Source organism: Streptomyces xanthophaeus (assembly GCF_000725805.1).
In the GTDB taxonomy this organism is placed as follows: domain Bacteria; phylum Actinomycetota; class Actinomycetes; order Streptomycetales; family Streptomycetaceae; genus Streptomyces; species Streptomyces xanthophaeus.
Genome location: NZ_KL647132.1, coordinates 283,410 through 398,355, shown reverse-complemented (window position 1 = coordinate 398,355; position 114,946 = coordinate 283,410). Strand labels below are relative to the sequence as shown.

Sequence of the window (114,946 nt, the reverse complement as noted above, 5' to 3'; positions counted from 1 at the left end):
CATGTACGTCACCGGCGGTGTGCTGCTGCCGTTCTTCTCCTTCATGACCTTCCTGATCGCGGTACCGACCGGTGTGAAGTTCTTCAACTGGATCGGCACCATGTGGAAGGGCTCGTTGTCCTTCGAGACACCGATGCTCTGGGCCGTCGGCTTCCTCATCACCTTCACCTTCGGTGGTCTGACCGGCGTCATCCTGGCCTCGCCCCCGATGGACTTCCACGTCTCCGACTCGTACTTCGTCGTCGCGCACTTCCACTACGTCATCTTCGGCACCGTGGTCTTCGCGATGTTCTCCGGCTTCCACTTCTGGTGGCCGAAGTTCACGGGCAAGATGCTGGACGAGCGCCTCGGCAAGATCACCTTCTGGACGCTGTTCATCGGCTTCCACGGCACGTTCCTGGTGCAGCACTGGCTGGGCGCCGAGGGCATGCCGCGTCGTTACGCGGACTACCTGGCCGCCGACGGCTTCACCCTGCTGAACACGATCTCGACGATCAGCTCCTTCCTGCTGGGCCTGTCGATGCTGCCGTTCATGTACAACGTCTGGAAGACGGCGAAGTACGGCAAGAAGATCGAGGTCGACGACCCGTGGGGTTACGGCCGTTCGCTGGAGTGGGCGACGTCCTGCCCGCCGCCGCGGCACAACTTCCTCACCCTGCCGCGGATCCGTTCCGAATCCCCGGCGTTCGACCTGCACCACCCGGAGATCGCGGCCCTCGACCACCTCGAGGACCACGGTGCCGGCGTCAAGGCCGTCACCGGTGGCAAGGAGGCCGGCAAGTGAAGATCCAGGGCAAGATGTTCCTCTGGCTCTCCTTCTTCGTTCTGATCATGGCCGTCGTGTACGGCGTGTGGTCGAAGGAGCCCGTAGGCACCACCGCGCTGTTCCTGACCTTCGGCCTGACGGTCATGATCGGCTACTACCTGGCCTTCACGGCCAAGCGCGTGGACGAGATGGCCCAGGACAACCTGGAGGCCGACGTCGCCGACGAGGCGGGCGAGCTGGGGTTCTTCGCCCCGCACAGCTGGCAGCCGCTCTCGCTGGCCATCGGTGGCGCGCTCGCCTTCCTGGGCGTCGTCTTCGGCTGGTGGCTCATGTACTTCTCGGCCCCGGTCATCCTGATCGGTCTGTGGGGCTGGGTGTACGAGTACTACCGCGGTGAGAACCAGAACCAGTAGCACCGCTCGCGCGGCTGCGTCGCGCGGAACTTGGGGCCCGGACACCTCTTCGGAGGGGTCCGGGCCCCTCGTTTGCAGTCATCCCGCGCGCCGGATTTGTCATATCTTCATAGCGTTGGCTCCATGAAGCACTCACCGCGTCTTTGGACGGTACTCAGCTGCTCCCTGCTGGTCGCGTCCCTCGGGGCCGGCGCCACCGCATGCGGGTCCGGCGAGAAGAACCCGCTGTCAGCCCGCCCGTACGACGCGGGCGATCAGGTCGCCTTCAACCAGAGCTCCGGCAGCCGCCCCGTCGACCCCAACCGGCCCCTGGAGGTCACCGCCAAGAGCGGCAAGGGCCGGATCACCGACGTGACCGCCGTGGACACCCACGGGCGCCGCCTGGCGGGCGAACTCTCCGCCAAGGGCGACCGCTGGCACAGCACCGTCCCGATGGCCGCGGGCGTCCGCTACACGGTCACCGTGAACACCGAGGACGAGCGCGGCGCCCCGGGCCAGCGCACGCTCACCTTCGACACCACCCCGTCCAAGGGGGTCCTCCAGGTCGAGTTCGGCCCGGAGGAGGGCAAGTACGGCGTCGGACAGCCCCTCACCGCCGAACTGAACGAGCCCGTCAAGGACAAGGCGGCCCGCGCGGTCGTCGAACGCGGTCTGGTCGTCGACGCCCCGGCCGGGGTCGAGGGCGCCTGGCACTGGGTGGACGACAAGACGCTGCACTACCGCCCGAAGGACTACTGGCCCGCCAACACCGAGGTCTCCGTACGGAGCAACCTGGAAGGCGTGCGGGTCACCGACGAGCTCCACGGGGCCGCGGCCAAGCCGCTGAAGCTGGAGATCGGGGACCGCGTCGAGGTCACCACCGACGCCTCCTCGCACTGGCTGACCTTCAAGCGCAACGGAGAAGTGGTCAACTCCATCCCGGTGACCACCGGAAAGCCGGGCTTCTCCACCCGCAACGGCATCAAGGTGGTGCTCGGCAAGCAGTACTACGTCCAGATGCGCGGCGACACCGTCGGCATCGGCGGCAGCGAGTACTACAACCTGCCCGTCTACTGGGCGACCCGCGTCACCTGGAGTGGTGAATACGTCCACGCCGCGCCGTGGTCCATCGGCTCGCACGGCTACGAGAACGTCAGCCACGGGTGCACCGGCATGAGCACCGGCAACGCCGCCTGGTTCTACGAGAACATCACCGAGGGCGACATCGTCCAGGTGATCAACAGCATCGGCGACGACATGGACATCTTCGGCAACGGCTTCGGCGACTGGAACATGGACTGGAAGGACTGGCGCGAGGGCAGCGCACTCCTGAAGGGCACCCAGGAAGGCCGCAGCGCCGTCGACCAGGCCCGGCTGCGGCCCACCGTCTGACCGGACGGCTCCGGCCGTCCGCTGCCCGCCCCGTGGGGCCGTACGCGCCCGCAGACGCCTCCTGCAGCGTCGGCGACCGCGCGGACGGCCCCACCGCTTCCTGCCGCCGTACCCCGCCGGGTGGGCCGCGCCGCGCCCGGCGGGGGCTGCGAGTTGGGGCACAAGGTCCCGTACGGCCCCAGGGGAGCCCGTGGGGCCGTACGGGACCTGCTCAGGCGTCCAGGGACAGACGGGCCCGCAGAAGGCCCGCCAGGGCCTCGGCGAACTCCACAGGATCCACCGGAAGGGTGACGGCCGCGTCGGCACGGCTCCACGTCGCCAGCCATGCGTCCTGAGGCCGCCCCATCAGCAGCAGCACCGGCGGGCAGCGGAAGATCTCGTCCTTGATCTGCCGGCACACGCCCATGCCCCCGGCCGGGGCCGCCTCGCCGTCCAGCACGCACAGGTCGATGCCGCCCGCGTCCAGCGCGGACAGGACCGCCGGAAGGGTCGCGCACTCCAGGAACTCCACCGGCGGCAGGTCAGCGGCGGGCCTGCGGCCGGCCGCCATGCGCACCTGCTCCCGGGTGCCCGCGTCGTCGCTGTAGACCAGAACCCGCGCAGTCGCCCGCATTTCGTTCCTCCACGTGTCCGTGAATCACGCTCTTGATGCGCGGATGCTACTCCGTCCGACCCCGTGTCAACATCGGTTCGGACAGCATCGACCCGGCGCTTCCGGGGCCGCTCTGATGGGCCGTTCGGGCCTTGCACACGCCCCGGACACTCCGAACGGCACCCCCCAGGGTGAGGGCGGGATAAGCGACCGACATAATGTCGGTCGTGGCGACAGCAACGACAGTAGATACCGGGCACGCGCACCCGACGGTCAACAGGCCGAACCTCGTCAGCGTCGGAACCATCATCTGGTTGAGTTCCGAGCTGATGTTCTTCGCGGCCCTCTTCGCGATGTACTTCACCCTGCGATCCGTGACAGGCGCCGAGTACTGGACAGCCGAGGCCTCGGCCTTGAACCTGCCCTTCTCGGCGACGAACACCACGATCCTGGTGCTTTCCTCGCTCACCTGCCAGCTCGGCGTGTTCGCCGCCGAGCGGGGTGACGTGAAGAAGCTCCGGACGTGGTTCATCATCACGTTCGTCATGGGTGCCATCTTCATTGGCGGCCAGGTGTTCGAGTACACCGAGCTGGTCATGCACGAGGGCATGAGCCTCTCGTCCGGTCCGTACGGCTCGGTCTTCTACCTGACCACCGGCTTCCACGGTCTGCACGTGACGGGCGGTCTCATCGCCTTCCTGCTGGTCCTCGGCCGGACGTACGCGGCCAAGAGGTTCACCCACGAACAGGCCACGTCGGCCATCGTCGTGTCCTACTACTGGCACTTCGTCGATGTCGTCTGGATCGGCCTCTTCGCGACGATCTACCTGATCAAGTAGCGAACACGTCACCGGGCAGGTCCCGGCACTCCATCCAGAAACACCGACGCAGAAGATCCTGACACCGGGGTAATCCGTGAAAAAGCTCTCCGCACGACGACGCCATCCGCTGGCGGCGGTCGTCGTTCTACTCCTCGCCCTGGCGGCCACTGGGGGGCTGTACGCCGCCTTCGCGCCCGCAGGCAAGGCGCAGGCCGATGAAACCGCCCAGTCCCTCGCCATCGAGGAGGGCAAGAAGCTCTACGCCGTGGGCTGCGCAAGCTGCCACGGAACCGGCGGTCAGGGTTCCTCTGACGGCCCGAGCCTGGTCGGCGTCGGCGCCGCAGCCGTCGACTTCCAGGTGAGCACGGGCCGCATGCCCGCCCAGCAGCCGGGCGCGCAGGTCCCGAAGAAGCCCGCGATCTACTCGCAGGAGCAGATCGACCAGCTGGCCGCCTACATCGCGTCCCTCGGCGCCGGGCCCAGCGTGCCGTCCGAGAAGCAGTACGACCCGGCAGGTGCCGACATCGCCAAGGGTGGCGAACTGTTCCGCAACAACTGCGCGCAGTGCCACAACTTCACCGGCGAGGGCGGCGCACTGACGAACGGCAAGTACGCCCCCAACCTTGAGGGCGTCGAGCCCAAGGTCATCTACGAGGCCATGCTCACCGGCCCGCAGAACATGCCCTCCTTCCCCGACAGCACGATGCCGGAGAAGGAGAAGAAGGACATCATCGCGTACCTCCAGAACGTGAACGGTGACAAGTCGACGAACCCCGGTGGCCTCAAGCTCGGTGGCCTCGGCCCCGTCTCCGAGGGTCTGTTCGGCTGGATCTTCGGTCTGGGAACGCTGATCGCTGTCGCCGTCTGGGTCGCGGCCCACACCGCTAAGGCCAAGAAGTCATGAGTAGCCAAGACATTCCCGAAGAGAAGCACCTGCCGAGTGAGCAGGGCGACGCGCACCACGGTGCCGTAGCGGTCGCGGACGACCCGTTCGCCGACCCGGGCATGCCGGCCCACCGGCCGCGCATCCAGGACATCGACGAGGCGGCCGCCAAGCGCTCCGAGCGCACCGTGGCCCTGATGTTCGTGCTGTCGATGCTGTCCACGATCGGCTTCATCGCCGCCTTCGTGACCATCCCGATCGACAAGATCGTGTACATCTTCCCCATCGGGAAGGTGAGCGCGCTCAACTTCAGCCTCGGTCTGACCCTGGGCCTGGCCCTCTTCCTCATCGGCGCGGGCGCGGTCCACTGGGCCCGCACCCTGATGTCCGACGTGGAGATCGCCGACGAGCGGCACGAGATCGCCGCCGCGCCGGAGGTCAAGGCTCAGGTCATGAGCGACTTCCGGGCCGGTACCGACGAGTCGAACATCACCCGTCGCCCCCTGATCCGCCGCACGATGCTCGGCGCGCTGGCCCTGGTGCCGCTCGCCGGTGTCGTCATCCTGCGCGACCTGGGCCCGCTGCCCGAGGACAAGCTGCGCAAGACCCTGTGGGCCAAGGGCAAGCTGCTCATCAACCAGAACACGAATGAGCCGCTGCGTCCTGAGGACGTCACGGTCGGTTCGCTGACCTTCGCCCAGCCCGAGGGGCTGGAGGAGGAGCAGCACGACTACATGTCGCAGATCGCCAAGGCCGCCCTGATGATCGTCCGGATCCAGCCGGAGGACATCAAGGACAAGAAGGAACTGGAGTGGTCCCACGAGGGCATCGTGGCCTACTCCAAGATCTGCACCCACGTCGGCTGCCCGATCAGCCTGTACGAGCAGCAGACGCACCACGTGCTCTGCCCGTGCCACCAGTCCACCTTCGACCTCTCCGACGGCGCCCGGGTCATCTTCGGCCCGGCCGGTCACGCACTTCCGCAGCTGCGGATCGGAGTCAATGCCGAAGGCTTCCTCGAAGCGCTCGGTGACTTCGAAGAGCCCGTCGGTCCGTCCTTCTGGGAGCGCGGATGAGCACCGCCACTGAAACTGGGCGCAAGGCGCCGGCCGGCGAACGCGTGGCTGACTGGGCGGACGGCCGCCTGGGCATCTACGGCCTGGCCAAGGCGAACATGCGCAAGATCTTCCCGGACCACTGGTCCTTCATGCTGGGTGAGATCTGCCTGTACACCTTCATCATCATCATCCTCACGGGTGTGTACCTGACGCTCTTCTTCCACCCGAGCATGAACGAGGTCGTGTACCACGGCTCGTACGTGCCGATGCAGGGCGTCCGGATGTCCGAGGCCTACGCCTCGACCCTGGACATCAGCTTCGACGTCCGCGGCGGTCTGCTCATCCGGCAGATCCACCACTGGGCGGCACTGATCTTCGTCGCGGCGATGATGGTGCACATGATGCGCGTCTTCTTCACCGGCGCGTTCCGCAAGCCGCGCGAGGTCAACTGGGTCTTCGGCTTCCTGCTGCTGGTCCTCGGCATGTTCACCGGTTTCACCGGTTACTCCCTGCCGGACGACCTGCTCTCGGGCACCGGTGTCCGCTTCATGGAGGGCGCGATCCTGTCCGTGCCGATCGTGGGCACGTACCTGTCGATGTTCCTCTTCGGCGGCGAGTTCCCCGGCCACGACTTCGTGGCCCGGTTCTACTCGATCCACATCCTCCTGCTGCCCGGCATCATGCTGGGTCTGCTGGTGGCGCACCTGATCCTGGTGTTCTTCCACAAGCACACCCAGTTCGCCGGGCCCGGCAAGACGAACAACAACGTCGTCGGCATGCCGCTGCTCCCGGTGTACATGGCGAAGGCCGGCGGCTTCTTCTTCCTGGTCTTCGGCATCATCGCGGTCATCGCGGGCGTCGCCTCGATCAACCCGATCTGGGCACTCGGCCCGTACGTCCCGGACCACGTGTCCACGGGCGCGCAGCCGGACTGGTACATGGGCTTCTCCGAGGGCCTCATCCGTGCCATGCCGGGCTGGGAGATCAACCTGTGGGGCCACACGCTCGTCCTGGGCGTGTTCATCCCGCTGGTGGTCTTCCCGCTGGTCCTGGCCACGATCGCGGTGTACCCGTTCGTCGAGGCCTGGGTCACCGGTGACAAGCGCGAGCACCACATCCTGGACCGCCCGCGCAACGTCCCGACCCGTACCGCCTTCGGTGTGGCCTGGCTGACCTGGTACGTCATCCTGCTGATCGCCGGTGGAAACGACATGTTCGCGCAGTTCTTCCACCTGTCGATCAACTCGATCACCTGGTTCGCCCGCATCGGCTTCTTCGTCGGCCCGGTCATCGCCTTCATCATCACCAAGCGGATCTGCCTCGGCCTCCAGCGCCGGGACCGGGACAAGGTGCTGCACGGTCGCGAGACCGGCATCATCAAGCGCCTGCCGCACGGTGAGTTCGTCGAGGTCCACGAGCCGCTGTCGCAGGGCAAGCTGCACACCCTCACCTCGCACGAGCAGTACGCGCCGGTCGAGATCGGCCCGACGGTCGACGAGAACGGTGTCGTGCGCAAGGTCAAGGGCACGGAGAAGATGCGCGCGAAGCTCAGCAAGGGCTTCTACGCGGAGAACAACCAGATTCCGAAGCCCACGGTTGAGGAGTACAAGGAGATCCAGAGCGGCCACGGCCACCACTGATCCCCTGCTGAACGCATGAGGGACTGGTTTCGGCCAGTCCTGGTGTCGCCACGGCAAGAGCCCCGTCCAGTGTCTGGGACGGGGCTCTTTGCCGTCTCCGGGGCTGGATAGGCTTGGGGTCTTCCCCTTTTCGACGTGGACGAACGCAGGAGCGGACCATGAACGTGTTGACCCCGGCAGGCGGCGACAGCGTGGCGGCCCGTGGCTGGCCGGGCGTCCTCGACGCCCTGCTGACCGGCCGGGACCTGAGCGCCGACGACACCGCCTGGGCCATGGACCGGATCATGCGCGGAGAGGCCACCGACGCCCAGATCGCGGGCTTCGTGGTGGCGCTCCGGGCCAAGGGGGAGACGGTCGCGGAGATCATCGGCATGGTGCGCGCCATGTACGGACACGCCAACCTGATCGAGGTGCCGGGCCGGACGGTGGACATCGTCGGCACGGGCGGCGACGGGGCCAAGACGGTGAACATCTCGACGATGTCGGCAGTCGTGGTGGCCGGCACGGGCGCCAAGGTCGTCAAGCACGGCAACCGGGCCGCGTCCTCCGCCAGCGGGGCCTCGGACGTCCTGGAGAAGCTCGGCGTCAACCTGGACCTCACCCCCGCCCGGGTGGCCGAGGTCGCGGAGGAGGCGGGCATCACCTTCTGCTTCGCGGTGAAGTTCCACCCGGCGCTGCGGCACGTGGCCGCGGCCCGCAAGGAGCTGGGGATCCGGACCACCTTCAACTTCCTCGGCCCCCTGACGAACCCGGCCCGGGTACGGGCCCAGGCGACGGGCGTGGCCGACGCCCGGATCGCGCCGATCATGGCGGGGGTGCTCGCCGAGCGCGGCTCCTCGGCCCTGGTGTTCCGGGGCGACGACGGCCTCGACGAGCTGACCACGACCGCGACCTCGCGGGTGTGGTGGGTCCGGGACGGACGGGTGGACGAGCAGTCCTTCGACCCCCGAGACGTCGGCATCCCGCTGGTCGACGTGTCGGAGCTGCGCGGCGCGGACGCCTCGTACAACGCGGACGTCGCCCGCCGGCTGCTGGCCGGGGAGACCGGCCCGGTCCGTGACGCGGTCCTGCTGAACTCGGCGGCGGCCCTGGTCGCCCTCGACCCGGGCACCGGCACCCTGGAGGAGCAGATCCGGGCGGGCATCGCCCGGGCGGCGGAGGCGATCGACTCGGGTGCGGCCCGCGCGGCGCTGGACCGGTGGGTGGCGGCGAGCAACGCCTGAACCACAGATCGTTTCCGGCCAAGGCCCCGGTCCGCCATACGGACCGGGGTCTTGCATCGTGGTGATCGTGTGGCAAGATGCTGACCAGGTCACGAGTGACAGCGTTTAGGCCCCGGCTTGCTGTCCGGCAACCCTCCTTCCGTGGCGGGGTGCCCCGGGTGATGACCAGGTCGTAGGCAGCGAGGTCTACGGCAAGCGCGGATCCCTCGACACCAGGGGTCCTGGTCTCTCGAGGAGCGTTTTCCGTGAGCAAGCGAATGCGATAGGGCGAATCCGCCCCTTCTTCAACCCTCGGAAACAGGGTCACTTCCGTGTACCCCCGTCCAGTCCGAGGACCTTCCCGTACCCCGGTCGGCGCACCGCCGCACCCGCGTACGGGCACACCGAAGCCATTCACCCCTGCCTGCCGGGAGATACCGCCATGTCCGCATCCCTGAACGCCGCCACCACCTCCGCCGCTGCCTCCGCCTCCGCCACCTCCTCCGACGCGGCCACTGCCGAGGGCCCCGCCTGCGTCGAGCCGCTTGCGGTGCTCGGCCGGGACGTCACCGTCCCCCTCGTGACCGGTGGCGAGGTCACCTACGCGGCCCTCGACTACGCGGCGAGCGCCCCCGCCCTCCAGCGGGTGTGGGACGACGTGGCCGCGTACGCCCCGTACTACGGCAGCGTGCACCGCGGCGCCGGCTACCTCTCGCAGCTCTCCACCGACCTCTTCGAGCAGAGCCGGGCCACGGTCGCCGAGTTCCTCGACTGCCGCCCCGGCGACCAGGTCGTCTTCACCCGGTCCACCACCGACTCCCTCAACCTCCTCGCCTCCGTCCTCCCGGCCGGATGCCAGGTCTTCGTCTTCGAGACCGAGCACCACGCCTCGCTGCTGCCGTGGACGCACGCGCAGGTCACCTACCTCAACGCCCCGCGCACCCCGGACGAGGCCGTCGCCACCCTGGAGCGGGCCCTGGCCGACCGCGACCCCTACGGCCCCGCCCTGGTCTGCGTCACCGGCGCGTCCAACGTGACCGGTGAGCTGTGGCCGGTGAAGGAGCTGGCCGCCGCCGCGCACGCCCACGGCGCGCGGATCGTGCTGGACGCCGCCCAGCTGGTCCCGCACCTCTCCGTCTCCGTGCGGGAGCTGGACGTCGACTGGATCGCCTTCTCCGGGCACAAGCTCTACGCCCCCTTCGGCTCGGGCGTCCTCGCCGGCCGCGCGGACTGGCTTCAGGAGGGCGAGCCGTACCTCGCGGGCGGCGGCGCCTCCCGCAAGGTCGCCCGGCGCGAGGACGGCGGCGTGGACGTGGACTGGCACACCACGGCGGCCCGCCACGAGGCCGGTTCCCCCAACGTCATCGGCGTCTACTCCATCGCCTCCGCCTGCAAGGCCCTGGCCGAGGAGGGCTTCGACCGCCTCGTCGCCCGCGAACGCCACCTCATCGCGAAGGTCCGCGAGGGCCTGGCCGAGGTCCCGGAGGTCCGCGTCCTGTCGCTCTTCGGGGACGACGCCCCGCGGGTCGGCGTCATCTCCTTCGTGGTGGACGGCTGGAACAGCTCGCACTTCGCGGCAGCGCTGTCCGCGGAGTACGGCATCGGGGTGCGCGACGGCCTGTTCTGCGCCCACCCGCTGGTCCGCACGCTGCTGGGCAGCGAGCCGCAGGCCCAGGGCGAGTGCGGTGCGCCGGAGGCGGCGCCGGGGGAGCGCTCGCTGAACGCGATCCGCGTCAGCTTCGGCGCGGGCACCCCGGACGAGCACGTCGAGCGGTTCGTCCGCGCGGTGAAGGAGCTCGTCGCCGACGGCGCGAAGTGGCAGTACCGCACCGAAGAGGGCCGCTGCGTCCCGGCCGTGTGACTCCGTCGGGCGGCGGTTCGGGGCTCGGCGGCTTCGGCTGCGCCGGTTCCCGTGCGGGGCTCGGCGGGTTCGGCTGCGCCGGGCCGGGGCCGGGCTTCGCCCGAGGCTTCCCGGGGCTCCGCCCCGGACCCCGCGCCTCAAGTCCCGGCGGGGCTTGATGTGCCTGGTCGGGGGGTGGGGCGGTGCCCCACCGGAGGACCTCCTCGGCTCGCGCACCCAGCCCTTTTCGACGCCCTCGGCCCGGGTTGCGCGCTCGTCCTGCGGGGGCCCTCCGCCGTGTCCCCACCCCACAGTCCGGCTTGGGGAAGTAGGCCCCGGGTGTCCAGGCGGCAGAGAATGCTCGCGTCGGTTCGTGGAGCCGTGCAGGGGTGTCCCCGCAGGACGAGCGCGCAACCCGGGCTCAGATGTTCGGGACGGGGCTCAGTGCGCGAGCCGAGGAGACACTCCGGAGGGGCGCCGCGAACCGACCCACGCGGGCAGGCCAGGCGGAACAAGCCCCCTGGGGTGAGCCCGCACGGACAACGCAGAGGCCGCAGCCCAGCCGCCCCGCGCCGGGCAACGCCACGGCAGGGCCGGGATCAAGCCCCGCCCGGGGCCCCTCCCAGCGGTAGCCGGGGGAGTTGGAGCCCCGGAAAGCCCCGGGCGTAGCCCGGGTCCAGCCCGGCGCAGCCGGGGGTCGGCCGCCACGGCCAGGGACCGTCGAAGCCCAGTGCTAAGCGTCCAGGCCGATGGCGAACGCCGCTTCCAGGTCGTGCTGGGAGTAGGTGCGGAACGCCACGTGGGTGTCCGTCGCCTCGACGCCCGGGATCTTGCTGATCCGGCCCGGGATGATGTCCGCCAGGTTCTCGTGGCGGGCCACGCGGACCAGCGCGATGAGGTCGTACGTACCCGTGACGGAGTAGACCTCGCTGACGCTGTCCAGCGCGGCGATGGCCTCGGCGATCTCGGGGATGCGGTCCACGCTGGTCTTGATGAGCACGATCGCGGTGATCACGGCTGGCTGTCTCCCTCGGTGGCCGTCGCTGGTCGCCTCACTCTAGTCGTACGCCGATACCGGACCCAGGCGTAGACGAACCCGAGGGAGAAGCCCACCAGATGGGCCAGATAGGCGACCCCGGGACCGCTCTCCGCGCGGTGCGCCGCCACCCACTGCAGGGCGAACCAGAACAGCAGCACGATCCACGCCGGGAACCGCAGCGGCAGGAAGAAGAGGAAGGGGAACAGGCTCGTCACCCTGGCCCGCGGGAGGAGGCACAGGAACGCGCCCAGCACCGCCGAGATCGCCCCGGAGGCCCCGACCAGCGTCTGCGCGGACCCGGCGTTCGCCGCCGCGTACGCCGCCAGCGCCAGGTAGCCCGTACAGACGTAGAAGACGAGGAACGCCGGGCGGCCCATCCGCTCCTCCGCCATCGCGCCGAAGACGTAGAGGAAGAGCATGTTCCCGAGCAGGTGCAGCCAGCTGCCGTGGACGAACAGTGCGGTCAGTGGTGTCAGCCAGGCCCGCGGGGTGCCCGTGAAGAGCTCGTCCGGGATCACGCCCCAGCGCTGGAAGTACGCCGTCCCCGCGGACAGCAGCCGCTCGCCCGTCCCGTAGGCCGGGTTCAGCCCCGAGGCGGGGCTGAGGAGGAACACCACACAGCAGCCGGCGATCAGCGCGTGGGTGACCACGGATCCCCGGGCAGCCTCGCGGACGGCCCGCCACCTTACGATCATGCGACCGAGCATGACTCAAGCGGGCCCACCTGAAGCGGTGGCAGGCCGTAGGGTTACGAGCTGCGGTCCGTGGGGCGACGCGTACGGCTCTGCGGACGGCTTTAATTGAAACAGCTACGAAGGAGAGAGCGGCCCGATGACGGTTCCCCTGCCGACCGACACCACCCGGTGGCGCTGCACCCTGTGCGGCAACCTCACGCGTTTCGACGTCACCCGTTCGTCGAAGGTCGTGGAGTACGTCCACCTGGACCTCGCCGGGGAGCCCAAGGTCGAGGAGCGCGAGGTGGTCAATGAGACCATCGAGTCGGTCCGCTGCCGCTGGTGCAACGCGGTGGACCAGATCGAGCTCGTGGACAGGCCGGGCGCGGACTCCTGACGGAGGACCGCGTCCACAGGTAGATCACGGTAGGGGTGACGGATTGTGGAGCCAGCAAGCGGCGCTGAGCCGGCCGACGCGGCCGGCGACGCCGCCGAGGTGCTCGACCGCCCGCTGCCGGAAGGCGTGCGGCGCCGGGTCGTCGCGCTCGTCTCGGACGCCTTCGGCGGACTGACGGTCGCGGACCTCCCGGCGCAGCTGCGCCAGTACGCCCGGTTCACCCCGACCCGGCGCGCCAAGTTCGCGGGCAACGCCATGGCCGCGGCGGTCGAGACCGACCCCGTGTTCCGCAGCCGGGTCGCCGAGAAGTTGCGCGAGGCGCAGGTGGACCTCGCCGGTGCGGTGGAGTCCGGCGCGCCGCCCGCCGCCGCGGACCCGCTGGACGTGGCGGCCGCCGCGTACGTCCTGCGGCCGGTCGGCTGGGTCAAGCTGGTGGCCGCCGCGGGCGAGGAGGCGCAGCGCGCCGACGCCGAGCGGGTCGGCGAGGAGACCCGGCGCGAGCTGGAGCGGCTCCGCGAGGAGCTGGCCCAGGTACGGGAGCTGCAGCGCACGGGCGGCGAACAGGTGCGGGCCGAGCTGGACGCGGCCCGCAAGGAAGCCGAATCGCTTCAGCGCAAGCTGCGCAGCGCCCTGAGCGACGTGAAGCGCGGCGAGGCGGCCCTGCGCAAGCTGAACGCCGAGGTCGACGGGATCCGCGGCGAGGCGGCGACCCGGGTGACCGCTGCCGAGAGCGAGGCCCGGCGGGTCAAGTCGCGGCTGGCGGAGGTGGAGTCGGCGCTGGAGACCTCGCGCCGGGCCACCCGCGAGGGGCGCAGCATCGAGGACATGCGGCTGAGGCTGCTGCTCGACACCGTGCTGGACGCGGCGCAGGGCCTGCGCCGGGAGCTGGCGCTGCCGCCGGTCTCGACGCGTCCGGCCGACACGGTGGAAGCGGTGGAGCCGGGCCGGATGACGCCGAAGGACATCGCGGCCCGCGCCCTGTCGGAGACCGATCCGGCCTTGCTGGACCAGCTGTTGGCCCTGCCCCAGGCACATCTGGTGGTCGACGGCTACAACGTGACCAAGACCGGTTATCCGACGATGCCGCTGGAGAAACAGCGGCTGCGGCTGCTGGGCGGGCTGTCGATGCTGGCCGCGCAGACGGGCGCGGAGATGACCTGTGTCTTCGACGGGGCGGAACTCGCGGCCCCGGTGCTGCTCGCGCCGCCGCGCGGGGTGCGGGTGCTGTTCTCCAAGGCCGGGGTGACGGCGGACGAGCTGATCCGTCAGCTGGTGCGGGCGGAGCCGCCCGGCAGGCCGGTGGTCGTGGTCTCCACGGACCGGGAGGTCGCCGACGGGGTGGCCAAGGCCGGGGCGCGGCCGGTGGCGTCCGCCTTGTTGCTGAAGCGGCTTTCGCGCGTTTCGTAACTCCTGGCCCGAATGCCGGAATTGGCGGGCTAAGTGGAGGACATACCGTCAAGTGGTCGGTACGGAGCGTGGGCTGTAGGTAAAGAAGCTGGTAGGAGGGCGAGTTTTTTGCCGCGAGGATTTGAACTGATCACAGCGGGGTCACTAGGGTCTGTTCAAACCTTCGTGCGGTAGATCACTCATTCGGGGTGGCGGCGGGGTTGCTGCCGAGTTGCGTCCTTCGGCGGCCTAGGAAGAAGGAGCTCGCCTTCGTGGCGTCCCACCGTCGACCCAAGCAGCCGAACCGCACCCGTGTGACCGTCCTGACCGCCACGGCGGCCGCGGCCGTCGCCCTCTCCGCCCACGGCGCCTCCGCCGCCCCGGCGAAGCCGGGCAAGGACGAGGTCAAGGCCCAGGTCGACGCCCTCTACGAAGAGGCGGAACAGGCCACCGAGAAGTTCAACGGTGCCAAGGAACGCCAGGAGAAGCTGGAGAAGGAGATAGCGCAGCTCCAGGACCAGGTCGCGCGCGGCCAGGGTGACCTCAACGAGCTGCGCAACGGCCTCGGTTCGATGGCCAGCGCCCAGTACCGCAACGGCGGCATCGACCAGTCCCTCGCGCTCTTCCTCTCCGCCGACCCCGACAGCTACCTCGACAAGGCCTCCACGCTGGAGCACCTGAGCGGCAAGCAGGTCGAGACGGTCCGGAAGATCCAGGGCAAGCAGCGCAGCCTCGCGCAGCAGCGCCAGGAGGCCACCGGCAAGCTCGCCGACCTCGACGCCACCCGCAAGGAGCTCGGCGAGAAGAAGAAGGTCTCGCAGGACAAGCTCGCCGAGGCCCAGGCCCTGCTCAACACCCTGACCGCGCAGGAGCGCGCCGCGCTCAAGGAGGAGGAGACGCGGGCCAGCCGCGCCGCCGGGGAGCGCGTCGACCTCGGAAACGTGAAGGCGTCCGGCCGGGCCGGGGCCGCTCTCGAAGCCGCGAAGACCAAGCTGGGCTCCGCGTACGTCATGGGCGCCACCGGCCCCAGCGCCTACGACTGCTCCGGGCTCACCCAGTGGGCCTACAAGCAGGCCGGCGTCAAGATCACCCGCACGACGTACACCCAGGCCGAAGAGGGCCGCCGCGTCAGCCGCAGCGAACTGCAGCCCGGTGACCTCGTGTTCTTCTACGGGGACCTGCACCACGTCGGGCTGTACGCGGGCAACAACATGACGCTGCACGCCTCGAACCCGCGCGGCGGCGTCAAGTACGAGTCGATGGACAACATGCCGTTCCAGTTCGGCGTCCGCATCTGATCCCTCCCGCCCTCCCGGGACGCGCCGTACACCGCCCATCCGGGCGAATTACAAGGCCGCGACTCGACCGCACGCCCCGCCGGTGACCTGCGTCTCCGGCGGGGCGTCACTGTGTGTGCCCGTCGGAGGTCGTTGGCCGGTGCGTGGCGGTGCCGTTACTGTCTGCCAGCGCGGAACCCGGCACACGGCCGTCCACGGGGGGCGGACCCGGGCCCCGCTCAGCGGAAGGGAGCGGTTTCACGTGGCGTCCCATCGCCGGCCCGGCCTCAGCGGCCTCGACCGGAACACGAAGGTCACCGTCCTCACCGCCGCGGCGGCCGGCGCCGCCGTCGCCATGGCGGGCGTTCCCGCCCACGCGGCCCCCGGTCTGCCGTACGAGCCCCCGTCCGGGACCCGGGCCCAGGTCGACCGGCTCTTCGAGGAGGCCGAACAGGCCACCGAACGCTTCAACGAGGCGGGCGAGAAGGCCGACCGGCTGCGCACCGAGGTCAGCCGGGCCCAGGACGCGGTCGCCCGCGGCCAGGACCGCATCAACACCATGCGGGGCGTCCTCGGCACCTTCGCCGGAGCCCAGTACCGCAGCGGCGGCATCGACCCCACCGTCGGGCTGATGCTCTCCGAGAACCCCGACGACTACCTGGAGCGGGCCGCCGTCCTGGACCGGCTCACCGGCCGCCAGGCCCGGCAGCTGGACGAACTCCGCGAGGAGCAGCGCAGCCTCGGCCAGGAACGCCGTGAGGCCTCCCGCAAGCTCGCCGAACTCGACGCGCTGCGCGCCGACGTGGCCCGGCACAAGCGCTCCGTCACGGCGAAGCTCGCGGCCGCCCGGCGGCTGCTCAACGCCATGCCGTCCGAGGAGCGCGCCGACTTCGAGCGGGCCTCCCGCTCCGGGGGCCGCGACGGCGGGCTGCCCGACCTGCCCGGCCCGGACGCGTCGGGGCCGGCCTCGGGACGGGCCTCGGCCGCGGTGTCGGCGGCCCGGGCGGCGGTCGGCAAGCCGTACGTGTGGGGCTCCACCGGCCCCTCCGGCTTCGACTGCTCCGGGCTGATGGTGTGGTCGTACCGGCAGGCGGGCGTCTCCCTGCCGCGCACCTCCCAGGCCCAGCGGCACGCGGGGCGCCAGGTCCCGCTGTCCCAGGCGCGGCCGGGCGACCTGGTCACCTACCGCTCGGACGCCAGCCACGTCGGCATGTACGTGGGCAACGGCCAGGTGGTGCACGCCCCGTACCCGGGGGCCCGGGTGCGGTACGACCCGGTCGGGATGATGCCGGTGTCCGCGGTCACCCGGCCCTGATCCGGTGGCGGCCCGGCCCGTGCGTACGATCGGCTGATGCTCCCGGGTCCTCGTCCGCTGCGCGTGCTGCCGCTCCTGCTGTGCCTCCTGCTGTCCCTCCTGGCCGGGTGCGGCGGGCGGCCCGCGGCCGACGCCGCCGAGCGGGAGGTCCGCGCGGCCGTGGCGTCCTGGTCCCGGTCGGTGCCCGCGCAGCTCGCGCAGATCCCGCTGGAGGACTGGGCCTACGAGGTCACCTCGGTCCGGCGGGACGGCGTACGGGCCCACGTACGGGCGCAGCTGAGCTACCGGCTGGCCGGGTACGACCAGGCCCCCGGCGGCTCCGAGCGCGCACTCGAACTGGACCGGGACGGCGGCAGCTGGCTGGTCCGGTCCGACCGCCCCGCCCCCGGGGCGCTGCCGCAGCTGTGGGACCAGGGCCCGGTGTCGGTGGTCCGGGGCGCGCACGCACTGGTGCTGGGCTCCGCCGACGGGCCGACGCTCACCGCGGTCGCCGCGGAGGCCGACCGGGCGGTGCCCGAGGCGAGCGGGGCGTGGCCGCGGCCGTGGGCGGGGCGGGTGGTGGTGCTGGTCCCCGGCTCCCTGGACGGCATGGCGCAGCTGCTGGGACGGCCCGCCGACACCTACCGGGGGCTGGGCGCGGTCACCACCGGCCGGGTGGACGGGGGCAGCGGCCCCGCCGACCGGGTGGTGATCAACCCGGAGGGGTACGCGGGGCTGAGCGAGGCGGGCCGCGGCATCGTCCTGGTCCACGAGGTCACCCACGTGGCCACCCGGGCCGCGACCACCGCCACGACCCCGCAGTGGCTCTCCGAGGGCTTCGCGGACTGGGCCGCCTACCGCGGCAGCTCCAGCACCCCGCAGCAGGCCGCCCCGGCGCTGACCCGGGCCGTGCGCCGGGGCGAGCTGCCCGCGGAGCTGCCCCCGGCGCAGGCCTTCGCCTTCGGCGCCGAGCCGGAGGCGGTGGCCCGGGCGTACGAGGGGGCCTGGCTGGCCTGCCGGCTGATCGCGGGGCGGTGGGGCGAGGCGGCCCTGGTGGACCTGTACGAACGGGCGGGCCGCGCACCGTGGCCCACCGCCCTGGACGAGGCCCTGGGCGCGGACCCGGCCGAGCTGACCCGGGCCTGGCAGGAGGCCCTGCGCACCGAGCTCGGCTCCTAGGCCGTCTCTTTCGGCTCTTGCCGGACCTGACCGGCAAGATCCGAAAGAGCCGACCTAGGGCCGGCGGCTGCGGCCTGTGCCTGGAGCCGGTGGCTGCGGCCGGTGCCTGGGGAGTGGCCCGGCCGTTCCGGTACTGTCGGCAGGCGATGCACAAGACGCTGATCGTGACCAACGACTTCCCGCCGCGACCGGGCGGCATCCAGGCCTTCCTGCACAACATGGCGCTGCGGCTGGATCCCGACCGGATCGTGGTCTACGCCTCCACCTGGAAGCACAGTGCCGAGGGCCGCGAGGCCACCGCGGCCTTCGATGCGGAACAGCCGTTCCAGGTGGTGCGCGACCGTACGACGATGCTGCTGCCGACGCCGCGGGTGACGCGGCGGGCGGTGGGTCTGCTGCGCGAACACGGCTGCGAGTCCGTGTGGTTCGGGGCCGCGGCCCCGCTCGGGCTGATGGGCCCTGCGCTGCGCCGGGCGGGCGCCCGGCGGATCGTGGCGACCACGCACGGCCACGAGGCGGGCTGGGCCCAGCTGCCGGCCGCGCGCCAGTTGCTGCGGCGGATCGGCGAGGGCACGGACACGCTGACCTACCTGGGCGAGTACACCCGTTCGCGGATCGCCTCCGCGGTGACGGACCGGGCGGCGGCGCGGATGACGCAACTCCCGCCCGGGGTCGACGAGAAGACCTTCCACCCGGGCTCGGGCGGGGCGCAGGTCCGGGCGCGGCTCGGGCTGACGGACCGCCCCGTCGTGGTGTGCGTCTCGCGGCTGGTGCCGCGCAAGGGGCAGGACACGCTGATCGAGGCCATGCCGAGGATCCTGGCGGCGGTGCCCGACGCGGTGCTGCTGATCGTGGGCGGCGGGCCGTACGAGGCGGATCTGCGGGCCCTCGCGACGGCCACCGGGGTGGCCGGCTCGGTGGTCTTCACCGGGGCCGTCCCGTGGTCGGAACTGCCCGCGCACTACGGTGCGGGGGACGTCTTCGCGATGCCCTGCCGGACCCGGCGGGGCGGGCTGGACGTGGAGGGCCTCGGGATCGTCTACCTGGAGGCCTCGGCGACGGGCCTGCCGGTGGTCGCGGGCGATTCCGGCGGGGCGCCGGACGCGGTGCTGGACGGCGAGACGGGCTGGGTGGTGCGCGGCGGCGCCCCGGACGACGCGGCGGACCGGATCGTCGCACTGCTGCTGGACCCGGCCCTGCGGGAGCGGATGGGCGCCGCCGGGCGCGCGTGGGTCGAGGAGAAGTGGCGCTGGGACCTCCTGGCCGAGCGCCTGCGGGCCCTGCTCTGACCTGCGCGCCCGCGCGGCCATGGGGCGATGGGAGGCCATGTGCCGCCCTTCCGGCGTCCGAGGAGCGGGCAGGGGGCGGAGCCGGCGGAGCCCCGGTCGGTGAGCCGGACCCGCGTACGCGGAGCGGCCTGGCCCAGGGGCGGCGGAGCCCCGGCTCCTGGCGGAGCCCCGGCGCGCCCGGCGGAGCCATGGCTGACTGTGCCTCAGATGTCTGGCAGTGCAGCGTATGGGTGGAGGGCCGGATTCCGCCCATGATGCGGCCATGACACCACATCTGACGCGCCGTCACCTCCTGGGACTCGGCGCCCTCCAGACCGCGGCAGCGCTCGGCTTCACCCGGATCGGGGCGGCCTCCGCCGCGGCCGTGGAGCCCGCCGCCGCGCAGTACGCCCCCGCGATCGTCGTCGGCTCCGGCTACGGCAGCGCCGTCGCCGCCCTGCGCCTGGGGCAGGCGGGCGTGCGCACCGTCGTCCTCGAAATGGGCCGGCTCTGGGACACCCCCGGACCCGACGGCAAGGTCTTCCCCTCCACCTCCGCGCCCGACCACCGCTCCATGTGGTTCCGCACCCGCACCGAGGCCCCGCTCGCCCAGTTCCTCTGGCTCGACGTGGTCAACCGGAACATCAGCCCGTACCCCGGCGTCCTCGACCGCGTGAACTACGGCGACATGTCCGTGTACGTGGGGCGCGGCGTCGGCGGCGGCTCGCTCGTCAACGGCGGCATGGCGCCCACGCCCCGGCGCTCCTACTTCTCCGAGGTGCTGCCCCTGGTCGACGCCGACGAGATGTACGGCACCTACTACCCGCGCGCCCGCGCCATGCTGGGCGTCAACGACATCGACCCGGCCTGGTTCGAGTCCACGCCCTGGTACCGCTTCGCCCGGGTCTCCCGCAAACACGCCCACAACACCGGCCTGAAGACCGTCTTCGTCCCCAACGTCTACGACTTCGCGTACATGAAGCGCGAGGCGGCCGGCACCGCGGCCAGGTCGGCGCTCGCGGGAGAGGTGATCTACGGCAACAACCACGGGAAGAAGAGCGTCGACAAGACCTACCTGGCGGCCGCCCTCGGCACCGGCAACGTCACCATCGAGACCATGCAGCGCGTGGTCGGCGTACGCCAGGACCCGGCAGGGGGGTACGTGCTGACGGTGCGCACCAGCGACCTCTCCGGGCGGGTCACCCAGGAGCGCGAACTCGGCTGCAGGCAGCTCTTCCTGGGGGCGGGCAGCCTGGGCACGACCGAGATCCTGCTGCGGGCCCGCGAGAGGGGGACGCTGCCCGCGCTCAGCGAGAAGGTCGGGCTGGGCTGGGGGCCCAACGGGAACGTGATGACCGCACGGGCCAACCACCTCTGGGACACGGTCGGCGCCGACCAGGCGACCATGCCGGCCCTGGGCATCGACGACTGGGACAACGCCGCGAACCCGGTCTTCGCCGAGATAGCCCCGCTCCCCATGGGGCTGGAGCACTGGATCTCGATGTACCTGGCCATCACCAAGAACCCGGAACGCGGGCACTTCAGCTACGACGCCGCCACCGACTCCGCCCGCCTCAACTGGCGGCGGGACCAGAACACCCCGGCGGTGAACGCGGCCAGGAACCTCTTCGACCGCATCAACCGGCGGAACTTCACGATCTACCGGTACGACCTGTTCGGCGACAACCGGCCCTTCGCCGACAACTTCACCTACCACCCGCTCGGCGGCTGCGTCCTCGGCGAGGCAACCGACGCGTACGGCCGGGCCAAGGGCTACCAGGGGCTGTACGTGGTCGACGGCTCGCTGGTCCCCGGTTCGCTCGGCGTGAACCCGTTCGTGACGATCACGGCCCTCGCCGAGCGGAACCTGGCGCGGATCCTCGCCGAGGACCCGCGCTAGTGCGCCTCCTGCGGCCTCAGCCGCGGTAGAGCGCTTCGATCTCGTCCGCGTAGTCCTTCGCCACCACGTTGCGCTTCAGCTTCAGCGACGGGGTGATGTGCCCCGACTCCTCCGTGAACTGGGAGGGAAGAATGCGGAATTTCCGCACCGATTCCGCCTTGGAGACCGCCGCGTTGCCGTCGTCGACGGCCTTCTGCACCGCGGCGATCAGCTCCGCGTCCTCGCGCAGCTCGGCCGCCGTGACCCCGGCCGGCTTGCCGTGGTCCGCGGCCCACCGGCCGAGGAACTCCTCGTCGATGGTGACCAGCGCGGCCACGAACGGCCGTCCGTCGCCCACCACCATGCACTCCGCCACCAGCGCGTGCGCCCGGATCCGGTCCTCGATCACGGCGGGCGCGACGTTCTTGCCGCCCGCCGTGACGATCAGTTCCTTCTTGCGCCCGGTGATCGTGAGGTAGCCGTCCTCGTCGAGGGTGCCGACGTCGCCGGTGTGGAACCAGCCGTCGGTCAGCGCCTCCGCGGTGGCGCTCTCGTTCTTCCAGTACCCGGTGAAGATCTGCTCGCCGTGCAGCAGCACCTCGCCGTCGTCCGCGATGCGCACCACGGAGCCCGGCATCGGCTGGCCGACCGTGCCGATCTTCTGCTTGTCCCACGGGTTGAAGGTGGTCGCCGCGCAGGACTCGGTCAGGCCGTAGCCCTCCAGCACCGTGAAGCCGATGCCGCGGAAGAAGTGGCCGAGCCGCTCGCCCAGCGGGGCGCCGCCGGAGATCGCGTACTCGCCGCGCCCGCCGAGGACGGCGTGCAGCTTGCTGTAGACCAGCTTCGTGAAGAGCTTGTGCTTGAGCTTGAGCCCGAAGGACGGGCCGCGCGGGGTGTCCAGCGCGCGGCTGTACGCGATCGCCGTCTCGGCCGCCGCGTCGAAGATCTTGCCCTTGCCGTCGGCCTGCGCCTTGGCGCGCGCCGAGTTGTAGACCTTCTCGAAGACCCGGGGGACGCCGAGGATCAGGGTGGGGCGGAAGGACTGCAGTTCCTCGGTGAGGTTCTTGATGTCCGGTACGCAGCCCAGGCGGATCGGCGCCAGGACGGCCGCGACCTCCACCAGGCGCCCGAAGACGTGCGCGGCGGGCAGGAAGAGGAGCACCGAGCACTCGCCGGTCTTGAACAGCGGCTTCAGGCGCTCGACCGCGTTGCCGCACTCGGCGAAGAAGTTGCGGTGGCTCAGCACGCAGCCCTTGGGGCGGCCGGTGGTGCCGGAGGTGTAGACGATGGTGGCCGGGTCGTCGGCGCCCGCGAGGCTGCTGCGCTCGTCGAGCTCGGCGTCGGTGATCCCGGCGCCCGCGGCCTTGAGCGTCTCGATCTCGCCGCGCTCGATCTCCCAGACCTCGCGCAGCTCCGGCAGGCGGTCGCGCAGGCCTTCCACGACCTCGCCGTGCCCGGGGCTCTCGACGACCGCGGCGACGGAGCCGGAGTCACCGAGGATCCACTGGATCTGCTCGGGGGAGCTGGTCTCGTACACGGGAACGGTCACGCCGCCCGCGCTCCAGATCGCGAAGTCGATCATCACCCACTCGTAGCGGGTGCGGGAGATCAGGGCGACCCGGTCGCCGGGGCGGACACCGGCCGCCATCAGGCCCTTGGCCGTGGCCCGGACCTCGGCGAGGAACTCGGTCGCGGTGACGTCCTGCCATCTGCCGTCGACCTTGCGGGCCATGACGGCTGTGTCGGGATGCTGAGCGGCGTTGCGGCGGATGAGATCCGTCAGGTTCCCGTCCGACGGGACCTCGTACAGGGCCGGAAGGCTGAACTCGCGCAAGACTGCTGCTCCTCTGGGCGCCATCGCCACCGTGTGGACCGACCGGACGTTACCCACCGGTAGTGGGTTCCCGATAGAGGGAACCGGCCAGATGTTCCGTGCGTCACATGACGCGGCACTATCGTGCCGAGACTAGTCGACCCGTTCCGGGACTCGGAAGTAACCGCAGGTCCGGACGGTACGGGGACCCGCCCTACCCGCCGGGCCCAGGCGCCCCTAGGGTGTCGTCATGGGTGGCAGGAAGAGGCGCACGCGAGTTCACGTCGTCAGCGACGTCCACGGCAACACCGAGGCGCTCGCACGCGCCGGGGAGGGCGCCGACGCCCTCATCTGCCTCGGTGACCTGGTGCTCTTCCTGGACTACGCCGACCATTCGCGCGGGATCTTCCCCGACCTGTTCGGCGTCGAGAACGCCGACCGGATCGTCGAGCTGCGCACCGAGCGCCGCTTCGAGGAGGCCCGCACCTTCGGGCGGGAGCTGTGGGCCGGGCTGGACCGGGAGCAGCTGATCGAGGGCGCGGTGCGCCGCCAGTACGCCGAGATGTTTGCCGCCTTCCCCACTCCTACGTACGCCACCTACGGCAATGTCGACATCCCGAAGCTGTGGCCGGAATACGCCTCACGCCCCGGCATCTCCGTCCTCGACGGGCAGCGGGCCGAGATCGGCGGCCTCGTCTTCGGCTTCGTCGGCGGCGGACTGCCCTCGCCGACGCGCACCCCCTACGAGGTGGACGTCGAGGAGTACGCCGCCAAGGTCGAGGCCCTCGGCGAGGTGGACGTGCTCTGCTCGCACATCCCGCCGGAGGTCCCGGAGCTCTGCTACGACACCGTCGCCCGCCGTTTCGAACGGGGCAGCGAGGCCCTGCTGGCGGCCATCCACCGCACCCGCCCCCGCTACGCGCTCTTCGGGCACGTGCACCAGCCGCTCGCGCAGCGGATGCGGATCGCGGGCACGGAGTGCGTGAACGTCGGGCACTTCGCGGCGACCGGAAGGCCCTGGGCCCTGGAGTGGTGACCACTGCACGCGCGGTAGCCTTCACGCGGCGGTCCTTGGCCGCACACTTCCCCGAATTCCCCCAGCTGCCGCTGGGAGGTACCCCCGGCCCGGAGGAGCGACCGCGATGGCGGAACACACCAGCTCAAGCATCACGATCGAGGCCGCGCCGGCCGCTGTGATGGCAGTGATCGCCGACTTCGCCCGCTACCCCGAGTGGACCGGCGAGGTGAAGGAGGCCGAGGTGCTGGCCACCGACGCCGAGGGCCGCGCCGAGAAGGTCCGGCTGCTGCTCGACGCGGGCGCGATCAAGGACGACCACACCCTCGCCTACAGCTGGAAGGGCGCGGACGAGGTCAGCTGGACCCTGGACAAGTCGCAGATGCTGCGCCAGCTCGACGGCTCGTACCGCCTCGCCCCGCTCGACGGCGGCAAGCGCACCGAGGTCACCTACCAGCTGACCGTGGACGTCAAGATCCCCATGCTCGGCATGATCAAGCGCAAGGCCGAGAAGGTCATCATCGACCGCGCCCTGGCGGGCCTGAAGAAGCGCGTGGAATCGACCGTCTGATCCCGGTCCCGGCCCGGACCGGGCTGCCGCCCCGGTGCCGGTCCTGGTACCGGTCCCGATCCCGAGTCCCGATCCGGAGCACGCGCACCCCATGCAGACCCTGCTGATCACCGGCCCCGGCGGGGCCGGGCGGACCACCGTGGCCGCGGCCACCGCCCTCGCCGCCGCACGGGACGGGCAGCGGGTGCTGCTGCTGTCCGGCGACCCCGGCGATCCGCTGGCCGCCCTCGTCGGCGAGCCGGTGGGGGAGTCCGCCGAGGCCGCGCCCGGACTGCGGGCCGCAGAGGTGGCCGGTGGCTTCCGGGTGGCCCGGATCGACCCCGGCGAAGGGTTCCGCGAGGAGTTCGCCGCCCTCCAGGAGCGCGGCTCCGCCCTCCTCGGGATGCTCGGGGCCCGGCCGCTGGGGGCCGAGGAGCTCACCGAACTGCCCGGCGCCGAGCAGTTCGCCCTGCTGCGCGCCCTGCGGCGGGCCGCCACCGCGCCCGGCACCGACCTGGTCGTCGTCGACATGCCCCCGCTCCACCAGGCCGTCGCCACCCTCGCCCTGCCCGCCCAGCTGCGCCGCTACCTCGCCCGGCTGCTGCCCGCCGAACGGCAGGCCGCCCGCGCCCTGAGGCCCGTACTGGCGCAGCTGGCCGGGGTGCCCATGCCCGCGCAGTGGCTCTACGAGGCCGCCGCCCGCTGGGACGAGGAGCTCGCCGCGGTCCAGGCCGTCATCGAGGCCGGCACCACCCGGGTCCGGCTGGTCGCCGAGCCCGGACCGGCCGCCCACGCCGCCCTGCGCGCCGGGGTGACCGGGCTGGCCCTGCACGAGCTGGGCATCGCGGACCTGGTCGCCAACCGGCTCGTGCCGCAGGACCGCACCGACCCCTGGGTGATCTCGGTCGGCGCCCAGCAGCTCGCCTTCCTGAAGGACTGGGGCCAGGACCTCACCGCCCTGGAGCTCCCGCACCTCGGGCGCGACCCGCAGGGCCCCGCCGACCTGGCCGAGCTGACCGGCCTCGCCGCGGGCGGCTCCCTCACCCCGGGCCGCCCCGGCAGCCACCGCCGCTGGCCCGTCGAGGACCGGCTCGACGAGGACGGCGTGCTCGTCTGGGCCGTCAGCCTGCCGCACGCCCGCAAGAGCGACCTCGACCTGATCCGCCGAGGCGACGAGCTGCTGCTGACGGCGGGCCCGTACCGCAGGATCGTTTTGCTGCCCTCGGCGCTGCGTCGCTGCACGGTCTCCGGGGCCGCCCTGGCCGACGGCGTGCTCCGGATCCGCTTCACCCCGGACCCGGGCCTGTGGCCCCGTACGTCATGAACGCCGTACCGCCGTTCGGGTACCGTCGAAGGTAGTCCGTACGCACGCTCCGCACCCGCCGCAGGAGAGTCCGCCATGAGCGAGGCCACCGACCGACCCACCGACGACGACGCCTGGGCCAGGGCCTGCGCCGAGGACCTCGCCGCCGAGAAGGAGCGCCTGCGCGGACAGGGCGGTGAGCGGCCCACCGGGACCGCCGCCGAGGAACTGTTCAAGCTGTTCGAAGCCGTCGCCGACAAGGTCGCCGGGCTGAACAACCCGCTCATGGGCGCCGCCGCCCAGGGCGCGGTACGGCAGTTCGTCAACCAGGCGAAGACCGCGGCCAAGCCCGTCGTCGAACGCAACCCCGAGGTCTTCGACCACCTCGCGGCCGCCGGCTCCGAGCTGCTCGCCGCCTACCGTTCGGCCGTCGAGGGCCACGAGCGCCGCTGGACGAGCGACACCCCGCCCGCGCAGCGCCGCCCGGACCGGCAGCCCCCGGAGCGCGACCCCCGCGACGAGGGCCCGGACGACGGCCCGGCCGAGCGGATCGATCTCGACTGAACCCCCGTCCCCCTCGGGTACCGTTGGCCGTGGCGGGGTTTGACCGGAAACCGAGGGACTAATGGGACTCACCATCGGCGTCGACATCGGCGGCACGAAGATCGCGGCCGGCGTGGTCGACGAAGAGGGCACCATCCTTGAGACGTACAAGGTGCCCACCCCGCCGACCGCGGACGGAGTGACGGACGCGATCTGCGCCGCCGTCTCCGAAGTCAGCAGCAACCACACCATCGACGCCGTCGGCATCGGCGCCGCCGGATACGTGGACGACAAGCGCGCGACCGTACTCTTCGCGCCGAACATCAACTGGCGCCACGAGCCGCTCAAGGACAAGGTCGAGCAGCGCATCGGCCTGCCGGTCGTCGTCGAGAACGACGCGAACTGCGCGGCCTGGGGCGAGTACCGCTTCGGCGCCGGCCAGGGCCACGAGGACGTCATCTGCATCACCCTCGGCACCGGCCTGGGCGGCGGCATCATCATCGGCAACAAGCTGCGCCGCGGCCGCTTCGGTGTCGCCGCCGAGTTCGGCCACATCCGGGTCGTCCCCGACGGCCTGCTGTGCGGCTGCGGGAGCCAGGGCTGCTGGGAGCAGTACGCCTCCGGCCGGGCGCTCGTCCGGTACGCGAAGCAGCGCGCCAATGCCACCCCGGAGAACGCGCAGATCCTGCTGTCCCTCGGCGACGGCACCCCCGAGGGCATCGAGGGCAAGCACATCAGCCAGGCCGCCCGGCAGGGCGACCTGGTGGCCGTCGACTCCTTCCGCGAGCTGGCCCGCTGGGCCGGCGCGGGCCTGGCCGACCTGGCCTCGCTCTTCGACCCGTCGGCGTTCATCGTCGGCGGCGGTGTCTCCGACGAGGGCGACCTCGTCCTGGACCCGATCCGCAAGTCGTTCAAGCGCTGGCTGATCGGCGGCGCCTGGCGTCCGCACGCGCAGGTGCTCGCCGCCCAGCTCGGCGGCAAGGCCGGGCTCGTGGGCGCGGCGGACCTGGCCCGTCAGGGCTGACCCCGCCTCTTGCTCGTCAGCTGCCCGCCGCGGCCCCTTGGGGAGCGGCGGGCAGCTGCGTATGTTGCGGGCATGGACCCGCTGTTGCCTTCGCAGTTGCCCTCGCAGTTGCCTGTGCCGCCGACGTCCCGGACGGAACCGGACGGCTCCGCCGTGATCCGCGTGCTCAGCTACAACATCCGCTCGCTGCACGACGACGAGGACGCCCTGGCCCGGGTGATCCGGGCCTGCGCGCCGGACCTGGTGTGCGTACAGGAGGCGCCCCGGTTCTTCCGGTGGCGCAAGCACGCGGCGCGGCTCGCCAAGAAGAGCGGGCTGGTGGTGCTCGGCGGGGGTGCGACGGCGGCCGGGCCGCTGCTGCTGTGCTCGCTGCGGGCCTCCGTGGAGCGGACCGAGGACGTCCTGCTGCCGTTGACCCCGGGGCTGCACCGGCGGGGCTTCGCGACCGCGGTGGTCCGTTTCGGGGCGGTCCGCGTCGGTGTGGTCAGCGCCCACCTGTCGCTCCAGCGCGCGGAGCGCCGGGCCCAGGCCGGGATGCTGCTGGAGCGCCTGGCCGCGCTGGAGGTCCCGTACGCGGTGGCGGCGGGCGATCTGAACGAGGGCCCGGACGGCCCGGCCTTCGCCCTGCTGGCCGCGGAGCTCCAGGACTGCCGGGAGGCGGCCCCGTGGGGCGGCGGGCCGACCTTCCCCGTGGGGGCGGCCGACCGGCGCATCGACGCGGTGTTCGCGAGCGCGGGCGTGGAGGTGCTGGCCTGCGGGGTCCCGGCGGGACTGCCGGGGGTCACGGCCGCGGACCTGCGGGCGGCCACGGACCACCTGCCGGTCCTGGCGACCCTCCGCCTCCCGGCCACGCGGTAGCCCCGGGGCCGACCCGTCCCGGGGGCGGTCCGGCCCCCGGGGCCCGTGGATCAGACGACCGCGCCGCGGCCCGGGTCGTCGTCGTCCTCGTCGTCGTGCTCCATGCGGCCCACCAGCGTCGCGAAGCCGCCGAGGAAGCCGCCGATGCCCAGCGTCGTGAGCCACCAGGTCATGTCCCACTGGAGGAGCACCGCCACCAGCAGCAGCACCGGCCCGCCGACCACGGCCAGCCATGCGAACTTGGCCGTCACGTCCGCGGGCGGGAGCTCGGGCTCCGGCGGGATGAAGTGACCCTCCTCGTCCGGAGTCAGGTCGTCTTCCTTCGGCTCCGCGAGGGAGTGGTCCCGGGGACCGGCGCCGCCGACCCCCGGCGCGAAGACCACCGAGCTGCCCAGCGCCACCGGAGGCACGGACTCCGGACCCGGTCCGGAGGCCGCCTCCGGCCCCGCTCCCGCGTCCTTGCCCGGCTTCTGCGCGGACTCCGGCTCCTCCTCGGACTCCGGCTTCGGCTCCGCCTTCGGCCGGCCGTCCTTCGCATCGTCCTTCGGCTCCGCGGGCAACGGCTTGACGTCTTCCTCCGGCAGCAGAAGGTTCTCGATCGGCCTGAACGGCCGCGCCCCGGGCGGGTCCGGCGGTTCCTGTCCGTACCCGGCGACGATCGCCGCCCAAGCGGCTTCCTCGTCGAGCGGCGGCACCCCGCCCGACTGTTCCTCGTGCTCAGCCACCGGCCTGCGCCCCCTCCCTGCCCACGCTCTCCGCCAGTCGGCCGACGAACGCATAGCTGTCCGCGAAGATCCGCTCCGCGTCATGGTCCAACGTCGCGACGTGGTAGCTCTGTTCCAACAGGGTCTCGGTGACGTCCGTCGAGGAGACCCGGGCGAGGATCCGCGCCGAGTCGACGGGCGGCACGACGTGGTCCTGGGGGCTGTGCAGCAGCAGCACCGGCTGCGTGACCTGCGGCAGCTCGGCGTCCACCAGCTGGAAGAACTTGCGCAGCGAGTGCGCGGCCCGGGTGGGGACGCGGTCGTACCCGACCTCCTCCGACCCCGGCTTCGCGATGTCGCTGGCGATGCCCGGGGTGGACCGGACGAAGTGCTTGACCACCGGAAGGGCGACGGCCAGCGGGTCGTGCACCTTGTTGGCCGGGTTGACGAGGACCAGGCCGCTGATCGCGTCCCCGTGCTTGGCCGCCAGCCGCAGGGACAGCGCGCCGCCCATGGACAGTCCGAAGACGAACACCTGCTCACACCGGTCGAGCAGCTCCCGCAGCGCGCGGTCCACCTCGGCGTACCAGTCCTGCCAGCCCGTGAGCTGCATGTCCTGCCAGCGCGTCCCGTGCCCGGGCAGCAGGGGCAGCGACACCGTCAGTCCCCGCTCGGCCAGGTACTCGGCCCAGGGACGCATCGACTGCGGGGAACCGGTGAAGCCGTGGCAGAGGAGGACGCCGACCTCTCCGCCCTCGTGGCGGAACGGCTCGGCTCCAGGGAGGACGGGCACCAGGATCTCCTTGGTCATGAGGGTTGGTGGGTGCGTTGCTCTGTGTGACTTCACCGTACGCGACCGGGATGGCACCGACCAGGGTCGTCGGGCCGCTGCACGGGGAGCCACGGGTTAAGGTCTTTTTCGACAGACACAGGAAGGCTTACGAGTTGATCTACGGCGCAATGAAGTTCTCCATCGGCGGTTCCCTGAAGCTCGCCTTCAGGCCGTGGGTGGAGGGCCTCGAGAACATTCCCGCGGAGGGGCCGGCGATCCTCGCGAGCAACCACCTTTCCTTCTCCGACTCCTTCTTCCTGCCCGCGGTGCTCGACCGGAAGGTCACGTTCATCGCGAAAGCGGAGTACTTCACCTCCCCGGGCGTGAAGGGCAAGCTGACGGCCGCCTTCTTCAAGGGCGTCGGCCAGCTCCCGGTGGACCGCTCCGGTGCGCGCGGGGCCGGCGAGGCCGCGATCAAGAGCGGCATCGAGGTCATCGAACGCGGGGAGCTGTTCGGTATTTACCCCGAGGGGACGCGTTCACCCGACGGTCGCCTCTACCGGGGCAAGCCCGGCGGCCTGGCCCGGGTGGCGCTGGCCACCGGCGCGCCCGTGATCCCCGTGGCGATGATCGACACGGAGAAGATCCAGCCGCCCGGCAAGGTGGTCCCCAAGCTGATGCGTCCGGGCATCCGGATCGGCAAGCCGCTGGACTTCAGCCGCTACCAGGGCATGGACGGCGACCGCTTCATCCTCCGCTCGGTGACCGACGAGGTCATGTACGAGATCATGAAGCTGTCCGGCCAGGAGTACGTCGACATCTACGCGACGGCCGCCAAGCGCCAGATCGCCGATGCCGAGAAGGCGGCGAAGAACGAGAAGGCAGAGAAGGCCGCGAAGGCCGACCGGGCGGACGACAGCGCAAAGTAGCGCGGGCGGTACCGCCCGCGGGGGGTGGGGGAGATGGCGAAGCGCGAGCGCGTCGTACGGATGTCGGTGGAGCAGCCGCTGTGGCGGGCCCTGACGTTCTACCGGCTGCTCACCATGGTCTACGCGGTCCTGCTGTTCCTCTCCGCGTACAAGGAGTTCGACCGGCCCGGGATCGCGGCCGGCTACCTCGCCGTCCTCGTCGTCTGGACGCTGGCCACCTTCCCGAAGGTGGCCGGCGCCGCCAGCTGCACCAGGCGCTTCCTCGGCGCGGACCTGACCGTGGCCCTCGTCGGGATCCTGCTCACCCCGGTCGCCGACACCACCGAGCGGATCACCGGGGGCGGTCCCACCCTGCCCTCCATCTGGAGCGCCGGCGCCGTCCTCGCCTTCGCGATCAAGGGCGGCTGGCGCTGGGCCTGCTTCGCCTCCACCTTCGTGGCGGTCGCCAACATCGTCATCCACGGCGGCGAACCCACCCGGGACACCCTGCACAACGTCCTGCTGGTCTGGGTCGCCTCCGTCGCCATCGGCTACGTCGTCGAGGTCGCCCGGGCCAGTGAGGCGACCCTCGCCCGCGCCCTGGAGATCGAGGCGGCCACCCGCGAACGGGAGCGCCTGGCCCGCGACATCCACGACGGGGTCCTCCAGGTCCTCGCCATGGTCCAGCGGCGCGGTACGGACCTGGGCGGCGAGGCCGCCGAGCTGGGCCGGATGGCGGGGGAGCAGGAGGTCGCGCTGCGCACCCTGGTCTCCAGCGGGCTGGTGCAGCCCTCCCGGATCTCCCGCGACGGGTCGCAGGGCGCGCTCGTGGACGCGTACGAGGTGGAGGAACCCGGCGCCGACGAGGGCGAGCTGGACCTGCGGACGCTGCTCGCCCCGCACGCCGGGTCCAGGATCAGCTTCGCCGAACCGGGCACCCCGGTGCCGCTGCCGGTGCCCGCGGCACGGGAGCTGGCCGCGGCGGTCGGCGCCGCCCTCGACAACGTGCGCAAGCACGCGGGGGAGGGGGCCAGGGCCTGGATCCTGGTCGAGGACTGGGGCGACGAGGTGATCGTGACCGTCCGCGACGACGGCCCGGGCATCCCCGCCGGCCGGCTCGACCAGGCGGAGGGCGAGGGCCGGATGGGGGTGGCCCTGTCCATCCGCGGCCGGCTGCGCGATCTGGGCGGCAGCGCCGAGCTGCTGTCCGTCCCCGGGCAGGGCACCGAAGTGGAACTGAAAGTACCCAGGGCGAGGACGGACAAGCGATGAGTGGACGGACCGAGTTGAACCAGACGGACGCGCTGCACGAGATCAAGGTCATGGTGGTCGACGACCACCCGATGTGGCGGGACGCGGTCGCCCGCGACCTGGCCGCGGCGGGCTTCGACGTGGTCGCCACGGCCGGGGACGGTCCCGAGGCGGTGCGCCGGGCCCCGGCGGCCTCCCCCCACGTCCTGGTCCTGGACCTCAACCTGCCCGGCATGCCCGGGGTCCAGGTCTGCAAGGAACTGGTCGGCGCCCACCCGGCGCTGAGGGTCCTCGTCCTGTCGGCCAGCGGGGAGCACGCGGACGTCCTGGAGGCGGTGAAGTCCGGTGCGACCGGCTACCTGCTGAAGTCCGCCGGCGCGCAGGAGCTCATCGACGCGGTCCGCCGCACGGCCGCCGGGGACCCGGTCTTCACCCCGGGCCTGGCCGGTCTGGTGCTCGGTGAGTACCGCCGCCTGGCCACCGACCCGGCGCCGGCCGCCTCCGACGAGCCGAAGGCGCCGCAGCTGACGGACCGCGAGACCGAGGTGCTGCGGCTGGTGGCCAAGGGGCTCTCGTACAAGCAGATCGCGGAGCGGCTCGTGATCTCCCACCGGACGGTGCAGAACCACGTCCAGAACACCCTGGGCAAGCTCCAGTTGCACAACCGGGTGGAGCTCGTCCGCTATGCGATAGAACGGGGCCTCGACGACGCGTAGGCGCGGTCGTACGTCGTACTTACGTCCTCATACGAGTGAACGAGCGTACGCAACGCCCCGTAATTCCACCGGAATTGCACCCCTCAGGCCCCTTGCTGTGACCTGGGTCACCACTAGCGTGACCGTCATGGCGAAGGGAGATTGAGATGAAGGTCGGAGTGCTGACCGGTGGCGGCGACTGCCCCGGGCTCAACGCGGTGATCAGGGCTGTCGTCCGCAAGGGCGAGCAGGAGTACGACTACGGGTTCATCGGGTTCAAGGACGGCTGGCGGGGCCTGGTCGAAGGGGCCACGGTCCCGCTGGACATCCCCGCCGTCCGCGGCATCCTGCCCCGGGGCGGCACCATCCTCGGCTCCTCGCGCACCAATCCGTTCAAGACGGAGAACGGGGTGCGGCGCATCAAGGAGAACCTCGCCAAGTACGAGGTCGACGCGCTCGTCGCGATCGGCGGCGAGGACACCCTCGGGGTGGCCGCCAAGCTGTACGAGGAGTACGGCATCCCCTGCGTGGGCGTGCCGAAGACCATCGACAACGACCTGAACGCGACCGACTACACCTTCGGTTTCGACACCGCCGTCGGCATCGCGACCGAGGCCATCGACCGGCTCCACACCACGGCCGAGTCGCACATGCGGGTCCTGGTCGTCGAGGTGATGGGCCGGCACGCCGGCTGGATCGCCCTGCACTCGGGGCTGGCGGGCGGCGCCAACGTCATCCTCATCCCGGAGCAGCGCTTCGACGTGGACCAGGTGTGCGCCTGGGTCACCTCCCGGTTCAAGGCCAGCTACGCCCCGATCGTGGTCGTCGCCGAAGGGGCGATGCCCAAGGACGGGGACATGGTCCTCAAGGACGCCACGAAGGACTCCTTCGGCCACGTCCGGCTGTCCGGCGTGGGCGAATGGCTGGCCAAGGAGATCGAGGGCCGCACCGGCAAGGAGGCCCGGACCACGGTCCTCGGGCACATCCAGCGGGGCGGCACCCCGAGCGCCTTCGACCGCTGGCTGGCCACCCGGTTCGGACTGCACGCGATCGACGCGGTGCGCGACGGCGACTTCGGCAAGATGGTCGCGCTCCAGGGGACGGACATCGTCCGGGTGCCGATCGCCGACGCCACGGCGAAGCTCAAGACGGTGGACCCGGAGCTGTACAAGGAGGTCGGGGTCTTCTTCGGCTGAGCCGCCGGGCACGGCCGGACCATGGGTCGTATCGTGACCGACGACCCATGGTCCGACATACGGGAGCAAGCGTGGAGATCCTGGCCTTCGGCGTGACCGCCGACGAGAAGCCGCTGCTGGAGCGGGCGTTCGCGGGGCAGCACGAGATCCGCTGCCTGGACGTCTTCCTCAGCGAGGACACCGCTCCCATCGCCGCCGGGTACGAGATCGTCTCCTCCAGCGTGAACGCCGACCTGGGCGCCCGGGTGCTGCGCACGCTGTCCGCGGGCGGGACGAAGATGATCGCCCAGCGCTCCACCGGCTTCAACAACATCGACCTGGACGTGGCCCGGCAGCTGGGCATGACGGTCGGCCGGGTCTCCTACTACTCGCCCCACTCGGTGGCCGAGTTCGCGTGGACCCTCGCGATGGCCGTGAACCGGCGCATCGTCCGGGCCTCCATCCGGACCCGGGACTTCGACTTCCGCCTGAACGGGCTGATGGGCCGGGACATGCACGGCCGTACGGTCGGCGTGCTCGGCACCGGCAAGATCGGCGAGGCCTTCACCCGGATCGCCCACGGCTTCGGGATGAACCTGCTGGGCTGGGACGTGGTGCAGAACCCGGCGTGCCTGGAACTGGGCATGAAGTACGTGGACAAGGAGGAGCTGTTCGCCTCCTCGGACCTCGTCAGCCTGCACGTACCGCTGATGGAGTCCACGCACCACATCGTGGACTCGGCGGCGCTGCGGCTGATGCGGGACGACGCGATCCTGGTGAACTCCAGCCGCGGCGGGCTGATCGACACCGGCGCCCTGGTCACCGAGCTGCGGGCGGGCCGGTTCGCCGGGGTCGGGCTCGACGTGTACGAGGCGGAGGCCGGGGTCTTCTTCCTGGACAAGTCCCTGGAGACGGTCGAGGACGACACCCTGGCCCGCCTCGTCACCTTCCCGCACGTCGTGGTGACCTCGCACCAGGCGTACTACACGAGCGACGCGGTCGGCCAGATCATCGACACCACCGTCGCCAACGTGGCCGACTACCTGGCCGGGCGGACCTCGGAGAACACCCTCGTCCCCGACCCGTCCTGACCGGTCACTACATTGGGCGCGTGACCATACCCGACTGGGTCCGCTGGGCCCTGGCCGCGTTCGCCGCCCTCCAGCTCCTCGGCGCGTACTCGGCCCTGCGCACCGTCCGCGCGGAGACCGGCACCCGCCGCACGGACGCCCGGCTGAACCTGGTGGACGGCCTGGCCTGCGCCACCATGCTCGGAGGGCTCGCGGCAGGCCAGATCGTCGTCGCCGCGTGCGGACTGGCCGTCCAGGGGCCGGTGCTGCTGACCCAGCTGGTCCGGTGGCTGCGCGCCCGTTCCCGGCCGGCCCCCGAGTCCGTCTGAGACGGACTACGCAGCGACCCGCACCCCCGCCAGCAGCTCGCGCAGCAGCTCCGCGCCCCGCAGGGTGAGCACCGACTCCGGGTGGAACTGCACCCCGGCGAAGCCCGCCGCGGCCGACCGCAGGGCGTGCACCTCGCCCGTGGCCGGGTCCCGGGACACCTCCACCCCGGCCGCCGCGAGCCGGCCGGCCGCAGCGGCGTCGCAGCGCGCGGTGTACGTGTTGTAGAAGCCGACGACCTCCTCGGCGCCGAACAGGTCGATGCGGGTCTGCGCGCCCTGCGCGGGCTCCGCCTTGCGGACCAGCGGCAGGCCCAGCTCCGCCGCCAGCAGCTCGTGGCCCAGGCAGACCCCGACCAGGCCGTGGCGGTGTCCGGCCAGCAGGTCCGCGGCCAGGGCGCGCAGCATCCGCATCTTCGGGTCGCCCGCGTCCGCCGGGTTCCCCGGGCCGGGGCCCAGGACCACCGGGCCCTCCCAGGCCAGGGCCGCCGCCCGCAGCCCCGGGTCGTCGTAGCGGCGTACGGTCACCTCCAGCCCGGCCACCCGCAGCACGTGCGCCAGCATCGCCGTGAAGGTGTCCTCGCCGTCCACCACCAGGGCGTGGCCCGCCGGGGCCGGGGGCTGCTCCTGCATCCGGAGCCAGAAGGGCGCCAGGTCCGCCCGCCGGGCCGCCAGCGCGGCCCGCACCCGCGGGTCGTCCGACAGCCGGAGCCCCTCGAAGGCGGGCCGGGGCGCGGCCGGCCGTACGCCGAGGGCCGCCAGCACCCCGGCCGCCTTCGCGTGGGTCTCCGCGACCTCGCCCGCCGGATCGGAGTGCCGCACCAGGGTGGCGCCGACCGGGACCCGCAGCGCCCCGTCCCGGTCGATGTCGGCGGTGCGGATCAGGATGGGGGAGTCCAGGGTCTGCGCCCCGGCCGCGTCCAGGCCCAGCAGGGCCAGCGCGCCCGCGTAGTAGCCGCGGCCGCCCTCCTCGTAGCGCTCGATCACCCGGCAGGCGTTCTGCACCGGGGAGCCGGTGACCGTCGCCGCGAACATGGTCTCGCGCAGCACCTCCCGCACGTCCAGCGAGGAGCGGCCGCGCAGCTCGTACTCGGTGTGCGCGAGGTGGGACATCTCCTTGAGCCGCGGTCCGACGACGACCCCGCCCCGGTCCCCGACGGTGCACATCATCTTGAGTTCCTCGTCGACGACCATCGACAGTTCCTCGGTCTCCTTGCGGTCGCCGAGGAAGGCCAGCAGCGACTCGGCCGTCGGCCCCGCGGCGGGATAGCGGTAGGTGCCGCTGATCGGGTTCATCACGACCGTCCCCCCGGACATCCGCACGTGCACCTCGGGGCTGGCCCCGACCAGCGTGCGCTCCCCGGTGTGGACGACGTACGTCCAGTACGCGCCCCGCTCGCCCTCCAGCAGCCGCCGGAACAGGGCCAGGGCGTCCGCGCGGCCGAAGCCGTCGATCCGGCCGCCGTAGGTCCGCCGGATCACGAAGTTCGCGCCCTCCCCGCGCCCGATCTCGTCCCGGACGACGCGCTCGACGGTGGCCGCGTACCGCTCGTCGTCGACGTCGAAGCCGCCGCCCTCCACCCGTACCTCGTGCGCGGGCAGCGCGGCGAGGACCTCGCCGAGCGGGAGCTCGTGGGCCTCCTCCGCGACCAGCACGCTCAGCGGCGTGCCGTCGTCGCGGACGTCGAAGCCGCGCTCGCGGATCTGCCGGAACGGGACGAGGGCGAGGGTGGGCAGCGGGCCGACGGGCAGGTCGGCGAGGCGCTCGGCCTCGTGGACCGCGCCCAGCAGCACCTCGACGGTGTCGTGGTCGCGGCCGGGGGTCCGGCGGCGGATCAGGGCGAACGGGGGGCAGGACTCGTCGAGCAGTCGGCTGATGTCCATGGGGCGGCGTCCTTCCGGGTGGGAGGGGCGGGCCCGCGCCGGAAAACGCGGAAGGCCGCCCCTCGGGGCGGCCTTCGCGTCGGTCGTGTCTTCAGGTACGCGCGAGGAGTGGGCCGCCGGGAGCGGGCCACCACCAGTTCTTGTCGAAGTGCGCGTACATGGGAGGGACCCTAGCCCACGGCCCGGACGGAGGCGAAGCATCCGCTCCCCGGGCATGTCCGGAATCAGGGGTTCCGAGCGGCGGGGTCCAGTTCGGGAGATATCTGTCTCACGTAGTGGGCGCACGGCTGGACAAGCCGTGTGACGCCGTAATGTGTACGAGGTGACCGTGAACGCTGAAACCCAAGCCCCCGCCGCCAAGGCGGCCTGGCGAGACCTTCCCGCGGCGCAGCAGCCTTCGTACCCCGATGCCGAGGCCCTGCGCGCTGTCGTCGCGGACCTCGAGTCGTATCCTCCCCTCGTCTTCGCGGGTGAGTGCGACCAGCTGCGCGCCCGTCTGGGAGCCGTCGCCAAGGGCGAGGCGTTCCTCCTTCAGGGTGGCGACTGCGCCGAGGCCTTCGACGGCGTCTCCGCCGAGCACATCCGCGCCAAGCTGAAGACCCTGCTCCAGATGAGCGCCGTCCTCACGTACGCGGCCTCCGTGCCCGTCGTGAAGGTCGGCCGCATCGCCGGCCAGTACTCCAAGCCGCGCTCGAAGGACACCGAGACCCGCGACGGCGTGACGCTGCCGACCTACCGCGGCGACTCCGTCAACGGCTTCGCCTTCACCGAAGAGGCCCGCATCCCGGACCCCGAGCGGCTGAAGCGGATGTACAACGCGTCCGCCTCGACGCTCAACCTGGTGCGCGCCTTCACCACCGGTGGTTACGCCGACCTGCGCCAGGTGCACGCCTGGAACCAGGACTTCGTGAAGTCGTCCCCGTCCGGTCAGCGCTACGAGCAGCTGGCCCGCGAGATCGACAACGCGCTGAACTTCATGAAGGCCTGCGGGACCGACCCGGCCGAGTTCAAGGCCGTCGAGTTCTACGCCTCCCACGAGGCGCTGCTGCTCGACTACGAGGGTGCGCTGACCCGCACCGACTCGCGCACCGGCAAGCTGTACGACACCTCGGGCCACATGGTCTGGATCGGTGAGCGCACGCGCCAGCTGGACCACGCGCACATCGAGTTCTGCTCGCAGATCGCCAACCCGATCGGCATCAAGCTCGGCCCCACGACCACCGTGGACGAGGCGCTGACCTACATCGACCGCCTGGACCCCGAGCGGGAGCCGGGCCGGCTGACCTTCGTCGTCCGCATGGGCGCCGACAAGGTCCGCGACAAGCTCCCCGAGCTGGTCGAGAAGGTCACCGCTTCGGGTGCCACGGTCGCCTGGGTGACCGACCCGATGCACGGCAACACCTTCGAGGCGGCCTCCGGCCACAAGACGCGCCGTTTCGACGACGTGCTCGACGAGGTCAAGGGCTTCTTCGAGGTCCACAAGGCCCTGGGTACCCACCCGGGCGGCATCCACGTCGAGCTCACCGGTGACGACGTCACCGAGTGCGTGGGCGGCGGCGACGAGATCTTCGTCGACGACCTGCACCAGCGCTACGAGACGGCCTGTGACCCGCGGCTCAACCGCAGTCAGTCCCTGGACCTGGCGTTCCTGGTCGCCGAGATGTACCGCGACCAGTAGGGATCACTCAGTACGTTCGTACGACGATGGGGCGCGGATCGATGTGATCCGCGCCCCATCGTCATATCGGGGGCTTTTAGGGTTGCCTAACTTTGGGTACGGTTAGGTAAGCCTCACCGAATAGGGGATGGCTCGCCGAACCATTCCTGCCAGGGAGGTGAACCGCGTGTACGTCTGCTCTTGTTTCGGGATCACCGACAAGCAGGTCAAGGACCACGCGGCAGCCGGGGCCTGTACCCCGCGCCAGATCGCCTCTGCGACCAAGGCCGGAACCGACTGCGGCTCCTGCGTGCGCACCATCCAGGGCATACTCGGCCGCGGCGCGTGCCCCCGCCGGGAGCTGCTGGAGAAGGGCAATGCGGCGGCGGTCCTCGCCGCTGACGTGGCGCCCTCGCCCGAGCTCGCGGAAGCGGCCTAGACCACCTCTGCCCCTCGCCGCGCGTACTAGCTGGGCTGCTCGATCAGCTGTGCGATGTAGAGCGGCTCGCCCAGGGACTCGATGAGCTCCAGCTGGGTGTCGAGGTAGTCGATGTGGTGCTCCTCGTCCTCGAGGATCTCCTCGAAGAGCCGCGCGGAGGTGACGTCCCCCTTGCCGCGCATGACCTCGATGCCGCGCTTGAGGCGGTCGATCGCCTCGACCTCCACCTGGCGGTCCGCCTGGAACATCTCCGTGAGGGTCTGGCCGACCCGCACGTGGAAGAGGCGCTGGTAATTCGGCAGACCGTCGAGCATCAGGATGCGCTCGGTGATCTTGTCCGCGTGCTTCATCTCATCGATGGACTCTTCACGCGTGTACTTGGCGAGCTTCGTCCAGCCCTTGTTGTCCTGGATGCGGTAGTGCAGCCAGTACTGGTTGATGGCCGTCAGCTCGCCGGTCAGCTGCTCGTTCAGAAACTCAAGGACCTCGGGGTCGCCCTGCATCGCAGAGGCTCCTTCCAGGCAATGTCAGCTATGTGACGGGGCAGTTGCGCGCATCCTTGCACCGCCGTCCGGGGGCGTCCAGTAAGTGCCTCCTTAGTGGGAGTTACCGTGACTTGCCTGAATCGGGCCCTCGGCTGGTCATGACCACCCTGCCCAGTCTGTCACCATGGACTCATGGGTCAGCCGGAAAGCCGGGAATCTCCGGGAGCAGAGCCGCTGGAGCTTCCCCCGGGGCAGCGGTTGCAGCGAGGCTGGCCGGTCACCCACTACGGTCCCGTGCCCAAGTTCAAGCCGGACCGCTGGGAGTTCCGCGTATTCGGCGCGACCGCCGACGGGGAGAAGCACTGCTGGAACCACGAGGAGTTCGCGGCCCTGCCGTTCGACTCCGTCGTGGCGGACCTGCACTGCGTGACGAAGTTCAGCATGCAGGGCGCCGAATGGGGCGGCGTGCTCGCCCGCACCCTCCTCGGTCTCGCGCCGCCGGCCCCGCAGGTCACCCATGTGATGGTGTGGGCCGAGTACGGCTTCAGCTCCAACCTGCGGCTGGCCGACTTCGCTTCCGAGCGCACCGTCTTCGCCACCCACCAGGGCGGTGAACTGCTCACCGCCGAACACGGTTTCCCGCTGCGGCTGGTGGTCCCGCACCTGTACGCCTGGAAGGGCCCCAAGTGGGTCCGCGGCATCGAGTACATGACGGCCGACCGTCGAGGGTTCTGGGAGGAGCGGGGCTACCACAACATCGGTGACCCCTGGCGCGAGCAGCGCTACTCCTACCAGGAGGAGCCCGGGGACGGCCCCGAGCTCTAGGCCGTCTCTTGGTGGTAGCGGTGGACCACCGCGTGCCCCATGCCACGGCCGATCATCCACTTGTTGACCGGGACCGTGATCACGAAGGCCGCCGCCAGCGCGATGGCCAGCACGATCCAGAAGAGCGGCGCCGTCAGGTGCGCGTCCATGGCGCCCGGCCAGAGGGCGATCACGCCGTTGTCGATCAGTTCCATGACGGCGATGGACAGGGTGTCGGCGGCCAGTGCCACCCGGACGGCCGTAGGAAGGTCCACGCCGGCCTTCAGGATCCCGCGCAGGGTGAACGCGTAGCCGAAGAAGAAGGCCAGGGCGATGGCCAGGACCATCGTGGGTACGTTGCCCCAGCCCAGCGCGGTCCCGATGACCATGCCGAGGACCTCGCCGATGGCGCATCCGGTCAGGCAGTGCAGCGTGGCCCGCGCCGCCGTGGCCCAGCTGACCTTGCCGCTGCCATCGCCGTCGTGGTGTCCGTGAGGTGCGTGGTGCTCGTGGTGCTCGTGCGCGTGGTCCATGGGAGCCCCCTCGGGAATGCCGGGTAACGGTCCTGCGGAGAGCAGAACCACATACCCCCCAGGGGTATTCCTCAACGGATCAGTGGAAGGCGCGCAGCTCCTTCAGCAGCGCGACGTCCGCCGCGTGCCCTTCCTTCCCGCCCGGCGTCTCGATGATCAGCGGTACGCCCTCCATGGCGGGGTGCGTGAACAGCTCGGCGAAGGCGTCCCGGCCGATGTGGCCCTGCCCGATGTTCGCGTGCCGGTCCTTGTGCGCGCCCGCCCCCTCCTTGGAGTCGTTCGCGTGGACCAGCTTGAGACGGCCCTCGCCCACCGTGTCCACCAGCAGGTCCAGCGTCTGCTTGGTCCCGCCGGGCTCCGCCAGGTCGTGCCCGGCCGCGAAGATGTGGCAGGTGTCCAGGCAGATGCCCAGCTTGGGGTGGTGGTCGAGGGCGTCGAAGTACGGGCCGAAGTCCCAGGTCCGCGAGCACAGCGAGGAGCCCTGGCCGGCCGTGGACTCCAGCAGCAGGAAGGGGTCGTCCTCGTGCGTCAGCTCGTCGAGCAGCGGCAGCATGTGCTCCCTGACCTGCGCGTACGCCGCCTCGCGCGGGCGGCCTCCGGTCGCCGAGCCGGTGTGGACGACCACCCCGAGCGCCCCGATCTCGCGGCCGCGGCGCAGTGAGTGCCGCAGCGACTCCACCGACTTCTCCACGGTCGCCTCGGTGTGCGAGCCGAAGTTGATCAGGTAGGGCGCGTGCACGTAGGCCGGGATCGAAGCGGCCGCGCACCCGGCGCGGAACAGCTCGTCCTGTGCCGGGTTGCCGACCGGGGTGGCCCAGCCCCGCGGGTTGGCGACGAAGACCTGGACGGCTTCGGCCCCCATCTCCCGGGCGTACGTCAGCCCGACCGAGGCGAGCCCGCCCGCGACGGGCACGTGCCCGCCCACGGGATTGCGTTGGGCCCCCGCCGACTGTTCCACGTGCTCCTGCTGTTCCACGTACCCCTACAGTCCCTTGGTCTTGACGGTGATCGTGCTGCCCTCGGGGGCGTTCTGGCCGGCGGGCACCGACTGGCTCTCCACGGTGTTGCTGAAGGACAGGAACGGCCGTTCCACCTTCACCTTGAAGCCCGCGCCCTCCAGGGTCTTGCGGGCCGCGTCCACGTCCTGGCCGGTCACGTTCGGCACCGGGAGCTGGCGGGGGCCCTTGGAGACGGTCAGGGTGACGGTGTCCCCGGCCGCGGCCTGGGTGCCCGCTCCGACCGACTGGTTCGCGACCGTACCGGCCGCTCCGGGGGAGTTGACCTCCTCGGGGGCGACCGCCACCTTCAGGCCGAGGCCCTCCAGCGCGGCGCGCGCCTGGTCGACCTGCTGCCCGGCCACGTTCGGTACCGGGACGGGGCGGCCCTTGCTGACGACGAGCGCGACCGCCGTGTCCGGGGCCCGCTTCTCCCCGCCCGCCGGGTCGGAGCTGATCACCGCGCCCTGGGCGATGTCCTGGCTGAAGGCCTGGGTGACCTGGCCGGGCGCGAGGCCGGCCTCCGTCAGCTGGGTCCTGGCCTCTTCCAGGGGCCGGCCCTTCAGGTTGGGCACGGCCACGACCTCGGGGCCGCGGGAGATGGTGAGGGCCACCGCGCCGTTGGTGCGGATCCGCTTGCCGGCCGGGGGATCGGTGTCCATCACGGCGCCGCGTTCGAAGGAGTTGCTGAACTTCTGGCTGATCCCCTTCACGGCGAGGCCTTCGGCGTACAGCTGGCCCCTGGCCTGCTTCTCGGTCTTGCCGAGCAGGTGGGGGACCTTGGTGAACTGGCCGGAGTTGATGTACCAGACGCCGGTGCCCAGACCCAGGGCCAGCAGGACGCCGACGACCACGAGGAGGGTGCCGCGGCGGGGGCGCAGCTCCCGCCGGGGCCGGTGCGCGACCGGCGGCGGGGGCGGGCTCTCCAGGCGGGAGGTGTGGTGCACCGCATGCGGGGCAGTGACCGGCCGGGCGATCACGCTGGTGCGGTCCTCGGCGGCCGTCCGCTCCTCGGCGCGGGCCTGCGGCGGTACGGAGTCCAGCTCGGCGTCGGTGAGCCGGGCGCGGGCCTCCAGGGCGAGGCCGAGCAGGGAGGCGGCGTCGGAGGGCCGCAGCTCGGGATTGCGGGCGGTGGCGTGCAGGACGAGCTCGTCCAGGCCTACGGGGAGCCCGGGGACAGCGGCCGACGGCGCCGGGACGTCCTCGTTGAGGTGCTGGTAGAGCACCTGGGCGGCGCTGCCGCCGGTGTGCGGCTTGGCGCCGGTGAGCATCTCGTAGAGGACGACCCCGCAGGCGTAGACGTCCACACGGGTGTCGGTGACGCCGTTCTCGATCTGCTCGGGCGCCAGGTAGGAGACGGTGCCGAGGACGGAGCCGGTGGTGTTGGTCACCGAGTCCACGGACCGGACCAGGCCGAAGTCGGCGACCTTGACCCGGCCGTCGTCGCCGATCAGGACGTTCTCGGGCTTCATGTCGCGGTGGACGAAACCGGCCCGGTGGGCGGCGCCGAGGGCGGCGAGCACCGCTTCGAGGATGTCGAGGGCGGCCCGGGGCTGGAGGGCGCCGCGCTCGCGGAGCACGTCGCGCAGGGTGCAGCCGGAGACGTACTCCATGGCGAGGTAGACATACGGCCCGTCCGTGCCCTGGTCGAAGACGGCGACCACGTTGGGGTGGGCGAGCCGGGCCACGGACTTCGCCTCCCGGATGAACCGGTCGACGAAGGCGGCGTCGGCGGCGAGCGCCGGGTGCATCACCTTCAGCGCGAGGACGCGGTCGAGGCGGGTGTCGACGGCCCGGTAGACCGTGGCCATGCCGCCGGCCGCGATACGGGCGTCGATGCGGTAGCGGCCGTCGAGCACGCGCCCGACGAGGGGGTCATCCAGGGTCGTATCCACCCGGCGATTCTACGATCGGCGCGACCCGCCCCGGCCGGGGCGGGTCGCCTTGCAGCGCAGCTGTGACGGACCCGACTGCGGACCGTGTCCCGCCGGGCCCGCCGGACCGGGTCAGAAGGCCGGGCGCTCCGGGTCGAGGTCGGCGCGGCCCTGCGCCGGGGACGAGGCCTCGGCGAAGCGCCGCTGCGGGATGCGGCCCGCGCGGCGCGCGAGGCGGCCCGCCGAGACCGCGTCCCGCATGGCGGCCGCCATCAGCACCGGCTCCTGCGCCCGGGTCACCGCGGAGGCCAGCATCACCGCCGCGCACCCCAGCTCCATCGCCAGCGCCGCGTCCGACGCGGTGCCGGCCCCGGCGTCCAGGATGACCGGGACCCCGGCCCGCTCCGTGATCAGTTCGAAGTTGTGCGGGTTGCGGATGCCCATTCCGGAGCCGATCGGGGAGCCCAGCGGCATGATCGCCGCGCAGCCCACGTCCTCCAGCTTCCGCGCGAGCACGGGGTCGTCGTTCGTGTAGGGCAGGACGGTGAAGCCCTCGTCGACCAGGACCTCGGCGGCGTCCAGCAACTCGACGCCGTCGGGCAGGAGGGTCCGCTCGTCGGCGACCACCTCCAGCTTGATCCAGTCCGTACCGAGGGCCTCCCGCGCGAGGCGGGCCGTCAGCACGGCCTCCCCGGCCGTGAAGCAGCCCGCGGTGTTCGGCAGGACCGCGATGCCCAGCTTCGACAGGACGGACAGGACGGAGCCCTGGACCGTGGGGTCCAGGCGCCGCATCGCCACCGTCGTCAGTTCGGTGCCGGAGGCCACCAGGGACCGTTCCAGCACGTCCAGGCTCGGGGCCCCGCCGGTGCCCATGATCAGGCGGGAGGAGAAGGTCCGGCCGCCCAGGACGAAGAGGTCGTCGGCCATGGAGTTCAGCCCCCCTGGACCGCGGTGAGGATCTCCACCCGGTCGCCGTCGTCCACCGGGGTCGCCGGCCACTGCCCGCGCGGGACCACGGTCTCGTTGAGCGCGGCGGCGACGCCGGACGGCGCGGCGGTCAGGGTGGCGACCACGGTGTCGAGGGTGGTGCCGGCCGCGACCTCGCGCGGTTCGCCGTTGACGGAGATGGTCATGCGTACGACTCCTGACGTGCGGCGGAGAACCGGCGGGGGGTGAAGGGGCGGGCGATCTGCGGCAGTTCGCCGGTGGCCAGCAGCTCCGCCATCACCTCGCCGGTGAGCGGGGTCAGCAGCACCCCGTTGCGGTAGTGGCCGGTGGCCAGGTGCAGGCCCGGCAGTTCGGTCGGGCCGAGCAGGGGGGCGTTGTCGGGTGAACCGGGCCGCAGCCCCGCCCGGGTCTCGGTGAGCGGGAGTTCGGTGATGCCGGGTACCAGCTCGTGGGCGTCGCGCAGCAGTTCGTAGACCCCGCCCGCGGTGACCGTGGTGTCCCAGCCGAGTTCCTCGCTGGTGGCGCCGATGACGAGCTCGCCGTTCTCGCGCGGGACCAGGTAGACGTGGCTGCCGCGGACGACCGCCCGTACGGTCCGCGACAGGAACGGCGCGTACGCCGCCGGTACGGACAGCCGCAGGACCTGCCCCTTGACCGGCCGGACGGGGGCCACGGCCTGCGGCGGTACGCCCGCCAGCCGGCCGCTCAGGGAGCCGCCCGCCAGCACCACCTGGTCCGCGTGCAGTTCCGTGCCCTCGTCGAGCACGGCGCCCGACGCCCGGTCGGCGGTGACGAGCAGCCGCTGCGCAGGGGCCCGGTGGATCTCCACGCCGGCCCGTTCGCAGGCGGCCAGCAGGGCGGCCGCGAGCCGCCGAGGGTCGACCTGGTGGTCGCCGTCGACGCGCAGCCCGCCGCGTACGCCCGGGGCGAGCATCGGTTCCAGGCGGCGGCACTCGCGACCGGTGAGCCACTCGGAGTCCAGGCCGCAACGGCGCTGGAGGGCGTGCAGCTCGCGCAGGTGGAGGCGGTCGTCGGCGTCGAGGGCGACGGCGAGGGTGCCGCAGGCGCGGTAGCCGATGTCCAGGCCGCCACTGGCCTCGGCGAGCTCCTCGGCGAACTGCGGGTAGCGCGCGGCGGAGGCGAGCCCGAGGTCGAGCAGGGCCTCCTCGCCGTAGTGCAGCTCGGTGACCGGGGCCAGCATGCCGGCCGCGACCTGGGCGGCGCCGCCGCCGGGTGACGGGTCGGCGAGTGCGGTGCGCAGCCCCTGGCGGGCCGCCCGCCAGGCCGTGACGAGGCCGATGATCCCGCCTCCGACGACGAGGACGTCGGATCCTCTTCTCGTTCGAGATGCGTGCATGGGCGTCCAGCCCCTCCCTTCGCCGGCATGACCCGGATCAGGTTCGTACGGTCGGAGGCCGTCCAGCCTCCCTCTCAGCCCGGTGCGCCCGGACTCCCGCGATAGGTACGGTGGCCAGACTAACCGTTCCTAGAGACTGGGCGGGAGTGAGTCCTGTTGCCAGGACTGGTCTCCCTCAGCCGCGCGCCCCGGACGGTGTTGGGCGTGCTGGTTGCCCGCTTTCGCTCCGTGTCCGGGCTGCGCGCATCGTGTGCGTGGTCCGGGAACACGGGGTCGGGTTTCCTCACGTCCTCGGGTGTCCTCCGGCCTGGACGGTCCGATGCCCGCGACGATCGCTCCGGTCGTCGCGGGGCGGTGCCGTCCGTCGCCGGACCGGGTGCCCGAGGGCGCGTCTGCCGATCGCGATGCTCGCGGCATCGTGCCGGGTCGTGGTGCGGCGGGGCGCTGTCATGGGCCTCTGCCAGTGCTGGGCGCCCCACAGGCTGGTGTACGCGGGGTCGACCGCGACGATCGCCAGACCCCTTCCGGCTGCCATGGATACGAGCCGTACACGGAGCCTGGCGGTGGGGATGCCGGAGATCAGTTGCCGGAACTTCTTCCTCCGGCCGTGCTTCTCGCGGGTCTTCTCGTCAGTGAAGTCGAGGTCTTCGATGGCGATGGCCGTGACGCCGCACCGCTGTGCCCAGTGGAGGAGGCGGGTGATGGCGTGGCGGATCTGCGCGTCCCGGTGCTGAGCGGTTCCGGACAGGTCGTAGGGGAAGCGGTGCGGTTCGCCGACGGGGTTTCCGTGGGGATCGAGTCGCCAGGCGGCGAAGTGATCGGCGTTCGTGTCCACGCCGACGATGCCGTTCGCTCGGGCCGCCGGCAGAGGGATGGTCTGGACGGCGGGGCGTGTCCAGGAGGCGTCGAGGTACCAGCGGCCACGCGAGGTGTCGTAGTGGATGCGGTACGCGACAGCCCGGTCCGTAGACGTACGGTCGCGCCACTCCTCGCCCCGGTGGGGGAACGCGACGCGCGCCGCGAGTGTGTACCGGCCGTTCCTGCTGTTGGCGTACCCGGCGAGCGGCGCGGGCAGCTTGATGCTGACCTCCCCGTCGGGGCTGACGCGGATGGTCTCGTTCCCGAACCTCTTCCCGGACTCGCCGTCGGCTGACAGGAACCAGCGGGCCGCCTCCCACCTCTCCCGCCACTCAGGTTCCGTGAGACCGGCCGCATCCAGGTGGTGGCGGGTGTTGGCGAGCTTCCGGCCTCCGCGCACCACCCGTACCCGGCCCGCCTCACGATCAGCCGACACGGCTGCGTGCCGGGCTTCCAGGGATGCCAGCCGACGGGACTTGGCAAACCACTCACGCTGCGACCGGTAGCCCCCGGGAGCGCGCTTGGTGCCGCGCTGTCCAACCGGGAGGGACAGTCGGTGGCGGAGCATGCGGATACCCGCATCAAGCCCGGCCAGGTGCGCGGCCTGAGCGCGCCGGGACAGCGACCACTGGTCATGCGTCGCCTTCGTGATCGACCCGGCCCACCGGGACGACGACAACGGAGTCAGTTCACGCTTGCGCCCGGCCCACGACTCATTGGAATGCCTCAGGCCATCAGCGCAGCGGGCCTTGAGGTCATGACCGGCCAAGGCTCCCAGGTGCGCGCCGACCAGCCGCAGCACCTTCTCATCCTCCGCCGTCAGAGCCTTGAGCCGGTCACGTATCGACACGCCCGAGGGACCGAGGGCAACGAACGGCGTGGCGATTGTCCGGAGCTCTCTCCTCGGCTCAGCCACCCTGCGCCGCCGCTTCCAGGGCCTTGGCAGCCCGGTTCTTCGCACCGCGGCGTCCGTGCAGGCGAGCACAGAACGAGGTGAGCACGTCCATCATGTCCCGGACCAGGTCGTCTTCGACCTCGCCGTCATCCAGCACGACGAGACGGCGTCCGTGCGCGGACAGGGCGGCTTCGACCAGTTCCACGTTCATCCGCCCGAGGCGGTCCTTGTGCTCCACCACCACGCAGGTCACATCAGGGTCGGCAAGCAGACGACGCGCCTTCGACCGGGAACCATTCATACCCGAACCGGTCTCCGACTCGATCCGGACCACCCGGTGACCTGCCTTCGCCGCCCACTGCGAAAGACGCGTCACCTGACGCTCAAGATCCGCCTTCTGGTCATGGGACGACACCCGGGCATACAGGCCGACACCACCCACCACCTCAGGTGCGGCATGCCCCTCCACGTTCACCAGGATCGTGCGCGGCCCGACCCGCTGAGCCGGTACCGGCAAAGTCCCCTCACGAAACCAGCGATACGCGGTCTGCGGATGTACACCCTGCGCCTTGGCCCACTCCTTCAGGTTCACAACCGCGACCGTAACCACACTCACCTAAACGCACTATCACTCACAAGAGTGACCTGACGGCACAATAGCTACTAACCCCGGGCGCGGACGGCGGGTAAGGCGGCACCTATTCCTGACGGAGCGTCAGATGATTAGGCTGGCTGCGTGAGCGAGCAGACGGAACAGACTCAGAGCGGCGTCGTGATCGTCGGCGCCGGAATGGCCGGGGTGCAGACCGCGGTCGCCCTGCGGGAGCAGGGTTTCACCGGACCCGTGACCCTCCTGGGGGCCGAACCGCACCAGCCCTACGACCGGCCCCCGCTCTCCAAGGCGGTCCTCCTCGGCAAGGCCGAGGACTCCGCCTTCGACGTGGACTTCGAAGGGCTCGGCATCGAACTGCGGCTCGGGACCGAGGTGACCGGGCTGCGGGCCGCCGACCGCGAACTGGACACCGAGGCGGGACCGGTCCCGTACGGGGTCCTCGTCCTGGCGACCGGCGCGCAGCCCCTGACCCTGCCCGGGACCGAGGGCGTCCCCGGTGTGCACCTGCTGCGCACCCTCGACGACGCGGCCCGGCTGCGGCCGGTGCTGGCGGCGGCGCCCCGCACGGTGGTGGTCGGGGCGGGCTGGATCGGCGCCGAGTTCGCCACCGCCGCCCGGGAGGCGGGCTGCGAGGTGACCGTGGTCGAGGCCGCCGACCGGGTCCTGGCGGGGGCGCTGCCCCCGGAGGTCGCCGAGCCGATGGCCCACTGGTACGCCGAGGCGGGGGCGGAGCTGATCACCGGCGCGAAGGTCGCCGGCATCGAGGACGGCCGGGTCCGCCTCGCGGACGGGCGCTCCCTGGAGGCGGGCGCGGTCGTGGTCGGCATCGGGGCCCGCCCGGCCACCGGCTGGCTGGCCGGCAGCGGCGTCGAGCGCGGCCCCGACGGCTCCGTCACCGCGGACGCCCACCTGCGGACCTCGCTGCCCGGGGTGTACGCGGTCGGCGACTGCGCCTCCTTCCCCTCGGCCCGCTACGGCGCCCGGCTGCTCGTGCACCACTGGGACAACGCCCTCCAGGGACCGCGCGCGGTCGCGGCGAACATCCTGGCGGGGGAGCCGGCCACGGTGTACGACCCGGTGCCGTACTTCTGGTCGGAGCAGTTCGGACGCTTCGTGCAGTACGCCGGCCACCACGCGGGCGCGGACGCCCTGCTGTGGCGCGGCGATCCGGCCGGGGCCACCTGGTCGGTGTGCTGGCTGCGCGACGGCGCCCTGGCCGCGGTCCTGGCCGTGGGCCGCCCCCGCGACCTGGCGCAGGGCCGCAAGCTGATCGAGTCGGGCGTCCCCGTCGACCCCGCCAGGGTCGCCGATCCCGCGGTCGCGCTGAAATCGGCGACGGCCTGACCCCTCCGGGCGACCGTCTGACCCCTCCGGGCCCCGTCCGCGGACCGGGCCCGGAGGGCGGGCGCGCCCCGGACGGGGCCGCTCAGGTACCGGCGGCCGATCCGAGATGGCAGGCTTGTGCCCGTGACCGAGATTGACGCAAAGATCGATGCCCTTGTCCCCGACTGGCTGTACCTCCCCGACATCGCGGAGATGCTCGACATCGAGGTGACCCGGGTCCGCCAGATGGTCAAGGAAGGGCAGCTGATCGCCGTACGCCGGGGCGAGAACCGCTCCCTGCAGGTGCCGGCCCCCTTCATCGACGGCGACAAGGTCGTCAAGGGACTCGTGGGCCTGCTGACCGTGCTGCGCGACGACGGCTTCTCCGACGAGGAGATCCTGGAGTGGCTCTTCACGGCCGACCCGACCCTGCCGGGCACGCCCGCGCAGGCGCTGAGCGAGAATCGCGGCACGGAGGTGAAGCGCCGCGCTCAGGCGCTCGCCCTGTGACCTGATCCGCGATCCGCTCCACCGCGGTGCGCGGGCCGTCCCCGGTCCGTGCACCGCCCACCCCGGGGGGTACACCCATGTCCGCGAACGACGCGCGCACCCAGCTGGCCGACGCCCGGCTCTACCTCTGCACGGACGCACGCAAGCGGCAGGGGGACCTCCCCGAGTTCCTGGACGCCGTCCTCGCCGGAGGCGTGGACATCGTCCAGCTCCGGGACAAGGGCATGGAGGCGGGCGAGGAGCTCGAACACCTCCGGGTCTTCGCCGAAGCCGCCCGCCGCCACGGCAAGCTGCTCGCCGTGAACGACCGCGCCGACGTCGCCCACGCCATCGGCTCCGACGTCCTGCACCTCGGCCAGGGGGACATCCCCGTCCCCGCCGCCCGCGCCATCCTCGGCGAGGACCTGCTCATCGGCCGGTCCTGCCACGCCGAGGCCGAGGTGGACGCGGCCGTCGCTGAAGCGGGCGTGGACTACTTCTGCACCGGCCCCTGCTGGCCGACCCCCACCAAGCCCGGCCGCTTCGCCCCCGGCCTCGGACTCGTCCGCTACGCCGCCTCCCTGGCGCAGGACCGGCCCTGGTTCGCCATCGGCGGCATCGACCGTACGAATCTGGACGAGGTGCTCGACGCGGGCGCCACCCGGGTCGTGGTCGTCCGGGCCCTCACGGAGGCCGCCGACCCCCGCGCCGCCGCAGCCGAGCTCGCGGAACGCGTCCGGGCCCGTCTCGACAAGGCGTAGGCGGCCGTCCCGCAGGTGTCCAAAAACGTGTCCAATGGGTGGACGCAGCTTCGGCGTCCGTCGGGGCGCGTCTAACCTGCCGTTATGGCCCTTGGTACCTCCTCCACCTGGTCGGACCGTGCACACACGGTCCGCGACCTCCTCGCGTCCGGGCGCTCCTACTCCTTCGAGTTCTGGGCCCCGAAGACGGAGAAGGGCGAGCGCAACCTTTGGAACGCGCTCCGCCGGGTCGAGGCGGTGGCCCCCAGCTTCGTCTCCGTGACCTACGGGGCCGGCGGCTCCACCCGCGGCGGCACCGTCCGCGCCACCGAGCAGATCGCCGCCGACACCACCCTGACCCCCGTCGCGCACCTCACCGCCGTGGACCACTCGGTCGCCGAGCTGCGCAACGTCATCGGGCAGTTCGCCGACGTGGGCATCCGGAACATGCTCGTCGTGCGCGGAGACCCGCCGGGCGACCCGATGGGCGAGTGGGTGGCCCACCCCGAGGGCGTGCACTACGCCGCCGACCTCGTGCGGCTGGTCAAGGAGTCCGGCGACTTCTGCGTGGGTGTCGCGGCCTTCCCCGAGATGCACCCGCGCTCGACGGACTGGGACACGGACATCCGGCACTTCGTGGACAAGTGCCGCGCGGGCGCCGACTATGCGATCACCCAGATGTTCTTCGATCCGGAGAACTATCTGCGGCTGCGCGACAGCGTCGAGAAGGCGGGCTGCGACACCCCGATCCTCCCCGAGGTCATGCCTGTTGTGGGCATCAAGCAGCTCGACAGGCTGCCCCAGCTCAGCAACGCGGTCTTCCCTGACACTGTGAAAGAACGCATGCTCGCGGTCAAGGACGACCCGGCCGCTGTACGCTCCATTGGCATCGAGTTCGCCACGGAGTTCTGCGCGCGGCTGCTGTCCGAGGGTGTCCCGGGACTGCACTTCATCACGCTGAACAATTCCACGGCGACTCTCGAGATCTACGAGAACCTGGGTCTGCACCAGCGGGCCTGATCGGCCGGCCCCTCCTTCCTGGGCGGTCGTCCGTACCGAGAGGGGCCTTGCATGGGAATGACGGTCCTCTACATCGCGTTCGGTTTCGTCGCGCTGTGGCTGCTTGCCGAGGTCCTGATGCAGTACAAGGCCCGGCTCCGCTGGCGCCTGCTCGCCTTCACCGGCTTCCTCGGCGTGGTCGCCGGGGTGGTGCTGCCGTCGGTCCTGGTCATCGGGGCCGGCGCGGCCGCGTTCGCCGTCGGCCAGACCCTGGTGACGCTCTCCTTCCGCAAGGGGTTCGTGGCCGGCTGGGCGCTGCGCCGCGGCGGGGAGCCCGTACGCAAGACCGGGCGGCGCCGCGCCGGGGGCGACGCGCGCCCCGAACCCGCCCTCCAGGTGACCGGGCTGGAGTACGGCGCCACGGGCGAGGACGCGGACGAGGCCGGACAGCGGGCCTCCGGGCGGGAGTTCCAGGGCGAGGCCGAAGAGGTCTACAGCCCGCAGCCCGTGCCCGAGGACACCGGGTCCTACGGGATCCAGAGCTTCGCCTCCGCGCCGCCCGCCGTCGGCGTGCCCGAGGCCTTCGCCTCGCCGTTCACCACGGCCGAGCAGGACGCCCACCAGTACGCCGCGTACTACGACCCGCAGAACCAGGGCTCCGGCGGCTACGACTACACCTCGGGCTACCCCACGGGCGAGCAGCAGGTCTACGCCGCCTACTCGGACCCGTACATCGGCACCGGCGGCGGGGTCGTACCGCAGCCCACCGGCGACTACCAGGGCTACCAGCCGTACGGCGACTACGGCCAGCAGCAGTACTCGACGGACACCCCGCCCGGCGGCGTCTGGGTCCCGCAGCAGCGGGACGTCAGCCAGCCCTACCCGGCGGAGGAGCAGGGCGGCCAGCACGAGCCGCAGCCCCAGCAGTACCCGTACCAGGGCACGGGGGAGTACGAGCAGTACCGCTACTGACCCCGGCCGCGGCCGGCGGTCATTGCGAGCCGCGGAACTCCGCGCCCTCCACGATCAGTCCGGCCACCAGGGCCCCGGTCATCCCGGCGTGCGCCAGCCCGCCGCCGGGATGTGCCCAGCCCCCGGCCAGGTACAGCCCGGGCACGTGCGTCGCATTGCCGGGGTGCAGCAGGCGGCCGCCGTCCCCCGCGAGGGCGGGGGCGGGCACCGAGCCGCCCAGGGCCCCGGTCGCGGCCTCGACCTCCACGGGCGTGTGCACCTCCTGCCACAGCAGCCTCTCCCGCAGCCCCGGGACGGCCTCTGCGGCGCGTTCCAGCAGCTCCTCGGGCCCCAGGTCCGCTCCCGCGCTCCCGGGCCCGCACACCGCGCTGACGGTCACCGCCTCGTGCTCCGCGTCGGGCCGGGTGGCGGGGTCGTCGGGGCGCAGCACCGTGACGGCCGGGCCGCCGGGGGAGTGCACCAGGGTGCGGTGGACGGCGCCCTCGGGGCGGGCGCCGCGCAGCGCCAGGAAGAGCGTGAGACGGCTCGGTACGAGGGCCCCGCGGAGCGGGACGGCGTCGTCCGGCCGGGCGGTGGTGACGGCCGGCAGCAGTCTCGGGTCGACCGCGCAGACGACGGACCCGGCGTCGGCCTCGCTGCCGTCGGCCAGCAGCAGCCCGGCAGCCCGGCCGTCCCGTACGAGGACGTCGCGGACCTCCGCCCCGAAGACGAAGTCGACCTTCCGCTCCCGGCAGCGCTCGTACAGGGCGGTGGCCAGCGCCCGCATCCCGCCGAGCGGGTACCAGCTGCCGAAGGTCTGCTCCATGTACGGCAGCACCGCCGCGGCGGCGGGGGCCCGCCCGGGGTCGACCCCGTAGCAGCCCACCCGGCCCGTCAGCAGCTCCCCGAGGTCCCCGCCGAGTTCCCGGGCGGCCACCTCGGCCAGGGTCGGCGGGCGGCGGCGCAGCAGGCCGCTCCGCCGCAGCGCCGGGTACGGGTCGCGGCCGAGGACCTGCCAGTCGGGCCGCAGGGGCTCCTCCAGCAGCGGGCGCCGGGTGGCGTCCCAGGCGTCCCGGGCCCGGTTCAGGACGCCGTTCCAGCGCTCGCCGGCTCCCTGGCCGAAGGCCCCGTCGAGGGCGGCGGCGACCCCGCCGCGCGAGGCGCCGGGGAGGGTGACGTCGATGCCGCGCCCGGGGAGGACGTGCCGCAGGGCCGGGTCCGCCTGGACCAGGTCGAGGCAGTCCTCCAGGGAGCGCTTGCCGGTCTTGACGAACAGGTCGCGGTAGACGGCGGGCAGGTGCAGCAGGCCGGGCCCGGTGTCGAAGGCGAAGCCCTCGCGCTCGTAGCGGCCGACGGCCCCGCCGTAGGTGGCGCCGCGCTCGTACACCGTCACCTTGTGCCCCGCCACGGCCAGCCGGGCCGCCGTCGCCATCGCGCCCATGCCGGCGCCGATCACCGCAATTCGTGCCATGGGCTGAGCCTATCGAGGGCGTCCGAGGTGGTCAGCGGGGTGGGGCCCCGGTGACCCGGCGGGCCTCGGCGGCCAGCCGCCGCTCCTCGCGGCGCTGGGCCCGGCGGCGCAGGAAGCGGCGGATCCGCGTCCACAGGTAGACCAGCATCGCCAGTCCGGCGGCCAGCAGCACCGCCGCGATGATCGCGGCGGCTTCGGGGTTGAACATCGCGAAGGTGACGATGGCTCCCACGCCGAGGTCCTCGGCGGTGCTCATCGCGACGTTGGTGAAGGGCTCGGGCGAGGTGTTGATCGCCATCCGGGTGCCGGCCTTGACGAAGTGGCTGGCCAGGGCGGTGGAGCCGCCGACCGCGCCGGCGGTGAGGTCGGAGAGCGAGCCGCTCTGTCCGGCCAGCAGCGCGCCGACCACGGCACCCGCCACCGGGCGGATCACGGTGTGCACGGCGTCCCAGGCCGAGTCCACATAGGGGATCTTGTCGGCGACGGCCTCGCAGAGGAACAGGACGGCGGCGGCGATCAGCACGTCAGGGCGCTGGAGGGACTCGGGGACCTCGTCGGTCAGCCCGGTCGCGCCGAAGATGCCGAGCAGGAGGACCACGGCGTAGGCGTTGATCCCGCTGGCCCAGCCGCTGGTGAAGACCAGGGGGAGCACACTCACCGCATCATCATGGCGCAGAAAGGGTGATCCGGCAGGCGTGGTCGGGGGCTCCCGGGCCCGCGCGGGCGGCGGGGAACGCGTGAGGGGACGACCGCCCTGAGGCGGCCGTCCCCTTGTTCACGTGTGAGAGGGGCTCACTGCCCCTGTTCGTCACGGCGGCGCTGCCACCGTTCCTCGATGCGGGTCATCATCGACCGACGCTGCCGGTTGCGGCCATGGGCCGCACCTTCTGCACTACCGGAGACGGGCTGCTCACCAGGCTTGGGTGCCTTGCGCCAACCGGTGACCACGAGAACCGTACAGCCGAGCATGACGAGGAAACCCACCACGCTGACCCAGAGTACGTTCGGGATGATCACACCGGTCATGAGGAGCGCGATACCCACCACAATGCCAGCGACCGCTTGGTAGACCCGTCGCCGGGTATACGTACGCAGTCCGCTTCCCTCAAGCGCTGTCGCGAACTTGGGATCTTCGGCGTACAGCGCTCGCTCCATCTGCTCGAGCATTCGCTGCTCGTGCTCCGAGAGCGGCACGGGAGTCCTCCTCATCCGTCGGTCGCGGGGGGTAGCGACCAGGGGTCCCCTTCAGGATAGGCGGGGAATCGCCCCCGTGATACCCGCCCTCTACGCACGTTCCAAAAAGCCACGGCCCAGAAACCGTACCGCCGCGGGGGCGGTCACTGAGGCGTTTATTCCCCAGCGGTCCGTCCGCCATGCCGGTACTGCACACGATCATACGGGGCCGACGGCAGGTTCGGAGGGTCCACGGCTCACTGCGTCCGAGGAAGTACGCAGATCAGGACTGCTTCTCGCCCAGGACGTGCAGTTGCGTGGCCACCGCGTGGAAGGCCGGCAGCTCCGCCGCGGCCTCTTCCAGCCGCAGCAGCGCCTCCACGGCGCCCGGCTCCGTGTCCACCAGGACGCCGGGGACGAGGTCGGCGAAGACGCGTACGCCGTGCACTGCGCCGACCGCCAGGCCCGCCCCGCCGACCAGCTCGGTGAGCTGTTCGGCGGTGAACCGGCGCGGCACCGGGTCTCCGGCGCCCCAGCGGCCGGCCGGGTCGGTGAGGGCGGTGCGGGCCTCGGTGAAGTGCCCGGCCAGCGCGCGGGCGAGCACGGCCCCGCCGAGGCCCGCGGCCAGCAGGCTGAGCGTGCCGCCGGAGCGCAGCGCGGCCTTCGCGTTGGCCACGCCCTCCGCGGGGTCGTCCACGTACTCCAGCACGCCGTGGCAGAGCACCACGTCGTACGCGTCGCGGTCGACGACGTCCAGCAGGCCCTGGGCATCGCCCTGCACGCCGCGGACCAGGTCGGCGACCCCGGCCTCGGAGACCCGGCGCTCCAGCCCGAACAGCGCGTTCGGGCTGGGGTCCACCACGGTGACCCGGTGGCCCAGACGGGCCACCGGTACGGCGAACTTGCCGGTGCCGCCGCCGGTGTCGAGCACGTCCAGCACGTCCCGCCCGGTCGCCTTCACCCGGCGGTCGAGTGCCTCCTTCAGGACCTCCCACACCACGGCGGTGCGAAGGGAGGCACGGGGGCGGGAAGTGTCCGACACGGCTGATGGCTCCTCGGCGCGGTAGGAAAGGAAGGGGGTGAGCGGTGCGTGCCCCACCCGTGCCCCACCTTATGGCCTTCCGCTGCCGCGCAGCTCATCCCGCGTCCGGACGCTCCGGACGCGGCTGCGGCAGGGGCTGCTGCGGCGCCTGGAGGGCGAGCATCCGCTCCACCAGACGCACGAACATCGCGACGGCACGCACCAGATCGTCCGCATCCCGGTCGGTGGCCGCATCGGCTATCCCGGCCTCCGCCCGGGCCCGGCGAGCGGCGCCGGAGGCGAACAGCGCGCTCCACTCGGCGAGCTCCGGCGCCATCTCCGGCAGCAGCTCCCACGCGCTGCGGATCCGGGGCCTGCGCCGCGGGGAGACCGGTTCGGGCCGCCCGCGGGCGGCGAGCACCGCGGCGGCGGCGCGCAGCGCGGCGAGGTGCGCGGTCGCGTACCGCTCGCCGGGCCGGGTCAGGGCGGCGGCCTCTGCGAGTCCGGCGCGGGCCTTGGCGAGCAGGTCGAGGGCGGCCGGCGGAGCGGCGGACCTCCGCAGGACGGGATGGACAGGGGACGGGGACGGTGTGGCCATGACGAACCTCCTGTCGTTGCGTTGCCTTCGGCGCGTGGTGTTCATCGCGTTGCCTCCATCGTGACCGGCCCCACTGACAATCGTGCTGACCTGCACCGATATGCCCGCTGCGGGGGCAACTGCCCCCCGCTGCACACCGGATGCGCCGAAGGATGCTAGTTTTTGAACTGACCGGTCAGTTCAAAAAGAAGGGGGACGGTGTGGACAGCCCGCACGGCGCGGCCGTCAAAGCCGAGGACTTCGGACTCAAGGGCCCGCGCGGCTGGGCCTTCCGGGGCGTCGCCCTCGACGCGGCGCCCGGCTCGCTCATCGCGCTCGAAGGCCCCTCCGGAAGCGGGCGGACCTGCCTGCTCCTCGCTCTCACCGGCCGCATGAAGTCCACCGAGGGCCACGCCGAGATCGGCGGCCACCGGCTGCCGAAGCACAAGGCCGCGGTCCGCCGGATCGCCGCCCTCGGCCCGGTTCCCGGCGTCAACGACCTCGACCAGGCCCTCACCGTCGCCGAGCAGCTGCGCGAGGGCGCCCTGCTCCACCGCCGCTACGACGGCCCGGTCCGCGCCCTGCTGCGGCCGCGCGCCGAGCGCCGCGCCGCGGCCGTGGCCCGGATCGACGCGGCCCTGGCCGCCGCGGGCCTGGACCCGGCCACGCTGCCCAAGGGCGAGCGCACCTCCGTACGGGACCTGGAGCGCCTGGAGGCCGTACGGCTCTCGGTGGCCATCGCGCTGCTGGGCTCCCCACGGCTGCTGGCCCTGGACGACCTCGACCTCAAGCTCTCGGACACCGAACGCGAAGAGGCCTGGGTCCTGCTGCGCTCGATCGCCGCGAGCGGCATCACCGTCCTCGCCGTCTGCAGCGAGGCGCCCGCCGACGCGACGGTCCTGCGCACGGTCGCCGCGACCCCGGACGGCACGGCGGACGCATCCGCGGACGAGGGCGCCGACGCGGACGCGGACGAGCCCGCAGACGAGCCCGCAGACGACGACGCGCTGGACAACGCCGACGAGACCGACGCCAAGTCCGAGGCCAAGTCCGAGGCCAAGACCGAAGCCAAGACCGAAGACGACGACACGAAGGGGGCGGACGATGCGCTCGCCGAAGCTGGCCGCGCTTGAGCTGAAGCGGTTCGGGCGGGGGAAGCTGCCCCGGGCCGCTCTCGTCGCACTGCTCCTGCTGCCGCTGCTGTACGGGGCCCTGTACCTGTGGTCCTTCTGGGACCCCTACAGCCGCCTCGACAAGGTGCCCGTGGCCCTCGTCAACTCCGACCGCGGCACCACGGTCGACGGCGAGCGCGTCGACGCCGGCGGTGAGATAGCCAAGAAGCTGCACGACAGCAAGACCTTCGACTGGCGCGAGGTCAGCGCCGCGGAGGCCGCCAAGGGCCTGGAGGACGGGAAGTACTACCTCTCCCTCACCATGCCCGCCGACTTCAGCGAGAAGATCGCCTCCAGCTCCGGCGAGGACCCCACCACCGGAGCCCTCCAGGTCCAGACGAACGACGCGAACAACTACATCGTCGGCTCGATCTCCCGCACCGTCTTCGCCGAGGTCCGCTCCGCGGCGTCCACCAACGCCTCCCGCGGCTTCCTCGACAAGATCTTCGTCTCCTTCTCCGACCTGCACGACAAGACCGCCGAGGCCGCCGACGGCGCCGACAAGCTCAAGGACGGCGCGGACAAGGCGCAGAAGGGCGCCAAGGACCTCGCCGACGGCCTCGACACGGCCAAGGAGAAGACCGGCGAGCTCACCGGCGGCCTGAAGAAGCTCAACACCGCCTCCGGCCAGCTGAAGACCGGCTCCAAGAACATCGCCGACGGCACCCAGACCCTCGCCGACAAGGTCAACGGCGCCGCGTCCAAGGCCCGGCCCTTCGTCAAGGACCCCAAGAACCTCGCGGACACCGCCGAACTGGTCGCCGACACCGCACAGGTCGTGCGCAACCACCTCGACAAGTTCGCCGAGAAGGCCCCCGGCGCGGCCGCAGCCGCCAAGAAGGCCGCCACCGGCTCCGACGCCTACTACACCCGGCACTGCGTCACCCCCGGCGCCGAGCCGCACCTGGCCTCCTGCCCCGACCTCAAGCGGATCAAGGACGACGCCGCGGAGGCCGCCGAACTCAGCGGCGACGTCAGCACCCTGGTCCAGAACGCGAACGGCGACGTCGGCAAGCTCCGCACGCAGCTGACCGACCTGGAGAACAAGGCCCGCGACCTCGTCGTCAAGGCGCCCGGGCTGGCCGGGGACCTCGACGCGGCCGTCGCCCAGGTCAACGCCCTCAACACCGGCGCCCACAAGGTCGCCTCCGGCATGGCCGAACTGCACACCGGCCTCGGCTCCGCCACCAACGGCTCCGGCGCCATCGACGAGGGCGTCGGCAAGCTCGGCAACGGCGCGCACAGCCTCGACGGCGGCATGTACAAGCTCGTCGACGGCAACCGCGACCTCGCGGACGGCCTGCACGAGGGCGCTGGCAAGATCCCCGACTACGACCAGCAGCAGCGCGACGCCCGCACCGAGGTCATGTCCGACCCGGTCCAGCTCGCCAACCGGTCCCTGCACAAGGCGCCCAACTACGGCACCGGCTTCGCCCCGTACTTCATCCCGCTCTCCCTGTGGGTCGGCGCGATGGTCGCCTACATGCTCATCGCCCCCATGAACAAGCGGGCCCTGTCCGCGGGCGCCTCGCCCTGGCGGATCGCCCTCGCGGGCTGGCTGCCCGTGGCGGGCCTCGGCGCCGCCCAGGTGGGCCTGCTGATGGCCGTCCTCCACTGGGGCCTCGGCCTGGAGATGGCCCGTCCGGCCCTCACCGTCGCCTTCCTGATGCTGGTCACCGGCTGCTTCGCGGCCATCGTCCAGTGGCTCAACGCCAAGTTTGGCGCGGCCGGACGGATCCTGGTCCTCGCCGTGCTGATGCTCCAGCTGACCTCGGCGGGCGGCACCTACCCCGTCCAGACCAGCCCCGGCTTCTTCAACGCCGTCCACCCCTACCTGCCGATGTCCTACGTCGTCGAGAGCCTGCGCCGGCTCATCACCGGCGGCGGACTCGGGCCCGTCTGGCAGGGCTGCGCGGTCCTGGTCGCCTTCACCGTCGGCGCCCTCGCGCTGACCGCCCTCGCTGCCCGCGGCAAGCAGGTGTGGACCATGGACCGGCTCCACCCGGAACTGAGCCTGTAGGCCCGAGCCGCCGTCCCGAGCCGTGAGAGATGTGTTGACCTGTGAGAATCAGCGCCATGGAAAGCAGCAGCACCGGCACGGGAACCGGCGGCGCCCGGCGCCGGGCCACCCGGCAGAAGCTCTACGAAGCGGCCGTGACGCTCATCGCCGAGCAGGGGTTCTCCGCGACCACGGTCGAGGAGATCGCCGAACGGGCGGGCGTCGCCAAGGGCACCGTCTACTACAACTTCGCGAGCAAGAACGACCTCTTCGAGGAGCTGCTGCGGCACGGCGTCGGCCTGCTGACGGTCTCGCTGCGCACCGCGGCGGAGGAGACCGAGGCCCGGGGCGGCAGCCGCGTCGAGGCCCTCGACGCGATGATCCGGGCCGGTCTCGTCTTCATCGACCGCTACCCGGCCTTCACCCAGCTCTACGTCGCGGAGCTGTGGCGGACCAACCGGGCCTGGCAGTCCACGCTGATGGTGGTCCGGCAGGAAGCGGTGGCCGTCGTGGAGACGGTGCTGCGCGAAGGGGTCGAGCGCGGCGAGCTGAGCGCCGAGATCGACGTGCAGCTCACCGCGGCCGCCATGGTCGGGATGGTGCTGGTGGCCGCCCTGGACTGGCAGTCCTTCCAGAGCGAACGCTCCCTGGACGACGTGCACTCGGCCCTGTCCCTGCTGCTGCGCGGCCGGGTCAGCGGAAACCGCTGACCCGCCTGAACCGGTGGGCCCCACCCCCCCCGGTCGGCGGTGCCGCGCGGGGGTGGCAGCCCGTAGAACTGGTGGGGCCGGACGCGCGACTGAGTACCCGTACCTAGACCCATAGATGAGTACGCGCGCGGATGGGCCCCCACCTGCGCGGACGACAGACTGGGGGCAACGGACAGGAGGCCCGGTCCGCACCGCCGGCACGGGGCTGCGGAGCGGACCGGGAACCTCCGTCCGGTACCGGGAGGGGGCCCCTCGGGGGCCCGGTGACGGAGTACGCCGACGCGGCGGGGCTCGGGGGGATCGAGCCTCGCCGCGTCGGCGCGTCCACGGGCCGCAGGGCCCGTCCCGTCAGCCGCGGCCCCGCAGCGGAAGCCGCCCGCGTACGGCGGCCAGCCGGGTTGAGGCCTTCGCGGCGGCAGCCGACCAGCGGGCCGACACCTCCCAGGACACGCGCACCGCCGACCGCGGCAGCAGCAGGGCGCGCAGCCGCGTACCCCGGCTCACCCCGGCCAGCAGACCCGCCCGGGCCGTCAGCACGTCCTGGGCCAGCTCCGGGTAGGAGACCTCCGTGCCCTCCGGGGCGTACAGGGCCCGCTCCAGCGCGGCCGTGATCCGGTGGACGGCCGCGGCGGCCTCCCCGTCGAGGCGGCCCAGTTCCACGATGCGGCCCGCCGCCCGGCGCGGGGACAGGGCCTCGTCCGGGAGCACGCCCACGTCCCAGGCCGCGTCACCCAGCTCCTGCCAGGCCCGCGTCACCTCCCGGGCCGCCAGCCGCCGGGTCCGCACCCGGGTCCGCCACAGCAGGGGCAGCAGCGGGACCCCGAGCAGGGCCAGGACGGCCGCCGTCCAGCCGAGGACGGCCGTCGGCGAAGGCCCGCCGCCGCCGGACGAGGCGCCCGCGGCCGGGGTGGTGCCACCGCACTCGCCGAGCTTCTTCTGGTCCGGCGGGCAGTCGTCCGCCTGCGAGGGCGCCGCCGAAGGCTGCGCCGAGTTCTGCGAGGGCAGCGGGGCGGGCGTCGACGGCTGGGCCGCCGGGCTCTGCGGCCGCGTGTAGTCGGGCACCGAGATGCCCGCCCGGGGCGTCGGCTCGAAGCGGGTCCAGCCCACGCCCTCGAAGTACAGCTCGGGCCAGGCGTGCGCGTCGCGCATCGACACGTTCACCGTGCCGTCCGACTGCTTCGCCCCGGGGGTGAAGCCCACCGCGACCCGGGCGGGGATGCCGAGCGAGCGGGACATCGCCGCCATCGAGAACGCGAAGTGGATGCAGAAGCCCTCCTTGTCCTCCAGGAACCGGGCGACCGCCTCCGGACCCGTGCCCGACTCCGTCTTCGTGTCGTAGCGGAATCCGCCCGTCACGGCGAAGAAGTCCTGGAGCTTCACGGCCCGCGTGTAGTCGTCCTTGGCGCCCTGCGTCACCTTGCGGGCCGTCTCGGAGACCACCGGCGGCAGGTTGTCAGGGAGCTTCGTGTACTCCTCGCGCACCGCGGCCGGCGGAGCCGGGGCCTTCTGGAGCTGCGCCGCCGTCGGCTTGAGCAGCAGGCTCCGGACCCGGTACTGCGAGCCCTGGACGTTCTGGAACCGGTCCTTGCCCAGCTGGTCCCCGACCAGGGTCCGGCCGGCCGGCTCGAACCGCCACTTCCCGCCGATGTCCACGGCCGTGGCCGGGTACGGCATGGGCAGGTAGCGCTGCGTGTAGCCGTCCGCCGCCGACACGTTGGTCGACACCTCGACCGCGGTCCCGCGGACCTGGTCGCCGAGGCCCGGCGGGGTCGGCAGCCGCTCCGGCACGTCGGCCAGGGCCCGGCCGGAGGCCTCCCACTTGACCCCGTTGAACTCGTCCAGCGCCAGGATCCGCAGGTACTGCTCGCTCTGCTGGGGGCTGTCCGTGACGTACTTCAGCACCACCCGGTTGTCCTGCGCGTTCAGGTTGCTCTGCAGGGAGACCAGCGGGTTGACCGCGGAGATGGTCCCGCCGACCCCGCTGCCGCCGCCCTCGCCGTCGCCCTGCGCGCCGAGCACGCCCCCGCCGAGCGAGGGCAGCGCCGCCGGGACCGCCAGCGCCAGGCCCAGCGCCACGACGCCGATCCGCCGCCCGGTCCGCACCGGCGCGGTGGCGTGCCCGCCCGTGGCGCCGAGGCCCGAGGCGACCGGGCCGCGCTCGCGCCCGCCCCCGCCGAAGACCCGGCCCCACTGCGCCAGCCGGTCCCGGCCCTCGGCCAGCAGCATCATCAGGTATCCGCAGCCCGCCAGCAGGAAGGAGACCCAGGAGGCCTCCCCGCCGCCCGACAGACCGGCGGCCACCGAGTACAGCGCGAGCAGCGGCAGCCCGGCCGCGGCGGCCGTCCGTGCGGTCACCGCCAGCAGGTCCACCAGCAGCCCGATCAGCAGCACACCGGACACCAGCATCAGCCGGATGCCGTCCGTCAGCGGCGCCGGGATCGCGTACTCGCCCACGTCCTGGGCGCCCTGCTGGAACAGCGCGCCGAAGTCCGTCACCAGATACGCCAGCGGGCCGCTCCCCGTGGAAGAGGCCTTCCCGGCGAAGAGCAGCGCGAGCAGCAGCAGCGACACCAGCAGCTGGGCCGCCACCGTCAGGGACCGCGCCAGCGGAATCCGCCGGGCCCCGGCCCCCACCGCGCTCTGCACGCCGAGCAGCGCCGCGGCCTGGAGCAGCCAGCCCTGGGACTCCACCAGCGGGACCAGCGACCACGAGGTCAGCAGCGTCGCCAGCATCGCGAACAGGGTCAGTCTCGCGCGCCCGCTCATCGCCGTCCTCCGGAAGCACCCGTGCCGAGCGGAGCGGTCCCGGCCTGTCTCCACAATTCGCCGAAGGCGACCCCGGGCGGGGCGGCCAGCGCCGTCCAGCCCGCGTCGCGCAGCCGGTGCAGCCGCTCCTCCAGCGGCGGCAGGGCGCCCGCCCGCGCGGACTCCCCGGTCCAGGCCGCGGAATCCGTCACGAAGGCCACCGCACCCGATGCCCGCTGGCGCAGCTTGGCCGCCAGCTCGGTCTGTACGTCGTCCAGGTCGCCGAAGAAGGCGATGAGGAGCCCGTCACCGCCCGCTCCGCCGAAGCCGCCACCGCCACCGCTGCCGCGCACCGCGTCGTAGGCCCGCGAGAGACCGGCGCCGTCGGAGTGGCCGACGACCGCGAGGGTGTCCAGCATCAGCCCGGCCGCGGCAGCGGAATCCTGCCCGCCGGACGAGCTGTAGCCGTCGGAACCGCCCGCGCCGCCCGGCACCGAGTCTCCGGTGTCGGTGAGCAGCCGCACCGCGAAGCCCTGTTCGAGGAGGTGCACCAGGGTGGAGGCGGCGCCCGAGACGGCCCACTCGAAGGCGCAGTCGGGGCCCGCTCCCTCGTAGGCGAGGCGGCGGGTGTCCAGCAGCACGGTCGCCCGGCTGCGCTGCGGCTGCTCCTCGCGGCGCACCATCAGCTCGCCGTAGCGGGCGGTGGAGCGCCAGTGGACCCGGCGCAGGTCGTCGCCGCGGCGGTAGCCGCGCGGGATCACGTCGTCGTCGCCGGCCAGGGCCAGCGAGCGGCGGCTGCCGTCGCCGTAGCCGGAGGACTCGCCCGCCAGGCGGACCGGCGGCAGCGGCTCGGTGCGCGGGATGACGGTCAGGGTGTCGAAGGCGCTGAACGAGCGGGTCAGCTCGACCAGCCCGAAGGGGTCGGTCAGCCGGAGCTGGAGCGGGCCCAGCGGGTAGCGGCCGCGCAGGTCGGAGCGGACCCGGTAGGACACCTCGCGGCGGCCGCCGGGCTCGACCCGGTCCAGGACGAAGCGGGGCCGCGGCCCGAGCACGTAGGGCACCCGGTCCTGGAGCATCAGCAGGCCGGTGGGCAGCCGGGAGACGTTGTCCATCCGCAGCTGCACCCGGGCCTCGGAGCCCGCGGGCACCCGCGCCGGGGTGAGCCGGCGGCTGCCGGAGACCCGGTAGCGGGTGCGGTGCAGGGCGTAGACGCAGATCAGCGGGAGCACGGCGAGCAGCAGCCCGACCCGGAGCAGTTCGCCCTGCCCCAGGACGTACGCGCACGCGGCGGCGGCTATCCCGGCGGCCAGGAAGGACCGGCCGCGGGTGGTCAGTCCGGACAGCGAGGCGCGCAGCCCGCCCGGCTCCTGGCCGCGGTCGGTCCGGCCGCCGGCGCCGCCCGGGGCACCGGCGCTCATCAGAAGCCCCGGATGCCCGCGCCGGGCGGCATCTCGCCGCGGACGTGCGCCGCGGGGACGGGGGTGCGCTGGAGGATGTCGTGGACGACCTGCTCGGCGGTGCGCCGGTTCAGCTGGGCCTGCGCGGTGGGCAGCAGCCGGTGCGCGAGGACGGGCCCGGCCAGCGCCTGGACGTCGTCGGGCAGCACGTACTCGCGGCCCGAAAGCGCGGCGGAGGCCTTCACGGCGCGCAGCAGGTGCAGGGTGGCGCGGGGCGAGGCACCCAGGCGCAGGTCGGGGTGGCTGCGGGTGGCGGAGACCAGGTCGACGACGTAGCGGCGGACCGGTTCGGCGACGTACACCTCGCGCACGGCCTCGATGAGCTTGACGATGTCGTGGGCGTGCGCGACGGCCGTCAGGTCGTCGAGCGGGGAGAGCCCGCCGTGCACGTCGAGCATCTGGAGCTCGGCCTCGGGGCTGGGGTAGCCGACGGAGACGCGGGCCATGAAGCGGTCCCGCTGCGCCTCGGGCAGCGGGTACGTGCCCTCCATCTCCACCGGGTTCTGGGTGGCGACGACCATGAAGGGGCTGGGCAGCGTGTAGGTGGTGCCGTCGATGGTGACCTGGCGCTCCTCCATCGACTCCAGCAGCGCCGACTGGGTCTTGGGGGAGGCGCGGTTGATCTCGTCGCCGATGACGATCTGCGCGAAGATCGCGCCCGGCTTGAACTCGAACTCGCGGCGCTGCTGGTCGTAGATGCTGACGCCGGTGATGTCGGAGGGCAGCAGGTCCGGAGTGAACTGGATGCGCTGCACCGAGCAGTCGATCGACTTGGCGAGGGTCTTGGCGAGCATGGTCTTGCCGACCCCGGGGACGTCCTCGATTAGCAGGTGTCCCTCGGCGAGCAGCACGGTCAGCGCGAGGCGCACGACCTCGGGCTTGCCCTCGATCACGCTCTCGACCGAGTGGCGCACCCGCTCAGCCGTGCTGGTCAGATCCGCGAGGCTCGCTCGGTCGTCGTACGTGGTCACCTGGTTCTCCTCGGCCCTAGCTCAGGGCCGACGCCCTTGGCGCATGACCGGCCCACCCCAACACGGACGCCGCTCCCGAGGGGTTCCCCGGGGGGCGTCACCCCGCATTGTTGACGGCTTTACGGGCTTGTGTCACTCAGGAGCTGGGATCGATCTCCCGCAGGAGTCCGGTGTGCACGTCGAAGACGAAGCCTCGCACATCGTCCTTGTGGGGCAGGAAGGGGTTCGTACGGACCCGCTGCATGGACTGGCGGACGTCCTGGTCCACGTCCCGGAAGGCCTCCACGGCCCAGGCGGGGCGCTGGCCGACCTCGTCCTCCAGCTCGTGCCGGAAGTCCTCGGTCAGGGTTTCGAGACCGCAGCCGGTGTGGTGGATGAGTATGACCGCGCGGGTGCCGAGGGCACGCTGGCTGATCGTGAGGGAGCGGATGGTGTCGTCGGTGACCACGCCGCCCGCGTTGCGGATCGTGTGGCAGTCGCCCAGCTGGAGCCCGAGGGCGGCGTGCAGGTCGAGGCGGGCGTCCATGCAGGCCACGACCGCCACGTGCAGGACCGGGCGGGCGTCCATGCCCGGGTCGGTGAACTGGGAAGCGTAGGCACGGTTCGCCTCGACCAGACGGTCGGTGACGGAGCCGGCTCCGGGTGCCTCGGGGTGGGACGCGGCAGGCAGGGATGCGGAAGTCGTCATGGGTAAGACGGTAGTGGTCACAGCTGGTGAAGGCCTCGCGTGAGGATGGACAAAGAAGGTCAACGAGGCTTGTTGTGAGCTAACCCACAAGGGTGGGGCGGGGGCGGCCGTCCGGGTGATTCGCGGCATGTGCCGGTTCGCGGCGAGAGCCGTCGGCGGCGCGCGGGGCGGTTCGTTGACCGCGGCGACCGTTGCACTAAAGTGACGCGAACCGGCCGGAGCCCGGCCCTGACCGGCCGCCCGGCCCCCGATGAACACTCCGCGTGCGCGGCGCGTACGTACGGCCCGGCCATCTTCCGCTCACCGGCCGCCGGCGCCACCTTCCGGGTGCCGGCGGACCCGGTCCCCCTTCCGGGGTACCCCCAGGCGCCAGCCGGGGCAGGGGCGGGGAGCCGGTGGTGCGTACGCCTGCCGCGCCGTTATCTGAGAGGGCGCTTTGACTAGCGAGTCCCGACACGTCCCGGTGATGCTCCAGCGGTGCCTGGACCTGTTGGCCCCGGCGCTGGAGAGGCCGGGGGCCGTCGTCGTCGACTGCACCCTCGGCCTCGGCGGCCACAGCGAGGCCCTGCTGACCCGATTCCCCGAGGCGCACCTGATCGGCCTCGACCGCGACAAGGAGGCCCTGCGGCTCTCCGGCGAGCGGCTCGCGCCCTTCGGGGACCGGGCCACGCTGGTCCACGCGATCTACGCCGACCTCGCCGAGGTGCTCGACGGGCTGCGCATCCCCGCAGTCCAGGGCATCCTCTTCGACCTCGGCGTCTCCTCCATGCAGCTGGACGAGGCCGACCGCGGCTTCGCCTACGCGCAGGACGCACCGCTGGACATGCGGATGGACCAGACGACGGGCATCAGCGCCGCCGAGGTGCTCAACACCTACGCGCCGGGCGAGCTCGTACGGATCCTGCGCCAGTACGGCGAGGAGAAGCAGGCCAAGCGGATCGTGTCCGCGGTGGTCCGGGAGCGGGAGAAGGAGCCCTTCACCAACAGCGCCCGGCTGGTGGAGCTGATCCGCGACTCCCTGCCGCAGGCCGCCAAGCGGACCGGCGGCAACCCGGCCAAGCGGACCTTCCAGGCCCTGCGGATCGAGGTCAACGGCGAGCTGTCGGGCCTGGAGCGGGCCATCCCGGCGGCGGTGGACCGGATCGCGGTCGGCGGCCGGATCGCCGTCCTCTCGTACCACTCGCTGGAGGACCGCCTGGTCAAGCAGGTCTTCGCGGCGGGCGCGGCCTCCACGGCGCCGCCCGGACTGCCGGTGGTGCCGGAGAAGTACCAGCCCAAGCTGAAGCTGCTGACGCGCGGCGCGGAACTGCCCACCGAGGAGGAGATCGCCGAGAACCGGCGGGCCGCCCCGGCCAGGTTCCGCGGGGTCGAACGCATCCGGGAGGCGCACCTGTGACCGCCGGGGGCGGCGGGGCCGGGAGGGCCGGGAAGGTCGCCACGCTGACGCGCGGACAGGCGGCCCGCCTCGGCCGGGCCCTGGGCAGCCGTCCGGTCCGCCCCGGCGGCTCCGGGCGCCCCGGCGGCTCCGCCGGGCAGGCGGCGCGGATGCCCTTCGTCCTGCTGGTCGTGGCCCTGCTCGGCGGCGGCCTGATCAGCCTGCTGCTGCTGAACTCGGCACTGAACGAGGGCTCCTTCCAGCTGAGCAAGCTGAAGAAGGAGACCACCGCCCTCACCGACGAGGAACAGGCGCTGCAGCGGGACGTGGACGGCTACTCCGCCCCCGACGCGCTCCAGCGCCGGGCGCACGAGCTGGGCCTGGTCCCGGGCGGCAGCCCCGTCTTCATCGGCCCCGACGGCAAGGTCAGCGGCGCCGTCTCGGTGGCCGAACCCCCGCCGGCCCCCTCCCCGCCGCCCTCGGCCGCCCCGGCGGCCCCGCCCGCGGCGCAGAGCCCGTCCGCACCACCGGCCTCCGCCTCCGCGCAGGCCCCCTCCGCCTCCGCCTCTGCCCCGGCCCCGGCCGGGCCGCAGGGCCGGCCCCCGGCGGCCGCGGGACCCCCGTCCGGCGGTCCCGCCGCGCCCGGCGGGCCGCAGCCGCAGCCCAACCAGCCCTCCGGAAGGTGACGTCGTGACGCCGATGCCTGCGGGGCCTTACCCCGCCCCGCCCTTCCTCCGCTCCCCGGCCGGCCGGGCGGTGGGCCGGTGAGCCCGCAGGAGCCGCCGCGGCGGCGGGTGCCCGGCCCCGGCCGGCCCAGGCCCGGCGAGCGGGCCAGGGCCACCGGCGCCTCCCGGCCCGCCGCACGCCCCGCGGCCCGGTCGGGCCAGCGCCGCCCCGCGCCGCCGCGCCGCCCGCACACCATCCGGCTCGGCAGCCCCCGGCCCCGGCTGCGCCTGGTCAGCGTCGGCCTGACCCTCGTCATGCTCGCCTTCGTGGTCCGGCTGCTCCAGGTGCAGGCGGTCGACGCCCGCGCCTTCTCCGCCGAGGCCTCGAAGAACCGCTACACCAGCGTCAAGCTGGCCGCCGAGCGCGGGGAGATCACCGACCGCAAGGGCGTGGCCCTGGCCACCAGCGTGGACGCGTACGACATCACGGCCGACCCGAAGATGTTCACCCCGCAGGACAGCAAGGCCCCGGACGCCCCCGAGCAGGCCGCCGCCCTGCTCGCTCCGATCCTCGGCAAGGACGCCAAGGAGATCGCCGGCCGGCTGAAGTCGCCGAACTCCCGGTACGTGGTCCTCGCCCAGCGCCAGACCCCGCAGGTCTGGAACCAGATCAAGGACCTCAAGCGGGTCTTCGCGGAGAAGGCGGACGCCGACAAGAAGAACAACGGCCCCGGCGCCAACGTCCTCGCGGGCGTCTTCAAGGAGGACAGCAGCAAGCGCGTGTACCCGGGCGGCGACCTCGCCGCCGGGATACTGGGTTACGTCAACGCCGAGGGCAAGGGCGGCGGAGGCCTGGAGTCCTCCCTCGACAAGAAGCTCTCCGGCAAGGACGGCGAGGTCACCTACGCACAGTCCGGCGGCCGCCGGGTCCCCACCGCGGGATCCAGCGAGAAGCCCGCCGTACCGGGCGACGACATCGAGCTGACCATCGACCGCGACATCCAGTGGGCGGCGCAGAGCGCCATCGCCGAACAGGTCCAGAAGTCCGAGGCCGACCGCGGCTACGTCATCGTCCAGGACACCCGCACCGGCGAGGTGCTGGCCATGGCCAACGCCCCCGGCTTCGACCCCAACGACCTGACCCGGGCCAGTTCCGCCGCCATGGGCAACGCGGCCCTCCAGGACGTGTACGAGCCCGGCTCCACCGCCAAGGTCATGTCGATGGCCGCCGTGCTGGAGGAGAAGAAGGCCAGGCCGGAGACCCACGTGGAGGTCCCCAACCGGCTGCACCGCGGCGACCGGCTGTTCAAGGACGACATCGACCACCCGACCTGGTACCTGACCCTCAACGGGGTCCTCGCCAAGTCCTCCAACATCGGCACCATCCTGGCCACGGGCCAGCTCGGGCCCACCCAGCCCGAGGCCAACAAGGTCCTGCACTCCTACCTGACCAAGTTCGGCATGGGGCAGCCCACCGGCCTGAACTACCCCGGCGAGTCCCGCGGCATCCTCGCCCAGCCCCAGGACTGGTCCACCTCCCAGCAGTACACGATCCCCTTCGGCCAGGGCCTGTCCGTCAACGCCATGCAGGCGGCCTCCGTGTACTCGACCATCGCCAACGGCGGGGTCCGCATCGAACCGACCCTGATCCGCGGCACCAAGGGCCCCGACGGCCGCTTCACCCCGGCCCCGGCGCCCGAACACAACCGCGTGGTCAGCCAGGAGACGGCCAAGACCCTCGCCGAGATGCTCGAATCGGTGGTCGACGACCAGGAGGGCACCGGCACCAAGGCCCGCATCCCCGGCTACCGGGTCGGCGGCAAGACCGGCACCTCCAACCGGGTGGATCCGGCCACCGGCCGCTACAAGGGCTACACCGCCTCCTTCGCCGGGTTCGCGCCCGCCGACAACCCGCGGATCACCGTCTACTGCGCCATCCAGAACCCCACGAAGGGCAGCTACTTCGGCGGCCAGATCTGCGGTCCCATCTACAAGAAGGTCATGGAGTTCGCGCTCAAGACCCTCCAGATCGCCCCCACCGGCACCGCCCCCGCCGGGCTTCCCGTCACCTTCGACCCCGGCCCGCAGCCAGGCCAGCAGCCCGGCCAGCAGTCAGGCCCGCAGCCCAGTCCGCAGCCCGGTCAGTGATCCACGGCCTGGCCGGCCCGCAAGAAATGCGTGAGGCACCATCAGTGACAACGATCACCCCGAACCAGGGGAACCAGTCCGCCACCGGAGCCGAGACCGGGCCCTCGCTTCGCGGGCGCCCCGCCGCGCCCGGTACGCTCACCGCCGTGCCCCACGCTGATCAGCCCAGAACCACCCAGAAGGACGCCCCGGCAACGCCGCCGGGAGCGCCGCGTCCCGCGTCCGTGCGACCGACCCCGCTTCCCGAGCTCGCGGCCCTGGTGGACCTCGAAGCCGCCGGGGAGCCGACAGGGCCGGTGATCACCGGGATCACGCACGACTCGCGCGCGGTCCGTCCCGGCGACCTGTACGCGGCCCTGCCCGGCGCCAAGCTGCACGGCGCCGACTTCGCCGCCCAGGCCGCGGCCAACGGCGCCGCGGCCGTGCTGACCGACCCCGCGGGCGCCGACCGCGCCGCCGCGACCGGACTGCCCGTGCTCGCCGTCGCCGACCCGCGCGGCCGGATGGGCGAACTCGCCGCCGCGATCTACGGGCGCCCCGGCGAGGGCCTCCTCCAGATCGGCATCACCGGAACCTCCGGCAAGACCACCACCGCGTACCTGGTCGAAGGCGGACTGCGCGCGGCCGGCCGCAGTACCGGGCTGATCGGCACCGTCGAGATGCGCATCGGCGACGAGCGCATCAAGTCCGAGCGCACCACCCCCGAGGCCACCGACCTCCAGGCCCTCTTCGCGGTCATGCGCGAACGCGGGGTCGAGGCCGTCGCCATGGAGGTGTCCAGCCACGCCCTGGTCCTCGGACGGGTCGACGGCTGCGTCTTCGACGTCGCCGTCTTCAACAACCTGAGCCCGGAACACATGGAGTTCCACACCGGCATGGAGGACTACTTCCAGGCCAAGGCGCAGCTGTTCACCGAGCGCCGCGCCCGCCTCGGCGTGGTCAACCTCGACGACGAGTACGGCCGCCGGCTCGCCAAGGAGGCGACGGTCCCGGTCGTCACCTTCTCCGCGGCCGGCGACCCGGCCGCCGACTGGCGCGCCGAGGACGTGGTCTTCGGGCACATGGACTCCACGCTGACCCTGCTGGGCCCGGACGGGCAGCGCATTTCGGCCACCGCCCCGCTGCCCGGCCCGTTCAACGTCGCCAACACCGTCGCCGCGATCGTGACGCTCGCCGCCGCCGGACTCGACCCGCAGACCGCCGCCGACGGCGTCGCCGCGGTCCCCGGGGTCCCCGGCCGGCTGGAGCGGGTGGACGCGGGACAGCCGTACCTGGCCGTCGTGGACTACGCCCACAAGACCGACGCCGTGGAATCGGTGCTGCGCGCGCTGCGCGAGGTCACCACCGGCAAGCTGCACATCGTGCTCGGCTGCGGCGGTGACCGCGACACCACCAAGCGCGCCCCGATGGGCGCCGCGGCCGCGCGGTTCGCCGACATCGCCGTGCTGACCTCCGACAACCCGCGCTCCGAGGACCCGCTCGCGATCCTCGCCGCGATGTTCGAAGGCGCCGTGTCCGTACCGCCCGCCGAGCGGGGCACCGTCCTCGTGGACGCCGACCGGGCGGCGGCCATCGCCGCGGCCGTCGCGCGCGCCGAGCCCGGTGACACCGTGCTGGTGGCGGGCAAGGGCCACGAGCAGGGCCAGGACACCGCGGGCGTCGTACGGCCCTTCGACGACCGCACGGTGCTCCGCGCCGCGATCGAACGACAGCAGCACCGACAGGCCGAGGTGAACCAGTGATCGACCTCTCCCTCGCCGAGATCGCCGACATCACCGGCGGGCGGCCCCACGACATACCGGATCCGTCGGTGCGGATCACCGGGCCGGTCGTCATCGACTCCCGCCAGGTGGAGGCCGGCAGCCTCTTCGCCGCCTTCGACGGCGAGCACGTCGACGGCCACGACTACGCGGTGCGCGCGGTCGAGGCGGGCGCCGCGGCCGTCCTCGCGGCCCGGCCGGTCGGCGTACCCGCCGTCGTCGTCCCCGACGTCGAGAAGGCGCTCGGCGCCCTCGCCCGGGCCGTCGTCCAGCGCCTGGGCACCGACGTGGTGGCCCTGACCGGTTCCGCCGGGAAGACCTCCACCAAGGACCTCATCGCGCAGGTGCTCCAGGCCCACGCTCCCACGGTGTGGACCCCGGGCTCCCTCAACAACGAGATCGGCCTGCCGCTCACGGCGCTGAAGGCCACGGCGGAAACCCGGCACCTGGTACTGGAGATGGGGGCCCGCGGAATCGGCCACATCGCGTACCTGACCGGCCTGACCCCGCCCCGCATCGGCCTCGTCCTCAACGTCGGGACCGCCCACATCGGCGAGTTCGGCGGCCGCGAACAGATCGCCCAGGCCAAGGGGGAACTGGTCGAGGCCCTGCCGGCCGAGGCCGAGGGCGGAGTCGCCGTCCTGAACGCCGACGACCCGCTGGTGCGCGCGATGTCCGGGCGCACGAAGGCCCGTACGGTCCTCTTCGGAGAGGCCGAGGACGCCGACGTACGGGCCACCGAGGTACGGATGGCGCCCGGGGGACAGCCCGCCTTCACACTCCACACACCCACCGGGTGCAGTGATGTGACCTTGCGGCTGTACGGTGAGCACCACGTGTCGAACGCGCTCGCCGCGGCCGCCGTCGCCCATGTCCTGGGCATGTCCGTATCGGAGATCGCCACCGCGCTCTCCGGGGCGGGCACCCTGTCCCGGTGGCGGATGGAGGTCACCGAGCGGGCGGACGGCGTGACGATCGTCAACGACGCCTACAACGCGAATCCCGAGTCCATGCGGGCCGCACTGCGCGCACTTGCCGCGATGGGCGGCTCCGCGAGGGCCAACGGGGGTCGTACGTGGGCGGTGCTCGGCCCCATGGCCGAGCTCGGTGACGCATCGTTGGCCGAGCACGACGCGGTGGGACGGCTTGCCGTCCGGCTCAACGTGAGCAAGCTCGTCGCAGTCGGGGGCAGGGAAGCGTCCTGGCTGCAACTGGGCGCATATAACGAGGGTTCGTGGGGTGAGGAGTCGGTGGTCGTGTCCGACGCGCAAGCGGCGGTCGACCTGTTGCGCAGTGAACTGCGCCCGGGTGACGTCGTGCTGGTGAAGGCTTCGAGGTCGATCGGTCTGGAGCGGGTCGCGCTTGCGTTGCTGGAGCGCGAGGGCGAGGTCGCCGACCGATGAGGCAGATCCTGTTCGCCGGAGTCATCGGACTCTTCCTCACGCTCGTCGGCACCCCGCTGCTGATCAAGCTGCTGGCCCGCAAGGGATACGGCCAGTTCATCCGCGACGACGGCCCCCGCGGCCACGCCGGGAAGAAGGGCACGCCCACCATGGGCGGCATCTCCTTCATCCTGGCGACGCTCATCGCGTACGCCCTGACGAAGGTCATCACCGGCAGCGAACCGACCTTCTCCGGCCTGCTCGTGCTGTTCCTGATGGCGGGCATGGGCCTGGTCGGCTACCTGGACGACTACATCAAGATCGTCAAGCGGCGGTCGCTGGGCCTGCGGGCCAAGGCCAAGATGTCCGGCCAGCTGATCGTCGGCATCGCCTTCGCGGTGCTCGCGCTCCAGTTCAAGGACTCGCGCGGACTGGCCCCGGCCTCCACCAAGCTGTCCTTCGTCACGGACTTCGGCTGGTCGATCGGCCCGGTGCTGTTCGTGGTCTGGGCGCTGTTCATGATCCTGGCCATGTCCAACGGCGTGAACCTGACCGACGGTCTGGACGGCCTGGCCACCGGCGCCGCGGTGATGGTCTTCGGTGCCTACACCTTCATCGGCGTGTGGCAGTACCAGGAGTCCTGCGTGAACGCGCAGGACCTGACCAACCCGGCCGCCTGCTTCGAGGTGCGCGACCCGCTGGACCTCGCGGTCGTCGCCTCCGCCCTGATGGGTGCCTGCTTCGGCTTCCTGTGGTGGAACACCTCGCCGGCCAAGATCTTCATGGGTGACACCGGTTCGCTGGCCCTCGGCGGCGCACTCGCCGGCCTGGCGATCTGCTCCCGCACCGAGTTCCTGATGGCGCTCCTCGGCGGCCTCTTCGTCCTCATCACCATGTCGGTCGTCATCCAGGTCGGCTCCTTCAAGATGACCGGCAAGCGGGTCTTCCGGATGGCTCCGCTCCAGCACCACTTCGAACTCAAGGGCTGGTCCGAAGTCCTCGTCGTGGTCCGGTTCTGGATCATCCAGGGCATGTGCGTGATCGTGGGTCTCGGTCTCTTCTACGCGGGATGGGCAGCGGACAAGTGACGTCCTGGCAGGGCAAGAACATCACCGTCGCCGGCCTCGGCGTGAGCGGCGTCAGCGCCGCCCGCGCCCTGGCCGGCCTCGGCGCTTCGGTGACCGTGGTCGACGGCGGCGACGGCGAGGGCCTGAGGGTCCGCGCCGACGAACTGGCCGGCCTGGGGATCTCCGTACGCCTCGGCGACGCGCAGACCCTGCCCGAGGGCACCGACCTGGTCGTGACCTCGCCCGGCTGGAAGCCCGACAGCCCGCTCTTCGCGGCCGCCGCGGCGGCGGGCGTCGAGGTGGTCGGGGACGTGGAGATCGCCTGGCAGCTGCGCGGCCTGACCTCCGGGCAGCCGGTCCCCTGGCTCGCGATCACCGGCACCAACGGAAAGACCACCACCACCCAGATGCTGGCGTCGATCCTCAAGGCCGCGGGCCTGCGGACCGCCGCCGTCGGCAACATCGGCACGCCGATCATCGACGTGGTGCTCGACGAGGGCGCGTACGACGTCCTCGCCGTCGAACTCTCCAGCTACCAGCTGCACTGGGCGCCCTCGCTGCGCGCCCACTCCGCGGCCGTGCTCAACCTGGCACCGGACCACCTCGACTGGCACGGCTCCATGGAGGAGTACGCCGCCGACAAGGGCCGGATCTACGAGGGCAACACCGTGGCCTGCGTCTACAACGTCGCCGACCCGGCCACCGAGAGGCTGGTCGAGGACGCCGACGTCGAAGAGGGCTGCCGGGCGATCGGCTTCACCCTCGGCGCCCCGGGCCCCTCCATGCTCGGCGTGGTCGACGGGATCCTCGTCGACCGGGCCTTCGTGGAGAACCGGCAGAAGAACGCCCAGGAGCTCGCGCAGGTCGAGGACGTCAACCCGCCCGCCCCGCACAACATCGCCAACGCGCTCGCCGCCGCGGCCCTGGCCCGCGCCTTCGGCGTGGAGCCGCGTGCGGTCCGCGACGGACTGCGCAACTTCCGCCCGGACGCGCACCGGGTCGCGCACGTGGACGAGGTGGACTCGGTCACGTACGTCGACGACTCCAAGGCCACCAACACGCACGCGGCCGAGGCCTCCCTGGCGGCCTTCGAACCGGTCGTCTGGATCGCGGGCGGCCTGGCCAAGGGAGCCACCTTCGACGAGCTCGTGCAGAAGTCGGCGAAGCGGCTGCGCGGCGTGGTGCTGATCGGCGCCGACCGGGCGCTGATCGCCGAGGCGCTGGCGCGACACGCCCCCGAGGTCCCGGTCGTCGACCTCGCCCGGACCGACACTGGGGCGATGCTCGCGGCGGTCCGGGAAGCGGCCCGGCTCGCCGAGCCCGGCGACACGGTCCTGCTGGCGCCTGCCTGTGCCTCGATGGACATGTTCGCGAACTACAACAAGCGCGGGGACGCATTCGCCGACGCGGTGCGCGAACTGGCCGCCGAGAGCGCTGCGGACGCGGCCAAGGCCTAGGGCTCCGGAACGGTTCCCTCCGGTCGGCTGCTCGCCTCGTACGAGTGGAGGGGAAGATCACAGATGCCGGCCAAGCAGATGCTGCCGGGGCGGCGGCCGTCCACGGTCAGGACGAGGGGCCGGCTCCGCCCGGCGGCGAACGCCAAGCGGCCCGCCGGGCGCGGGCCGCTGGCCCAGGTGCGGCGTACGCAGCAGCAGCTGCGCAAGGCCTGGGACCGCCCGCTCACGGCGTATTACCTGATCTTCGGCAGCTCGCTGCTCATCACCGTGCTCGGCCTCGTGATGGTCTACTCGGCCTCCATGATCAAGGCGCTCCAGCTCGGCCTCGGTGACGCGTACTTCTTCAAGAAGCAGTTCATCGCCGCCCTGATCGGCGCCGGACTGCTGCTGGCCGCCTCCCGGATGCCGGTCAAGCTGCACCGGGCGCTCTCCTACCCGGTGCTGGCGGGAACCCTCTTCCTGATGGTCCTGGTCCAGGTTCCCGGGATAGGGGTGTCGATCAACGGCAACCAGAACTGGATCTCCCTGGGCGGTCCGTTCATGCTCCAGCCGAGCGAGTTCGGCAAGCTGGCGCTGATCCTGTGGGGCGCCGACCTGCTGGCGCGCAAGGGCGACAAGGGGCTGCTGAGCCAGTGGAAGCACCTGCTGGTGCCGCTGGTCCCGGTGGCCTTCCTGCTGCTCGGACTGATCATGCTGGGCGGGGACATGGGCACCGCGATGATCCTCGGAGCCATCCTGTTCGGCCTCCTGTGGCTCGCCGGGGCGCCGACGCGGATGTTCGTCGGGGTGCTGGCGTTCGCGGGTGTGATCGTCGCACTGCTGATCAAGACCAGCCCGCACCGCATGGACCGGCTGGAGTGCCTCGGCGCGACCCAGCCGGGCAAGAACGACCTCTGCTGGCAGGCGGTGCACGGGATCTATGCCCTGGCTTCCGGCGGATGGTTCGGTTCCGGGCTGGGTGCCAGTGTGGAAAAATGGGGACAACTCCCCGAAGCCCACACCGACTTCATCTTCGCCATCACCGGCGAGGAACTGGGTCTGGCGGGGACACTGTCGGTGCTCGCCCTGTTCGCGGCCCTAGGCTATGCGGGTATCCGCGTGGCCGGACGCACGGAGGACTCCTTCGTACGGTTTGCCGCGGGAGGCGTGACCACCTGGATCACGGCGCAGGCCGTGATCAACATCGGTGCCGTGCTCGGCCTGCTGCCGATCGCCGGAGTCCCGCTCCCGCTGTTCTCCTACGGAGGGTCGGCCCTGCTGCCGACGATGTTCGCGGTCGGACTGCTCATCGCCTTCGCGCGGGAGGAGCCGGCGGCACGCGCGGCCCTCGCGATGCGGCAGCCGAAGACCGGCTGGAAGCGGACCGTGGTGAGATGGAAGTCGATGAGACGGCGCGTCAAGAAGCGTCCGTCCGGAGAGCGGTGAATTTCGGTGCATGTCGTACTCGCCGGTGGGGGGACCGCCGGCCACATCGAGCCGGCGCTCGCCCTCGCGGACGCCCTGCGCAGGCAGGACCCTTCAGTGGGCATCACCGCCCTGGGCACGGAGCGCGGACTCGAAACGCGCCTGGTGCCGGAACGCGGCTACGAACTGGGGCTGATCCCCGCCGTACCGCTGCCCCGCAAGCCCACGCCCGAGCTGATCACCGTCCCCGGGCGGCTGCGCGGCACGATCAAGGCCGCCGAGGAGATCCTGCTGCGCACCAAGGCCGACTGCGTCGTCGGCTTCGGCGGTTACGTGGCGCTGCCCGGCTACCTCGCGGCCAAGCGGCTCGGGGTGCCGATCATCGTCCACGAGGCCAACGCCCGGCCCGGACTGGCCAACAAGATCGGTTCCCGGTACGCGCACGCCGTCGCCGTCTCCACCCCCGACAGCAAGCTGCGCGGTGCCCGCTACGTGGGCATCCCGCTGCGGCGCTCCATCTCCACCCTCGACCGGGCCGCGGTCCGCCCCGAGGCGCGCGCCGCCTTCGGCCTGGACCCCAACCTGCCGACGCTGCTGGTCTCCGGCGGCTCGCAGGGCGCCCGGCGCCTCAACGAGACGATCCAGCAGATCGCGCCGACCCTCCAGCGCTCCGGGATCCAGATCCTGCACGCGGTGGGTCCGAAGAACGAACTGCCGCGTGTCGACAACATGCCCGGGATGCCGCCCTATGTCCCGGTACCGTACGTGGACCGGATGGATCTCGCGTACGCCGCCGCCGACATGATGCTGTGCCGTGCGGGTGCGATGACCGTCGCCGAACTGTCCGCCGTCGGGCTCCCCGCCGCCTACGTCCCGTTGCCGATCGGCAACGGCGAACAGCGGCTCAACGCCCAGCCGGTGGTCAAGGCCGGAGGCGGCCTGCTGGTGGACGACGCCGAACTGACGCCCGAGTGGGTGCTCAGCCAGATCGTTCCGGTGCTGTCCGACCCGCACCGTCTGTACGAGATGTCCCGCGCGGCAGGCGAGTTCGGCCGCCGGGACGCCGACGATCTGCTGGTCGGCATGGTGTACGAGGCGATCGCGGCCCACCAGAACCGCTGACGCGCAGAGCACGGACGCAGGAGGCACAGGAGTGGCCGGAGCGAAGACCGCACAGCGCGGGACCCCGTCCTCCGATCGGCCCGGCCGGTCGCCCTGGAGGGGCTCCGGCTCCTCCAAGCCTCCCAAGGTGCCCGGGAATCCCGGGAGATCCGGACCGCAGGGCCCCGGCGGACGCCTCCGCCGGGGCCCCGTGCTGGCCGCTCTCGCCGCCGTGGTGGTCCTCGCGGCGGGGGGCACCTGGACCCTCTACGGCTCCTCCTGGCTCCGCGTGGAGAAGGTCACGGCCACCGGCACCGAGGTGCTCACCCCCGAGCAGGTCCTGACCGCCGCGGCCGTCCCGGTCGGCGCACCCCTCGTGAGCGTCGACACGGACGAGATCGAGAGCCGGGTCCGCGGCCGGCTGCCCCGCATCGATTCGGTCGATGTGGTGCGGGCCTGGCCGCACGGAATCGGTCTGAAAGTGACGGAACGCAAACCCGTCCTGCTCATCAAAAAGGACGCCAAGTTCGTGGAAGTGGACGCTTCGGGTGTGCGATTCGACACGGTCGCGAAAGCACCCGCGGGCGTTCCGGTCCTCGAATTGAACGCGGGACGGTCCCCGAGCGCCCGCCGCTTCGACGAGGAGCGGCTGCTGCACGAGGCCGTCCAGGTCGCCGGCGGCCTCCCGGGGCCCATCTCCAAGGAGACCGTGCAGGTCAAGGTGGGTTCGTACGATTCAGTGGTCCTGGAGCTCACCGGAGGCCGGACCGTGATGTGGGGGAGCGGCGAACAGGGTGAGGCGAAGGGCCGCGCGCTGACCGCGCTCCTGAAGGCCGTGCCCAAGGCCGGTCACTTCGACGTGAGCGTCCCCACCGCCCCTGCGGTGTCCGGGAGTTGACGTCGAGTCGAACAGCGACGCACCCTGGTTGGCCAGCGATACGGGTGATCACATAGGGTGAAAAGAAAAACGGGAGGTTCGGCGTGTTCGTTGAACCCGCGCTACTTGTCGACTTAGTGTCCTGTTCGGAAGAGTCCAAGGAACAGACACACCCCTAACCCTAAACTTCAGGGTGAGGGTTCGGGTCGGCGCGTTCGGACCGTCCCTATTTCGGCATCAGTCGTCGCAACGCAGGCCCGCGAGGCGGCGACACGTAACTCGAGGCGAGAGGCCTTCGACGTGGCAGCACCGCAGAACTACCTCGCAGTCATCAAGGTCATCGGTGTCGGCGGCGGTGGTGTCAATGCCATCAACCGAATGATCGAGGTCGGTCTCAAGGGCGTCGAGTTCATCGCCATCAACACGGACGCCCAGGCGCTGTTGATGAGCGACGCCGACGTCAAGCTCGACGTCGGCCGGGAACTCACCCGCGGCCTCGGCGCCGGCGCCAACCCGGCGGTCGGTCGCAAGGCGGCAGAGGACCACCGCGAGGAGATCGAGGAGGTCCTCAAGGGGGCCGACATGGTCTTCGTGACCGCCGGCGAGGGCGGCGGCACCGGCACCGGCGGCGCACCCGTCGTCGCCAACATCGCGCGCTCGCTGGGCGCCCTGACGATCGGTGTGGTCACCCGGCCGTTCACCTTCGAGGGCCGGCGCCGCGCGAACCAGGCGGAGGACGGCATCGCCGAGCTCCGCGAAGAGGTCGACACCCTCATCGTCATCCCCAACGACCGGCTGCTGTCCATCTCGGACCGCCAGGTCAGCGTCCTCGACGCCTTCAAGTCGGCCGACCAGGTCCTGCTCTCGGGCGTCCAGGGCATCACCGACCTCATCACCACCCCGGGTCTGATCAACCTCGACTTCGCCGACGTCAAGTCCGTGATGTCCGAGGCCGGCTCGGCCCTGATGGGCATCGGCTCGGCCCGCGGCGACGACCGCGCGGTGGCCGCGGCCGAGATGGCGATCTCCTCGCCGCTGCTGGAGGCGTCCATCGACGGCGCCCGTGGCGTGCTGCTCTCCATCTCCGGTGGCTCGGACCTCGGTCTCTTCGAGATCAACGAGGCCGCGCAGCTGGTCAGCGAGGCCGCGCACCCCGAGGCGAACATCATCTTCGGCGCCGTCATCGACGACGCGCTCGGCGACGAGGTGCGGGTCACCGTCATCGCCGCCGGGTTCGACGGCGGACAGCCCCCGGCCCGCCGGGACAACGTCATCGGTGCCGCGTCCACCAAGCGCGAGGAGCCGGCCCCGGCTCCGGCCCGCGCCCCCGAGCCGGTCCGTCCGGCCTTCGGCGGGCTCGGCTCGGTCACCCCGCGCGAGGAGCCCCCGGCACCCGTCGAGGCGGCCCCGGCCGAGGCCCAGGCTCCCGCGCCGCAGGTCCCGACGGCCCGGCCGTACCAGGACAGCCCGGCCGAGGAACTGGATGTCCCGGACTTCTTGAAGTGACACCGGAGCAGCACCACGTGGGCGGCGCCCACTTCGCCTTCACCGACCGGTGGGGCGGAGTGAGCGCCGTTCCGTACGAAGAGCTCAACCTCGGCGGCGCGGTCGGAGACGACCCGGCCGCCGTTCTCGCGAACCGGGCGCTCGCCGCCCGGTCCCTGGGACTGGAGCCGGACCGGGTGGTCTGGATGAACCAGGTCCACGGCCGGGACGTCGCCTTGGTCGACGGACCCTGGGGCGCGCAGAGCGACATCCCCTGCGTGGACGCGGTGGTGACCGGCCGGCGGGGGCTCGCCCTCGCAGTGCTCACCGCCGACTGCACCCCGGTCCTGCTCGCGGACCCCGTCGCGGGGGTCGCGGGGGCCGCGCACGCCGGACGGCCGGGGCTGGTCGCCGGGGTGGTGCCCGAGGCGGTGGCGGCCATGGTCGCGCTGGGGGCCGAGCCGGGGCGGATCGTCGCCCGGACCGGACCCGCGGTCTGCGGACGCTGTTACGAAGTGCCCGCCGGGATGCGGGAGGCGGTGGCCGAGGCGGTACCGGCCGCCCGGGCCGAGACCAGCTGGGGGACACCGGCCGTGGACGTGGTCGCGGGAGTGCACGCGCAGCTCGCAGAGGCGGGGGTGGTGGACGTCCGCGGATCCGGGGTCTGCACACTGGAGTCGCGGGACCACTTCTCGTACCGCCGTGACCGGGTGACCGGGCGGCTTGCCGGATATGTCTGGTTGGACTGAGGAATGACGGATCGTAAGTCGGAGCTCGCGGAGAATCTCGCGCGGGTGGAGGAACGTATCTCGTCCGCCTGCGCCGCCGCGGGACGCAAGCGGGAAGAGGTGACGCTCATCGTGGTCACCAAGACCTACCCCGCGAGCGACGTACGACTGCTGGCGGACCTGGGTGTCCGTCATGTTGCGGAAAATCGTGACCAGGACGCCGCCCCCAAGGCCGCGGCCTGCGCGGATCTGCCTCTGAACTGGCACTTCGTCGGTCAGTTGCAGACGAACAAAGTCCGTTCCGTGGCGGGATACGCGCACGAGGTGCAGTCGGTCGACCGGCCCAAGCTCGTGACCGCCCTCTCGGCGGCCGCCGTGCAGAGCGGCCGGGAACTCGGCTGCCTCGTACAGATCGCGCTCGACGCCGAGTCGGGGGAGCGCGGAGCCCGCGGCGGCGCTGCGCCCGAGCAGCTCGCCGGGCTGGCGGAGCTCCTCGCGGAGGCGCCGGGACTGCGGATCGACGGGCTGATGACCGTCGCTCCGCTGGCCGGGACGTACGCGGGCCGCGAACGAGCGGCGTTCGAGCGGCTGGTGGAATTGTCATCCCGCCTGCGCGCGGACCATCCGGCTGCCACGATGGTGTCGGCCGGGATGAGCGCAGACCTGGAACAGGCCGTTGCGGCCGGTGCGACACATGTACGCGTCGGCACTGCGGTACTCGGCGCGAGACCCCGGCTCGGGTAACGTCGCGAAGAAAGTCGGACCACAGCAGAAAATATGGTCATTCCCGCTGATGGGCGGGCAGACCACGTGGATCGCGGGCAGTTGGTGACATTCGTGACACGGCGGCACCTGCGACAGGGCGATCCACCACAGAGCGGAGGACTCAGAGAATGGCCGGCGCGATGCGCAAGATGGCGGTCTACCTCGGCCTCGTGGAGGACGACCGGTACGACAGCCCCGGGTACGACCCCGACGACGAGTTCGAGCCCGAGCCGGAACCCGAGCGAGCCCGGGACCGGGACCGCCGCCAACAGCCGGTTCACCAAACGCCCGTAACGGACGAACCGGTACGAGCCGTCCAGCCCCCGGCGCAGAGGGAGCCCATCCCAATTCCGGTGGAAAACGGACGTCCTGCGCGAATCGCCCCCGTGGCATCCATCACACCTGACCGCACCAACCTGGAGAAGAACGCCCCCGTGATCATGCCCAAGGTCGTCTCCGAGCGGGAGCCGTACCGCATCACGACGCTGCACCCCCGGACCTACAACGAGGCCCGTACCATCGGGGAACACTTCCGTGAGGGCACTCCGGTGATCATGAATCTCACGGAGATGGACGACACGGATGCCAAGCGTCTCGTGGACTTCGCCGCCGGTCTTGTCTTCGGTCTGCACGGCAGCATTGAACGCGTGACACAGAAGGTGTTCCTGCTGTCGCCTGCTAACGTCGATGTCACGGCGGAGGACAAGGCCCGCATCGCGGAGGGCGGGTTCTTCAACCAAAGCTAGACCGATCCTTCAGATACGGGACCGGGAACAGAGCGAGAAACGGGGAGAGGGAAGCGCGGGATGGGTGTCGCACTACAGGTCGTCTACATCGCGCTGATGTGCTTCCTCATCGTGCTGATCTTCCGACTGGTCATGGACTACGTGTTCCAGTTCGCACGTTCATGGACGCCCGGCAAGGCGATGGTGGTCGTTCTGGAGGCCACCTACACTGTCACCGATCCACCGCTCAAGCTTCTCCGGCGGTTCATCCCGCCGTTGCGTCTCGGGGGCGTGGCACTCGACCTGTCCTTCTTCGTTCTGATGATCATCGTTTACATCCTCATCAGTTTCGTGAGCACCGCTGCGAGAAGCGTGTGAACGATGTGCTTCCCCGCAGGCGCGGGGACAGTCCCGATACGGTCTTGCCGACTGCCGACGACTACGTAGAGGTGAAGAAGACATGCCGCTGACCCCCGAGGACGTGCGGAACAAGCAGTTCACGACCGTCCGCCTCCGAGAAGGCTATGACGAGGACGAGGTCGATGCCTTCCTCGACGAGGTCGAGTCCGAGCTGACGCGCCTGCTGCGCGAGAACGAGGACCTGCGCGCGAAGCTGGCCGCCGCCACGCGTGCCGCCGCGCAGAACCAGCAGCAGCAGGGCATGCGCAAGCCGGAACCCCAGGACCAGCGCGGCCCCGGCGCCCCCGTGCCCGCGGCCATATCCGGCCCGCCGCAGCAGCAGAACCCGCAGATGGGCCCGCCCCAGCTGCCGGGTGGCGCGCCGCAGCTCCCGCCGGGCCCCGGCGGCCAGGGCCAGCAGGGCCCCGGCCCGATGGGCGGCCCCATGGGCGGCCCCATGCAGCAGCACCCCATGGGCGGCCCCCAGGGCATGGGCCAGCAGCAGCAGATGCAGCAGCAGTCGATGGGCGGCCAGAACCCGCTCGGCCAGCAGATGCAGCCCATGGGCCAGCAGATGCAGCAGATGGGCCAGCAGATGCAGCCCATGGGCCAGCAGATGCACCAGCAGCAGCCGCAGCTGCCCCAGCAGGGCCCCGGTGGCGACAGCGCCGCCCGCGTCCTGTCGCTGGCCCAGCAGACCGCCGACCAGGCGATCGCGGAGGCCCGTTCCGAGGCCAACAAGATCGTCGGCGAGGCCCGTTCGCGCGCCGAGGGCCTGGAGCGGGACGCCCGTGCCAAGGCCGACGCCCTGGAGCGGGACGCGCAGGAGAAGCACCGCGTCGCGATGGGCTCCCTGGAGTCCGCCCGCGCCACGCTGGAGCGCAAGGTCGAGGACCTGCGGGGCTTCGAGCGTGAGTACCGCACGCGCCTGAAGTCCTACCTGGAGTCGCAGCTGCGCCAGCTGGAGACCCAGGCCGACGACTCCCTGGCCCCGCCGCGCAACCCGGGTGCCCCCTCGCTGCCGCCGTCGCCGTCGCCCTCGATGGCTCCGGCCGGTGCGATGGGCCACTCCATGGGCGGTCCGTCGATGGGCGGCCCGTCCCCCATGGGCGGTCCCTCCCCGATGGGCGGAGCCCCGTCCTACGGCGGCCAGCAGCAGATGTCCCCGGCCATGACCCAGCCGATGGCTCCGGTCCGGCCGAACGCACCGCAGCCGATGCAGGCGCCGTCGCCGATGCGCGGCTTCCTGATCGACGAGGACGACAACTAGGCGTCGCCGCCGCAGCTGTCGGCAGCAGTCTCACGGGCCGGGCCCGGTTCCCCTTCGGGGGCACCGGGCCCGGCCCGTTCCCGTACCCGGACGCGGCGGCCCTGCCGGGGGGGGCTCCCGGGGGGCCCGCGTGCGGTGGCGCCGGGAGCGGGGCATAAGGTGCCCGGAGACGGGGGGCCGGTAGCGCAGAGGTCGTCGCGCCATTCTCCGCAGGAGGGAGGACGCCGGTTCGAATCCGGCCCGGCCCCACCTCCGTCCCGCAGATGCAGAACGGCGCCCTCCCCGACGGGGAGGGCGCCGCTGCGTCGGAGCCGTTACGCCTTGCGGAGGCGGAACGTCAGGGACAGGGCCTCGTCCGTGAACGGGTCGCCGTACGCGGCGTCCGCGTCACCGGCGGCGAAGTCCGTGGCCAGCACCTCGTCCGCGATCAGGGCGGCGTGGTCCGTCAGGGCCGTCACCACCTCGGGCGCCTCGGAGGTCCACCGCAGGGCGATCCGGTCCGCGACGTCCAGGCCGGAGTTCTTCCGGGCCTCCTGGATCATGCGGATCGCGTCACGGGCCAGGCCCGCCAGCCGCAGCTCCGGGGTGATCTCCAGGTCCAGGGCGACCGTCGCGCCGGAGTCGGAGGCCACCGACCAGCCCTCGCGCGGGGTCTCCGTGATGATGACCTCCTCGGGGGTGAGGTCCACCGGCTCGCCGTTCACCTCGACCGTGGCCGTGCCCGAGCGCAGTGCCAGGGACAGCGCCGCCGCGTCGGCCGCGGCCACCGCCTTCGCCACGTCCTGCACGCCCTTGCCGAAGCGCTTGCCCAGCGCACGGAAGTTGGCCTTCGCGGTGGTGTCCACCAGGGACCCGCCGACCTCCGACAGGGAGGCCAGGGAGGAGACGTTCAGCTCCTCCGTGATCTGCGACTGGAGCTCCGCGGACAGCGCGTCGAAGCCCACCGCGCCGACCAGGGCCCGGGAGAGCGGCTGGCGGGTCTTCACGCCCGACTCGGCGCGCGTGGCCCGGCCCAGCTCCACCAGGCGCCGGACCAGCTGCATCTGCTGGGAGAGCACCGGGTCCACCGCGGAGGCGTCCGCCTGCGGCCAGGCCGACAGGTGCACCGACTCCGGGGCGTCCGGGGTCACCGGGACGATCATGTCCTGCCAGACCCGCTCCGTGATGAAGGGGGTCAGCGGGGCCATCAGCCGGGTGACCGTCTCCACGACGTCGTGCAGCGTGCGCAGCGCTGCCGCGTCACCCTGCCAGAAGCGGCGGCGCGAACGGCGGACGTACCAGTTCGAGAGGTCGTCGACGAACGCGGACAGCAGCTTGCCGGCTCGCTGGGTGTCGTAGGCCTCCATCGCCTCCGTCACCTCGCCGACGAGGGCGTGGAGTTCGGACAGCAGCCACTTGTCGAGGACGGGGCGGTCGGCCGGTGCCGGGTCGGACGCGGAGGGCGCCCAGTTCGAGGTGCGGGCGTACAGCGCCTGGAAGGCGACCGTGTTCCAGTACGTCAGCAGCGTCTTGCGCACGACCTCCTGGATCGTGCCGTGGCCGACGCGCCGCGCCGCCCACGGGGAGCCGCCGGCCGCCATGAACCAGCGCACGGCGTCGGCGCCGTGCTGGTCCATCAGCGGGATCGGCTGGAGGATGTTGCCCAGGTGCTTGGACATCTTGCGGCCGTCCTCGGCGAGGATGTGGCCGAGGCAGACCACGTTCTCGTAGGAGGACTTGTCGAAGACGAGGGTGCCGACCGCCATCAGCGTGTAGAACCAGCCGCGGGTCTGGTCGATGGCCTCCGAGATGAACTGCGCCGGGTAGCGCTTCTCGAAGATCTCCTTGTTCTTGTACGGGTAGCCCCACTGCGCGAACGGCATCGAACCCGAGTCGTACCAGGCGTCGATGACCTCCGGCACGCGTACGGCCTCCAGCGAGCAGCCCTCGTGGGTGCAGGTGAAGGTGACCTCGTCGATGTACGGGCGGTGCGGGTCCAGCTGCGACTGGTCGGTGCCGGACAGCTCGGTCAGCTCCGCGCGGGAGCCGACGCAGGTGAGGTGGTTCTCCTCGCAGCGCCAGATGGGCAGCGGGGTGCCCCAGTAGCGGTTGCGGGACAGCGCCCAGTCGATGTTGTTGTTCAGCCAGTCGCCGAAGCGGCCCTGCTTGACGGAGTCCGGGAACCAGTTGGTCTTCTCGTTCTCCCGCAGCATCGCGTCCTTGACGGCGGTGGTGCGGATGTACCAGGACGGCTGCGCGTAGTAGAGCAGGGCCGTGTGGCAGCGCCAGCAGTGCGGGTAGCTGTGCTCGTAGGCGATGTGCTTGAAGAGCAGGCCGCGCGCGTCGAGATCGGCGGTCAGCTTCTCGTCGGCCTTCTTGAAGAAGACGCCGCCCACGAGCGGGACGTCCTCCTCGAAGGTTCCGTCGGGGCGGACCGGGTTCACGACCGGCAGACCGTACGCGCGGCAGACGGCGAGGTCGTCGGCGCCGAAGGCGGGGGACTGGTGGACCAGACCGGTGCCGTCCTCGGTCGTGACGTACTCGGCGTTCACGACGTAGTGGGCGGGCTCGGGGAACTCGACGAGGTCGAAGGGACGCTGGTAGGTCCAGCGCTCCATCTCCTTGCCGGTGAAGGACTCGCCGGTGGCCTCCCAGCCCTCGCCGAGGGCCTTCTCCAGCAGCGGCTGGGCGACGACCAGCTTCTCTTCGCCATTGGTGGCGACGACGTACGTCACCTCGGGGTGCGCGGCGACCGCGGTGTTGGACACCAGGGTCCAGGGGGTCGTCGTCCAGACGAGGAGGGCCGCCTGCCCGGCCAGCGGGCCGGAGGTCAGCGGGAAGCGGACGAAGACCGAGGGGTCGACGACCGTCTCGTAGCCCTGGGCCAGCTCGTGGTCGGAGAGACCGGTGCCGCAGCGCGGGCACCAGGGGGCGACCCGGTGGTCCTGGGTGAGCAGCCCCTTGTTGAAGATCTCCTTCAGGGACCACCACACGGACTCGACGTACTCGGGGTCCATGGTCCGGTACGCGTCGTCCAGGTCCACCCAGTAGCCCATGCGGGTGGTGAGCTCGGTGAACGCGTCGGTGTGGCGGGTCACGGACTCGCGGCACTTGGCGTTGAACTCGGCGATGCCGTACGCCTCGATGTCCTGCTTGCCGTTGAAGCCCAGCTCCTTCTCCACGGCGAGCTCCACGGGCAGGCCGTGGCAGTCCCAGCCGGCCTTGCGGGCCACGTGGTAGCCGCGCATGGTGCGGAAGCGGGGGAAGACGTCCTTGAAGACGCGGGCCTCGATGTGGTGCGCGCCGGGCATGCCGTTCGCGGTCGGCGGGCCCTCGTAGAAGACCCACTCGGGGCGGCCCTCGGACTGCTGCAGGGTCTTGTCGAAGGTCTTGCTCTCGCGCCAGAAGTCGAGAACGGCGTGTTCGAGGGCGGGCAGGTCGACCTGGGCGGGTACCGGGCGGTACTGCGGCGGTGTGGTCATGAGGCTGGACTCTTCCTCCGGCGGGTTTCTTCTCCGACCGGAGGGACGAGAGCGCTGACGGCTCCCGCGGTACCACCCTCCTTGGCCTCCGGACGGGTCCGGTGGCCCCCTCATTGGGGTGCGAAGCCGGTTCTACTGGCCCTGGGGGCGTTCTTCCGGCGGCTCCGGGGTGATCCTTCACATCGCGCTCGCCCCCGGGCTCTCACCGTCCCCGGGTCGCTCCTGGCTGCGTCCGACGCTACTCGTCCCCATCCATGCCTCTCGCTGGGCCCAGTGTACGGGCCGGGGGGCGCCCCGGCAGACCGGTTTACGGGGGCCCGTGGCGGGGCCGCTCCACCGGCGTGGCGGGGGTGCGGGACGGGCGCCGGAGTGACCCGAACAGCCCGACGCACCGGTACGGCTCCGGGCGGGGCCGGTGGGGCGGGTTACCGGGCCTCCGGATGGGCACAACGGATGCAGGTTGACCTCGATGGATGCGTGCCCCGTTGCCGCGGGGCCGGTGCCGACTTATCGTTCCGGCACGATTCGCGAGCAATGATCACAGTATGTGAAGGGGCCGCGGCCATGGTGGCGAAGAAGACCGCCGGGAGTACTGCCAGGACGGCTGCCTCCGGGGAAGTGCCGGCCGGGGAACCCGTGGCGAAGAAGGCCGCGGCGAAGAGGACCGTGAAGAAGGCCGTCGCGAAGAAGGCCGTGGAGAAGAAGACCGTGGCCGGCAGGGCGACCACCGTCGACAAGCGGAAGGCCACGGCCAAGGCGGCCGGAGCCGAGGGGGCGGCCGAGGCCGCGGAGAAGACGGGAGTCCGGAAAGTGGTTGCCAAGAAGAGCACCGGTACGGCGAGGAAGGCGGCCACGGCCGCCACCAGCGGGCTGCCCAAGACGCGCGCGACGGCCGCCACGGCGCCGGGCGAGCTCGCCGTACGGCCCGGGGAGGACCCCTGGACCCCGGCGGAGGTCGCGCAGGCCCGTACGGAGCTGGAGTCGGAGATCCTGCGGCTGCGCAACGAACTGGACGCCTCGGAGGCGGCCATCTCGGGCCTGATGCGGGACTCCGGGGACGGCGCGGGCGACGACCAGGCCGACACGGGCACCAAGAACATCACCCGGGAGTCCGAGCTGGCCCTGGCCGCGAACGCCACCTCGATGCTGGAGCAGACCGAGCGGGCCCTGGAACGGCTGGAGGCGGGCACGTACGGGCTGTGCGAGAACTGCGGCCAGCCCATCGGCAAGGCCAGGATGCAGGCCTTCCCGCGGGCCACCCTGTGCGTGGACTGCAAGCAGAAGCAGGAGCGGCGCCACTAGAGCCGCGGGAGCCGCGAGAGCGACTGGAGCCGCGGTAGCCGCTGGACCCGCGGTGCTGCGGCGGTCACCGTCGGTGGCCGCCGGGCGGCCGTGCGCACGGTCCGGACCCCAGTGCGGCTCCTGACGGGCGGTGTACGGGCGCCCTGACGTACCCTCGTGTCCGTCAGGGTCCAGGAACCTGGCAGGTCTGTGTCGTCGGCAACCTGGTTCGAGCTAGTTCGAGGGACTCACGTGGCAGAGGCGGAACGCATCATCGGTACGCCGGAGGTCGGGGACGACGCCCAGCCGGAGCCCGCCGAGCCCAAGGGGCACCGGCGGATCGTGGCGCTGCTCGTCGTGGCGCTGCTGGCGTACGTGCTCGACCTGGGCAGCAAGATGCTGGTCGTGGCGAAGCTGGAGCACCAGCCGCCGATCGAGATCATCGGGGACCTGCTGAGGTTCGAGGCGGTCCGCAACCCGGGCGCCGCGTTCGGTTTCGGCGAGGCCTTCACGATCATCTTCACCTGCATCGCCGCCTCGGTGATCGTCGTGATCGTCCGGCTCGCCCGCAAGCTCTACAGCCTGCCCTGGGCGATCGCGCTGGGCCTGCTGCTCGGCGGCGCGCTGGGCAACCTGACCGACCGGATCTTCCGCTCGCCGGGCGTGTTCCGGGGCGCGGTCGTCGACTTCATCGCGCCGTCCCACTTCGCCGTCTTCAACCTTGCCGACTCCGCGATCGTGTGCGGCGGCATCCTGATCGTGCTGCTCTCGTTCAAGGGTCTGGACCCGGACGGGACCGTCCACAAGGACTGAGCGCGGGGCCGCTGTCCTGTCGAGTCCTGCATACTCGACGGGTGAGTACGATTCCCGAGATCCGCACCCTGCCCGTTCCCGATGGCCTCGAGGGCGAGCGCGTCGACGCCGCCATCGCCCGTATGTTCGGATTTTCCCGGACGAAGGCGGCCGAACTCGCGGCCGCGGGGAAGGTGGCGGTCGACGGCAGCGTCGTCGGGAAGTCCGAGCGGGTGCACGGCGGTGCCTGGCTCGAAGTCGAGATGCCCGCGCCGCCGCGGCCGGTAGAGGTCGTCGCCGAGCCCGTCCCGGGCATGGAGATCGTCCATGACGACGACGACATCGTCGTCATCATGAAGCCGGTGGGCGTCGCCGCCCACCCGAGCCCCGGCTGGACCGGCACCACCGTCATCGGTGGCCTCGCCGCGGCCGGGTACCGCATCTCGACCTCCGGCGCGGCCGAGCGCCAGGGCATCGTGCACCGCCTCGACGTCGGCACGTCCGGCCTGATGGCCGTGGCCAAGTCGGAGCGGGCGTACACCTCGCTGAAGAACCAGTTCCGCGAGCGGGTCGTGGACAAGCGCTACCACGCGCTGGTGCAGGGGCACCCGGACCCGATGAGCGGCACGATCGACGCGCCGATCGGCCGCCACCCCAGCGCGGACTACAAGTGGGCGGTGACGCAGGACGGCAAGGCCTCCGTCACCCACTACGACCTGATCGAGGCCTTCCGCGCCGCCTCGCTGCTGGACATCAAGCTGGAGACGGGGCGTACGCACCAGATCCGCGTGCACATGGCCGCGCACCGCCACCCCTGCGTCGGCGACCTGACCTACGGCGCCGACCCGACGGTCGCCAAGCGCCTCGGGCTGACCCGTCAGTGGCTGCACGCCGTGCGGCTCGGCTTCGAGCACCCGTCCGACGGGCAGTGGGTGGAGTTCGAGAGCACCTACCCGGCGGACCTGCAGCACGCGCTGGACGTGATCCGGGCGGAGAGCGAGTGACCTCGCGGGCCGCCGCGCCGGTCGAGGTGCGGGTCGTCGCCTCCGAGGAGGACCTGAAGGCCTGCTTCGCGGTGCGGACCGAGGTGTTCGTGGTCGAGCAGTCCGTGCCGGAGTCGATCGAGTACGACGCGTACGACGCGGGCGCGGTGCACGTCCTGGCCGTGGGGCCGGACGGGGAGCCGCTGGGCACCGGACGGCTGCTTCACGGGGCCGTCGCGCTGGCCAAGACCGGGTCCGAGGGCGTCGGCTCGCTGGGCCGTCTCGCCGTCGCCCAGTCCGCGCGCGGACTGGGCGTGGGCGTGGCCCTGGTCCGCGCGATCGAGGCGGAGGCGGCCCGGCTGGGCCTCGCCGCGGTCGACCTGGGCGCGCAGACGCACGCGCTGGGCTTCTACGAGCGGCTCGGGTACGTGGCGTACGGCCCGGAGTTCCAGGACGCGGGCATCCCCCACCGCTCGATGCGACGCCTCCTGCCGTAGCCCTGCCGTAGCCCTGCGGTCTGCCGGGGGGCGGCCCCCGGATTCCCGCGCCGCGAAGGCCTGCGGGGCCGGGTGACCGCGGGGCTCCGCCCCGGACCCTCGCGCCGCGCACGCCGACGGCGCCGCAATCGCGTGGCTGGGCCGGGCCTTTGCGGTCCCGGCGGCGTTCGAGGCGCGGGCGCGGGGCGCCGCAGGGGTCCGGGCCGGGGCCCGACACGGCAGGTGCGGGCCGCTCACCGGCCGGGGCGAGCGCAGCGGCCTGGCAGGGTGGGGGAGTGGACCAGCTTGCTCTGCTGTTCGTGCTGTTGCTCGGGGCCGTGGTGACCGTGCCGCTCGGGGACCGGCTCGGGCTGCCCGCGCCGGTGCTCATGACCCTCGGCGGGGTGGGCCTCGCGCTGGTGCCGGCCGTCCCCAATGTCGACATCCCGCCCGAGTACATCCTGCCGCTGGTGCTGCCGCCGCTGCTCTACGCCTCCGTGCAGCGCACCTCCTGGCGCCAGTTCGCCGCCAACTTCCGGCCCATCCTGCTGCTGGCCGTGGCCCTGGTGTTCGTCACGACCGCCGCCGTCGCGGCCGTCGCGCACGCCGTGGTGCCCGGGCTGCCGATCGCCGCGGCCGTCGCGCTCGGCGCTCTCGTCGCCCCGCCCGACCCGGTCGCGGCCACCGCCGTCGCCGGTTCGCTCGGGCTGCCCCGCCGCATGGTGTCGATCCTGGAGGGCGAGGGGCTCTTCAACGACGTCACCGCCATCGTGCTCTACCATGTGGCGATCGCCGCCGCCGTCAGCGGCACCTTCTCCTGGCCCGACGCGCTCGGGGAGTTCGTCCTGTCCGCCGTCGTCGCGCTGGCCGTGGGCCTGGCCCTCGGCTGGGCCGCCAACCGGCTCATGGGCAGGCTCGGCGACGCCACGCTCCAGATCGGGCTGACGCTGCTGGTGCCGTTCGTGTCGTACGTGGTGGCGGAGGAGCTCCAGGGCTCCGGGGTGCTGGCCGTGCTGACGACCGCGCTCTTCCTGGCCGAGTACGCGAACGACGCCGACGACGTGCTGGGGCGGCTCGCCGGGCACACCTTCTGGGAAGTCGTCGACGTGCTCGTCACCGGCGTGGCGTTCGGGCTGATCGGGCTGGAGCTCCACAACGTGTTCGGCACCGCCCAGGGGCGCGCCTGGGAGATGGCCGGGTGGGCGGCGATCGTGATCGCGGTGGTGGTCGGCGTACGGCTGGTGTGGCTGCTGCCGGCCGGCTGGCTCGCCAAGAAGCTGCACAACCGGCGCGACTACGACGAGGAGATCCCGCTGAGCTGGCGGGAGAGCGTCGTCATGTGGTGGGCCGGGATGCGGGGGGTGGCCTCGGTGGCGCTGGCGCTGGCCATTCCCTTCCGGACCGACAGCGGGGAGCCCTTCCCGGCCCGGGACCAGATCGTCTTCATCGCCTTCGCCGTGATCATGGCGACGCTGGTGCTCCAGGGCCTGACCCTGCCGTGGCTCGTCCGGCGGCTGGGGGTGGAGGCCGACTCGGACGCGGAACGGGAGACCGAGCGGCAGCTGGCGATCCGCGCGGCGAAGGCGGCGAAGCGGCGGCTCAAGGAGATCGAGGAGGTGGAGGACCTGCCGGAGGACCTGGTGGAGACGCTGTACCGGCGCGCGTACGACGTGGGGGCCCGGATCAGCCCCGACATGGTGGACGAGGAGCGGCGGGAGGCGTACGCGCAGCGGGTGGAACGGATCCGGGACATCCAGCGGATCCAGCGCGAGATGATGTCGGCCGCCCGCCACGAGATCCTCGCCGCCCGCAGCGAGGCAGGATCCGACCCGGAGATCGTCGACCGGGTGCTGCGCCACCTCGACGTCCGCAGCCTGCGCAGCTAGCTGGCCGGCGGACTAGCTCGCCCGGCCCGCCAGGTCCGCAGGAAGCGGACGTAGGGGGACCAGCGGGCCGGACGGGCGACGGTGCCCCGTACGGGCGAGCTCGGCGCGGTCCAGCGAGTCCTCCAGGCAGGCGTCGTGCAGCGGGCGCCAGACCAGTGGCCAGGTGACACGGGGCAGGCCGCTCGTGGACATCGCGAGGTGCGCCGCAGCAGGGTGCGGTCCGCATCCACGGGCAGGACCGCGAACTCGTGGCCCAGGCCGTCGGCGCGCCCAGCGGCTCGGTGTACCACCGCTTCGCGGGGCGGCCGGCGCTGCTCGCCGAGGTGTGGCTGCGCACCGTGGAGGCGTTCCAGGAGGGGTACCTCGCCCTGGTCGAGGCCCCCTCCGAGCCCGGGGCGGCCGCCGGGGCGGCTGCCCGGCACGTGATCGCATGGAGCAGGGCCCACCCGCACGAGGCCGCGCTCCTGCTCTACGGCCGCGCCGACCGGTCCGAGGAGCCCCGGGAGCGCGCCGACCGGGGCAACGCCCGGGGCAACGCCCGGGTGCTCGGCGCGGTGGGCTCCCTCGCCGCGGTCCTCGGGGCGAACGGGCCCGAGGACCAGGAGCGCGTCGCCCTGGCCCTCGTCGACCTGCCGCTGGCCGTGGTCCGCCGCCACCTCCGGTCCGGGCGCGCGCTGCCGCCGTATGCGGAGGACCTGGCCGAGGAGTCCGCGGCAACGCTCCTGGCCGCGCTCGCACCCGACGCACCTGACGGTCCCCACGGCCCCTACGGCTGCGCTCCCGCCCGGGCTCAGACCGCGTAGCGGTCCGGCGCGAAGAGGTGGAGGTTCCCCGCGACCCAGTCCGAGGTGCGGCGCAGGCCCTCGGTGAGGGACACCTGGGGCTGCCAGCCGGCCCAGTCGCGGGCGCGGGAATTGTCCGACAGCAGCCGCTGCACCTCGCTCCCCGCCGGACGCAGCCGGGACGGGTCCACGACCACCTCGGCGTCCCGGCCCGAGGCCGTGATCAGGGCCTTCGCCAGGTCGCCGACGGAAATCTCCTCGCCCGTACCGAGGTTGACCACCTCGCCCAGGGCCCGGTCGCACTCCGCCACCGCGAGGAAGCCCTCCGCCGTGTCCGTCACGTACGTGAAGTCCCGCGTCGGCGTCACCGAGCCGAGGCGGATCTGCGCCGCGCCCGCGTGCAGCTGCGCCAGGATCGTGGGGACGACCGCGCGCGCCGACTGGCGGGGCCCGTAGGTGTTGAACGGCCGCACCACCGTCACCGGCAGCTCGAAGGCGTGGTGGAAGGAGAGCGCCATCATGTCCGCGCCGATCTTCGACGCCGAGTACGGGGACTGCGGCTGCAGGGGGTGGCTCTCGGCGATCGGGGCCGTCAGCGCCGTCCCGTACACCTCGCTGGTGGAGGTGTGCACCAGACGGCGCACACCGTGGCGGCGGCAGGCCTCCGCCACGTTCTGCGTGCCGGTCACGTTCGTCTGCACGTACGCACCCGGCGAGGCGTAGCTGTACGGGATCCCGATCAGCGCCGCCAGGTGGAAGACGGTGTCGCAGCCGGCCACCGCGTCGCTGACCCGGCCCGCGTCGCGGACGTCGCCCGCCCACATCTCGACCGGCCCGTCCGGGTCGGCCAGGTAGCGCGCCAGGTGGCCCTTCTCGGCGTACGGCTTGTAGTGCACGAAGGCGCGCACCCGGGCGCCGCGCGCCACCAGCAGGTCCACCAGCGTCGAGCCGATGAAGCCCTCGGCTCCGGTGACGAGGACGGTGCGGTCGGTCCAGGTGTTCACATGCGCTCCAGAAGGGGTGAGGGGACGAGGCCGGCGACGCGGAGGACCTCCGCGGCCAGCAGTTCGGCGGCCCGCGCGTGCGGGCCGGGGTCGGCGGCGCCCGCCATCGCCGCCAGCCGCGCCGGGTCGGCCAGCAGCGGGCCGACGAGCGAGGCGAGTCGTTCGGCGGTGGTCTCGGCGTCCGGCAGCAGCAGGCCGGCGCCCGCGTCGGACAGCACCCGGGCGTTGTGGGTCTGGTGGTCCCCCGGGGCGTGGGGGTACGGGACGAGCACCGCCGGGACGCCGGTCGCGGCGAGCTCCGCCACCGTCGCCGAGCCGGCCCGGCACACCACCAGGTCGGCGGCGGCGTAGACCAGGTCCATCCGGTCCAGGTACGGCACGGCCCGCGCGATCCGCCCGCCGCCCGAGGCCGCGAGCTCCCGCTCGGTGTCCGCCAGCGCCGCCGGACCCGTCTTGACCAGCAGCTGTACGTCGTCCCTGCCCTGCCAGAGCCCGGCCAGCGCGGCCGCCGCCCCGGTCAGGCGCAGGGCGCCCAGGCTGCCGCCGTTGAACACCACCAGGCGCCGCCCGGGCGGTACCCGCAGCGCCCGCCGGGCCTCGGCGCGCAGCGCCGCCCGGTCCGGTCCGGGCAGGCCCGCGAGCCCGGCGAGGGCCGCCGAGATCGGCATCCCGGTGGTCAGCGCCCGCGCCCCGCCCGTCAGATGGGCGCGGCTGCGGTCGAAGGCCACCGCGACGTGCGGGGTGAGCCGGGCCGCGAACTGGTTCGCGCGGCCGGGCACCGCGTTGGACTCGTGGATCACCGCGGGCAGCCCGGCGAGGCGGGCACCGAGCACGGCGGGCGCGCTCGGGTAGCCGCCCATGCCGACGACGGCGTGCGCGCCCTGGGCCCGGATCACGGAACGGGCCTGGTGCGCCGAACGCAGCAGCGCGGCGGGCAGCAGGTACCGCTTCGCGCCCAGCGCCGGGTCGAAGGGGATCATGTCGACGGTGTGCAGGCGGTAGCCCGCACCGGGTATCAGCTCGGTCTCCAGGCCCCGTTCGGTCCCGATGAACGAGACCACGGCGCCGGGGACGGCCTCCCGCAGCGCCTCGGCGAGGGCGAGTCCCGGATAGATGTGGCCACCGGTGCCGCCCGCCCCGATCACCACGGAGAGCGGCGTCCCGGATGTGTGTCGTGTGGTCATGGCCGCACACTCCCGGTGTGCCCTAAGAAGGTTCTAAGAGGTTCTCTCAGACGGCTTTGGCAGGCTTTGTGCCATGAGCTCCCTGAGCAGGCATCGGATTCTGGTGGTGGACGACGAGCCCGAGGTGCGGGCCGCCGTCGAGGACGGTCTCGCCGTCGAGGGGTACGAGGTGCGGGGCGCCGCGGACGGGCTGGCCGCCCTGTCCGAGGTGGCGGCCTGGGAGCCGGACGCCGTCGTCCTGGACGTGATGATGCCGGTCCTCGACGGGCTGGGGGTGTGCCGGCAGCTGCGCGCCCTCGGCGACCGGACGCCCGTGCTCGTCCTGACGGCGCTCGGCTCGGTCAGCGAACGCGTCGACGGGCTGGAGGCGGGCGCCGACGACTACCTCGTCAAGCCGTTCGCGCTGGACGAGCTGGTCGCGCGGGTACGGGCGCTGCTGCGGCGGGCCGCGCCCGAACCCGCGGGCGCCGCCGCTCCGGCCTTCGCCGACCTGGTCCTGGACCCCGTCACCCGCACCGGGCGGCGCGGCGGCCGGCCGCTGGAGTTCAGCCGGACCGAGGCCGCGCTGCTGGAGCTGCTCCTGCGCCACCCCGGCCAGGTGCTGCCGCGCGAGCTGATCCTGGAACTGGTGTGGGGGCGGGACTTCGGGCCGGACTCGAACTCCCTGGCCGTGTACATCGGCTACCTGCGCCGCAAGCTGGAGGCGGCGGGAGAGCCGCGGCTGGTCCACACCGTGCACGGGGTCGGCTACCGGCTGGACACCGCGTGACCGGGCGCGGCAGACGGGGGCTCGGGGCCGCCTGGCGCAGGCGGCGACCCCTGCGCACCCGGCTGGCCCTGGCGGCCACGGCCGCCGTGGCCCTCGTGGCGCTCGGGGTGTGCGCCGCGGCCTTCGTCGTCGTACGGGGCGCCCTCTACCGCCAGCTCGACCTCAGCCTGACCCAGTCCGCCCGGCTCGCCGCCCAGCGCGATCCGGCGGCGGGGCCCGGCACGCTGGCCGGGGAGTGCCGCTTCCTGGCCGCCCCGGCGTGCGCGGAGGTGGTCCCGGCCGATCCGGCCGACGATCCCCGTACGCCCGGCCTGCTGCCCGTGGACCCGGCCGCCCGGCTGGTCGCCCGGGGCGAGAAGGCCCCGTACTACACGAACTTCGTGCTCGCGGGGCACCCCACGCGGATGCTCACCACCGACTACGCCCCCGGGCGGGCGCTCCAGGTGGCCCTGCGGGCCGACCGGGTCGAGGAGGGCATCGAGGAGGCCGCCGGGTGGCTCGCGCTGACGGCGGCGGCCGGGGTGCTCCTCGCCGCCGTGCTCGGCTACTGGGTCTCGCGGACCGGGCTGGCCCCCGTCACCCGGCTCACCGCGACCGCGGAGCGCATCGCCGCGACCCGGGACCCCCGGCACCGCATCGAACTCCCGCCGCCGGGCCGGGAGGACGAGATCACCCGGCTGGCCGGGAGCTTCAACACGATGCTCCAGGAACTGGAGGCCTCCGTCACCGCCCAGCGGCGGCTGGTCGCGGACGCCTCCCACGAACTGCGGACCCCGCTGACGGCCCTGCGGACCAATGCGGAGCTGCTCGCACGGGCCGACCGGCTGACCCCGGCGCAGCGCGAGCGGGCGTCCGGCGCGCTGGGGCGCCAGCTGCGGGAGGTGACGGGGCTGGTGAACGACCTGATCGAGCTGGCCCGGGACGAGGAGCCGCAGCCGCTCGTGGAGCAGGTCCGGCTGGACGCCCTGGTGGAGCACGGGGTGCGGGCGGCGCGGGCGCACTGGCCCGGGGTGCCGTTCGAGCTGCGGGTGCACCTGCCGGAGGGCGGCGGCGCGACCGCCGTGGTGCCGGGGGTGCCGGCCCGGCTGAGCAGGCTGCTGGGCAACCTGCTGGACAACGCGGCGAAGTTCAGCCCGCCGGGACTCCCGGTGGAAGTCGAGCTGACGGCGTCCGCCGGGGGACGCCCGGGACCCGAGGTGACGGTCCGCGACCATGGCCCGGGGATCGCCGCGCAGGACCTGCCGTACGTGTTCGACCGCTTCTACCGGGCCGAAGCGGCGCGGGCGCTGCCGGGGTCGGGACTGGGCCTGGCCATGGCCCGGCAGATCGCACGGGCGCACGGCGCCGAGCTGGTGGCGGAGGCCGCGCCGGGCGGCGGGGCGCTCTTCCGGCTGTCCTTCGGCGGCTGACCCGACCCGCAGACCCGCCCCGCTGACCCGCTCCGCCGCCCGGGCCCGCCGCCGGTGCCCGCCGACGGGGCCGGGCGCTCACTCGGCGGCGGCGGCGCCCGCCCCGGGCGCGGGTCCGGGCGCGGCGGAGCCGGACGGCCCCGGGGCGGCCTCGGCGGTCGTGACCCGCGGCAGGGCGTACGGGTGGTGCTCCACCAGCCAGGCGATCATGCGCTCGCGCACCGCGCAGCGGACCGTCCACACGTCGTCCGCGTCCTTCGCCGTGACCACCGCGCGGATCTGGACGGTGTTGGGGGTGGTGTCGGTCACCGCCAGGCCGGCGCCGCGGCCGTCCCATTCGGGGATCTCCTTCAGCAGGTCCTGGAGGTGCTCCCGCATCAGGGCGACCGGTGCGCTGTGGTCCAGGTGCCAGAAGACGGTGCCGGTCATCTGCGCGCCGCCGCGCGACCAGTTCTCGTAGGGCTTGCTCGTGAAGTACGAGACGGGCATGGTGATGCGGCGTTCGTCCCAGGTGCGGACGGTCAGGAAGGTCAGGGTGATCTCCTCGACCGTGCCCCACTCCTTGTCGACCACCACCGTGTCGCCGATGCGCACGGTGTCGCCGAAGGCGATCTGGAGGCCGGCGAAGAGATTGCCCAGCGAGGACTGGGCGGCGATGCCCGCCACGATGCCGAGGACGCCCGCGGAGGCCAGCATCGAGGCGCCGAAGGTCTTCATCGGCGGGAAGGTCAGCAGCATCGCGGCGACCGCCACCACGACGACCACCGCCGTGACCACCCGCTGGATCAGCGTGACCTGGGTGCGGACCCGGCGGACCCGGGCGTGGTCCTGGGCCACGGAGGCGTAGCGGGCGTACGAGGCGTCGACCACGGCCGTCGCGATGCGGATGGCCAGCCAGGCCGCGGTGGCGATCGTCACCAGGGTCAGGGTGCGGCCGATGAAGAACGCGTAGTCGGGGAGGATGCCCGCCTGCCGGTAGGACCCTCTGAGCAGGCCGGTGCACAGCAGCAGCTGGAAGGGCACCCGGCAGCGCCTCAGCAGGCCCCACAGGGGGGTCTCCGGGTGCCGGGTGTCGATCCGGCGCAGCAGCAGGTCGAGCAGCCACCCGGCGACGAGGGTGATCAGCAGCGAGCCGCCGATGACGATCAGGGGGCGTAGGACGGGCTCCATCTCCATGACGTGAACGTAACCGGAAGGCGCCCTCGGAAACTGGCACGATGGAGTCATGAACATCATGCTTTTCCACTCGACGTACGGGCTGCGGCCCGCGGTGCACGCGGCGGCCGACCGGCTGCGCGCGGCCGGGCACCAGGTCCAGGTGCCGGACCTCTTCGAGGGGCGCACCTTCGACACCGTCGAGGAGGGCATGGCACTGCGGGACGAGATCGGCCGTGACGAGCTGCTCAAGCGCGCGGTGCTGGCCTCGGCCCCCCACTCCGACCAGGGTCTGGTCTACGCGGGCTTCTCCTTCGGCGGGTCCGTGGCCCAGCACCTGGCGCTGGCCGACGAGAAGGCGCGCGGGCTGCTGCTCCTGCACGGGACCGCGGACCTGGACGAGGGCGTCGCGGTCGACGAGCTGCCGGTGCAGCTGCACATCGCCGACCCGGACCCCTTCGAGCCGCACGACTGGCTGACCGCCTGGTACCTGAGGATGCAGCGGGCCGGGGCCGACGTGGAGGTGCACAACTACCCGGGCGCCGGGCACCTGTTCACCGACCCGGGGCTGGAGGACTACGACGCCGAGGCCGCGGAGCAGGCCTGGAAGGTCGCGATCGGGTTCCTCGACAGCCTGTGATCCCGGGCCCGGCCGAAGCGGCTGCCGGCGGAAGACGCCGGGACCGGCCCTCCGCGGTCCGGTGGTCCGGTGGCCGCGGAAGGCCGGTCCCGTGTACGGCCGGGGCCGGCCCGGGGAGGGGTCAGCCCGCGCGGTAGGCGGTCCAGCTGTTCTGCATCCGGGTCACCTGGCCGGCGGTGAACTGGTACATGCAGGAGTCGTACGTGTAGTCCATGAAGTTGCGGATCGGGTCCACGCCCGGCTTGCTGGCGCAGCTGTCGCGACCGGTCGGGCACTCGTACGCGGCGCTCTTCTCGGCCGGGGTGTCGGAGACGTAGTCGCCGTTCCCGTTACAGCCGCCCTGGAAGGTGTGGTAGAGCCCCAGCCAGTGGCCGACCTCGTGGGTCGCGGTGTCGCCCTCGTTGTAGTTGGCCGCGGAGCCGCCCGGCAGCGAGCTGTCCAGGACGACCACGCCGTCCATCTTGGGGGCCGAGGCGTAGGAGGTCGGGAAGGTGGCCCAGCCGAGGAGGCCGCCGGAGAGCTTGGCGGTGTAGAAGTTCAGCGCGCCCGGCCCGCCCTTGCGCAGGGTGTTCTTCATGTCCTTCTCGGCCTGGGAGCCGGAGGCCAGGTTGTACCAGGAGGCGTTGTCCGTGTAGTCGGTGGACGCCAGGCTGAACTGGAAGTTCGTGTTGGTGTTGCCGGTGCCCTGGCCGCCGTAGGCCGCGTTGAGGACCGACAGCTGGTTGTTGACGTCCGTGGCCGAGAGCTTGCCGGTGGTGCCCGAGTGCACGACGTGGAAGTACACGGGGATGTTCACGACGGCCGCGGCCGCGCCCTGGCTGCGCTGCGGCTGGTTCTTGAGGGCCTTGTCCAGCTTGGACTTGAGGTCGGCGTCCATGGCCTGGGCCTGGGAGTCGGTGACCTCGTTCGGCTCGGCCGCGTGCTGGTTCTCCGGACGGGCCACGCGGGCGTTCGCGGCGGCGCCGGCGGCGGAGTCCTCGGCGCACACCTCGGCGGGGGTCTTGGCGGCGGCGAGCGTGGTGGGGGCGGCGAGCGGGGTGAAGGCCAGGGTCCCGGCCAGGACCGCGGTGCCCATCAGGCGGCGGCGGAGAAGGGGGGATATGCGGGCGACGGCGCGCACGTGTGCTCCTCGAGGTGGGGTCTCGGTGGGGGCTTTCAGGCCGAAGATCACTTCGGATGGCGCGAAGCTTATGGGTTCATGACACGTACAGGTCAAGAGTCTGACGTTAAAGATTTGTTGCTTCTGATGCGGAAGGGGCCCCTGGTCTGCACCAGGGGCCCCTCCGTGCCGTAAAATTGACGGTCTGTCAGTAAACCGGCCGGTCGGCCCGTTCCACCTTCTGGGTCCCGTTCAGGGTCCGGTAGGAGCGGGCCCACGCGGAGGTGGCGTCCTGCCGCCGCTTGTCGGACACCACGTAGTAGTCCATCTGCGAGCGCTCGGCCGTCACGTCCAGCACCCCGTAGCCGTGCGCGTCCATGTCCAGCCACTTCACGTGCCAGTTGGCGGCCTTGACGGCCGACTCGGCGACCAGCGAGGCGGTGTCCGCCGGGACGTGCAGGATGTCGTCGAGGTTGTCGGAGGTCACCGAGGTGACCACGAACTCGGTCGCCGCCGCACCCGACGCCGGGTACGTCGCCTTGTGCACCGGGACCTCGTTGGCCCAGGCCATGTGGATGTCCCCGGTCAGGAACACCGTGTTCTTGACGTTGCGGTCCTTCAAGTGGCCCAGGAGTTCCTTGCGGTCGTCCGTGTAGCCGTCCCACTGGTCCACGTTGACCGCGAGTCCGCCCTCCGGCAGGCCCAGCAGCTTGGTCAGCGGCCCCAGCAGGTGCGCGGGCAGGGAGCCGAAGGCCACCGGCGAGATCATCACCGAGGTGCCGACCAGCTTCCAGGTCGCGTCCGAGCCCGCGAGCCCCGCCTTGAGCCAGTCCAGCTGGGCCCGCCCGGTGAGGGTGCGCTCCGGGTCGTCCACCGCGCCGCTGCCCACCTTGACCTGCTGGGAACGGAAGGAGCGCAGGTCGAGCAGGTGCAGGTCCGCGAGCGTGCCGAAGCGCAGCCGCCGGTAGACCGTGCCGGCGGTCGAGGCGCGTACGGGCATCCACTCGAAGTAGGCCTGCTTGGCGGCGGCCGCCCGGGCCGCCCACTCGCCCTCGGCGCCGGGGGTGTGGTTGCCGGCCCCGCCCGCCCAGGAGTCATCGGCGAACTCGTGGTCGTCCCAGATGGCCACGACCGGGTGCGCGGCGTGCAGCGCCTGGAGGTCTGCGTCCGTCTTGTACCGGCCGTGCCGGGTGCGGTAGTCGGCGAGCGAGACGATCTCGTGTCTCGGCTCGTGCGGGCGCACGACGTACTTGGCCTCCGGGTACGCGCCCGAGGGGTACTCGTAGATGTAGTCGCCCAGGTGCAGGACCGCGTCCAGGTCCGCACGGGCGGCCAGGTGCCGGTAGGCGGAGAACCAGCCGGACTCCCAGTTGGCGCAGGAGACCACGCCGAAGCGGACCCCGGCCGTGGTCGTTCCGTGGTCCGCGGTGGTCCGGGTGCGCCCGGCCGGGGAGACGGCGGCGCCCGCCGTGAAGCGGTACCAGTACGGGGTCTGCGGCCGCAGACCGCGCACGTCCACCTTGACCGTGTGGTCGGTGGCGGCGCTCGCGGTGACGGAGCCCCGGGCGACGACCTGGGAGAAGGCCTTGTCCCCGGCCACCTCCCAGGTCACCTGGGTGTCGGGGCCCGCGCCCGAACCGGGTACGGCCTCGGGGACCGGGGTGACCCTGGTCCACAGCAGGATGCCGTCGGGCAGCGGGTCGCCGGAGGCGACGCCGTGCAGGAAGGCGGGGGCGGCCCCCGCCGCGTGGGCGGCGGTGGCGCCGAGCGAGGTGAGGGGGGCCAGTGCGGCGGTGGCCGCAGCGGCGAGGACGACGGTCCGGCGGCGGGGCGTCGCCGGGGTCGCCGAAGAGGTGAGATGACTGGTCACGGACGATCATATTACTGACGGGTACACCTCAGAGGACAGACCCGGGAACGCAACGGGCGGGCGAACTCTTGGAGTCCGCCCGCCCGTTGGCGGTCACTTGTCCGGAAAGCCGTTCCCGGATTGGCCGGGGATCAGCCCTGGAGGGCCTTGTCGATCGCCGCCGTGAGGGCCTCCGGGGAGTCCGGGGTCTCGATCTTCTTGCCGTCCATCTTCAGCGTCGGGGTACCGGTCACGCCCGACTTGTTGAAGGCCTTCGACATCTCCAGCGCCCACCGGTCGTACGTACCGTCCTCGACGGCCTTCTTGAACTCGGCGTTCCCCTTGAGCGTCGGGACGGTGTCCGCGACCTTCAGGAGGTAGTCGTCCTTGGCGAAGCTGTCGACCGTCTCCTCGGGGTGCAGCTCCTTCGAGTACAGCGCCGCCTTGAAGTCGAGGAAGGCCTCCGGGCTGACGTTCAGCGCCGCGCCCAGCGCGCTCAGGGCGTTCTTCGAGCCCTCGCCCTTGACCGCGTTGTCGATGAAGGTCGCGCCGACGTACTGGAGCTTGTACTTGCCCGCGTCCACGTCCTTGCGGATCTGCTCGCCGGACTTCTGCTCGAAGTCCGCGCAGGCCGGGCAGCGCGAGTCCTCGTACAGCTCCAGGGTCTTCTTCGCCTCGGCCTTGCCGAGGACGACGGTGGTGCCGTCCTCGCCCTCGGTGTTCTTGGGCTTGACCAGGGCGGCGTCGGCGGCCTTCTCCCAGTAGCCGGGCTCGTTGGCCTGCACGACCAGGTAGCCGACGCCGCCCGCCAGGGCGAGGACGGCGGCGACCGCGCCGGCCACGATCACCTGGCGGCGGGTGCGGTCCCGCTTGGCCTGCTTCTCGCGCTCGGCGCGCAGCCGCTCGCGGGCCGCCGCCTTGTTCGCCTGGCTGTTGCGTGCACTCATCGTGATCTCCGTGGGTGTGGCATGTCAGTGACATGCAGAAAGAAAAGGGGGGGGGACTGCCGTACGTGCGTCAGGCGCCGCTGAGCGCGCCGCACACGGGAGGTCCCCGCCGTCCCACGGAATGGGCGGGAAAACGCGTACGGGCCACCGTGCCCGCGAGGAGGGGCCGCAGCACCCGGCGCACCGGCCCGGCGGCCACCGCCACCTGGGCCGCCGCGAGCAGCAGCGGCCGGAACGCGCAGGCGGCCACGGCGCGCAGCAGCTGGCCCAGGGCCCGCTCGCCGTACCCGAGCCAGGCGGAGGCCAGCAGCCCGACGGTGACGTGCGCGCCGAGCAGCAGCCAGGGCGCCCACGGGCCGGGCGCGGCCAGCAGCGCCACCGGATCGGCGGCCGGGCCGCCCACCTCGGCCAGGGGCCCGCCCACCGGCGTGCCCCCGCACAGCTCCTCCAGGCCCAGCGCGCGCAGCGGACCGGAGACCGGGCCGCCCGCGGGGCCGTAGCAGACGTGCTGTCCGGCGGTGAAGACGGTGTCGGCGGCCAGCTCCAGCGGCACGAGCAGCCCGGCGATGGGGCCGAGGCCGCGCTCGCGGCCCGCCAGTGCGTAGGCGGTGACGAACACGGCCACGAAGGCCCCGGCCACCAGGGTCGCCGGGAGCGGCACCCGCGACATCAGGACGTGCGAGCCCGCCGAGAGCAGCACGACGAGCGCGCTGAACAGCGCGGCCCGCAGCCCCCGAAGCCCTGCCCCTGATATGTCCATCGCCGCGAGTGTGCCACGGGTCCCTGTGAAACCGGGACCTCGGTCCCGGACCGTGTGACCTACGGCATGATCCTGCCGTTGCGGAACAGGTCCACGAAGATCTGGTGGTCGGCGCGCGCCCGGGCCCCGTACGCGTGGGCGAAGTCCACCAGCAGCTCGGCGAAGCCCTCCTCGTCGGCCGCGATGGCCGCGTCGATGGCCCGCTCGGTGGAGAAGGGCACCAGGGTCTGCCCGCTCTCGTCCGCGTCGGCCGCCCCGTGCATGGTCGCCGTGGCCCGGCCCAGGTCGGCGACCACGGCGGCGATCTCCTCCGGGTCGTCCAGGTCCGACCAGTCCAGGTCCACCGCGTACGGGGAGACCTCCGCCACCAGCTGCCCCGAGCCGTCCAGCTCCGTCCAGCCCAGCCACGGGTCGGCATGGGCCTGCAGGGCGCGCTGGGAGATCACCGTGCGGTGCCCCTCGTGCTGGAAGTAGTCCCGCACCGCCCGGTCGGTGATGTGCCGGGACACCGCCGGGGTCTGGGCCTGCTTGAGGTAGATCACGACGTCGTTCTCCAGGGCATCGCTGTGCCCCTCCAGCAGGATGTTGTAGGAGGGCAGGCCCGCCGAGCCGATGCCGATGCCGCGGCGGCCCACCACGTCCTTGACCCGGTAGGAGTCCGGGCGGACCAGCGATTCGTCGGGGAGGGTCTCCAGGTACCCGTCGAAGGCGGCCAGCACCTTGTACCGGGTGGCGGCGTCCAGCTCCAGGGTGCCGCCGCCCGGGGAGAAGCGGCGCTCGTACTCCCGGATCTCCGTCATCGAGTCCAGCAGCGAGAAGCGGGTGCGGGACCGGGCCGAGCGCAGGGCCGACAGCAGCGGTCCCTCGGCGGTGTCCAGGGTGAAGGAGGGCACCTCGTCATGCTTGGCGCCGGTGGCCAGGCGGTGGATCCGTTCCCGGTAGGCGCCGGCGTAGATCCGCACCAGCTCGCTGATCTGCTCGTCGCTGAGCGCCTTGGTGTAGCCGATCAGGGCGACGGAGGCGGCGAACCGCTTGAGGTCCCAGGTGAACGGGCCGACGTAGGCCTCGTCGAAGTCGTTGACGTTGAAGACCAGCCGGCCGTTGGCGTCCATGTACGTGCCGAAGTTCTCGGCGTGCAGGTCGCCGTGGATCCACACCCGGCCCGTCCGTTCGTCCAGGTACGGGCCGCCGTGCCGGTCGTGCTCCAGGTCGGCGTAGAAGAGGCAGGCCGTGCCGCGGTAGAACGCGAAGGCCGAGGCGGCCATCTTGCGGAATTTGACCTGGAAGGCGGCGGGGTCGGCGGCGAGGAGCTCGCCGAACGCGGTGTCGAAGACATCGAGTATCTGCTCGGCGCGCTGTTCGTCGGTGGTGTCGGGAACCGCCATGGCCGGTGCCTCCTGGTGGTGCGGGGTGGATCGCTTGCCGATCGCGTTCTGATCAAGCAGGGCTCGGACCGGTGTCCGTTCCCATCTGGTTCTGCAACGGATGAAGGTACCGGTCGGTGCCCCGGATGTGTCACCCCGGAGACGTAGGATTCAGAGCTGCCGCCGCTCTCTCCCCCCGGAGGACTCCCACCGTGACCAAGCCGCCGTTCACGCACCTGCACGTCCACACCCAGTACTCGCTGCTGGACGGTGCCGCGCGGCTGAAGGACATGTTCAACGCGTGCAACGAGATGGGCATGACGCACATCGCCATGTCCGACCACGGCAACCTCCACGGGGCCTACGACTTCTTCCACACCGCCCAGAAGTCGGGGATCACGCCGATCATCGGCATCGAGGCGTACGTCGCCCCCGAGTCCCGGCGCAACAAGCGGCGCATCCAGTGGGGCCAGCCCCACCAGAAGCGGGACGACGTCTCCGGTTCCGGTGGTTACACCCACAAGACGATCTGGGCGTCGAACGCCACCGGCCTGCACAACCTCTTCCGGCTGTCCTCCGACGCCTACGCCGAGGGCTGGCTCACGAAGTGGCCCCGCATGGACAAGGAGACGATCTCCAAGTGGTCCGAGGGGCTCATCGCCTCCACCGGCTGCCCCTCCGGAGAGCTCCAGACCAGGCTGCGCCTCGGCCAGTTCGACGAGGCCCTGAAGTCGGCCTCCGAGTACCAGGACATCTTCGGCAAGGACCGCTACTTCCTGGAGCTGATGGACCACGGCATCGAGATCGAGCGCCGGGTCCGCGACGGGCTTCTGGAGATCGGCAAGAAGCTCGGCATCCCGCCGCTGGTCACGAACGACTCGCACTACACCTACGCCAGCGAGGCCGGCGCCCACGACGCCCTGCTCTGCATCCAGACCGGCAAGAACCTCTCGGACCCGGACCGCTTCCGCTTCGACGGCACCGGCTACTACCTGAAGTCCACGGACGAGATGTACGCCATCGACTCCTCGGACGCCTGGCAGGAGGGCTGCGCCAACACGAAGCTGGTCGCGGACCAGATCGACACCGAGGGCATGTTCAAGTTCCGGAACCTGATGCCGAAGTTCGACATCCCGGACGGCCACACCGAGGTCAGCTGGTTCCGCGAGGAGACCATGCGCGGCATGCACCGCCGCTACCCGGGAGGCATCCCGGACGACCGGATGAAGCAGGCCGAGTACGAGATGGACACGATCATCTCGATGGGCTTCCCCGGCTACTTCCTCGTGGTCGCCGACTTCATCATGTGGGCCAAGAACCAGGGCATCGCGGTGGGCCCCGGCCGAGGCTCCGCGGCCGGCTCGATCGTCGCGTACGCCATGGGCATCACCGACCTCGACCCGATCACCCACGGCCTGATCTTCGAGCGCTTCCTGAACCCCGAGCGCGTCTCCATGCCCGATGTCGACATCGACTTCGACGAGCGCAGGCGCGTCGAGGTGATCCGGTACGTGACCGAGAAGTACGGCCAGGACAAGGTGGCCATGATCGGCACCTACGGCACCATCAAGGCCAAGAACGCGATCAAGGACTCGGCGCGCGTCCTGGGCTACCCCTACGCGATGGGCGACCGCCTCACCAAGGCCATGCCCGCCGACGTGCTCGGCAAGGGCATCCCGCTCTCCGGCATCCTCGACCCCGCGCACCCGCGCTACGGCGAGGCCGGCGAGATCCGGGGGATGTACGAGAACGAGCCGGACGTGAAGAAGGTCATCGACACCGCCCGCGGTGTGGAGGGCCTGGTGCGCCAGATGGGCGTGCACGCGGCCGGCGTGATCATGTCCAGCGAGACGATCACCGACCACGTACCGGTCTGGGTGCGCCACACGGACCAGGTGACCATCACCCAGTGGGACTACCCGAGCTGCGAGTCGCTCGGCCTGCTGAAGATGGACTTCCTCGGCCTGCGCAACCTCACGATCATGGACGACGCCGTCAAGATGGTGAAGGCCAACAAGGGGATCGACATCGATCTCCTGGCCCTCCCGCTCGACGACCCCAAGACCTTCGAACTGCTCGGCCGCGGTGACACCCTCGGCGTCTTCCAGTTCGACGGCGGCCCCATGCGCTCCCTGCTGCGCCTGATGAAGCCCGACAACTTCGAGGACATCTCCGCCGTCTCGGCCCTGTACCGGCCGGGCCCGATGGGCATGAACTCGCACACGAACTACGCCCTGCGCAAGAACAAGCAGCAGGAGATCACCCCGATCCACCCGGAGCTGGAGGGGCCCCTCGAAGAGGTGCTCGCGGTCACCTACGGCCTGATCGTCTACCAGGAGCAGGTGCAGAAGGCCGCCCAGATCATCGCCGGGTACTCGCTCGGCGAGGCCGACATCCTGCGCCGCGTGATGGGCAAGAAGAAGCCCGAGGAGCTGGCGAAGAACTTCGTCATCTTCGAGGAGGGCGCCAAGAAGAAGGGCTTCAGCGACCAGGCGATCAAGGCCCTGTGGGACGTGCTGGTCCCCTTCGCCGGCTACGCCTTCAACAAGGCCCACTCGGCCGCGTACGGACTGGTCTCCTACTGGACCGCCTACCTCAAGGCGAACTTCCCCGCCGAGTACATGGCGGGACTCCTCACCTCGGTCAAGGACGACAAGGACAAGTCCGCGATCTACCTGAACGAGTGCCGGCGCATGGGGATCAAGGTCCTGCCGCCGAACGTGAACGAGTCGGAGCCGAACTTCGCCGCCCAGGGCGACGACGTGATCCTCTTCGGCCTCACCGCCGTGCGCAACGTCGGCAGCAACGTCGTCGAGTCGATCATCAAGACCAGGAAGGCGAAGGGGAAGTACTCCACCTTCCCCGACTTCCTGGACAAGGTCGAGGCCGTCGTCTGCAACAAGCGCACCGTCGAGTCCCTGATCAAAGCCGGCGCCTTCGACGAGATGGGCCACACCCGCAAGGGTCTGGTCGCCCACCACGAGCCGATGATCGACAACGTGGTCGCAGTGAAGCGCAAGGAGGCCGAGGGTCAGTTCGACCTCTTCGGCGGCATGGGCGACGAGGGCGCGAGCGACGAGCCCGGCTTCGGGCTCGACGTGGAGTTCTCCGACGTGGAGTGGGAGAAGTCCTACCTGCTCGCCCAGGAGCGCGAGATGCTCGGCCTCTACGTCTCCGACCACCCGCTCTTCGGCCTGGAGCACGTGCTGTCCGACAAGACGGACGCCGGGATCTCCCAGCTCACCGGCGGCGAGCACTCCGACGGAGCCGTCGTCACCATCGGCGGCATCATCTCGGGCCTCCAGCGCAAGATGACCAAGCAGGGCAACGCCTGGGCCATCGCCACCGTGGAGGACCTGGCCGGCTCCATCGAATGCATGTTCTTCCCCGCGACCTACCAGCTCGTCTCCACCCAGCTGGTCGAGGACACCGTCGTCTTCGTCAAGGGCCGCCTCGACAAGCGCGAGGACGTGCCCCGGCTGGTCGCCATGGAGATGATGGTCCCCGACCTCTCCTCCGCCGGCACCAACGCACCCGTCGTCCTCACCATCCCCACCGTCAAGGTCACCCCGCCGATGGTGACCCGGCTGGGGGAGATCCTGCGCCACCACAAGGGCAACACCGAGGTGCGGATCAAGCTCCAGGGCCCGCGGACCACCACCGTGCTGCGCCTGGACCGGCACCGCGTACAGCCCGACCCGGCGCTCTTCGGCGACCTGAAGGTGCTGCTCGGCCCGTCCTGCCTGGCCGGGTAGCACCCGCCCGCACGCCCGCCCCCGCGGGCATGCGCGTACGGACGTACGGAAGGGCCTGCCCGGCAGCCGGGCAGGCCCTTCCGTACGTGTCGGCCGGACGCGAGGGCGTCAGTTGTGGCCGAACTTCTTCTGCTTCGTCTTGTGGGCCATGTCCAGCGGACTCGGCGAAGGCGACAGGGACTCCGAGGAGGTCTCCTGCGAGCTCTTCGACGGATCCTGTCCGGCCGGGCGGGACTGCTGCTTCGACGGCTGCTTCTGGTTCTTGTTCTTGGCCATGGTGGAGCCTCCGTTGCGTCTAGGGTCCAGGACCGCCTTCACACTCACACAGCGCCCCAAAGCGCGCATTTTGGATCATTACTGCGCGTAGCTGACGGCCCGTCCCGGCCCTCCTGGGAGATACGCCACGCCGATGATCGAGTTCCGGCCGTCAACGCCCTTGCGGTCGGGCAGACTCGGGGCACTCGCCGAACAGGGACCCCCAGGGAAGAGGGTGGAACGCGTGGACCGCTGCGTCGTCCTGGTGGACGCCGGCTATCTGCTGGGCGCCGCCGCGAGCCTTCTCGCAGGGGAGCCCTCGCGCTCCCGCATCACCGTCGACCATGCCGCCCTCATCCAGGGCCTGCGCGAGCGGGCCGAGGCCGACACCGAGCAGCCCCTGCTGCGCATCTACTGGTTCGACGGCGCACCCGACAGGGTGCCGCAGCCCGAGCACCGGCGGCTGCGCGTCATGCCCCGCGTCACCGTCCGCCTGGGCGCCCTGACCCGCAGCGACGGCCGCTGGGCGCAGAAGGGCGTCGACGCCGCCATGCACGCCGAGCTCACCGAGCTCGCCCGCAACCGGGCCTGCTCCGACGTGGTCCTGGTGACCGGCGACGGGGACCTGCTGCCCGGCCTGATGTCCGCCAAGGAACACGGCGTCGCCGTCCACCTGTGGGCCGTCCAGGCCGCCGACGGGGACTACAACCAGTCCGAGGACCTCGTCGCCGAGGCCGACGAACGACGCGTCCTCGACCGCGCCTGGATCACCCGGGCCGTCCGCGCCAAGGACCTCACCGGACTCTGCGCCCCGCCGCCCGCCCCGCGCCCCGACATCGCCGCGATCCTCTCCGCCCCGCTGCCCGAGGCCGCGCTCGCCGAGGCCGCCCGCAACGGCAGCGCCTCCGGCGACACGGGCTCCGGCCCCGCCCTGCCCGCGCCCGCCGGATCCGCGGCCAAGACCGTGCCCACGCCCAAGGACCTCGCCGGGTCCCTGCGCGCACCCGGACAGCAGCAGGGCCCGCCCGCCGGGCAGAGCGCCGCCCAGCCCCCGGCCGGCAGCGCCCTGCGCTGGTCCTCCGACAAGGGCTGGATCGACCGGGCCGGGCCGCTGGGCGAACCCGCCGAGACCGCCTCCCTGCCCACTCTCGCCCAGCTCACCAGCGCCGAGCAGCGCTGGGCCGACCGGGAGGAGGACATCACCACCGTCGGCGGGGACCCCTTCGAGGTGGGACAGGTGTTCGCCCGGCGCTGGATGGAACGGCTCCCGGAGACCGTGCACCTGCAGAAGCTGGCCACGATGTACCCGCGGATCCCGCACCGGATCGACGGCGAGCTGCTGCGCTACGCCGCCCGGTTCGGGCTGCTCGCGCACAAGGACGACCAGATCGACGAGCACGACCGGTACGCCATCCGGGCCGGGTTCTGGCGCGAGATCGACGTCCGGGCGGCCGCCGAACACGTGGCCGCGGTCCCGAGCGCGGCCCCCGCCGCGCCCGTCGCCCCGGCGACCCCGGCGGCCGAGTAGGGCCGGGAACCCCGTAGGCTGCTCCCTCGTGAGTACGGGCACAGCACACGCGGGACATCCCACGGCGGCGGCCTCGGCAGCAGCCGCGGGAGCGGCCTCCGACGTCGTCTGCGCAGTGCGTGACCTGGTCAAGACCTATCCCGCGGTACGCGGTCGGCGCGGGGCCCCGGCCCTGCCCGAGACCCGTGCCAACGACGGGATCTCCCTCGACGTCCGGCGCGGCGAGGTCTTCGGCCTGCTCGGCCCCAACGGCGCCGGCAAGTCCACCCTGGTCCGCCAGCTGACCGGGCTGATGCGGCCCGACTCCGGCAGCGTGACCCTCCTCGGCCACGACCTCGTGCGCCACCCCGAGCGGGCCTCCCGGCTGCTCGCCTACCTGGGGCAGGAGTCCACCGCCCTGGACGAGCTCACCGTGTCCCTGGCCGCCGAGACCACCGGACGGCTGCGCGGACTGGGCGTGCGCGAGGCCCGGGCCGCGCGGGACGACGTCCTGGAGGAACTGGGGCTGACCCAGATCGCCGGACGGCCCCTGAAGAAGCTCTCGGGCGGACAGCGGCGCCTGGCCTGCTTCGCCGCGGCCCTGGTGGGCGAGCGGCCGGTGCTGGTCCTGGACGAACCCACCACGGGCATGGACCCGGTGGCCCGCCGGGCGGTGTGGAGCGCCGTGGACCGGCGGCGCGCCCAGCACGGGGCCACGGTCCTGCTCGTCACGCACAACGTCATCGAGGCCGAGACCGTCCTCGACCGGGTCGCGGTCGTCGACCAGGGCAAGGTCATCGCCTGCGACACCCCGGCCGGGCTCAAGGCCGAGGTCTCGGGCGAGGTCCGTCTGGAGCTGGTGTGGCGCGAGGGCGCTCCGCTGGAGGTGCCCGAGGTCGCGCGGCTGCGCACGGACGCCGTCGAGTCGGGACGCCGCTGGGTACTGCGGCTCGCGCCGGACGAGGCGAGGGCCGCGGTGGCTGCGGTCACCGGAGGCCCCGCCTTCGCCGCCCTCGACGACTTCACGCTGGCCACCCCGAGCCTGGAGGACGTGTACCTGGCCCTCGGCGGCAAGACGAAAGGGCTGGTGAAGTCGTGAGCGACCGCTCCACGGGCACGGTCGTGACGGACGGGACCCCGGCCACCGGGCCGGTCCCCGATCCGGCCCCCGCACCGGGCTCCGCACCCGAGTCGGCCACCGGGCCGGCCGACGGGCCGGACACCTGCGCCACCGCACCGCTGGCCCCCCGCGCACGGCTCTTCCCCGCGATGGCCGCCGTGTACCGGGCGCAGCTCTCCCGCGCCCGGGTGGCACGCATCCCGCTGCTGTTCGTCGCCACCTTCCAGTCCGTCGGGATCATGATCCTGATGCGGGGCGTGGTGGACGGCGGCTCGGAGGCCCGGGCCGTGGTCGCCGGGTCCTCGGTGCTCGTCGTCGCCTTCGTCGCGCTGAACCTGCTCGCGCAGTACTTCGGGCAGCTGCGGGCCGGCGGCGGACTCGACCACTACGCCACGCTGCCGGTGCCGCCCGCCTCGGTGGTGCTGGGCGCGGCCGCCGCGTACGCCTCCTTCACCCTGCCCGGCACCCTGGTCACCGCCGTGTTCGGGTGCGTGCTGTTCGGGCTGCCGATGAGCGGGCTGTGGATCCTGGCCGCGGTGGTGCCGCTCGCCGGGGCCGCGCTGGCCGGGCTGGGGGCGGCGCTCGGACTGCTGGCGCCCCGCCAGGAGCTGGCCACGCTCGCCGGGCAGCTCGGCATGTCCGCGGCCCTGCTGCTGGGGGTGCTGCCGCCGGAGCGGATGCCCGACGTCATCGTGTGGGCCCGGGACCTGCTCCCGTCGACGTACGGGGTGGAAGCCTTCGCCCGCACCTTCGCGCCGCATCCGGACTGGGCGGCCGTCGCCCTCGACCTCGGCGTGTGCGCCGCCGTCGGTGTCGTCTCGCTGGCCGCCGCGACATGGGCGTACCGGCGGGCGGCGGTCCGCTGACGCCGCTGCCGGTCGTACCTGGCACGATGTGGGGGTGACCGAAGCCGTGACCCCGCCGTCCCCGTTCGACCCGCCGCCGCTGCCGCCCGAGAAGCCGGGCGACGAGACGGGCGGCATCACCGCGCTGGACGTCCGGGACGGCGCCGCCGTCACCCTGGGGGTCGCGGTGGCCGGTGTGCT

104 protein-coding genes, 1 tRNA gene, 1 pseudogene and 2 riboswitches (2 of these 108 only partly in view) are annotated in these 114,946 nt (G+C 72.1%); of the genes and pseudogenes, 70 read left to right on the top strand and 36 right to left on the bottom strand.

The features are described from left to right. The 3 genes from ctaD to IO30_RS0131180 all read left to right on the top strand — a co-directional run. On the top strand, positions 1-784 hold the final stretch of the coding sequence (ctaD, locus tag IO30_RS0131190) for an aa3-type cytochrome oxidase subunit I (RefSeq protein ID WP_031148541.1). It extends 950 nt beyond the left edge of the window; the window shows 784 of its 1,734 coding nt (coding positions 951-1,734); its start codon lies beyond the left edge, outside the window; the stop codon is at positions 782-784. Further along, entirely contained in the window at positions 781-1,179 is a 399-nt protein-coding gene (locus IO30_RS0131185; protein ID WP_031148539.1) for a cytochrome c oxidase subunit 4, read from the top strand. Before ctaD ends, IO30_RS0131185 begins: the two co-directional genes overlap by 4 nt. Before the next feature lie 123 nt (positions 1,180-1,302). Then, positions 1,303-2,550 (top strand): L,D-transpeptidase, encoded by a 1,248-nt coding sequence (locus IO30_RS0131180; RefSeq protein ID WP_031148538.1) that lies wholly within the window; start codon positions 1,303-1,305, stop codon positions 2,548-2,550. Positions 2,551-2,761: 211 nt separating this feature from the next. Here the strand turns inward: IO30_RS0131180 and IO30_RS0131175 are convergent, their stop codons facing one another. Then, on the bottom strand, positions 2,762-3,163 hold the full coding sequence (locus tag IO30_RS0131175) for a DNA-binding transcriptional response regulator (protein WP_031148536.1): 402 nt from the start codon (positions 3,161-3,163) through the stop codon (positions 2,762-2,764). Between the two features lie 197 nt (positions 3,164-3,360). Here IO30_RS0131175 and ctaE point away from each other — a divergent pair, with 197 nt between their 5' ends. The 6 genes from ctaE to IO30_RS0131145 all read left to right on the top strand — a co-directional run bounded on the left by ctaE (position 3,361) and on the right by IO30_RS0131145 (position 10,607). Next, positions 3,361-3,981, top strand: coding sequence for an aa3-type cytochrome oxidase subunit III (gene ctaE / locus IO30_RS0131170; RefSeq protein ID WP_031148534.1), 621 nt, complete (start codon positions 3,361-3,363; stop codon positions 3,979-3,981). A 76-nt stretch (positions 3,982-4,057) separates the two neighbouring features. After that, the gene (gene qcrC / locus IO30_RS0131165; protein ID WP_031148532.1) at positions 4,058-4,867 is read left to right on the top strand and encodes a cytochrome bc1 complex diheme cytochrome c subunit; all 810 of its coding nucleotides are present in this window, start codon (positions 4,058-4,060) and stop codon (positions 4,865-4,867) included. Beyond that, positions 4,864-5,922 carry a cytochrome bc1 complex Rieske iron-sulfur subunit gene (gene qcrA / locus IO30_RS0131160; RefSeq protein ID WP_031148530.1) on the top strand — a complete coding sequence of 353 codons (1,059 nt, stop codon included), beginning with the start codon at positions 4,864-4,866 and terminating at the stop codon, positions 5,920-5,922. Before qcrC ends, qcrA begins: the two co-directional genes overlap by 4 nt. Beyond that, the gene (gene qcrB / locus IO30_RS0131155) at positions 5,919-7,544 is read left to right on the top strand and encodes a cytochrome bc1 complex cytochrome b subunit (protein ID WP_031148528.1); all 1,626 of its coding nucleotides are present in this window, start codon (positions 5,919-5,921) and stop codon (positions 7,542-7,544) included. Before qcrA ends, qcrB begins: the two co-directional genes overlap by 4 nt. Positions 7,545-7,702: 158 nt before the next feature. Beyond that, positions 7,703-8,767 carry an anthranilate phosphoribosyltransferase gene (trpD, locus tag IO30_RS0131150; RefSeq protein ID WP_031148526.1) on the top strand — a complete coding sequence of 355 codons (1,065 nt, stop codon included), beginning with the start codon at positions 7,703-7,705 and terminating at the stop codon, positions 8,765-8,767. An 87-nt stretch (positions 8,768-8,854) separates the two neighbouring features. Then, a riboswitch (SAM riboswitch) is annotated at positions 8,855-8,971 on the top strand. Between the two features lie 217 nt (positions 8,972-9,188). After that, on the top strand, positions 9,189-10,607 hold the full coding sequence (locus IO30_RS0131145) for an aminotransferase class V-fold PLP-dependent enzyme (RefSeq protein ID WP_031148524.1): 1,419 nt from the start codon (positions 9,189-9,191) through the stop codon (positions 10,605-10,607). Between the two features lie 712 nt (positions 10,608-11,319). Here the strand turns inward: IO30_RS0131145 and IO30_RS0131140 are convergent. Both IO30_RS0131140 and IO30_RS0131135 read right to left on the bottom strand, forming a co-directional pair. Next, positions 11,320-11,601, bottom strand: coding sequence for an Lrp/AsnC ligand binding domain-containing protein (locus tag IO30_RS0131140; RefSeq protein ID WP_031148522.1), 282 nt, complete (start codon positions 11,599-11,601; stop codon positions 11,320-11,322). After that, positions 11,598-12,320, bottom strand: coding sequence for a rhomboid family intramembrane serine protease (locus IO30_RS0131135; protein ID WP_031148520.1), 723 nt, complete (start codon positions 12,318-12,320; stop codon positions 11,598-11,600). Before IO30_RS0131135 ends, IO30_RS0131140 begins: the two co-directional genes overlap by 4 nt. Positions 12,321-12,456: 136 nt before the next feature. Between IO30_RS0131135 and IO30_RS0131130 the strand changes: the two genes are divergently transcribed. The 7 genes from IO30_RS0131130 to IO30_RS0131100 all read left to right on the top strand — a co-directional run bounded on the left by IO30_RS0131130 (position 12,457) and on the right by IO30_RS0131100 (position 21,000). Further along, positions 12,457-12,696: a hypothetical protein gene (locus IO30_RS0131130; RefSeq protein WP_008738811.1), complete on the top strand. Its 240-nt coding sequence runs from the start codon at positions 12,457-12,459 to the stop codon at positions 12,694-12,696. Between the two features lie 42 nt (positions 12,697-12,738). Next, positions 12,739-14,103: an NYN domain-containing protein gene (locus tag IO30_RS0131125; protein WP_031148517.1), complete on the top strand. Its 1,365-nt coding sequence runs from the start codon at positions 12,739-12,741 to the stop codon at positions 14,101-14,103. A 251-nt stretch (positions 14,104-14,354) separates the two neighbouring features. Then, positions 14,355-15,380 (top strand): C40 family peptidase, encoded by a 1,026-nt coding sequence (locus IO30_RS0131120; RefSeq protein ID WP_031148515.1) that lies wholly within the window; start codon positions 14,355-14,357, stop codon positions 15,378-15,380. Between the two features lie 241 nt (positions 15,381-15,621). After that, the gene (locus IO30_RS0131115; protein ID WP_031148513.1) at positions 15,622-16,674 is read left to right on the top strand and encodes a C40 family peptidase; all 1,053 of its coding nucleotides are present in this window, start codon (positions 15,622-15,624) and stop codon (positions 16,672-16,674) included. A gap of 36 nt (positions 16,675-16,710) precedes the next feature. Beyond that, positions 16,711-17,832, top strand: a complete 1,122-nt coding sequence (locus IO30_RS0131110) for a hypothetical protein (protein WP_051859732.1) — start codon at positions 16,711-16,713, stop codon at positions 17,830-17,832. A 146-nt stretch (positions 17,833-17,978) separates the two neighbouring features. Continuing rightward, positions 17,979-19,121, top strand: a complete 1,143-nt coding sequence (locus IO30_RS0131105) for a glycosyltransferase family 4 protein (RefSeq protein WP_031148509.1) — start codon at positions 17,979-17,981, stop codon at positions 19,119-19,121. A gap of 262 nt (positions 19,122-19,383) precedes the next feature. Next, complete coding sequence (locus IO30_RS0131100; RefSeq protein WP_031148507.1) at positions 19,384-21,000, top strand: GMC oxidoreductase; 1,617 nt, start codon at positions 19,384-19,386, stop codon at positions 20,998-21,000. A 16-nt stretch (positions 21,001-21,016) separates the two neighbouring features. On the opposite strand, the gene IO30_RS0131095 is transcribed toward IO30_RS0131100, so the two are convergent. Further along, positions 21,017-22,813: an AMP-dependent synthetase/ligase gene (locus tag IO30_RS0131095; protein ID WP_031148505.1), complete on the bottom strand. Its 1,797-nt coding sequence runs from the start codon at positions 22,811-22,813 to the stop codon at positions 21,017-21,019. Between the two features lie 229 nt (positions 22,814-23,042). On the opposite strand from IO30_RS0131095, the gene IO30_RS0131090 reads away from it, so the two are divergent. The 6 genes from IO30_RS0131090 to IO30_RS0131065 all read left to right on the top strand — a co-directional run bounded on the left by IO30_RS0131090 (position 23,043) and on the right by IO30_RS0131065 (position 28,085). Further along, on the top strand, positions 23,043-23,828 hold the full coding sequence (locus tag IO30_RS0131090) for a metallophosphoesterase family protein (protein ID WP_031148503.1): 786 nt from the start codon (positions 23,043-23,045) through the stop codon (positions 23,826-23,828). Between the two features lie 106 nt (positions 23,829-23,934). Further along, on the top strand, positions 23,935-24,378 hold the full coding sequence (locus IO30_RS0131085) for an SRPBCC family protein (protein WP_031148501.1): 444 nt from the start codon (positions 23,935-23,937) through the stop codon (positions 24,376-24,378). A 91-nt stretch (positions 24,379-24,469) separates the two neighbouring features. Then, the gene (locus tag IO30_RS0131080) at positions 24,470-25,681 is read left to right on the top strand and encodes an ArsA family ATPase (protein WP_031148499.1); all 1,212 of its coding nucleotides are present in this window, start codon (positions 24,470-24,472) and stop codon (positions 25,679-25,681) included. A 75-nt stretch (positions 25,682-25,756) separates the two neighbouring features. Beyond that, positions 25,757-26,224, top strand: coding sequence for a DUF5304 domain-containing protein (locus tag IO30_RS0131075; protein ID WP_031148497.1), 468 nt, complete (start codon positions 25,757-25,759; stop codon positions 26,222-26,224). 61 nt (positions 26,225-26,285) lie between these two features. Beyond that, complete coding sequence (locus tag IO30_RS0131070) at positions 26,286-27,227, top strand: ROK family glucokinase (RefSeq protein WP_031148495.1); 942 nt, start codon at positions 26,286-26,288, stop codon at positions 27,225-27,227. A 72-nt stretch (positions 27,228-27,299) separates the two neighbouring features. Continuing rightward, positions 27,300-28,085 (top strand): endonuclease/exonuclease/phosphatase family protein, encoded by a 786-nt coding sequence (locus tag IO30_RS0131065; protein WP_051859731.1) that lies wholly within the window; start codon positions 27,300-27,302, stop codon positions 28,083-28,085. 50 nt (positions 28,086-28,135) lie between these two features. On the opposite strand, the gene IO30_RS0131060 is transcribed toward IO30_RS0131065, so the two are convergent. Both IO30_RS0131060 and IO30_RS0131055 read right to left on the bottom strand, forming a co-directional pair. Beyond that, a complete protein-coding gene (locus tag IO30_RS0131060; protein ID WP_031148491.1) occupies positions 28,136-28,810 on the bottom strand; it encodes a hypothetical protein in 675 nt (224 codons plus the stop codon). Next, complete coding sequence (locus IO30_RS0131055; protein WP_031148489.1) at positions 28,803-29,582, bottom strand: alpha/beta hydrolase; 780 nt, start codon at positions 29,580-29,582, stop codon at positions 28,803-28,805. The genes IO30_RS0131060 and IO30_RS0131055 overlap by 8 nt, the downstream gene beginning before the upstream one ends. A 167-nt stretch (positions 29,583-29,749) precedes the next feature. On the opposite strand from IO30_RS0131055, the gene IO30_RS0131050 reads away from it, so the two are divergent. The 6 genes from IO30_RS0131050 (at position 29,750) to IO30_RS0131025 (ending at position 34,989) form a co-directional block, all read left to right on the top strand. Continuing rightward, complete coding sequence (locus tag IO30_RS0131050; RefSeq protein ID WP_031148488.1) at positions 29,750-30,490, top strand: lysophospholipid acyltransferase family protein; 741 nt, start codon at positions 29,750-29,752, stop codon at positions 30,488-30,490. A gap of 33 nt (positions 30,491-30,523) precedes the next feature. Next, the gene (gene macS / locus IO30_RS0131045; protein ID WP_031148487.1) at positions 30,524-31,741 is read left to right on the top strand and encodes a MacS family sensor histidine kinase; all 1,218 of its coding nucleotides are present in this window, start codon (positions 30,524-30,526) and stop codon (positions 31,739-31,741) included. After that, positions 31,738-32,436: a response regulator gene (locus IO30_RS0131040; RefSeq protein WP_051859730.1), complete on the top strand. Its 699-nt coding sequence runs from the start codon at positions 31,738-31,740 to the stop codon at positions 32,434-32,436. The genes macS and IO30_RS0131040 overlap by 4 nt, the downstream gene beginning before the upstream one ends. Before the next feature lie 146 nt (positions 32,437-32,582). Further along, a complete protein-coding gene (locus IO30_RS0131035) occupies positions 32,583-33,611 on the top strand; it encodes a 6-phosphofructokinase (RefSeq protein WP_031148485.1) in 1,029 nt (342 codons plus the stop codon). A gap of 71 nt (positions 33,612-33,682) precedes the next feature. Further along, positions 33,683-34,681 carry a 2-hydroxyacid dehydrogenase gene (locus IO30_RS0131030; RefSeq protein WP_031148484.1) on the top strand — a complete coding sequence of 333 codons (999 nt, stop codon included), beginning with the start codon at positions 33,683-33,685 and terminating at the stop codon, positions 34,679-34,681. A gap of 20 nt (positions 34,682-34,701) precedes the next feature. After that, entirely contained in the window at positions 34,702-34,989 is a 288-nt protein-coding gene (locus IO30_RS0131025; protein WP_031148483.1) for a hypothetical protein, read from the top strand. A 6-nt stretch (positions 34,990-34,995) separates the two neighbouring features. Here the strand turns inward: IO30_RS0131025 and IO30_RS0131020 are convergent, their stop codons facing one another. Beyond that, positions 34,996-36,870 (bottom strand): anthranilate synthase family protein, encoded by a 1,875-nt coding sequence (locus IO30_RS0131020; RefSeq protein ID WP_031148482.1) that lies wholly within the window; start codon positions 36,868-36,870, stop codon positions 34,996-34,998. A 322-nt stretch (positions 36,871-37,192) separates the two neighbouring features. Between IO30_RS0131020 and IO30_RS0131015 the strand changes: the two genes are divergently transcribed. Continuing rightward, entirely contained in the window at positions 37,193-38,548 is a 1,356-nt protein-coding gene (locus tag IO30_RS0131015) for a class II 3-deoxy-7-phosphoheptulonate synthase (protein WP_031148481.1), read from the top strand. A 166-nt stretch (positions 38,549-38,714) separates the two neighbouring features. Continuing rightward, positions 38,715-38,966 carry a (2Fe-2S)-binding protein gene (locus IO30_RS0131010; protein ID WP_031148478.1) on the top strand — a complete coding sequence of 84 codons (252 nt, stop codon included), beginning with the start codon at positions 38,715-38,717 and terminating at the stop codon, positions 38,964-38,966. Between the two features lie 26 nt (positions 38,967-38,992). Here IO30_RS0131010 and bfr read toward each other — a convergent pair whose 3' ends face one another. After that, the gene (bfr, locus tag IO30_RS0131005; RefSeq protein ID WP_031148472.1) at positions 38,993-39,469 is read right to left on the bottom strand and encodes a bacterioferritin; all 477 of its coding nucleotides are present in this window, start codon (positions 39,467-39,469) and stop codon (positions 38,993-38,995) included. A 174-nt stretch (positions 39,470-39,643) separates the two neighbouring features. Here bfr and IO30_RS0131000 point away from each other — a divergent pair, with 174 nt between their 5' ends. Further along, positions 39,644-40,276, top strand: a complete 633-nt coding sequence (locus IO30_RS0131000) for a sulfite oxidase-like oxidoreductase (RefSeq protein WP_031148470.1) — start codon at positions 39,644-39,646, stop codon at positions 40,274-40,276. On the opposite strand, the gene IO30_RS0130995 is transcribed toward IO30_RS0131000, so the two are convergent. The 8 genes and pseudogenes from IO30_RS0130995 to IO30_RS0130960 form a co-directional block, all read right to left on the bottom strand. Next, on the bottom strand, positions 40,273-40,788 hold the full coding sequence (locus tag IO30_RS0130995; RefSeq protein WP_031148469.1) for a DUF4396 domain-containing protein: 516 nt from the start codon (positions 40,786-40,788) through the stop codon (positions 40,273-40,275). The genes IO30_RS0131000 and IO30_RS0130995 overlap by 4 nt on opposite strands. 79 nt (positions 40,789-40,867) lie before the next feature. Then, on the bottom strand, positions 40,868-41,764 hold the full coding sequence (locus IO30_RS0130990) for a deoxyribonuclease IV (RefSeq protein ID WP_237403479.1): 897 nt from the start codon (positions 41,762-41,764) through the stop codon (positions 40,868-40,870). A 6-nt stretch (positions 41,765-41,770) separates the two neighbouring features. Next, the gene (pknB, locus tag IO30_RS0130985; RefSeq protein ID WP_031148466.1) at positions 41,771-43,678 is read right to left on the bottom strand and encodes a Stk1 family PASTA domain-containing Ser/Thr kinase; all 1,908 of its coding nucleotides are present in this window, start codon (positions 43,676-43,678) and stop codon (positions 41,771-41,773) included. Positions 43,679-43,789: 111 nt separating this feature from the next. Next, complete coding sequence (locus IO30_RS0130980; RefSeq protein ID WP_031148464.1) at positions 43,790-44,584, bottom strand: thiazole synthase; 795 nt, start codon at positions 44,582-44,584, stop codon at positions 43,790-43,792. Between the two features lie 5 nt (positions 44,585-44,589). Continuing rightward, positions 44,590-44,790, bottom strand: coding sequence for a sulfur carrier protein ThiS (thiS, locus tag IO30_RS0130975; protein WP_031148462.1), 201 nt, complete (start codon positions 44,788-44,790; stop codon positions 44,590-44,592). Continuing rightward, a complete protein-coding gene (gene thiO, locus IO30_RS0130970; protein WP_031148460.1) occupies positions 44,787-45,962 on the bottom strand; it encodes a glycine oxidase ThiO in 1,176 nt (391 codons plus the stop codon). The genes thiS and thiO overlap by 4 nt, the downstream gene beginning before the upstream one ends. After that, positions 45,960-46,072: riboswitch (TPP riboswitch) on the bottom strand. Its footprint overlaps the gene before it by 3 nt. A 19-nt stretch (positions 46,073-46,091) precedes the next feature. Continuing rightward, positions 46,092-47,736: pseudogene (locus IO30_RS41245) on the bottom strand (nuclease/transposase family protein). Then, a complete protein-coding gene (locus IO30_RS0130960; RefSeq protein ID WP_031148458.1) occupies positions 47,729-48,307 on the bottom strand; it encodes an IS607 family transposase in 579 nt (192 codons plus the stop codon). Before IO30_RS0130960 ends, IO30_RS41245 begins: the two are co-directional and overlap by 8 nt. Positions 48,308-48,451: 144 nt before the next feature. On the opposite strand from IO30_RS0130960, the gene IO30_RS0130955 reads away from it, so the two are divergent. From IO30_RS0130955 to IO30_RS0130935, 5 genes are all read left to right on the top strand, one after another. Next, positions 48,452-49,672, top strand: a complete 1,221-nt coding sequence (locus tag IO30_RS0130955) for an NAD(P)/FAD-dependent oxidoreductase (protein WP_031148456.1) — start codon at positions 48,452-48,454, stop codon at positions 49,670-49,672. A gap of 123 nt (positions 49,673-49,795) precedes the next feature. After that, the gene (locus IO30_RS0130950) at positions 49,796-50,161 is read left to right on the top strand and encodes an Rv2175c family DNA-binding protein (protein ID WP_031148455.1); all 366 of its coding nucleotides are present in this window, start codon (positions 49,796-49,798) and stop codon (positions 50,159-50,161) included. A gap of 77 nt (positions 50,162-50,238) precedes the next feature. Continuing rightward, a complete protein-coding gene (gene thiE / locus IO30_RS0130945) occupies positions 50,239-50,901 on the top strand; it encodes a thiamine phosphate synthase (protein WP_031148454.1) in 663 nt (220 codons plus the stop codon). Positions 50,902-50,985: 84 nt separating this feature from the next. Then, the gene (gene metF / locus IO30_RS0130940) at positions 50,986-51,900 is read left to right on the top strand and encodes a methylenetetrahydrofolate reductase [NAD(P)H] (protein WP_031148452.1); all 915 of its coding nucleotides are present in this window, start codon (positions 50,986-50,988) and stop codon (positions 51,898-51,900) included. A 51-nt stretch (positions 51,901-51,951) separates the two neighbouring features. Then, positions 51,952-52,851: a hypothetical protein gene (locus IO30_RS0130935; protein WP_031148450.1), complete on the top strand. Its 900-nt coding sequence runs from the start codon at positions 51,952-51,954 to the stop codon at positions 52,849-52,851. Positions 52,852-52,870: 19 nt separating this feature from the next. Here IO30_RS0130935 and IO30_RS0130930 read toward each other — a convergent pair whose 3' ends face one another. The 5 genes from IO30_RS0130930 to IO30_RS0130910 form a co-directional block, all read right to left on the bottom strand. Further along, positions 52,871-54,301: a phytoene desaturase family protein gene (locus IO30_RS0130930; RefSeq protein ID WP_078904867.1), complete on the bottom strand. Its 1,431-nt coding sequence runs from the start codon at positions 54,299-54,301 to the stop codon at positions 52,871-52,873. Positions 54,302-54,332: 31 nt separating this feature from the next. After that, entirely contained in the window at positions 54,333-54,959 is a 627-nt protein-coding gene (locus IO30_RS0130925) for a DUF4126 domain-containing protein (protein WP_037895691.1), read from the bottom strand. A gap of 134 nt (positions 54,960-55,093) precedes the next feature. Next, positions 55,094-55,495: a DUF3040 domain-containing protein gene (locus tag IO30_RS0130920; protein WP_031148445.1), complete on the bottom strand. Its 402-nt coding sequence runs from the start codon at positions 55,493-55,495 to the stop codon at positions 55,094-55,096. A 262-nt stretch (positions 55,496-55,757) separates the two neighbouring features. Next, on the bottom strand, positions 55,758-56,516 hold the full coding sequence (locus IO30_RS0130915; RefSeq protein ID WP_031148443.1) for a methyltransferase domain-containing protein: 759 nt from the start codon (positions 56,514-56,516) through the stop codon (positions 55,758-55,760). A 94-nt stretch (positions 56,517-56,610) separates the two neighbouring features. Further along, the gene (locus IO30_RS0130910; protein WP_031148441.1) at positions 56,611-57,093 is read right to left on the bottom strand and encodes an SAV_6107 family HEPN domain-containing protein; all 483 of its coding nucleotides are present in this window, start codon (positions 57,091-57,093) and stop codon (positions 56,611-56,613) included. 200 nt (positions 57,094-57,293) lie between these two features. Here IO30_RS0130910 and IO30_RS0130905 point away from each other — a divergent pair, with 200 nt between their 5' ends. From IO30_RS0130905 to IO30_RS0130895, 3 genes are read left to right on the top strand one after another with little or no spacing between them, the layout of a single operon-like run. Then, positions 57,294-58,205 (top strand): ATP-binding cassette domain-containing protein, encoded by a 912-nt coding sequence (locus IO30_RS0130905; protein ID WP_031148439.1) that lies wholly within the window; start codon positions 57,294-57,296, stop codon positions 58,203-58,205. Beyond that, positions 58,177-60,264 (top strand): YhgE/Pip family protein, encoded by a 2,088-nt coding sequence (locus IO30_RS0130900; protein WP_031148437.1) that lies wholly within the window; start codon positions 58,177-58,179, stop codon positions 60,262-60,264. The genes IO30_RS0130905 and IO30_RS0130900 overlap by 29 nt, the downstream gene beginning before the upstream one ends. Before the next feature lie 56 nt (positions 60,265-60,320). Continuing rightward, positions 60,321-60,953, top strand: coding sequence for a TetR/AcrR family transcriptional regulator (locus tag IO30_RS0130895; protein WP_031148434.1), 633 nt, complete (start codon positions 60,321-60,323; stop codon positions 60,951-60,953). Between the two features lie 348 nt (positions 60,954-61,301). On the opposite strand, the gene IO30_RS0130890 is transcribed toward IO30_RS0130895, so the two are convergent. The 4 genes from IO30_RS0130890 to IO30_RS0130875 all read right to left on the bottom strand — a co-directional run bounded on the left by IO30_RS0130890 (position 61,302) and on the right by IO30_RS0130875 (position 66,814). After that, positions 61,302-63,719 (bottom strand): transglutaminase TgpA family protein, encoded by a 2,418-nt coding sequence (locus IO30_RS0130890; RefSeq protein ID WP_031148432.1) that lies wholly within the window; start codon positions 63,717-63,719, stop codon positions 61,302-61,304. Beyond that, positions 63,716-65,116 (bottom strand): DUF58 domain-containing protein, encoded by a 1,401-nt coding sequence (locus IO30_RS0130885; protein ID WP_031148430.1) that lies wholly within the window; start codon positions 65,114-65,116, stop codon positions 63,716-63,718. The genes IO30_RS0130890 and IO30_RS0130885 overlap by 4 nt, the downstream gene beginning before the upstream one ends. Next, on the bottom strand, positions 65,116-66,126 hold the full coding sequence (locus IO30_RS0130880; protein WP_031148428.1) for an AAA family ATPase: 1,011 nt from the start codon (positions 66,124-66,126) through the stop codon (positions 65,116-65,118). The genes IO30_RS0130885 and IO30_RS0130880 overlap by 1 nt, the downstream gene beginning before the upstream one ends. A 136-nt stretch (positions 66,127-66,262) precedes the next feature. After that, complete coding sequence (locus tag IO30_RS0130875) at positions 66,263-66,814, bottom strand: beta-class carbonic anhydrase (RefSeq protein ID WP_031148426.1); 552 nt, start codon at positions 66,812-66,814, stop codon at positions 66,263-66,265. 436 nt (positions 66,815-67,250) lie between these two features. Here IO30_RS0130875 and rsmH point away from each other — a divergent pair, with 436 nt between their 5' ends. The 17 genes from rsmH to IO30_RS0130790 all read left to right on the top strand — a co-directional run bounded on the left by rsmH (position 67,251) and on the right by IO30_RS0130790 (position 85,670). Beyond that, on the top strand, positions 67,251-68,210 hold the full coding sequence (gene rsmH / locus IO30_RS0130870) for a 16S rRNA (cytosine(1402)-N(4))-methyltransferase RsmH (RefSeq protein ID WP_078904327.1): 960 nt from the start codon (positions 67,251-67,253) through the stop codon (positions 68,208-68,210). Further along, positions 68,207-68,875, top strand: coding sequence for a cell division protein FtsL (gene ftsL / locus IO30_RS41240; RefSeq protein WP_373316505.1), 669 nt, complete (start codon positions 68,207-68,209; stop codon positions 68,873-68,875). Before rsmH ends, ftsL begins: the two co-directional genes overlap by 4 nt. 78 nt (positions 68,876-68,953) lie before the next feature. Then, the gene (locus tag IO30_RS0130860) at positions 68,954-71,002 is read left to right on the top strand and encodes a peptidoglycan D,D-transpeptidase FtsI family protein (protein ID WP_078904865.1); all 2,049 of its coding nucleotides are present in this window, start codon (positions 68,954-68,956) and stop codon (positions 71,000-71,002) included. Between the two features lie 44 nt (positions 71,003-71,046). Then, a complete protein-coding gene (locus IO30_RS0130855; RefSeq protein WP_031148417.1) occupies positions 71,047-72,744 on the top strand; it encodes a UDP-N-acetylmuramoyl-L-alanyl-D-glutamate--2,6-diaminopimelate ligase in 1,698 nt (565 codons plus the stop codon). Next, complete coding sequence (locus IO30_RS0130850) at positions 72,741-74,165, top strand: UDP-N-acetylmuramoyl-tripeptide--D-alanyl-D-alanine ligase (RefSeq protein ID WP_031148416.1); 1,425 nt, start codon at positions 72,741-72,743, stop codon at positions 74,163-74,165. The genes IO30_RS0130855 and IO30_RS0130850 overlap by 4 nt, the downstream gene beginning before the upstream one ends. Then, entirely contained in the window at positions 74,162-75,232 is a 1,071-nt protein-coding gene (mraY, locus tag IO30_RS0130845) for a phospho-N-acetylmuramoyl-pentapeptide-transferase (protein ID WP_031148415.1), read from the top strand. Before IO30_RS0130850 ends, mraY begins: the two co-directional genes overlap by 4 nt. Continuing rightward, positions 75,214-76,668 carry a UDP-N-acetylmuramoyl-L-alanine--D-glutamate ligase gene (murD, locus tag IO30_RS0130840; RefSeq protein ID WP_031148413.1) on the top strand — a complete coding sequence of 485 codons (1,455 nt, stop codon included), beginning with the start codon at positions 75,214-75,216 and terminating at the stop codon, positions 76,666-76,668. Before mraY ends, murD begins: the two co-directional genes overlap by 19 nt. Before the next feature lie 63 nt (positions 76,669-76,731). Beyond that, positions 76,732-78,093 carry a putative lipid II flippase FtsW gene (gene ftsW / locus IO30_RS0130835; protein WP_031148412.1) on the top strand — a complete coding sequence of 454 codons (1,362 nt, stop codon included), beginning with the start codon at positions 76,732-76,734 and terminating at the stop codon, positions 78,091-78,093. Between the two features lie 6 nt (positions 78,094-78,099). Then, a complete protein-coding gene (murG, locus tag IO30_RS0130830) occupies positions 78,100-79,194 on the top strand; it encodes an undecaprenyldiphospho-muramoylpentapeptide beta-N-acetylglucosaminyltransferase (protein WP_031148410.1) in 1,095 nt (364 codons plus the stop codon). A 31-nt stretch (positions 79,195-79,225) separates the two neighbouring features. After that, the gene (locus IO30_RS0130825) at positions 79,226-80,071 is read left to right on the top strand and encodes a cell division protein FtsQ/DivIB (protein ID WP_031148409.1); all 846 of its coding nucleotides are present in this window, start codon (positions 79,226-79,228) and stop codon (positions 80,069-80,071) included. A 279-nt stretch (positions 80,072-80,350) separates the two neighbouring features. Further along, positions 80,351-81,556 (top strand): cell division protein FtsZ, encoded by a 1,206-nt coding sequence (ftsZ, locus tag IO30_RS0130820; protein WP_031148407.1) that lies wholly within the window; start codon positions 80,351-80,353, stop codon positions 81,554-81,556. Continuing rightward, the gene (gene pgeF / locus IO30_RS0130815) at positions 81,553-82,284 is read left to right on the top strand and encodes a peptidoglycan editing factor PgeF (RefSeq protein ID WP_031148406.1); all 732 of its coding nucleotides are present in this window, start codon (positions 81,553-81,555) and stop codon (positions 82,282-82,284) included. Before ftsZ ends, pgeF begins: the two co-directional genes overlap by 4 nt. A 3-nt stretch (positions 82,285-82,287) precedes the next feature. Continuing rightward, positions 82,288-83,007 (top strand): YggS family pyridoxal phosphate-dependent enzyme, encoded by a 720-nt coding sequence (locus IO30_RS0130810; protein ID WP_031148404.1) that lies wholly within the window; start codon positions 82,288-82,290, stop codon positions 83,005-83,007. Positions 83,008-83,156: 149 nt separating this feature from the next. Then, positions 83,157-83,774 carry a cell division protein SepF gene (locus IO30_RS0130805; protein WP_031148402.1) on the top strand — a complete coding sequence of 206 codons (618 nt, stop codon included), beginning with the start codon at positions 83,157-83,159 and terminating at the stop codon, positions 83,772-83,774. Between the two features lie 60 nt (positions 83,775-83,834). Then, a complete protein-coding gene (locus IO30_RS0130800) occupies positions 83,835-84,131 on the top strand; it encodes a YggT family protein (RefSeq protein ID WP_030155988.1) in 297 nt (98 codons plus the stop codon). Positions 84,132-84,213: 82 nt separating this feature from the next. Continuing rightward, entirely contained in the window at positions 84,214-85,422 is a 1,209-nt protein-coding gene (locus IO30_RS0130795; RefSeq protein ID WP_031148399.1) for a DivIVA domain-containing protein, read from the top strand. Between the two features lie 174 nt (positions 85,423-85,596). Next, a tRNA-OTHER gene (locus IO30_RS0130790) sits at positions 85,597-85,670 on the top strand. A 66-nt stretch (positions 85,671-85,736) separates the two neighbouring features. On the opposite strand, the gene ileS is transcribed toward IO30_RS0130790, so the two are convergent. Continuing rightward, positions 85,737-88,883 (bottom strand): isoleucine--tRNA ligase, encoded by a 3,147-nt coding sequence (gene ileS / locus IO30_RS0130785; protein ID WP_031148397.1) that lies wholly within the window; start codon positions 88,881-88,883, stop codon positions 85,737-85,739. Between the two features lie 564 nt (positions 88,884-89,447). Here ileS and IO30_RS0130780 point away from each other — a divergent pair. The 5 genes from IO30_RS0130780 to IO30_RS0130760 all read left to right on the top strand — a co-directional run bounded on the left by IO30_RS0130780 (position 89,448) and on the right by IO30_RS0130760 (position 94,301). Beyond that, on the top strand, positions 89,448-90,185 hold the full coding sequence (locus IO30_RS0130780) for a TraR/DksA family transcriptional regulator (protein ID WP_031148395.1): 738 nt from the start codon (positions 89,448-89,450) through the stop codon (positions 90,183-90,185). Positions 90,186-90,416: 231 nt separating this feature from the next. Beyond that, a complete protein-coding gene (lspA, locus tag IO30_RS0130775; protein ID WP_031148393.1) occupies positions 90,417-90,977 on the top strand; it encodes a signal peptidase II in 561 nt (186 codons plus the stop codon). Positions 90,978-91,018: 41 nt separating this feature from the next. Continuing rightward, entirely contained in the window at positions 91,019-91,960 is a 942-nt protein-coding gene (locus IO30_RS0130770; protein WP_031148391.1) for an RluA family pseudouridine synthase, read from the top strand. Next, positions 91,957-92,436, top strand: coding sequence for a GNAT family N-acetyltransferase (locus IO30_RS0130765; RefSeq protein ID WP_037895690.1), 480 nt, complete (start codon positions 91,957-91,959; stop codon positions 92,434-92,436). The genes IO30_RS0130770 and IO30_RS0130765 overlap by 4 nt, the downstream gene beginning before the upstream one ends. A gap of 275 nt (positions 92,437-92,711) precedes the next feature. Then, complete coding sequence (locus IO30_RS0130760) at positions 92,712-94,301, top strand: Na+/H+ antiporter (protein WP_031148387.1); 1,590 nt, start codon at positions 92,712-92,714, stop codon at positions 94,299-94,301. A 12-nt stretch (positions 94,302-94,313) separates the two neighbouring features. On the opposite strand, the gene IO30_RS46150 is transcribed toward IO30_RS0130760, so the two are convergent. Beyond that, positions 94,314-94,493, bottom strand: a complete 180-nt coding sequence (locus IO30_RS46150) for a hypothetical protein (RefSeq protein ID WP_167347293.1) — start codon at positions 94,491-94,493, stop codon at positions 94,314-94,316. A gap of 56 nt (positions 94,494-94,549) precedes the next feature. On the opposite strand from IO30_RS46150, the gene IO30_RS0130755 reads away from it, so the two are divergent. Next, positions 94,550-95,104 carry a TetR/AcrR family transcriptional regulator gene (locus IO30_RS0130755; protein ID WP_063768476.1) on the top strand — a complete coding sequence of 185 codons (555 nt, stop codon included), beginning with the start codon at positions 94,550-94,552 and terminating at the stop codon, positions 95,102-95,104. Here IO30_RS0130755 and IO30_RS0130750 read toward each other — a convergent pair. Together IO30_RS0130750 and IO30_RS0130745 are read right to left on the bottom strand one after the other, a co-directional pair. Next, on the bottom strand, positions 95,092-96,087 hold the full coding sequence (locus IO30_RS0130750) for an SDR family NAD(P)-dependent oxidoreductase (RefSeq protein ID WP_031148383.1): 996 nt from the start codon (positions 96,085-96,087) through the stop codon (positions 95,092-95,094). The genes IO30_RS0130755 and IO30_RS0130750 overlap by 13 nt on opposite strands. After that, on the bottom strand, positions 96,084-97,271 hold the full coding sequence (locus IO30_RS0130745) for a UDP-N-acetylglucosamine--N-acetylmuramyl-(pentapeptide) pyrophosphoryl-undecaprenol N-acetylglucosamine transferase (protein ID WP_031148381.1): 1,188 nt from the start codon (positions 97,269-97,271) through the stop codon (positions 96,084-96,086). Before IO30_RS0130745 ends, IO30_RS0130750 begins: the two co-directional genes overlap by 4 nt. 73 nt (positions 97,272-97,344) lie before the next feature. Here IO30_RS0130745 and IO30_RS0130740 point away from each other — a divergent pair, with 73 nt between their 5' ends. Both IO30_RS0130740 and IO30_RS0130735 read left to right on the top strand, forming a co-directional pair. Beyond that, on the top strand, positions 97,345-98,040 hold the full coding sequence (locus tag IO30_RS0130740) for a response regulator transcription factor (protein ID WP_031148379.1): 696 nt from the start codon (positions 97,345-97,347) through the stop codon (positions 98,038-98,040). After that, positions 98,037-99,449, top strand: a complete 1,413-nt coding sequence (locus tag IO30_RS0130735; protein WP_031148377.1) for a sensor histidine kinase — start codon at positions 98,037-98,039, stop codon at positions 99,447-99,449. The genes IO30_RS0130740 and IO30_RS0130735 overlap by 4 nt, the downstream gene beginning before the upstream one ends. Before the next feature lie 78 nt (positions 99,450-99,527). Here IO30_RS0130735 and IO30_RS0130730 read toward each other — a convergent pair whose 3' ends face one another. Continuing rightward, positions 99,528-100,619: a mechanosensitive ion channel family protein gene (locus tag IO30_RS0130730; RefSeq protein ID WP_051859765.1), complete on the bottom strand. Its 1,092-nt coding sequence runs from the start codon at positions 100,617-100,619 to the stop codon at positions 99,528-99,530. A gap of 55 nt (positions 100,620-100,674) precedes the next feature. On the opposite strand from IO30_RS0130730, the gene IO30_RS0130725 reads away from it, so the two are divergent. Next, on the top strand, positions 100,675-101,244 hold the full coding sequence (locus IO30_RS0130725; RefSeq protein ID WP_031148373.1) for a dienelactone hydrolase family protein: 570 nt from the start codon (positions 100,675-100,677) through the stop codon (positions 101,242-101,244). A 121-nt stretch (positions 101,245-101,365) separates the two neighbouring features. Here IO30_RS0130725 and IO30_RS0130720 read toward each other — a convergent pair whose 3' ends face one another. The 5 genes from IO30_RS0130720 to IO30_RS0130700 form a co-directional block, all read right to left on the bottom strand. Further along, entirely contained in the window at positions 101,366-102,319 is a 954-nt protein-coding gene (locus IO30_RS0130720) for a zinc metalloprotease (protein WP_031148371.1), read from the bottom strand. Between the two features lie 232 nt (positions 102,320-102,551). Continuing rightward, complete coding sequence (locus IO30_RS0130715) at positions 102,552-104,213, bottom strand: alkaline phosphatase D family protein (RefSeq protein WP_031148370.1); 1,662 nt, start codon at positions 104,211-104,213, stop codon at positions 102,552-102,554. 131 nt (positions 104,214-104,344) lie between these two features. Next, positions 104,345-105,139 carry a DsbA family protein gene (locus IO30_RS0130710; protein WP_031148368.1) on the bottom strand — a complete coding sequence of 265 codons (795 nt, stop codon included), beginning with the start codon at positions 105,137-105,139 and terminating at the stop codon, positions 104,345-104,347. A gap of 70 nt (positions 105,140-105,209) precedes the next feature. After that, positions 105,210-105,899, bottom strand: coding sequence for a hypothetical protein (locus tag IO30_RS0130705; protein ID WP_031148367.1), 690 nt, complete (start codon positions 105,897-105,899; stop codon positions 105,210-105,212). A gap of 59 nt (positions 105,900-105,958) precedes the next feature. Next, complete coding sequence (locus IO30_RS0130700) at positions 105,959-107,284, bottom strand: DUF2252 domain-containing protein (protein ID WP_031148365.1); 1,326 nt, start codon at positions 107,282-107,284, stop codon at positions 105,959-105,961. Between the two features lie 191 nt (positions 107,285-107,475). Here IO30_RS0130700 and dnaE point away from each other — a divergent pair, with 191 nt between their 5' ends. Continuing rightward, on the top strand, positions 107,476-111,018 hold the full coding sequence (dnaE, locus tag IO30_RS0130695) for a DNA polymerase III subunit alpha (protein WP_031148363.1): 3,543 nt from the start codon (positions 107,476-107,478) through the stop codon (positions 111,016-111,018). Between the two features lie 108 nt (positions 111,019-111,126). On the opposite strand, the gene IO30_RS46145 is transcribed toward dnaE, so the two are convergent. After that, entirely contained in the window at positions 111,127-111,294 is a 168-nt protein-coding gene (locus IO30_RS46145) for a hypothetical protein (protein WP_167347297.1), read from the bottom strand. 214 nt (positions 111,295-111,508) lie between these two features. Here IO30_RS46145 and IO30_RS0130685 point away from each other — a divergent pair, with 214 nt between their 5' ends. The 4 genes from IO30_RS0130685 to IO30_RS0130670 form a co-directional block, all read left to right on the top strand. Next, the gene (locus IO30_RS0130685) at positions 111,509-112,801 is read left to right on the top strand and encodes an NYN domain-containing protein (RefSeq protein ID WP_037895681.1); all 1,293 of its coding nucleotides are present in this window, start codon (positions 111,509-111,511) and stop codon (positions 112,799-112,801) included. A gap of 115 nt (positions 112,802-112,916) precedes the next feature. After that, positions 112,917-113,879, top strand: coding sequence for an ABC transporter ATP-binding protein (locus IO30_RS0130680; protein WP_031148360.1), 963 nt, complete (start codon positions 112,917-112,919; stop codon positions 113,877-113,879). Between the two features lie 170 nt (positions 113,880-114,049). After that, positions 114,050-114,766 (top strand): ABC transporter permease, encoded by a 717-nt coding sequence (locus tag IO30_RS0130675; protein ID WP_051859764.1) that lies wholly within the window; start codon positions 114,050-114,052, stop codon positions 114,764-114,766. Between the two features lie 34 nt (positions 114,767-114,800). Continuing rightward, positions 114,801-114,946, top strand: partial view of a DUF2567 domain-containing protein gene (locus IO30_RS0130670; RefSeq protein WP_234321891.1) — the 5' end (the start) only. It continues 502 nt past the right edge of the window; 146 of the gene's 648 nt are visible here — the first part of the coding sequence; the start codon lies at positions 114,801-114,803; its stop codon lies beyond the right edge, outside the window.

Coding starts and splice junctions, on each gene's coding strand:
- IO30_RS0130980 (WP_031148464.1), bottom strand. CDS start 44,584: ATGGCCGACGACCTCTTCGTCCTGGGCGGCCGGACCTTCTCCTCCCGC.
- ctaE (WP_031148534.1), top strand. CDS start 3,361: ATGTCGGTCGTGGCGACAGCAACGACAGTAGATACCGGGCACGCGCAC.
- IO30_RS0130810 (WP_031148404.1), top strand. CDS start 82,288: ATGACGGATCGTAAGTCGGAGCTCGCGGAGAATCTCGCGCGGGTGGAG.
- IO30_RS0130895 (WP_031148434.1), top strand. CDS start 60,321: ATGGAAAGCAGCAGCACCGGCACGGGAACCGGCGGCGCCCGGCGCCGG.
- IO30_RS0131085 (WP_031148501.1), top strand. CDS start 23,935: ATGGCGGAACACACCAGCTCAAGCATCACGATCGAGGCCGCGCCGGCC.
- IO30_RS0131145 (WP_031148524.1), top strand. CDS start 9,189: ATGTCCGCATCCCTGAACGCCGCCACCACCTCCGCCGCTGCCTCCGCC.
- IO30_RS0131130 (WP_008738811.1), top strand. CDS start 12,457: ATGACGGTTCCCCTGCCGACCGACACCACCCGGTGGCGCTGCACCCTG.
- IO30_RS46150 (WP_167347293.1), bottom strand. CDS start 94,493: ATGTCCACGAGCGGCCTGCCCCGTGTCACCTGGCCACTGGTCTGGCGC.
- murD (WP_031148413.1), top strand. CDS start 75,214: ATGGGCAGCGGACAAGTGACGTCCTGGCAGGGCAAGAACATCACCGTC.
- IO30_RS0130885 (WP_031148430.1), bottom strand. CDS start 65,116: ATGAGCGCCGGTGCCCCGGGCGGCGCCGGCGGCCGGACCGACCGCGGC.
- IO30_RS0131035 (WP_031148485.1), top strand. CDS start 32,583: ATGAAGGTCGGAGTGCTGACCGGTGGCGGCGACTGCCCCGGGCTCAAC.
- IO30_RS0130730 (WP_051859765.1), bottom strand. CDS start 100,619: ATGGAGCCCGTCCTACGCCCCCTGATCGTCATCGGCGGCTCGCTGCTG.
- IO30_RS0130720 (WP_031148371.1), bottom strand. CDS start 102,319: ATGGGCACCGCGGTCCTGGCCGGGACCCTGGCCTTCACCCCGCTCGCC.
- thiE (WP_031148454.1), top strand. CDS start 50,239: ATGTCCGCGAACGACGCGCGCACCCAGCTGGCCGACGCCCGGCTCTAC.
- qcrB (WP_031148528.1), top strand. CDS start 5,919: ATGAGCACCGCCACTGAAACTGGGCGCAAGGCGCCGGCCGGCGAACGC.
- bfr (WP_031148472.1), bottom strand. CDS start 39,469: ATGCAGGGCGACCCCGAGGTCCTTGAGTTTCTGAACGAGCAGCTGACC.
- IO30_RS0130930 (WP_078904867.1), bottom strand. CDS start 54,301: ATGGCACGAATTGCGGTGATCGGCGCCGGCATGGGCGCGATGGCGACG.
- IO30_RS0130780 (WP_031148395.1), top strand. CDS start 89,448: ATGGTGGCGAAGAAGACCGCCGGGAGTACTGCCAGGACGGCTGCCTCC.
- IO30_RS0130710 (WP_031148368.1), bottom strand. CDS start 105,139: ATGAGTGCACGCAACAGCCAGGCGAACAAGGCGGCGGCCCGCGAGCGG.
- IO30_RS0131180 (WP_031148538.1), top strand. CDS start 1,303: ATGAAGCACTCACCGCGTCTTTGGACGGTACTCAGCTGCTCCCTGCTG.
- thiO (WP_031148460.1), bottom strand. CDS start 45,962: ATGCACGCATCTCGAACGAGAAGAGGATCCGACGTCCTCGTCGTCGGA.
- IO30_RS0130795 (WP_031148399.1), top strand. CDS start 84,214: ATGCCGCTGACCCCCGAGGACGTGCGGAACAAGCAGTTCACGACCGTC.
- IO30_RS0130805 (WP_031148402.1), top strand. CDS start 83,157: ATGGCCGGCGCGATGCGCAAGATGGCGGTCTACCTCGGCCTCGTGGAG.
- IO30_RS0130705 (WP_031148367.1), bottom strand. CDS start 105,899: ATGGACATATCAGGGGCAGGGCTTCGGGGGCTGCGGGCCGCGCTGTTC.
- IO30_RS0131090 (WP_031148503.1), top strand. CDS start 23,043: ATGGGTGGCAGGAAGAGGCGCACGCGAGTTCACGTCGTCAGCGACGTC.
- IO30_RS0130900 (WP_031148437.1), top strand. CDS start 58,177: ATGCGCTCGCCGAAGCTGGCCGCGCTTGAGCTGAAGCGGTTCGGGCGG.
- macS (WP_031148487.1), top strand. CDS start 30,524: ATGGCGAAGCGCGAGCGCGTCGTACGGATGTCGGTGGAGCAGCCGCTG.
- IO30_RS0130910 (WP_031148441.1), bottom strand. CDS start 57,093: ATGGCCACACCGTCCCCGTCCCCTGTCCATCCCGTCCTGCGGAGGTCC.
- IO30_RS0131070 (WP_031148495.1), top strand. CDS start 26,286: ATGGGACTCACCATCGGCGTCGACATCGGCGGCACGAAGATCGCGGCC.
- IO30_RS0131020 (WP_031148482.1), bottom strand. CDS start 36,870: ATGGACATCAGCCGACTGCTCGACGAGTCCTGCCCCCCGTTCGCCCTG.
- IO30_RS0131000 (WP_031148470.1), top strand. CDS start 39,644: ATGGGTCAGCCGGAAAGCCGGGAATCTCCGGGAGCAGAGCCGCTGGAG.
- trpD (WP_031148526.1), top strand. CDS start 7,703: ATGAACGTGTTGACCCCGGCAGGCGGCGACAGCGTGGCGGCCCGTGGC.
- IO30_RS0131050 (WP_031148488.1), top strand. CDS start 29,750: ATGAAGTTCTCCATCGGCGGTTCCCTGAAGCTCGCCTTCAGGCCGTGG.
- IO30_RS0131175 (WP_031148536.1), bottom strand. CDS start 3,163: ATGCGGGCGACTGCGCGGGTTCTGGTCTACAGCGACGACGCGGGCACC.
- IO30_RS0131135 (WP_031148520.1), bottom strand. CDS start 12,320: ATGATCGTAAGGTGGCGGGCCGTCCGCGAGGCTGCCCGGGGATCCGTG.
- IO30_RS0130995 (WP_031148469.1), bottom strand. CDS start 40,788: ATGGACCACGCGCACGAGCACCACGAGCACCACGCACCTCACGGACAC.
- IO30_RS0131100 (WP_031148507.1), top strand. CDS start 19,384: ATGACACCACATCTGACGCGCCGTCACCTCCTGGGACTCGGCGCCCTC.
- IO30_RS0130890 (WP_031148432.1), bottom strand. CDS start 63,719: ATGAGCGGGCGCGCGAGACTGACCCTGTTCGCGATGCTGGCGACGCTG.
- IO30_RS0130740 (WP_031148379.1), top strand. CDS start 97,345: ATGAGCTCCCTGAGCAGGCATCGGATTCTGGTGGTGGACGACGAGCCC.
- IO30_RS0130675 (WP_051859764.1), top strand. CDS start 114,050: ATGGCCGCCGTGTACCGGGCGCAGCTCTCCCGCGCCCGGGTGGCACGC.
- IO30_RS0130875 (WP_031148426.1), bottom strand. CDS start 66,814: ATGACGACTTCCGCATCCCTGCCTGCCGCGTCCCACCCCGAGGCACCC.
- IO30_RS0131075 (WP_031148497.1), top strand. CDS start 25,757: ATGAGCGAGGCCACCGACCGACCCACCGACGACGACGCCTGGGCCAGG.
- IO30_RS0131080 (WP_031148499.1), top strand. CDS start 24,470: ATGCAGACCCTGCTGATCACCGGCCCCGGCGGGGCCGGGCGGACCACC.
- IO30_RS46145 (WP_167347297.1), bottom strand. CDS start 111,294: ATGGCCAAGAACAAGAACCAGAAGCAGCCGTCGAAGCAGCAGTCCCGC.
- IO30_RS0130700 (WP_031148365.1), bottom strand. CDS start 107,284: ATGGCGGTTCCCGACACCACCGACGAACAGCGCGCCGAGCAGATACTC.
- ileS (WP_031148397.1), bottom strand. CDS start 88,883: ATGACCACACCGCCGCAGTACCGCCCGGTACCCGCCCAGGTCGACCTG.
- IO30_RS0131110 (WP_051859732.1), top strand. CDS start 16,711: ATGCTCCCGGGTCCTCGTCCGCTGCGCGTGCTGCCGCTCCTGCTGTGC.
- thiS (WP_031148462.1), bottom strand. CDS start 44,790: ATGACCATCTCCGTCAACGGCGAACCGCGCGAGGTCGCGGCCGGCACC.
- IO30_RS0130935 (WP_031148450.1), top strand. CDS start 51,952: ATGGGAATGACGGTCCTCTACATCGCGTTCGGTTTCGTCGCGCTGTGG.
- ftsW (WP_031148412.1), top strand. CDS start 76,732: ATGCCGGCCAAGCAGATGCTGCCGGGGCGGCGGCCGTCCACGGTCAGG.
- IO30_RS0131105 (WP_031148509.1), top strand. CDS start 17,979: ATGCACAAGACGCTGATCGTGACCAACGACTTCCCGCCGCGACCGGGC.
- IO30_RS0130800 (WP_030155988.1), top strand. CDS start 83,835: ATGGGTGTCGCACTACAGGTCGTCTACATCGCGCTGATGTGCTTCCTC.
- IO30_RS0131065 (WP_051859731.1), top strand. CDS start 27,300: ATGGACCCGCTGTTGCCTTCGCAGTTGCCCTCGCAGTTGCCTGTGCCG.
- IO30_RS0130725 (WP_031148373.1), top strand. CDS start 100,675: ATGAACATCATGCTTTTCCACTCGACGTACGGGCTGCGGCCCGCGGTG.
- IO30_RS0131040 (WP_051859730.1), top strand. CDS start 31,738: ATGAGTGGACGGACCGAGTTGAACCAGACGGACGCGCTGCACGAGATC.
- mraY (WP_031148415.1), top strand. CDS start 74,162: ATGAGGCAGATCCTGTTCGCCGGAGTCATCGGACTCTTCCTCACGCTC.
- IO30_RS0130745 (WP_031148381.1), bottom strand. CDS start 97,271: ATGACCACACGACACACATCCGGGACGCCGCTCTCCGTGGTGATCGGG.
- qcrA (WP_031148530.1), top strand. CDS start 4,864: ATGAGTAGCCAAGACATTCCCGAAGAGAAGCACCTGCCGAGTGAGCAG.
- metF (WP_031148452.1), top strand. CDS start 50,986: ATGGCCCTTGGTACCTCCTCCACCTGGTCGGACCGTGCACACACGGTC.